97 protein-coding genes, 1 tRNA gene, 2 other RNA genes and 1 pseudogene (1 of these 101 only partly in view) are annotated in these 115,343 nt (G+C 51.0%); 64 read left to right on the forward strand and 37 right to left on the reverse strand.

Annotation, left to right across the window (positions count from 1 at the left end; genetic code table 11):
• The first annotated feature begins 33 nt into the window (after positions 1–33).
• The 4 genes from ACSTTO_RS04885 (at position 34) to ACSTTO_RS04900 (ending at position 2,231) form a co-directional block, all read left to right on the forward strand.
• Entirely contained in the window at positions 34–327 is a 294-nt protein-coding gene (locus ACSTTO_RS04885; RefSeq protein WP_439272019.1) for an accessory factor UbiK family protein, read from the forward strand.
• A gap of 462 nt (positions 328–789) precedes the next feature.
• Positions 790–1,290, forward strand: coding sequence for a type III secretion system chaperone family protein (locus ACSTTO_RS04890; RefSeq protein WP_439272020.1), 501 nt, complete (start codon positions 790–792; stop codon positions 1,288–1,290).
• Positions 1,291–1,351: 61 nt separating this feature from the next.
• On the forward strand, positions 1,352–1,699 hold the full coding sequence (locus ACSTTO_RS04895) for a tRNA-binding protein (protein WP_439272021.1): 348 nt from the start codon (positions 1,352–1,354) through the stop codon (positions 1,697–1,699).
• Positions 1,700–1,817: 118 nt separating this feature from the next.
• Positions 1,818–2,231, forward strand: coding sequence for a DUF4354 family protein (locus ACSTTO_RS04900; RefSeq protein WP_439272022.1), 414 nt, complete (start codon positions 1,818–1,820; stop codon positions 2,229–2,231).
• Between the two features lie 46 nt (positions 2,232–2,277).
• Here ACSTTO_RS04900 and ACSTTO_RS04905 read toward each other — a convergent pair whose 3' ends face one another.
• From ACSTTO_RS04905 to ACSTTO_RS04915, 3 genes are all read right to left on the reverse strand, one after another.
• Positions 2,278–3,573, reverse strand: coding sequence for an ATP-binding protein (locus tag ACSTTO_RS04905; RefSeq protein ID WP_439272185.1), 1,296 nt, complete (start codon positions 3,571–3,573; stop codon positions 2,278–2,280).
• Positions 3,574–3,684: 111 nt separating this feature from the next.
• Positions 3,685–4,404 (reverse strand): response regulator, encoded by a 720-nt coding sequence (locus tag ACSTTO_RS04910; protein ID WP_439272023.1) that lies wholly within the window; start codon positions 4,402–4,404, stop codon positions 3,685–3,687.
• A 210-nt stretch (positions 4,405–4,614) separates the two neighbouring features.
• Positions 4,615–5,118 (reverse strand): MarR family winged helix-turn-helix transcriptional regulator, encoded by a 504-nt coding sequence (locus tag ACSTTO_RS04915; protein WP_439272024.1) that lies wholly within the window; start codon positions 5,116–5,118, stop codon positions 4,615–4,617.
• Positions 5,119–5,558: 440 nt separating this feature from the next.
• On the opposite strand from ACSTTO_RS04915, the gene ACSTTO_RS04920 reads away from it, so the two are divergent.
• On the forward strand, positions 5,559–5,834 hold the full coding sequence (locus tag ACSTTO_RS04920; protein ID WP_439272025.1) for a hypothetical protein: 276 nt from the start codon (positions 5,559–5,561) through the stop codon (positions 5,832–5,834).
• Between the two features lie 351 nt (positions 5,835–6,185).
• Positions 6,186–6,827 carry an MBL fold metallo-hydrolase gene (locus ACSTTO_RS04925; RefSeq protein ID WP_439272026.1) on the forward strand — a complete coding sequence of 214 codons (642 nt, stop codon included), beginning with the start codon at positions 6,186–6,188 and terminating at the stop codon, positions 6,825–6,827.
• Positions 6,828–6,943: 116 nt separating this feature from the next.
• Here ACSTTO_RS04925 and ACSTTO_RS04930 read toward each other — a convergent pair whose 3' ends face one another.
• From ACSTTO_RS04930 to ACSTTO_RS04965, 8 genes are all read right to left on the reverse strand, one after another.
• Positions 6,944–7,426 (reverse strand): BA14K family protein, encoded by a 483-nt coding sequence (locus ACSTTO_RS04930; RefSeq protein ID WP_439272027.1) that lies wholly within the window; start codon positions 7,424–7,426, stop codon positions 6,944–6,946.
• A 271-nt stretch (positions 7,427–7,697) separates the two neighbouring features.
• Positions 7,698–7,934 (reverse strand): hypothetical protein, encoded by a 237-nt coding sequence (locus ACSTTO_RS04935; protein ID WP_439272028.1) that lies wholly within the window; start codon positions 7,932–7,934, stop codon positions 7,698–7,700.
• Between the two features lie 174 nt (positions 7,935–8,108).
• Entirely contained in the window at positions 8,109–8,324 is a 216-nt protein-coding gene (locus ACSTTO_RS04940; RefSeq protein ID WP_022710150.1) for a cold-shock protein, read from the reverse strand.
• Positions 8,325–8,995: 671 nt separating this feature from the next.
• Positions 8,996–9,913: a transglycosylase SLT domain-containing protein gene (locus ACSTTO_RS04945; protein WP_439272029.1), complete on the reverse strand. Its 918-nt coding sequence runs from the start codon at positions 9,911–9,913 to the stop codon at positions 8,996–8,998.
• Positions 9,914–9,917: 4 nt separating this feature from the next.
• On the reverse strand, positions 9,918–12,605 hold the full coding sequence (gene uvrB, locus ACSTTO_RS04950) for an excinuclease ABC subunit UvrB (protein ID WP_439272030.1): 2,688 nt from the start codon (positions 12,603–12,605) through the stop codon (positions 9,918–9,920).
• A 226-nt stretch (positions 12,606–12,831) separates the two neighbouring features.
• Positions 12,832–13,395 (reverse strand): SH3 domain-containing protein, encoded by a 564-nt coding sequence (locus ACSTTO_RS04955; RefSeq protein ID WP_439272031.1) that lies wholly within the window; start codon positions 13,393–13,395, stop codon positions 12,832–12,834.
• Positions 13,396–13,802: 407 nt separating this feature from the next.
• The gene (locus ACSTTO_RS04960; protein WP_439272032.1) at positions 13,803–14,978 is read right to left on the reverse strand and encodes an alpha/beta hydrolase; all 1,176 of its coding nucleotides are present in this window, start codon (positions 14,976–14,978) and stop codon (positions 13,803–13,805) included.
• A gap of 215 nt (positions 14,979–15,193) precedes the next feature.
• Positions 15,194–16,111, reverse strand: coding sequence for a DMT family transporter (locus ACSTTO_RS04965; protein ID WP_439272033.1), 918 nt, complete (start codon positions 16,109–16,111; stop codon positions 15,194–15,196).
• Positions 16,112–16,778: 667 nt separating this feature from the next.
• Here ACSTTO_RS04965 and greA point away from each other — a divergent pair.
• Positions 16,779–17,252 (forward strand): transcription elongation factor GreA, encoded by a 474-nt coding sequence (gene greA / locus ACSTTO_RS04970; protein ID WP_439272034.1) that lies wholly within the window; start codon positions 16,779–16,781, stop codon positions 17,250–17,252.
• A 3-nt stretch (positions 17,253–17,255) separates the two neighbouring features.
• Entirely contained in the window at positions 17,256–18,335 is a 1,080-nt protein-coding gene (locus ACSTTO_RS04975; protein WP_439272035.1) for a glycosyltransferase family 4 protein, read from the forward strand.
• 78 nt (positions 18,336–18,413) lie between these two features.
• On the opposite strand, the gene ACSTTO_RS04980 is transcribed toward ACSTTO_RS04975, so the two are convergent.
• Positions 18,414–18,884, reverse strand: coding sequence for an Lrp/AsnC family transcriptional regulator (locus ACSTTO_RS04980; protein WP_439272036.1), 471 nt, complete (start codon positions 18,882–18,884; stop codon positions 18,414–18,416).
• A gap of 253 nt (positions 18,885–19,137) precedes the next feature.
• Entirely contained in the window at positions 19,138–20,538 is a 1,401-nt protein-coding gene (locus ACSTTO_RS04985) for a TrkH family potassium uptake protein (RefSeq protein ID WP_439272186.1), read from the reverse strand.
• A gap of 560 nt (positions 20,539–21,098) precedes the next feature.
• On the opposite strand from ACSTTO_RS04985, the gene trxB reads away from it, so the two are divergent.
• The 3 genes from trxB to ACSTTO_RS05000 all read left to right on the forward strand — a co-directional run bounded on the left by trxB (position 21,099) and on the right by ACSTTO_RS05000 (position 25,423).
• A complete protein-coding gene (trxB, locus tag ACSTTO_RS04990) occupies positions 21,099–22,058 on the forward strand; it encodes a thioredoxin-disulfide reductase (RefSeq protein WP_439272037.1) in 960 nt (319 codons plus the stop codon).
• Between the two features lie 297 nt (positions 22,059–22,355).
• Entirely contained in the window at positions 22,356–23,261 is a 906-nt protein-coding gene (locus tag ACSTTO_RS04995) for a LysR family transcriptional regulator (RefSeq protein ID WP_439272038.1), read from the forward strand.
• A gap of 716 nt (positions 23,262–23,977) precedes the next feature.
• Entirely contained in the window at positions 23,978–25,423 is a 1,446-nt protein-coding gene (locus tag ACSTTO_RS05000) for an NCS1 family nucleobase:cation symporter-1 (RefSeq protein ID WP_439272039.1), read from the forward strand.
• Between the two features lie 95 nt (positions 25,424–25,518).
• Here ACSTTO_RS05000 and ACSTTO_RS05005 read toward each other — a convergent pair whose 3' ends face one another.
• Positions 25,519–26,721: a pyridoxal phosphate-dependent aminotransferase gene (locus ACSTTO_RS05005; protein ID WP_439272040.1), complete on the reverse strand. Its 1,203-nt coding sequence runs from the start codon at positions 26,719–26,721 to the stop codon at positions 25,519–25,521.
• A gap of 128 nt (positions 26,722–26,849) precedes the next feature.
• Here ACSTTO_RS05005 and ACSTTO_RS05010 point away from each other — a divergent pair, with 128 nt between their 5' ends.
• Positions 26,850–26,993 (forward strand): hypothetical protein, encoded by a 144-nt coding sequence (locus ACSTTO_RS05010; protein WP_439272041.1) that lies wholly within the window; start codon positions 26,850–26,852, stop codon positions 26,991–26,993.
• A gap of 223 nt (positions 26,994–27,216) precedes the next feature.
• Here ACSTTO_RS05010 and ACSTTO_RS05015 read toward each other — a convergent pair whose 3' ends face one another.
• Entirely contained in the window at positions 27,217–27,426 is a 210-nt protein-coding gene (locus ACSTTO_RS05015; protein ID WP_439272042.1) for a cold-shock protein, read from the reverse strand.
• A gap of 40 nt (positions 27,427–27,466) precedes the next feature.
• On the opposite strand from ACSTTO_RS05015, the gene ACSTTO_RS05020 reads away from it, so the two are divergent.
• Positions 27,467–27,763 carry a hypothetical protein gene (locus ACSTTO_RS05020; RefSeq protein ID WP_439272043.1) on the forward strand — a complete coding sequence of 99 codons (297 nt, stop codon included), beginning with the start codon at positions 27,467–27,469 and terminating at the stop codon, positions 27,761–27,763.
• Here the strand turns inward: ACSTTO_RS05020 and carB are convergent.
• Complete coding sequence (carB, locus tag ACSTTO_RS05025) at positions 27,750–31,241, reverse strand: carbamoyl-phosphate synthase large subunit (protein ID WP_439272044.1); 3,492 nt, start codon at positions 31,239–31,241, stop codon at positions 27,750–27,752. The genes ACSTTO_RS05020 and carB overlap by 14 nt on opposite strands.
• Positions 31,242–31,584: 343 nt before the next feature.
• On the opposite strand from carB, the gene ypfJ reads away from it, so the two are divergent.
• Positions 31,585–32,499, forward strand: a complete 915-nt coding sequence (ypfJ, locus tag ACSTTO_RS05030; RefSeq protein WP_439272045.1) for a KPN_02809 family neutral zinc metallopeptidase — start codon at positions 31,585–31,587, stop codon at positions 32,497–32,499.
• Between the two features lie 264 nt (positions 32,500–32,763).
• Here ypfJ and carA read toward each other — a convergent pair whose 3' ends face one another.
• Positions 32,764–33,984 carry a glutamine-hydrolyzing carbamoyl-phosphate synthase small subunit gene (gene carA, locus ACSTTO_RS05035; RefSeq protein ID WP_439272046.1) on the reverse strand — a complete coding sequence of 407 codons (1,221 nt, stop codon included), beginning with the start codon at positions 33,982–33,984 and terminating at the stop codon, positions 32,764–32,766.
• Between the two features lie 598 nt (positions 33,985–34,582).
• On the opposite strand from carA, the gene ACSTTO_RS05040 reads away from it, so the two are divergent.
• Positions 34,583–35,038, forward strand: a complete 456-nt coding sequence (locus ACSTTO_RS05040; protein ID WP_439272047.1) for a GatB/YqeY domain-containing protein — start codon at positions 34,583–34,585, stop codon at positions 35,036–35,038.
• A gap of 80 nt (positions 35,039–35,118) precedes the next feature.
• On the opposite strand, the gene ACSTTO_RS05045 is transcribed toward ACSTTO_RS05040, so the two are convergent.
• Complete coding sequence (locus tag ACSTTO_RS05045; RefSeq protein ID WP_439272048.1) at positions 35,119–36,795, reverse strand: Na/Pi cotransporter family protein; 1,677 nt, start codon at positions 36,793–36,795, stop codon at positions 35,119–35,121.
• 664 nt (positions 36,796–37,459) lie between these two features.
• Here ACSTTO_RS05045 and dnaG point away from each other — a divergent pair.
• The 6 genes from dnaG (at position 37,460) to ACSTTO_RS05075 (ending at position 43,662) form a co-directional block, all read left to right on the forward strand.
• Entirely contained in the window at positions 37,460–39,418 is a 1,959-nt protein-coding gene (gene dnaG, locus ACSTTO_RS05050) for a DNA primase (RefSeq protein WP_439272049.1), read from the forward strand.
• A gap of 470 nt (positions 39,419–39,888) precedes the next feature.
• Complete coding sequence (gene rpoD / locus ACSTTO_RS05055) at positions 39,889–41,910, forward strand: RNA polymerase sigma factor RpoD (protein WP_439272050.1); 2,022 nt, start codon at positions 39,889–39,891, stop codon at positions 41,908–41,910.
• Between the two features lie 50 nt (positions 41,911–41,960).
• A complete protein-coding gene (locus tag ACSTTO_RS05060) occupies positions 41,961–42,254 on the forward strand; it encodes an HlyU family transcriptional regulator (protein WP_439272051.1) in 294 nt (97 codons plus the stop codon).
• A 109-nt stretch (positions 42,255–42,363) separates the two neighbouring features.
• Entirely contained in the window at positions 42,364–42,813 is a 450-nt protein-coding gene (locus ACSTTO_RS05065; protein WP_439272052.1) for a YcgN family cysteine cluster protein, read from the forward strand.
• A 113-nt stretch (positions 42,814–42,926) separates the two neighbouring features.
• A complete protein-coding gene (locus ACSTTO_RS05070; RefSeq protein ID WP_439272053.1) occupies positions 42,927–43,292 on the forward strand; it encodes an antifreeze protein in 366 nt (121 codons plus the stop codon).
• Between the two features lie 293 nt (positions 43,293–43,585).
• A tRNA-Ile gene (locus ACSTTO_RS05075) sits at positions 43,586–43,662 on the forward strand.
• A gap of 44 nt (positions 43,663–43,706) precedes the next feature.
• On the opposite strand, the gene ACSTTO_RS05080 is transcribed toward ACSTTO_RS05075, so the two are convergent.
• The 4 genes from ACSTTO_RS05080 to ACSTTO_RS05095 all read right to left on the reverse strand — a co-directional run bounded on the left by ACSTTO_RS05080 (position 43,707) and on the right by ACSTTO_RS05095 (position 48,102).
• The gene (locus ACSTTO_RS05080) at positions 43,707–44,888 is read right to left on the reverse strand and encodes a BaiN/RdsA family NAD(P)/FAD-dependent oxidoreductase (protein ID WP_439272054.1); all 1,182 of its coding nucleotides are present in this window, start codon (positions 44,886–44,888) and stop codon (positions 43,707–43,709) included.
• Positions 44,889–44,996: 108 nt separating this feature from the next.
• Positions 44,997–45,611: a bifunctional nicotinamidase/pyrazinamidase gene (gene pncA, locus ACSTTO_RS05085; protein ID WP_439272055.1), complete on the reverse strand. Its 615-nt coding sequence runs from the start codon at positions 45,609–45,611 to the stop codon at positions 44,997–44,999.
• A gap of 74 nt (positions 45,612–45,685) precedes the next feature.
• Positions 45,686–46,798 (reverse strand): FAD-binding oxidoreductase, encoded by a 1,113-nt coding sequence (locus ACSTTO_RS05090; protein WP_439272056.1) that lies wholly within the window; start codon positions 46,796–46,798, stop codon positions 45,686–45,688.
• Between the two features lie 59 nt (positions 46,799–46,857).
• Positions 46,858–48,102, reverse strand: coding sequence for an aromatic ring-hydroxylating oxygenase subunit alpha (locus ACSTTO_RS05095; RefSeq protein ID WP_439272057.1), 1,245 nt, complete (start codon positions 48,100–48,102; stop codon positions 46,858–46,860).
• A 365-nt stretch (positions 48,103–48,467) separates the two neighbouring features.
• Here ACSTTO_RS05095 and ACSTTO_RS05100 point away from each other — a divergent pair, with 365 nt between their 5' ends.
• Positions 48,468–49,157: a D-lyxose/D-mannose family sugar isomerase gene (locus tag ACSTTO_RS05100; RefSeq protein WP_439272058.1), complete on the forward strand. Its 690-nt coding sequence runs from the start codon at positions 48,468–48,470 to the stop codon at positions 49,155–49,157.
• A 41-nt stretch (positions 49,158–49,198) separates the two neighbouring features.
• Here the strand turns inward: ACSTTO_RS05100 and ACSTTO_RS05105 are convergent, their stop codons facing one another.
• On the reverse strand, positions 49,199–50,128 hold the full coding sequence (locus ACSTTO_RS05105) for an alpha/beta fold hydrolase (protein ID WP_439272059.1): 930 nt from the start codon (positions 50,126–50,128) through the stop codon (positions 49,199–49,201).
• A 203-nt stretch (positions 50,129–50,331) separates the two neighbouring features.
• Here ACSTTO_RS05105 and ettA point away from each other — a divergent pair, with 203 nt between their 5' ends.
• Both ettA and tam read left to right on the forward strand, forming a co-directional pair.
• The gene (ettA, locus tag ACSTTO_RS05110; RefSeq protein ID WP_439272060.1) at positions 50,332–51,981 is read left to right on the forward strand and encodes an energy-dependent translational throttle protein EttA; all 1,650 of its coding nucleotides are present in this window, start codon (positions 50,332–50,334) and stop codon (positions 51,979–51,981) included.
• Positions 51,982–52,278: 297 nt separating this feature from the next.
• Positions 52,279–53,046: a trans-aconitate 2-methyltransferase gene (gene tam / locus ACSTTO_RS05115; RefSeq protein ID WP_439272061.1), complete on the forward strand. Its 768-nt coding sequence runs from the start codon at positions 52,279–52,281 to the stop codon at positions 53,044–53,046.
• Positions 53,047–53,067: 21 nt separating this feature from the next.
• Here the strand turns inward: tam and ACSTTO_RS05120 are convergent, their stop codons facing one another.
• A complete protein-coding gene (locus ACSTTO_RS05120) occupies positions 53,068–53,382 on the reverse strand; it encodes a DUF2293 domain-containing protein (protein ID WP_439272062.1) in 315 nt (104 codons plus the stop codon).
• 205 nt (positions 53,383–53,587) lie between these two features.
• Here ACSTTO_RS05120 and ACSTTO_RS05125 point away from each other — a divergent pair, with 205 nt between their 5' ends.
• Together ACSTTO_RS05125 and metF are read left to right on the forward strand one after the other, a co-directional pair.
• Positions 53,588–54,574: an ArsR/SmtB family transcription factor gene (locus ACSTTO_RS05125; protein WP_439272063.1), complete on the forward strand. Its 987-nt coding sequence runs from the start codon at positions 53,588–53,590 to the stop codon at positions 54,572–54,574.
• Positions 54,575–54,708: 134 nt separating this feature from the next.
• A complete protein-coding gene (gene metF, locus ACSTTO_RS05130) occupies positions 54,709–55,605 on the forward strand; it encodes a methylenetetrahydrofolate reductase [NAD(P)H] (protein WP_439272064.1) in 897 nt (298 codons plus the stop codon).
• Positions 55,606–56,506: 901 nt separating this feature from the next.
• Here the strand turns inward: metF and ACSTTO_RS05135 are convergent.
• Entirely contained in the window at positions 56,507–57,781 is a 1,275-nt protein-coding gene (locus ACSTTO_RS05135; protein WP_439272065.1) for a lytic murein transglycosylase, read from the reverse strand.
• Between the two features lie 249 nt (positions 57,782–58,030).
• Positions 58,031–58,846 carry a glycoside hydrolase family 25 protein gene (locus ACSTTO_RS05140; protein WP_439272066.1) on the reverse strand — a complete coding sequence of 272 codons (816 nt, stop codon included), beginning with the start codon at positions 58,844–58,846 and terminating at the stop codon, positions 58,031–58,033.
• Between the two features lie 297 nt (positions 58,847–59,143).
• Between ACSTTO_RS05140 and ACSTTO_RS05145 the strand changes: the two genes are divergently transcribed.
• The 27 genes and pseudogenes from ACSTTO_RS05145 (at position 59,144) to ACSTTO_RS05275 (ending at position 91,184) form a co-directional block, all read left to right on the forward strand.
• Complete coding sequence (locus ACSTTO_RS05145; protein ID WP_439272067.1) at positions 59,144–59,560, forward strand: hypothetical protein; 417 nt, start codon at positions 59,144–59,146, stop codon at positions 59,558–59,560.
• A 177-nt stretch (positions 59,561–59,737) separates the two neighbouring features.
• Complete coding sequence (locus ACSTTO_RS05150) at positions 59,738–60,472, forward strand: TerB family tellurite resistance protein (RefSeq protein WP_439272068.1); 735 nt, start codon at positions 59,738–59,740, stop codon at positions 60,470–60,472.
• Positions 60,459–61,295, forward strand: coding sequence for an N-acetylmuramoyl-L-alanine amidase (locus tag ACSTTO_RS05155; RefSeq protein ID WP_439272069.1), 837 nt, complete (start codon positions 60,459–60,461; stop codon positions 61,293–61,295). The genes ACSTTO_RS05150 and ACSTTO_RS05155 overlap by 14 nt, the downstream gene beginning before the upstream one ends.
• 564 nt (positions 61,296–61,859) lie before the next feature.
• Positions 61,860–62,225: pseudogene (locus ACSTTO_RS05160) on the forward strand (lytic transglycosylase domain-containing protein); the annotation flags it as partial.
• 248 nt (positions 62,226–62,473) lie between these two features.
• An RNA gene (gene rnpB, locus ACSTTO_RS05165) (RNase P RNA component class A) lies at positions 62,474–62,877 on the forward strand.
• 463 nt (positions 62,878–63,340) lie between these two features.
• Positions 63,341–64,393, forward strand: a complete 1,053-nt coding sequence (gene rsmH, locus ACSTTO_RS05170) for a 16S rRNA (cytosine(1402)-N(4))-methyltransferase RsmH (RefSeq protein ID WP_439272070.1) — start codon at positions 63,341–63,343, stop codon at positions 64,391–64,393.
• A 2-nt stretch (positions 64,394–64,395) separates the two neighbouring features.
• Positions 64,396–64,833, forward strand: a complete 438-nt coding sequence (ftsL, locus tag ACSTTO_RS05175; protein ID WP_439272071.1) for a cell division protein FtsL — start codon at positions 64,396–64,398, stop codon at positions 64,831–64,833.
• A complete protein-coding gene (locus tag ACSTTO_RS05180) occupies positions 64,830–66,644 on the forward strand; it encodes a peptidoglycan D,D-transpeptidase FtsI family protein (protein WP_439272072.1) in 1,815 nt (604 codons plus the stop codon). Before ftsL ends, ACSTTO_RS05180 begins: the two co-directional genes overlap by 4 nt.
• A gap of 177 nt (positions 66,645–66,821) precedes the next feature.
• Positions 66,822–68,276: a UDP-N-acetylmuramoyl-L-alanyl-D-glutamate--2,6-diaminopimelate ligase gene (locus tag ACSTTO_RS05185; RefSeq protein ID WP_439272073.1), complete on the forward strand. Its 1,455-nt coding sequence runs from the start codon at positions 66,822–66,824 to the stop codon at positions 68,274–68,276.
• Positions 68,273–69,712: a UDP-N-acetylmuramoylalanyl-D-glutamyl-2,6-diaminopimelate--D-alanyl-D-alanine ligase gene (locus ACSTTO_RS05190; RefSeq protein ID WP_439272074.1), complete on the forward strand. Its 1,440-nt coding sequence runs from the start codon at positions 68,273–68,275 to the stop codon at positions 69,710–69,712. Before ACSTTO_RS05185 ends, ACSTTO_RS05190 begins: the two co-directional genes overlap by 4 nt.
• A 144-nt stretch (positions 69,713–69,856) precedes the next feature.
• Positions 69,857–70,939 (forward strand): phospho-N-acetylmuramoyl-pentapeptide-transferase, encoded by a 1,083-nt coding sequence (gene mraY, locus ACSTTO_RS05195; protein ID WP_439272075.1) that lies wholly within the window; start codon positions 69,857–69,859, stop codon positions 70,937–70,939.
• Between the two features lie 188 nt (positions 70,940–71,127).
• Positions 71,128–72,537 carry a UDP-N-acetylmuramoyl-L-alanine--D-glutamate ligase gene (gene murD, locus ACSTTO_RS05200; RefSeq protein ID WP_439272076.1) on the forward strand — a complete coding sequence of 470 codons (1,410 nt, stop codon included), beginning with the start codon at positions 71,128–71,130 and terminating at the stop codon, positions 72,535–72,537.
• Complete coding sequence (gene ftsW / locus ACSTTO_RS05205; protein WP_439272077.1) at positions 72,537–73,688, forward strand: putative lipid II flippase FtsW; 1,152 nt, start codon at positions 72,537–72,539, stop codon at positions 73,686–73,688. Before murD ends, ftsW begins: the two co-directional genes overlap by 1 nt.
• A 22-nt stretch (positions 73,689–73,710) precedes the next feature.
• Positions 73,711–74,841, forward strand: a complete 1,131-nt coding sequence (gene murG / locus ACSTTO_RS05210; RefSeq protein WP_439272078.1) for an undecaprenyldiphospho-muramoylpentapeptide beta-N-acetylglucosaminyltransferase — start codon at positions 73,711–73,713, stop codon at positions 74,839–74,841.
• Complete coding sequence (gene murC / locus ACSTTO_RS05215; RefSeq protein WP_439272079.1) at positions 74,838–76,244, forward strand: UDP-N-acetylmuramate--L-alanine ligase; 1,407 nt, start codon at positions 74,838–74,840, stop codon at positions 76,242–76,244. Before murG ends, murC begins: the two co-directional genes overlap by 4 nt.
• Before the next feature lie 459 nt (positions 76,245–76,703).
• Complete coding sequence (gene murB / locus ACSTTO_RS05220) at positions 76,704–77,669, forward strand: UDP-N-acetylmuramate dehydrogenase (protein ID WP_439272080.1); 966 nt, start codon at positions 76,704–76,706, stop codon at positions 77,667–77,669.
• A gap of 536 nt (positions 77,670–78,205) precedes the next feature.
• Complete coding sequence (locus ACSTTO_RS05225) at positions 78,206–79,132, forward strand: D-alanine--D-alanine ligase (protein WP_439272081.1); 927 nt, start codon at positions 78,206–78,208, stop codon at positions 79,130–79,132.
• Positions 79,120–80,049 (forward strand): cell division protein FtsQ/DivIB, encoded by a 930-nt coding sequence (locus ACSTTO_RS05230; RefSeq protein ID WP_439272082.1) that lies wholly within the window; start codon positions 79,120–79,122, stop codon positions 80,047–80,049. Before ACSTTO_RS05225 ends, ACSTTO_RS05230 begins: the two co-directional genes overlap by 13 nt.
• Positions 80,046–81,368 carry a cell division protein FtsA gene (ftsA, locus tag ACSTTO_RS05235; RefSeq protein ID WP_439272083.1) on the forward strand — a complete coding sequence of 441 codons (1,323 nt, stop codon included), beginning with the start codon at positions 80,046–80,048 and terminating at the stop codon, positions 81,366–81,368. The genes ACSTTO_RS05230 and ftsA overlap by 4 nt, the downstream gene beginning before the upstream one ends.
• A gap of 316 nt (positions 81,369–81,684) precedes the next feature.
• Positions 81,685–83,445, forward strand: coding sequence for a cell division protein FtsZ (gene ftsZ, locus ACSTTO_RS05240; RefSeq protein ID WP_439272084.1), 1,761 nt, complete (start codon positions 81,685–81,687; stop codon positions 83,443–83,445).
• Positions 83,446–83,780: 335 nt separating this feature from the next.
• Complete coding sequence (gene lpxC / locus ACSTTO_RS05245; protein WP_439272085.1) at positions 83,781–84,671, forward strand: UDP-3-O-acyl-N-acetylglucosamine deacetylase; 891 nt, start codon at positions 83,781–83,783, stop codon at positions 84,669–84,671.
• Positions 84,672–85,041: 370 nt separating this feature from the next.
• Positions 85,042–85,887, forward strand: coding sequence for an outer membrane protein assembly factor BamD (locus tag ACSTTO_RS05250; RefSeq protein WP_439272187.1), 846 nt, complete (start codon positions 85,042–85,044; stop codon positions 85,885–85,887).
• Between the two features lie 19 nt (positions 85,888–85,906).
• Positions 85,907–87,586 carry a DNA repair protein RecN gene (recN, locus tag ACSTTO_RS05255; RefSeq protein WP_439272188.1) on the forward strand — a complete coding sequence of 560 codons (1,680 nt, stop codon included), beginning with the start codon at positions 85,907–85,909 and terminating at the stop codon, positions 87,584–87,586.
• A 61-nt stretch (positions 87,587–87,647) separates the two neighbouring features.
• Entirely contained in the window at positions 87,648–89,801 is a 2,154-nt protein-coding gene (gene ligA, locus ACSTTO_RS05260) for an NAD-dependent DNA ligase LigA (RefSeq protein WP_439272086.1), read from the forward strand.
• A 35-nt stretch (positions 89,802–89,836) separates the two neighbouring features.
• Positions 89,837–90,028, forward strand: coding sequence for a hypothetical protein (locus tag ACSTTO_RS05265; protein WP_439272087.1), 192 nt, complete (start codon positions 89,837–89,839; stop codon positions 90,026–90,028).
• 131 nt (positions 90,029–90,159) lie between these two features.
• Positions 90,160–90,888: an AzlC family ABC transporter permease gene (locus tag ACSTTO_RS05270; RefSeq protein ID WP_439272189.1), complete on the forward strand. Its 729-nt coding sequence runs from the start codon at positions 90,160–90,162 to the stop codon at positions 90,886–90,888.
• The gene (locus ACSTTO_RS05275; RefSeq protein ID WP_439272088.1) at positions 90,885–91,184 is read left to right on the forward strand and encodes an AzlD family protein; all 300 of its coding nucleotides are present in this window, start codon (positions 90,885–90,887) and stop codon (positions 91,182–91,184) included. Before ACSTTO_RS05270 ends, ACSTTO_RS05275 begins: the two co-directional genes overlap by 4 nt.
• Positions 91,185–91,250: 66 nt before the next feature.
• On the opposite strand, the gene ACSTTO_RS05280 is transcribed toward ACSTTO_RS05275, so the two are convergent.
• The 4 genes from ACSTTO_RS05280 to ACSTTO_RS05295 form a co-directional block, all read right to left on the reverse strand.
• The gene (locus ACSTTO_RS05280) at positions 91,251–93,074 is read right to left on the reverse strand and encodes an aminopeptidase P family protein (RefSeq protein WP_439272089.1); all 1,824 of its coding nucleotides are present in this window, start codon (positions 93,072–93,074) and stop codon (positions 91,251–91,253) included.
• Between the two features lie 75 nt (positions 93,075–93,149).
• Positions 93,150–94,028: a 50S ribosomal protein L11 methyltransferase gene (locus ACSTTO_RS05285; RefSeq protein ID WP_439272090.1), complete on the reverse strand. Its 879-nt coding sequence runs from the start codon at positions 94,026–94,028 to the stop codon at positions 93,150–93,152.
• 171 nt (positions 94,029–94,199) lie between these two features.
• Positions 94,200–94,787: an SCO family protein gene (locus tag ACSTTO_RS05290; RefSeq protein ID WP_439272091.1), complete on the reverse strand. Its 588-nt coding sequence runs from the start codon at positions 94,785–94,787 to the stop codon at positions 94,200–94,202.
• A 12-nt stretch (positions 94,788–94,799) separates the two neighbouring features.
• Positions 94,800–94,985 (reverse strand): hypothetical protein, encoded by a 186-nt coding sequence (locus ACSTTO_RS05295; RefSeq protein WP_439272092.1) that lies wholly within the window; start codon positions 94,983–94,985, stop codon positions 94,800–94,802.
• Positions 94,986–95,127: 142 nt separating this feature from the next.
• Here ACSTTO_RS05295 and ACSTTO_RS05300 point away from each other — a divergent pair, with 142 nt between their 5' ends.
• The 3 genes from ACSTTO_RS05300 (at position 95,128) to ACSTTO_RS05310 (ending at position 97,861) form a co-directional block, all read left to right on the forward strand.
• Positions 95,128–95,793, forward strand: a complete 666-nt coding sequence (locus ACSTTO_RS05300; RefSeq protein WP_439272093.1) for a DapH/DapD/GlmU-related protein — start codon at positions 95,128–95,130, stop codon at positions 95,791–95,793.
• Positions 95,794–95,877: 84 nt separating this feature from the next.
• Positions 95,878–96,339, forward strand: a complete 462-nt coding sequence (locus ACSTTO_RS05305; protein WP_439272190.1) for a CreA family protein — start codon at positions 95,878–95,880, stop codon at positions 96,337–96,339.
• Between the two features lie 154 nt (positions 96,340–96,493).
• On the forward strand, positions 96,494–97,861 hold the full coding sequence (locus ACSTTO_RS05310; protein ID WP_439272094.1) for an Nramp family divalent metal transporter: 1,368 nt from the start codon (positions 96,494–96,496) through the stop codon (positions 97,859–97,861).
• A 44-nt stretch (positions 97,862–97,905) separates the two neighbouring features.
• Here the strand turns inward: ACSTTO_RS05310 and ACSTTO_RS05315 are convergent, their stop codons facing one another.
• The 3 genes from ACSTTO_RS05315 to ACSTTO_RS05325 form a co-directional block, all read right to left on the reverse strand.
• Positions 97,906–99,282, reverse strand: coding sequence for a dicarboxylate/amino acid:cation symporter (locus ACSTTO_RS05315; RefSeq protein ID WP_439272095.1), 1,377 nt, complete (start codon positions 99,280–99,282; stop codon positions 97,906–97,908).
• 185 nt (positions 99,283–99,467) lie between these two features.
• Positions 99,468–102,077, reverse strand: a complete 2,610-nt coding sequence (locus ACSTTO_RS05320) for a UvrD-helicase domain-containing protein (RefSeq protein WP_439272096.1) — start codon at positions 102,075–102,077, stop codon at positions 99,468–99,470.
• A 120-nt stretch (positions 102,078–102,197) separates the two neighbouring features.
• Entirely contained in the window at positions 102,198–103,238 is a 1,041-nt protein-coding gene (locus tag ACSTTO_RS05325) for a serine/threonine protein kinase (protein ID WP_439272097.1), read from the reverse strand.
• A gap of 508 nt (positions 103,239–103,746) precedes the next feature.
• On the opposite strand from ACSTTO_RS05325, the gene ACSTTO_RS05330 reads away from it, so the two are divergent.
• Positions 103,747–107,628 carry an AsmA family protein gene (locus ACSTTO_RS05330; RefSeq protein WP_439272098.1) on the forward strand — a complete coding sequence of 1,294 codons (3,882 nt, stop codon included), beginning with the start codon at positions 103,747–103,749 and terminating at the stop codon, positions 107,626–107,628.
• Here the strand turns inward: ACSTTO_RS05330 and ACSTTO_RS05335 are convergent.
• The 4 genes from ACSTTO_RS05335 to ssrA form a co-directional block, all read right to left on the reverse strand.
• Entirely contained in the window at positions 107,619–107,894 is a 276-nt protein-coding gene (locus ACSTTO_RS05335) for a ribbon-helix-helix domain-containing protein (protein ID WP_439272099.1), read from the reverse strand. The genes ACSTTO_RS05330 and ACSTTO_RS05335 overlap by 10 nt on opposite strands.
• Positions 107,891–108,115: a DUF4169 family protein gene (locus tag ACSTTO_RS05340; protein WP_439272191.1), complete on the reverse strand. Its 225-nt coding sequence runs from the start codon at positions 108,113–108,115 to the stop codon at positions 107,891–107,893. Before ACSTTO_RS05340 ends, ACSTTO_RS05335 begins: the two co-directional genes overlap by 4 nt.
• Positions 108,116–108,182: 67 nt before the next feature.
• Complete coding sequence (locus ACSTTO_RS05345) at positions 108,183–108,776, reverse strand: SspB family protein (RefSeq protein WP_439272100.1); 594 nt, start codon at positions 108,774–108,776, stop codon at positions 108,183–108,185.
• A 354-nt stretch (positions 108,777–109,130) separates the two neighbouring features.
• Positions 109,131–109,505, reverse strand: a transfer-messenger RNA (tmRNA) gene (gene ssrA / locus ACSTTO_RS05350).
• A 427-nt stretch (positions 109,506–109,932) separates the two neighbouring features.
• On the opposite strand from ssrA, the gene ACSTTO_RS05355 reads away from it, so the two are divergent.
• From ACSTTO_RS05355 to ACSTTO_RS05385, 7 genes are all read left to right on the forward strand, one after another.
• Positions 109,933–110,244: a DUF2853 family protein gene (locus ACSTTO_RS05355; protein ID WP_439272101.1), complete on the forward strand. Its 312-nt coding sequence runs from the start codon at positions 109,933–109,935 to the stop codon at positions 110,242–110,244.
• Positions 110,245–110,480: 236 nt separating this feature from the next.
• Positions 110,481–111,275 carry a thymidylate synthase gene (locus ACSTTO_RS05360; protein ID WP_439272102.1) on the forward strand — a complete coding sequence of 265 codons (795 nt, stop codon included), beginning with the start codon at positions 110,481–110,483 and terminating at the stop codon, positions 111,273–111,275.
• A 4-nt stretch (positions 111,276–111,279) separates the two neighbouring features.
• Positions 111,280–111,783, forward strand: coding sequence for a dihydrofolate reductase (locus ACSTTO_RS05365; RefSeq protein ID WP_439272103.1), 504 nt, complete (start codon positions 111,280–111,282; stop codon positions 111,781–111,783).
• A gap of 285 nt (positions 111,784–112,068) precedes the next feature.
• The gene (gene hflK / locus ACSTTO_RS05370) at positions 112,069–113,211 is read left to right on the forward strand and encodes an FtsH protease activity modulator HflK (protein ID WP_439272104.1); all 1,143 of its coding nucleotides are present in this window, start codon (positions 112,069–112,071) and stop codon (positions 113,209–113,211) included.
• Positions 113,211–114,131 carry a protease modulator HflC gene (gene hflC / locus ACSTTO_RS05375; protein WP_439272105.1) on the forward strand — a complete coding sequence of 307 codons (921 nt, stop codon included), beginning with the start codon at positions 113,211–113,213 and terminating at the stop codon, positions 114,129–114,131. The genes hflK and hflC overlap by 1 nt, the downstream gene beginning before the upstream one ends.
• Entirely contained in the window at positions 114,131–114,316 is a 186-nt protein-coding gene (locus tag ACSTTO_RS05380; RefSeq protein WP_439272106.1) for a DUF2065 domain-containing protein, read from the forward strand. Before hflC ends, ACSTTO_RS05380 begins: the two co-directional genes overlap by 1 nt.
• Before the next feature lie 396 nt (positions 114,317–114,712).
• A protein-coding gene (locus ACSTTO_RS05385) for a DegQ family serine endoprotease (protein WP_439272192.1) crosses the window boundary here: on the forward strand, positions 114,713–115,343 show its beginning. Its footprint extends 851 nt past the window's final position; only the first 631 of its 1,482 coding nucleotides appear in the window; it begins with the start codon at positions 114,713–114,715; the stop codon falls past the right edge of the window.

The raw sequence follows: 115,343 nt of genomic DNA on the forward strand, positions 1-115,343 counted from the left end.
GCCGCCGGTGGCGGGTTAGCAAGAGGTGATGCTATGAGCAACGCAACCAGTAAAGTTCTTGATGAACTCGCAAAGCTCGTCACAGATGCAGCAGGCGCTGCCCAGGGCGTGCGCCGTGAGGTTGAGACCGCCATGCGCTCGCAGGGGGAGAAATTGCTGAACAGTCTGGATGTTGTGCAGCGTGAAGATTTTGAGGCGATGCGCGAAATGGCGGTAAAAGCCCGCGCTGAAAACAGTGCTCTGAGCGTGAAAATTGCCGAGCTGGAAGAGCGGATTGCCAAAATTGAAGCTGACAGGGCGCAAAAATCGGCGAAAAAAGAGGCCTGAGGGCAGAAAATCACAGAAGATTTTTAACTTTTTATTCACAGGGGCGAATTCTTAAAAGCCCTTATTCCAGAATCGGTTACAGCGGCGCCCTATGGGGCGCCGTTTGTTCTTTCCACATGGTTTCGCAGGCTTTTTGCAAAAAGGGCTGGCACTCTGGAAAAGCATCAATAGACTGAAAACACTACATGATTCGTAATTGATTCATGCAGCGTAGCGAGAGCGGGGAGCGGCCTGCGCATCTGTCGGCCGCATTGATCCGGTTATTGCGATAAGTGTAACAGTCATGTGTTTGCGCGTGTGTTGGAGGCGGTGTTGTACGTGTCAGCAATATTTGCCTCGGCCTATTAACCAGTGTGTCTTTTGTGCGGCAAAAGCTGCGCGGGGCATGCTCCGGCTGCATGTTGAAATGGTCGGAATACGGATCGTGTCAATGACAGGCATGTCCAAAAACAGGGAACGAACATGAACCTTCTTGAGCTTGATATCGCTCGCGATGCACATCCTGTGGATGTCATTGAACAGGTTGCGCATACCAATGACTGGGCATTTGACCGCACAGGCGATGATGAAATTGCAGTTTCTGTTGTGGGGAACTGGACGGATTATCATTTGTCCTTTTCCTGGGTGGAGGAATTTGAAGCGCTGCATCTGGCCTGCGCCTTTGATGTGAAGGTGAGCGAGCCGCGCGTGAATGAGGTGATGCGCCTGCTTTCGCTGATTAATGAGCAGTTATTGATGGGGCATTTTGATTTATGGCGGCAGGAAGGGGCGGTTATGTACCGCCAGTCGCTGCTGCTTGCCGGCGGAGCCAAGCCAACCAGCCGTCAGGTGGAAGTGCTGCTTGCCAGTGCGCTTGAGGCTTGTGAAACCTATTATCAGGCCTTCCAGTTTGTTGTCTGGTCGGGGGTTCCGGCGCGTGAGGCCTTGCAAAGCGTGCTGTTTGAAACTGTCGGGCGGGCCTGATGCAACTGCTCAGAGGGGCCGGATTAAGCCTGTAATATAATAGGCTCATAAGGGAGGGATTATGCCTGAAGTGCAGCCGATCAGTTTTGCTGATTTTGAAAAAGTTGATATCCGCACGGGAACAATCATTGAGGCAGAGGTTTTTGCGCAGGCGCGCAAACCGGCCTATAAGCTGAAAATTGATTTTGGTGAGGATATAGGTATAAAAAAATCATCCGCACAGATTACCGTGCATTATACGCCGGCAACGCTCATCGGGCGGCAGGTACTGGCTGTTGTTAATTTTCCGCCACGGCAAATCGGCCCCTTTATGTCGGAGGTTTTGACATTAGGCTTTGCTGATGAAAATGGTGATATTGTGTTGGCGGCAACAGAAAAGACAGTGCCAAATGGCAAAAAGCTGATCTGATATTTGATATAACAATAATATTTTATTGCATAATATTTATATTTTAAGTTTATTTTAAGATCGCAAACATGACATGATTTTTTCATAAACTCCGGAATTATTTATTTCGGAGTTTTTTGTGTTCAAATCTTCTTTAATTTCATCTTTATTATTTCTTTCTTCCAACGGCCATATTGCTTATTCAGGGGAGACTGCGCAGGCAGAACTAAAAAACAACAAGAGCGGTCTTGTTGTTGTTGCCTCCTCACAGCGTAATCTTTTTGCCACAGCTTTGGATGACAAGCTGTTTTATACAAAAACTTTTGATGTTGTGGTGGTAAATACAGATGCCAGGCCGCTTGATCTGCGGGCGGGGTGCTTTAAGGCTGTGATGCCGGATAAGACTTTGCATCCGCTTGATATGATTGAATATAAATTGACACATGCAAAGGTGAGAGCCGGTGATAGTGGAAGGGGCTTTAGCAGCTTTTCAACGCCTGATGAGAAGATTTACCAGGTTTCCGCCGTTAAATTTGTGCCGGCCTGCACATAGCCGGATCTTGCAGGGCAGCTTGTTTTTTTAATGAACTGTCCTGAATTCAGGCCGGAATATTAATAACAGCCCTTAAGCCGCCTTGCGGGCTTGTATCCAGTGTAATATCCCCGCCATGATTGCGGGCAATATCGCGGGCAATGGCCAGGCCAAGGCCGGTGCCGCTTTCATCCTGATTGCGCGCCTCATCCAGCCGCACAAAAGGCTTGAAAACATCTTCCCGCTTTTCCTTTGCTATGCCTGCACCATCATCATCAATGGTGATTGTGAGCCAGCCATCCTTGTGATCGGCTTTAATATAGACAGATTTAGCATAGCGGAATGCATTGCCGACAAGATTGCTGACCAGACGTTCAAAAGCGTTGGGGCGCACATGAATCCGGCTGTCACCATGTATCTCCATTGCAAAACCGCGCTGCCGCAATTGTGCCTCTTCCTGAAGCTTGCTGAACAAAACCTGCAGATCAAGCACACCTTGTTCTTCTGTGCCGGCACCGCGCGCAAATGCCAGATAACCTTCCAGCATATTCTGCATATCGGTAATATCCTGATTAAGTGCGGTTGTGTCGATTTTGTTTCCTGCAATGGCAAGTTGTAATTTGAAGCGTGTGAGAATTGTGCGCAGATCATGGCTCACACCGCTCAGCATGGCTGTGCGCTGCTCAATCTGGCGCTCAATGCGCTCACGCATCTGGATAAAGGCAATACCAGCCTTACGCACTTCCTCAGCGCCATGGGGATGAAAACCGGCCGGCATGGGCTGCCCCTTGCCAAAACTCTCGGCAGCTTCAGATAATTGCTGGATCGGTTTGATCTGATTGCGCAAAAAAGCAATTGCAATCACCAGCAATACCAGTGCCGCGCCGATCATCCATGTGAGGAAAATCAGCGTATTAGAGGCATAAGCCTGACTGCGCTTGGCGAAAACGCGCAAAACCTTATCTTCCAGTTGAATTCTAATCTCTACCAGATCTGAATCGCCTACCGTATCTATCCAGAAAGGGCGGTTGATTTGACGGGTTATCTCTTCATTGAGAAAATAATCCAGGATAGAGAAAAAGGGCTTAGGTCCGGGCGGCGGCAAGGGCGCTGGCGGCAGGATAGAAACATTGAGATCCAGACGTTGCTGAGCTATGCGGATGAGATTGGCATAATCCGGCTCCTGCGGATAAGTTTCCAATATATCAATGATTGCCGCAATATCACGCACAACCGCGGTGGAAAGGCGCTCGGTTACCATTTGCCAGTGACGTTCCATAAACACAAAGGCAATAACCGATTGCAGCAGCACCATCGGAGCGATGATAATGATCAGGGAGCGCGCATAAAGCCGCTTGGGCATGCGCAAAGCCAGCCAGTCGGAAATTTTTGTCCACAGCAAAGGCCAAATCTCCTGCCGTTGGGGTGTATGCCGTGCCCTGTCTCAATTTCTGTACGAAATTATGATGACCAGTTACTCAATGCTGAGTTTGTAACCAATGCCGCGCACCGTTTGCAGCCAGATCGGATTGGCGGGATCAATCTCGATTTTACGGCGTAAGCGGTTGATTTGCACATCAATTGTGCGTTCACCCACTTCGCCGTCCTGACCCGTGAGCTCATGACGGGGCACAGTTTCACCGGCCCGTTCTGCAAAGATGGTCATAATATCCTGTTCGCGGTCGGTGAGTTTAATCACTTCTCCGCCCTGTTTCAGCTCTTTGCGCGGAATAGAAAAAGTGTAAGGGCCAAAAACAATCTGCTCAATAATATGTTGTGTCGGTTGGCCGCCGCGGCGCAAAATATTATTGATGCGCAGGGTCAGCTCCCGCGGATCAAAGGGCTTGGAAAGATAATCATCCGCACCGGCTTCCAGCCCGTTGATGCGGCTGTCGGTTTCAGACAAGGCTGTCAGCATCAGTATAGGCACATTTTTCTGCTCACGCAGCGAGCGTGTGAGTTCAACCCCGCTTTCTCCCGGCATCATCACATCCAGAATAAGAAGGTCAAAATCAATGCCTTCCAGTTTGCGGCGTGCTTCCTGTGCATTGGCCGCAATGGTTACACGATAACCGCTCGCGGTGAGATATTGCGACAGCAGGCTGCGGATACGGGTATCATCATCAACCACCAGCAGGTGCGGTGCATCATCAGACAAGATTGTCTCTTCGCTGGCCATTGTTTTACCTTTCATTATTGCTCCTGTTTTAAACCCTGTATTAAACAGGAGCGCCTGTTAAATTCGACAAGAGTTGCCGTCTGTTTCAAAACAGAAATGCTCTGTTCTTTCTGTTTTTCGCAATATGGTGCGTAATATTATTTCACATTTCTGCCTGCAAATGCTTTTGTCAGAAATTCATCTGATTTATGTTCTCAGAAATATATAGTTTGCTACAGCTGCTCTTTACCCTTTTAATGAAAGATTATCGATCTGATCGCGCTGATCATTATTGACCATAGCCTTGAGAAAACCCTGAATAATCTTCTTTTCTGACATATTGCTCTCAGCCAATGCCGCAGCAATGCGGTCAGATTGCGGCTGAGTGAGGGAAAGAATAAGCTCTCTGCCGGCCGGCGTGGGATAAAGTTCACGCTGGCGGCGATCCGTTTCGCCGGTTAGTTGAATAATATGTCCGGTATCAACCAGTTGCTTAAGAACACGGGCAAGGCTTTGCTTGGTAATTTTGAGCACATCCAACAATTCAGCAACATTCATGCCGGGTTTGCGGTTTACAAAATACAAGACACGGTGATGCGCCCGGCCAAACCCCATGGTTGCCAGCTGCTTGTCAGGATCCGCCGTAAAATCGCGGTAAGAGAAGAACAAAAGTTCAATGATACTCAGATCGTTGACCTCATCTTCTGACAAGGCTGAACGAACAGTGCTATCATTGTAATTGGAACGCACGCCTGATCTCCGGCACAATATGATTAAACTCTGAAACCATTATAGCGTTAAATCAAACAGGTTTTAAGGCTTAAAGCGTTGAATGTATGAAACAACGCGCAATCTGTGCGTTAAATGGCCGTAAACAGCATTGGCAGATATTTTGCAGCCTTTATCCTTTCTTGTCTGCAAGGCGGTATTTTAAGAATCAACTCGCGGCTGCATTAATGCTTTTCCAAGTGCTGTGTTAACAAGCGGGGCGGCTGCGTGAAAAAAACAGGGCGTTATTTTGTATTTGTGGTTTTTTATTCCGGAAATAAAACACTTTATGTGGCTGAAAGTATTATCTTGATGAATTTAACAGGGGTAAATTATAAGAATTGACAGCGGCTTGTTTCTGGTCATCATCACAGTGTCAGAGTGTATTACTTTGATGCCAAACAATTTATGGGGTGACAATTATGGAAGCTCTTGTTCCAATTCTTGTACAGCTGGTTGCCGGCGCAGTCGGGGGTAACCTTGCCGGTGCGGTCAAGAATCTCAGCCTTGGTACAACCGGCAATACTGTTGCCGGCGGTATAGGCGGCTTAATCCTGAGCCAGATTCTGCCAATGCTGACCGGCGGCAATGCCGATTTGAGCGGTATTGTGGGGCAGCTCATTGGCGGTGGTGCCGGTGGTGCGGTTCTGACAGCTATTATCGGTTTGATTAAAAACAACCTCGTTAACAAAAGCTGACAGGGTTAGAGAAAAAGTGCCGGATAGCTTGAAATCCGGCACTTGAGCTTTCAGGTATTTTATCAATGCTTGAAATGCTTTTATCTTTTGTTTTTTGCATTATTGGCGTGCAAATTCCTTGCGCGGCAGTGATTTGTGATGCCTGAAAATCATCGCAATATTATTTAAAGTTGTGACGGGTAGTTTTGCCAGCCGGACTAAGATTGTGACCGGACGGCAGATTTATGCTTATCGTATGGTTTTGATGGGCTATATTACGGGCAGTGCAGGCTGCCCGTTTTTATTTGTGCGGGATAGTGCCGGATAAATATACGGACAGGCAGATTTTTTGCGTTAATAGTCAGGTGATAGATGAGTGAGCTTCAGGCAATTATAATTCCGGTAACCCCGTTCAGGCAGAATTGCACCCTCTTGTTTGATAAAAATACAAAAGCCGGTGTTGTGGTGGATCCGGGCGGCGATGTTGAGGCTATCAAGGATGTCATTGCAAAGAATGGTTTGCAGATTGAAGCTATCTGGATCACCCATGGCCATGTGGATCATATTGGGGCTGCGGCGGATCTGCGTGATGCCTTGCAGATTCCTGTGATTGGCTCACAGGTTGAAGATGCTTTTCTCTATGATCATGTTGAATCTTCTGCCGCGCAATATGGGCTTGGTGCGGGATATCGTAACTTTCAGCCGGATCGCTGGCTGAAAGAGGGGGATGTTTTGCAGGTGGCCGGAGAAAATTTTGAGGTTCTGCATTGTCCGGGGCATTCACCGGGACATGTGGTTTTTATTAATAAAGCCATGCATTTTGCACTGGTTGGTGATGTCTTGTTTAATGGTTCTGTGGGGCGCACGGATTTGCCAGGCGGCAATCATGAGGCATTGATCCGCTCGATTAAAGAAAAATTGCTGCCGCTAGGGGATGAATTTACCTTTATTTGCGGGCATGGCGCAGGCGGGCGCTTTGGCGATGAGCGGCGCAGCAATCCGTTTCTGGTTTAAAAGCAGTATCTGCGTAAAATTTAAGTTTATTGAGTGTGCTGCCAAGCATTTTCATGCTAGGCAGCAAGGAAAAAGGGGGGGCACCGATTGGGGTGCCGCCTTTATTTATATGCAGATTAGTTGGCAACGCAGAAATGATCCTGCCCGTCATAACCGCGATATGTGCCTGACTGCGCATTAAATGAGCGATAGCGGCGCGAACACCAATTATACCATTCACGCGTCCAGGGCTGGAAGGAGCCGGCATAATTGCGACCATAAGTGCGGCGTGCCGGCGCTGCCGGATAATAAACCGGCGCTGGCGGCGCATTGTAGACCGGCTGGCGATAAACAGGCTGGCGCTGCGGCTGGCTCAATGCACCGGCAATAATGGCACCAGCTGCAAGCCCCAGAACACCGGCGGCAATAGCATTATTACGGTCGCGGCGGCGTTCACGGCGATAATCATCACGGTCGTAATGATGCCAGCCATTATCCCAGCCGCCATGGCGCCAATAGGGGTCGTAATCCCAGTCATCTGCCGATGCAGCCGAGAAATTACCCGCAATTGTGGCAAGTGAAAGACCTGCAATCAGAGCGGTTTTTGTCAAAATCTTCATTTTACGCCTCCTGAACCATTTCCTGTCCGGATTGAACGTGGAAATGCTCTGTTTTTATATTGGCACGTATCTTTTCCGAAACCGCTTCATATTTTCGGGACACGTTATGTGACGTTGCTCTTTAAAAGTTTGTTTGCTCGCGATTATTATTGCAGGCAGCTCGTTTTGTGCATGTTGAATGCCGCGTTTCAATAATTTGCGGTTTCATCTTTTTAAAGAGCAGTTGTCACCGGTTATGGTTGATCTGCAGCGGGAATTGACAGCAGAATACTTATTTAATGCTCATAAAATAATGCAGGGCATATGAATGCTTGCTGAATAGCCAATAAGGGCAATATTCAGCTTTTTGAGGACAAGCCATTTCACTTTTGATGACGATTTGCAGCAATTGCGCGACTATGAATTGTTTTGCTTTTTCAGGCAGTGAAGATGTGATTATGTGCTTAGGCAAAAATGAGGCAGGGTGTTTTTTGATGATCTTTTCGCCGGAAACAAAAAGGCGATGCATTTTTGCTTGCTGAAATATAAGACTTTATAATTAAAGAAACCCCGGAAAACCGGGGTTTCTTTATGGTTTTGTAGTCATAAAAACCGTTTTGATGATGGCGCTGTTATATTCACTCATGCAAAATCATTTCATATTTTGCCGTAAATGCGCCAAGCGTATTATCACTGTATAATTTTATTCAGTGATGCTGATATCAACGGCTTTAGGGCCTTTTCCGCGACGATCAGGTTCAGTTTCAAAAGAAACTTTTTGATTGTCGGCGAGATTTGTGAGGCCTGATGCCTGAACAGCAGAGATATGTACAAAAATATCTGGTCCGCCATTGTCCGGTTTAATAAAGCCAAAGCCTTTTTCACCATTAAAGAATTTGACTACGCCGGTTTGTGCCATGGGATACGTTCCTTTTCCTTGGCGCCGTATTGGCTTTTCAGCCGCAACGGAATTTTTCGAACCGCTATGCGCACCACACGCCCAGCGGTAGGGGTATGCAGGCAGATATCGAAATCAGGAAAGGAGCCGATCATTGTCAGGTTATCCTGACCCGGAACTTATAGCGGTTCCGGCGCGCCGTTCTTCCAGTCTTCCATTGTTCGCCAAATGCCCGAACAATGCGAGACTGATCTATAGAAAGGTATTTGGCAAGCAAATTTTTGCTATTAGCGCTTTTTTTTCTTTGTTATGACGCCTTGCAATAAAATTTCAATTGTCTATAGTTTGATGATACTTGAATTAAAATGAAATAATATAATTTAAGTTTTATTTAGTTTTAAAATGAAGAGAAATTTAGCCATTATCGTAAATGTAGTATCGTATTAAGTTTGCATTTGTTTCTATAAAGTTTGAATATAGAAAGACAGGCTGTAAAAAATAAGCTTTAACATTATATGTAACTTCATTTCGTCTGCCGGAAACGCCCATTCGCAGGGCGGGAATGATCTGCACCGGGCTTAATATTTAACATTTTTATGATACTGCGGCTTATCGCGTAATGTGTGTTGTCGCAGGCTTTGTCACTTTGTGCCGCCTTTTTATTAGAATTGTCATGGGGGAGAAGGCGTGGATCAGCGGTTTTTACGAATGATGCAGGAGCCACCGTTTGCGCGCAGTTTGCTGCAAAGGGCATCAGCGGCCTGACGGCTGTTTGCGCCAATGCGTGCCGCATAGATGCCCTTGCGGCCAAGAGGCGTGCGAATACGTGAAATGGTAACTTCATGGCCGGCAAGCAATCGGGGATTTTGTTTGCGCAGGCGGTTCCACTGGGCGCGGACTGCACTGTGCCGGAAATTGCCGGCCACCTGCACCGCCCATGGATAAGGGCTGAGCTGTGCCATGGAGCGCGCGCGGGACTGAATAACGGGCAGGCGTTGGCAGGCTTGTTCAAAGGCCAGTTTTGTATCAAGCGGTGTATCGTCAAGCTCCTGACCGGTGCTGAAATGATCAACGCTTTTTCCGGTAACGGAAAGCACGTAATTTTCCGTTTCAAGGGGGAGAAAACCACCGTTTTTCAACCAGTTGGCAAGGCGTGCAGGGCCTGCATTATAGGCGGCGGCAGCCAAACCCCAATTGCCGAAACTTTCATGCAGGTCTTTCAGAAAAGCCGCAGAAGCAGGCAGCGCCTCATCAATATTAAATGCATTATTCAGGCCGCGTTCTCTTGCCGTATAGGGCATAAATTGCGCAATACCCTGTGCGCCCACAGGGCTGACGGCCAGATGATCAAAGCGGCTTTCTTTCCAGATAAGACGGGCAAAGAAATTGGGCGGAATACCGTGCTTTTCCGCCGAGCTGGCAATCAGCCGGCAAATATGGCTGATATCCGGCTTGTCTTGTGTTTTTTGCTTGCTCTGATTATCCGGCCTGTCTGCCCTGTATGATCGGGATATTGTTTTTTCTGTTGAGCTGTCTTCTGCCATTGCTGCCGGTGCAGCTGCCTGAAAGCAAAATAACAGGGCGGCAAACAAACGGGCGGTATAGTGCATGGCGCTATTTACCGGGGCGGCCTGTTTTGGACCGGCGGCGGCCCTTGCGTTTTACCTCCGCCGGATCTTCATAAGAGCCTGCACCGGTGCGGTGCCTTTTGAGAGGAGCCGCCCGATTGCCATCTTCCGCGTTCAAAGGCCTGGCCATATCTGTTCCCGGGCCCATATTGTCGAGATCTGGTTTTTTGAACAGGGATGATGCCTGATTATGACCGCGTGTTGTTCGCTCCAGTGTCAATTCCGCTTCACGCGCCAGCGGGTCATCGGCAATTACCAGTTCCTTTTCACGCAGACGTTTGATTTCATCGCGCAATCGCGCTGCATTTTCAAAGTCGAGATCAGCCGCGGCATCCCGCATCTGTTTTTCAAGATATTCCAGATGCGCGCCAAGATTATTGCCGACCATGCCGCCCTGTTCGGTAAAGCCGCTGATATCGGCGCGGACATGATCGCGCTCATAAACGGATTCAAGAATATCCGAAATATTTTTACGTACCGAGGCGGGTGTAATACCATGTTCAGCATTATAGGCCATTTGTTTTTCGCGGCGGCGGCTGGTTTCGCTCATAGCGCGGCTCATGGAGCCGGTTATGGTATCGGCATAGAGAATGACACGGCCGTCAACATTGCGTGCTGCGCGGCCAATGGTCTGCACCAGTGATGTTTCAGAACGCAGGAAGCCTTCTTTATCGGCATCAAGAATAGCGACAAATGCACATTCCGGAATATCCAGCCCCTCACGCAGCAAGTTGATGCCGATCAGCACATCAAATGCCCCAAGGCGCAGGTCGCGGATAATTTCAATGCGCTCCAGCGTATCAATATCTGAGTGCATATAGCGCACCCGCACACCCTGTTCGTGCAGATATTCGGTAAGATCTTCGGCCATGCGCTTGGTAAGAACCGTAACCAGCGAGCGGTAGCCGTTTTTTGCGGTTGCCCGAATTTCCCCCAGCACATCATCCACCTGTGTGCGGGCGGGGCGCACTTCCACCGGCGGATCAATCAGACCGGTCGGGCGGATGAGCTGTTCTGCAAATACGCCGCCGGCCTGTTCAATTTCCCATTTGCCGGGGGTGGCGGAAACGGCAATGGTTTGCGGGCGCATGGCATCCCACTCTTCAAAACGCAGCGGGCGGTTGTCCATGCAGGAAGGCAGGCGGAAACCATATTCAGCCAGGGTTGCCTTGCGCCGGAAGTCACCACGATACATGCCGCCGATCTGCGGAATGGTGACATGGCTCTCATCAATAAAAACCAGAGCATTATCGGGAATATATTCAAATAAGGTTGGCGGCGGCTCACCGGGCTGGCGGCCGGTGAGATAGCGCGAGTAATTTTCAATACCGGCACAGGAGCCGGTTGCTTCCATCATCTCCAGATCAAAGGTTGTGCGCTGCTCAAGGCGTTGCGCCTCCAATAAGCGGCCGGCCTTGTTGAGTTCGACCAGGCGGTGTTTCAGCTCTTCCTTGATGGATTTGATGGCCTGATTAAGTGTCGGGCGCGGTGTTACATAATGCGAATTGGCATAGATTTTAACGGATTTGAGATCACCGGTTTTCTGGCCGGTCAGCGGGTCAAATTCGGTAATGGTTTCAATCTCATCGCCAAAGAGTGATATGCGCCATGCGCGGTCTTCAAGGTGGGCGGGAAAAAGCTCAATCGTATCACCCCGCACGCGGAAAGATCCGCGCACAAAATTGACATCCTGCCGCTTATATTGCTGCGCTACCAGATCGGCGAGCAGCTGGCGCTGGTCTAAGCGATCGCCAATCTTCATCTCAAAAGTCATCGCCGTATAGGTTTCCACCGAACCGATACCGTAAATGCAGGAAACGGAAGCAACAATAATTACATCATCACGCTCAAGCAATGAACGGGTGGCGGAATGGCGCATCCGGTCGATCTCTTCATTCATTGAGGATTCTTTTTCAATGAATGTATCCGAGCGGGGCACATAGGCTTCCGGCTGGTAATAATCATAATAAGAGACGAAATATTCAACCGCATTATTGGGAAAAAAGCTTTTAAATTCGCCATAAAGCTGTGCCGCAAGGGTTTTGTTGGGAGCGAGAATAAGGGCAGGGCGCTGCGTGCGCTCAATAATATTGGCTACGGTAAAAGTTTTACCTGAGCCGGTTACGCCCAGCAGAACCTGTGTTTTCTCATTATTGTTAATTCCTTCTACCAGCTCGGCGATTGCTGTTGGCTGGTCACCGGATGGTTTGTAATCCGTCTCCATTTTAATAGGAATACCACCCTCGGATTTGACAGGGCGGTCAGGGCGGTGGGGTGTCCATAATTTGCCGTTTTTAAACAGAGGATTGCCTGATTCAATAAGAGCAGCAAGAGCCTCCACGGTTGCCGTTGCGCCGCTTGCGGGCATAGCGGTGGCTTGTTCCAGTGATATGTCCATACCGGAAACCGGATTGAGACCGGTTGCTACACGCTCTTTGAGTGTGGCGGTTTTTCTTTTTGTGGAAGTGGATTTTTTTGTTGTTGATTTTTTGGGCTTTTCGGCTTCATGGGTTGCTTTATCGGCCAACCCGTTAATCATTTTTGACCAGTCAGAAACAGAGGAAGAGAGCGGGATGCCGGTAAAGTCTGCCTGTGGCTGTTCTGAAAAGCCGCCGGCGCTGCTTTCAGGCACGGTCTCATTCTTATGATGTGCGGGGCTGTCTTTCTTCGGCATTGCAAAACTCTCTGAACAGGCAGGCGGAGGGGATGCTATGGCATATTTATAGTGAATATATTTATATAAGTATAGAACGAAAAGAGTACAGCGGAATGTTTTGCAGGGGGGATACGCAGATTTGTTTCAGAGTTCCGGCCTTGCAAAGCTGTTATGATTATAAGGCAGAATGAAATCAGCGCCGCAGGGTGAGCTGCGGCGCTGAATGCCGGAGAAACAGACAGGATTATTGGCCGTGCGGCCCCTCACCACGGCGCGGAGCCGGAACATAACCAACCCAGCCGGAGCGATGCGGACGCTTACCGTTCCAGCCGGGTCTGTAAGGGCGGTGGCCATGCCAGCCCGGGCGATAATGCGGGCGGTAATAAGGGCGATGCGGGCGGTAATATGGCCGGTGCGGGCGATAATAAGGGCGATCCCAACGGTCATTATTATTGCTGATTGCAGAACCGATGATGACGCCGGCAATCAGGGGAATGCCAATTGCCGCGGCTGTGGTGCCAAAATTATTGTTGCTGTAATTGCCGGATGATCCTTCCCGTACGGCCAGATAGCGTGATGATGCCCAGCCATAACGGCCTGCATAATCCACCTGACACCAGCCGTAGCCGGAGGTGCAGCCGCGCACATCAACGCGCGCACCATTGGGAATGGAGCCAATGACCCGGTATTTTGTACCGGGGCCGGTGCGGATGTTAAGATTGGTTGTTACAATGGCATTGGCTGCCTGTGCTGCAGTTGCAGAAAACAAGGCAACCGCAATAATGGCAGATTTGAATATCGTTTTCATGCTGACACTCCCTGTTATATTTTGGGTTGGCTTGTATATGATTGCGCTGACAGCTGATAAAAAGCAGTTATAACTTGTTATTGCTGTGGCATACCGGCTTGTTATTGCCGGGATACAAGCCATGTTCCGGCCATGTTCTGACGACACTTTAAAACCAGAAATGTGAATGCAGGCTGAATAGGTATAAATTATTATATATTTCGTTTTTATTTGAAGAATAACATAAAATTCTGCTGTGAGATAGGGTGTTGCCGGCAAAACTATAAATGGCGGCATATATATATTTGCGTATAACAGCTATTCAGAGCACCGCAGAAAATGTCATTTTAAACGGTAACATTCTCTGCGGTGCTGCCAGCGGGTTGAACTGAAATTGTGGCAAGCCGCTGGCAAATATTGTTATGATTTTATTGCTGCAAACCCGTGGCTGCGGCAGTGAGGATGCGCCCCGGCAAATAGATGACCATGGAGGCTGCGCCGGTGATAACGGAAGTACCGTCTGCCAGTATGGCTTCGCCGGATGTCTGGCCTTCCCCTTTAAGGGTGCTGAAAGACAGGCTTCCGTCACTCACAAGCGCCATCAAAGTGGGGGATGAAGCAAAGACACTATGCGCCCCGCCATCCACGCTACTCGCATCCAGAACGGAAATTCCGTATTTTTGCAGAACAGGAATACTGGAGCCATCGCCTACACGGGCATGGCCGCCGGTAATACGGCCGGAAATTGTAAGCGCGCTGTCATTGCGTGACACCATGACAGCCATTGGCGGCATTGGTACAATATCGCGGATCTGTTTCTCAAAAACATCAAGGTCAATATCGGGCGCCGCCAGCAGAACATTATTGATGCGCTTGAGGGTTGTTGCTTCTTCATTCAAAGCCAGCGTGCGCAGCGCCTCCATTGTAACAAAACTACCCATGGAATGGCCAACCAGTAAAATGCGTCTGGCTTTGGTTTTGGCGGCAAGTTTTAAAAGTTCCGCCAGACCGTCACGGGCAAAATTGGCGCTGTCCCGATCATAGACATAGAGGCCGACAGATGCCGCAGAAGGCCATGCATAATGCACGGTTACGGAGTTGAGCCCGTAATCATGGGTAAATTGCGCGGCACGGAATGTGCTGTCGGCAAAATTATTGTTATAGCCATGTACAAAAATCAGCAATTCCTGATCTTTGGGGGCGCGTTGTTCCAATGCTTTGTTAAGCTGCTGAACAAAAATCTGTCCATTATCATAAGGCTGAAAACGCACAGCCGCAAAATGTTTGGCGGGGTTGGGTTTAAAGCCGGTTTTTTCCACCACGCCTTTGACATGGTCGCGCGGAATGCCAATGTCAACGCGCGAGAAGTTCAGTTTTTCTGAGCGTTTTTCATTATATGGCAAGGAAAAGCTGCTATCGCGCCGGCGGCTTGTGGCAACATAAACCGGCACAACGGCTGCCGGTTGTGCCGGTTTGATAATTGCGGCATCCGAAGCGGCAACAGAAGCCGGGCTGGAATTGGGGCCGTGCCAGAGCACTGCGCGCCCGCCAGCGCATCCGCTGATGATGACTGAAATAACTGCCAATAAGAAAAGCCGCGCCATTTGTAATATTATTCCTGATCAGTCCTGAAAATAAAATGCCGGAGTGGCACCGGTTTAATGGGGGTGCCGGTTTATCTCTTGAATATAAAGCTGTCTTTTAAAAGCAGTAATCCGGCAGTCTGGCAATCTGATAAAGTCAAAAGCCATATTATCACCATTATTTAAAAGGACAGCGTGGCTTTTAGACAATAATCAGACTGGTATTTTGAAGAATTTTATTCCGGATTTTCCACAAGGGCTGTTTGTCCTTTGCCGGTTTTATCAAAGCGCAGGCGTGGTATAATTTCCACCATCAGCATGGAAAGGAAAATCAGTGCGCAACCGGCAAGCCCGATTGCCGGCAGGCGTTCATGCAGAATAACAGCACCGAACAGGGCGGCAAATAATGCCTCGGAGGAGAGGAAAATGGCCGCTTGCGGGGCCGTGGTATAGCGGGTGCCAATGGCCTGAAGCGTAAAGGCAACGCCGGAAGAAAACAGCCCCGTAAACAGGATTTCCGGTGCGGCGGCCTTTAAGGCAGCCCATTTGACAGTTTCAAAAACAGCGGCGAGCGCCAGACCGGCTGCCGCCACAACGCCAAATTGAATGCAGGCCATAGTTACAGGCCTGCCGATGCGCAAGGCATAGCGGGCGATAAAGAGCCCCTGTAATGCCCAGAAAAACGCACCGGCGATCATCAGCCAATCGCCGGTTTTAAAACTTTCCAGTGAGCCGCCGGAAAGCATCCAGATACCTGCAAGACTGAGAATGGCGCTGAGCCAGACCACGGGATGCGGCCATTGAGAAAACAACAAAACACCAAGAAGCGGCACCAGCACAACATAAAGACCGGTGAGAAAGCCGGCATTGGTAACTGAAGTGGTGAGCAGGCCGGTTTGCTGAAGATACATACCGCAACCAAGAAGGCAGCCAAGGAAAATGAAAGCCTGATAATCTGCAAATGTCAGCGCTGCGGCAGCGCGTCTTGATTCTATCACGGCAAAGGGTGCTACGGCCGCTGTTGCAACCACAAAGCGCAGACCGATAAAGGTAAGCGGCTCCAGATTATCCATTGCTGTTGATTGTGCAACAAATCCCAGCCCCCAGATCAACCCGGCAAAGAGCAGTAACAGATTGGCGCGTGTCTGAGTCATAAAAACCTGCAATGCGGTGATAAAACCGCGTGATTATCTGTGTGGCAGGCAAAATATTTTCTGCCTTGTGAAGTGGAATCAACCATCCTGTATTGATGTGGTGATACGGGCGGAGGCGCTGTGATAAGCGGTGCTACTATGCTGTATTATTGCGGGAAATCAAGCAGACGATAATGGTGCGGGCTGCATTGCAGAGCGGGTTTGGGTTTTGCATTTATTGTACGGAATTTTACGAATAGAGGCGGTTATAATACTTTGGCACAGAGTTTTTAGCGGGCATTTCTGCGCTATATTTTTGATTTGAAATATAAAAAAGCTTTAATGTTTTTAGTAAAAAAGAAAAATATTTATGTGTTTCCTTTTTAAAAAAACTTGCACATTATCTGGCAGAGCCTGTGTTTTTCACAAGTTTTTTTCTGATGCTTTTTGCTCTTTCTTTTTGTTTGCAAAACTGGCACGATAACCCAAATATGTAATCACATTTGAACGGTTCCGAAGCATCGCTTCGGTGACCGTTTTATTTTTGAGTCTCCGGACAGGCTGCGGTTGCAATGGAGAACCGTATCGTCCGGATTTCAGAGGTTGGCATCTTGTGGCTTGTAACAGGGCCGCGAAGTGTTTTTGTGCGATTAAATTGCGCGTTAACAGGCATGAGAAAGGACAGGGCATGGAAAAGTTCCCTATGACACAGGCTGGTTTTGATCAGCTTAAAGAGGAACTGCGCTGGCGTCAGCAGGAAGAGCGTCCGCGCATTATTGAGGCGATTTCGGAAGCGCGCGCACATGGCGATCTTTCTGAAAATGCTGAATATCATGCAGCCAAGGAAGCGCAGAGCCTGAATGAAGGCCGCATCAGTGAGCTGGAAGATTATATCGCCCGCGCTGAAGTGATTGATATTACCAAATTGAGCGGTTCAACGATCAAATTCGGTGCCACTGTTACGCTGATCGATGAAGACAGCGAAGAAGAGCGCATTTATCAGATTGTTGGTGATCAGGAAGCGGATGTTAAAAAAGGCCGCATCTCGATTTCTTCGCCGATTGCCCGTGCTTTGATTGGCAAAAGTGCCGGCGATACTGTAGAATTCAATGCGCCGGGCGGTGCCCGCTCCTATGAAATTCTTGGTATGAAATATATTTGACCAGTGCGTGTTTCCCTTTCCGATACCGATATTCTTGCTCCCAATTTTAAAAAACGCCTTTCAGGCGTCACCTCGACGATTGTCCAGTTGGTGCCTGTGCAACGCAAAAGGGGAATCAGGATAGCAGCTGTCGGACGGGGCTTGCCCGATGATGTGCCGCATATCCGTCTGCGTGATCTTTGCGGGCTGTGGCGCAAGCCGGCATCGGGCAGGGCATTCCGCATCTGGCATGCCCGCCGCAATGTGGAAATGCTGGCCGGAATTGTGATGCGTGATGTGCTGCGGATGAAGCTGAAGGTAATCTTCACTTCAGCCTCGCAGCGGCACCATAAAAAATTCACCAAATGGCTGATCCGGCATATGGACGGGGTTCTGGCCACCAGTGCGCGTACGGCCAGCTATCTGGAAGTGCCCAATATTGTATCCATGCATGGCATTGATCTGGAACAGTTTCATCCGCCACGCGATGCGGCAGACCATTTTGCGGCAACCGGTTTGCCCGGCAAATATGCCATTGGCTGCTTTGGCCGTGTTCGCCATCAAAAGGGCACTGATCTTTTTGTCGATGCGATGATTGAGCTGTTGCCGCGCTATCCGGACTGGACTGCGGTGGTGGCCGGGCGGGCAACGGCGGAGCATCAGGAATTTGAAAAGAAATTGCAGGAAAAGGTGCGCAAGGCCGGGCTTGCCGGGCGTATTATTTTTCTTGGTGAAGTGCCGTTTGTCAGTGCTGATCCTGCAGGGGACAGTATCAGCAGCTGGTATCGCCGTTTGACGGTTTATGTGGCGCCGTCACGAACCGAGGGTTTCGGGCTGACGCCGCTGGAAGCTATGGCCTCGCAAACTGCGGTGGTGACCAGTGATGCCGGCGCTTATCCTGAAATCGTGATTGAGGGCGAGACCGGCTATGTCGTGCCGTCAGGTGCTGCTATGGCGCCGGCGATTGAAAATTATCTGCGTGATCCGGCGCTTGCAGCAAAACACGCGGAAAAAGGCCTTGCCCGTGTGCGGGAGTTTTTTCCGCTGGAGCGGGAGGCCGGCACAATCGGTGCTTTTTACGAACAGATTTTTACACAAAAATAAAGCCGGCTGAACCGGCTTTATGACTGATTTTCGTCTTATCCGCACGCAAAACCGCTCCGCACTTTTGCTGGAAATACTTTAAATCGCAATCAGCACTTCATCCTTAACCGGTTTGATGGTCAGGGCTGTGCGCACCGAATCAACATTTGGTGTTGCTGTCAGTTCCTCAATCACAAAGGTCTGGAATGTGTTGAGATTTGGCGCTACGCAATGCAACAGAAAATCAGATTCGCCTGAAACCATCCATGCGCGGCGCACCAATGGCCATGATTTGGTTTTTTCCGCAAAGGCTTTCAATTCGCTGTCAGACTGATGCTTGAGGCCGACAGAGCAAAATGCCACCAGATCCTGCCCGACAGCTTCACCTTTGATTATTGCCTGATAACCTTGAATAATGCCGCTTTCTTCAAGCTTGCGCACGCGGCGCAGGCATGGCGGTGCCGAAATGCCAACGCGCTCAGCCAGATCAACATTGGTCATCCGCCCGTCACTTTGCAGTTCCCGCAGAATTTTCCAGTCAATATCATCAAGATCAACCTTAATCGGCATGGGGGCTCCGTAACAGGGTGTCGGTCAAAATCTGTAAACTGCCATCAGGCAGCGGTAATTTAGTTGTCTGCATAAAGCAATTATATAACAAGAATGCAAGGCTCTGTCTTATTGCGCTGCATTGTCAGGAATTGCTTGCATGCTCCTGCTTTATAGCATGATTGGAATAATGAGAATGGCTAATTGAAATTATCAGCCATTCTGAGGCATTTTCTCATCTTTTTGATACATCAGTTTTTTGTGAATAACCCGTTCAGCGTACCCAAAAGGCACGAGTGAAAAGAATAACAACGGTGATCAGCTCCAGGCGGCCGGCCAGCATCAAATAGCTCAAAACCCATAAGGCATTGTCATTGATGGTGGAGAAATTACCGGCAGGGCCGATTGTTTCTCCAAGGCCCGGCCCCACATTGGACAAGGCCGTGAGGGCGCCGGTAAAGGCCGAGACAAAATCAAGCCCGAATATGGCGAGTGCCATTGTGCCAAGAACCAGCGATGAGAAATAAAGAAACAGGTAGAGCAGGGCGCTTTGCGCGATATCGCCTGTGATTTCTGAAGTGCCATAGCGGGCTTTAACAATGGCATGCGGCATGACAAGACGGGTGAGGTTTGCCTGTGTGATGCGCCAGAGAATAATAATGCGGTTGATTTTCATACCGCCGGAGGTGGAGCCGGCGCAACCACCGATAAAGGATGCAAGAAAAAATATGCCAATCGCGGCAGGGCCCCATAAAGTGTAATCTTCTGTTGCAAAGCCGGTAGTGGTTATGACTGAAATGAAGTGAAAACCGGCTGTTATCAGGGCAGTGCCGAAAGGCATATCTGAATTGGCACGCAGCATAACTGCCAGACCAAAGGTAAACAGCAAAACCAGCGAGAGAAAAAGCTTGACCTGCGGATCAAGCAGGTTTGGCATTTGCTGCGGAATAACTGCCTTGATATAGAGAATGAACGGCATTGAGCCGAGTATCATAAAGGCCATGGCAATGAGAAGAATGGCATTATTGCCGTTGAAATAACCGAAAGATGCATCATGGGTTGAATAGCCGGCAGTGGAAATGGTGGTGAGCCCGTGATTGATGGCATCGAACATGCCCATGCCGGCTGCAAAAAACGAGATGATACATAAAGTTGTTAATCCGCAATAGGCGATAATAATGCCTGTTGCCAATTGATTGACGCGCGGCAGGATTTTCTCTGATTTATCGGAGGATTCCATATGAAAAAGCTGCACGCCGCCGATGCGCAGGGAAGGCAGCAGCAAAAGCGCCAGACCAATAAACCCGATCCCGCCGATCCAGCACAGTAATGAACGCCAGATCAAAATGCCGCGCGGCATCTGATCAAGCCCCGTCAGGGCGGTGGAGCCGGTGGCGGTAATGCCGGATGTGGCTTCAAATAAGGCTTTGGCAAAACTGATCGGCAAATGCGAAAAATAAAACGGTATGGAGCCCAGTAAAGCGGCGGTAACCCAGAGAGAAACAGTCAGAAGAAAACCAAGCCGTGGTGAAAAACGCACATGGCTGTGCCGTGTTGCCACAAATACCAGCGAGGAAGCCACCGCGGTAAAGACCGAAGAGCGGATAAAAACCAGCCAGTCCGGCGTGCCGTCACGCAGGTCGAAAATTGCAGGAAAGAGCATGGCAACCGCCATGATCATACCCAGACGTGCGCAGATATTACTGACAAAGCGGAATATGTTGCTGCCCTTTCGCTGACCAAATGACAATTTGCAAAATTGCATATGTGAATATTCAGGATCTGCGTGCTGATCTGCCATTTCTGCGTAATCGGCACAACATATTTGCCTTATAGGAAAACTATAAGTTCATGGCAAAAAATTTATGATTTCTTTAGCCTGCCGGTTTGAACAAAAATCTGTGTGTGGCTTCCCGGAAACAGCGGCTGCCTTTTACAGCGCGGCTATGCACTTGCCTGTGATTAAGGGCGCAAAGACTTGTGATGCAGCTTGTAATCACAGCGTGCTGAACCTAGTTTCAAGACGTCAGTGAAGCAGGGCTGAAAACACACTGGCTTGAGGATGATCAGGCTCAGGCCTTTGCAGGCCAAAATGTGAAACATTTTGGTGAGAATGTTCTAAGTGCCTGTAATTACATAATTTGGTCGCATTTGCAGGTGACGGACAACTATGTTGCAGCCTATGTATGACTGACACAGACTTGTTTTATATTCAGATCGGAAAGAAGGTTTTTGATGACGCAGCGCCATGTTCCCGTTCTTATTATCGGCTCAGGACCTGCTGGTTATACTGCGGCAATCTATGCCGCGCGTGCAATGCTGAAGCCTGTGATCATCACCGGTTTGGAACAGGGCGGCCAGCTGATGATTACAACAGATGTTGAAAATTATCCGGGCTATGCGGAAGCTGTGCAAGGGCCCTGGATGATGGAACAAATGGCAAAACAGGCTGAAAATGTTGGCGCGGAGATTGTTTATGATATGGTGTCGGAAGTTGATCTTTCGCAACGTCCGTTCATGGCAAAAACCGATAGCGGTGCAATATATAGTTGCGACGCGCTGATTATTGCCACCGGCGCACAGGCCAAATGGCTGGGGCTGGAAAGTGAACAGCATTTTATGGGCGGCGGCGTTTCTGCCTGCGCTACCTGCGATGGTTTTTTCTATCGCGGTAAGGATGTTGTTGTTGTCGGCGGCGGCAATTCTGCTGTTGAAGAGGCGCTGTACTTGTCACATATTGCAAAATCCGTGACTGTGGTGCACCGCCGTGACAGTTTCCGCTCGGAAAAAATCCTGCAGGAGCGTCTGCTCAAGCGCGATAATGTGAAGGTGATCTGGAACCATACGGTTGAGGAAATTACCGGCAATCCGGCCAGGCCGCCGATGGGGCCTGTGGTAACCGGCATCCGCTTGAAAGACACCGTGACCGGCAAAGTGAGTGAAATGAGCACCGATGGTGTGTTTATCGCTATCGGGCATGCGCCGGCAGTGTCCTTGTTCAAGGATCAGCTGAAGATGAAAGACAATGGCTATTTGTGGAGTGCGCCGGATTCGACAGCTACAAGTATTCCGGGTGTGTTTGCAGCCGGTGACGTGACGGATGATGTTTATCGTCAGGCGGTAACAGCCGCCGGCATGGGATGTATGGCGGCACTGGAAGCAGAGCGTTTTCTGGCAGCGCAGCAGGATGCATAATTCTGAACCGGTACTTATTCTGAATTTGATGCATGTTTATTAAGGTGTGCTGAAATTTAGTTATTTGTGCTGTGGCGGTTGATGCCTGTTTCTGGTTTACTGCCGGCAGTCAGAGCGGTTTCAGATAATGAGGGAACCGGAAATTACTGGAACCATGCAGCTTGGGCCGTGTGGTTTTATACAAGGATAAACGGCTCTGATGTTGATAAATGGGAAGCGCATGGCGATAAGCCATGCGTGCCGGAGGATTAAGCAATGTTTGTGCTGAATACAGGCATTGTATGAAAAGGGGATAGTGTGGTGGCACCACTCGACTGGGATAAGCTACGCATTTTTCATGCCGCTGCTGAAGCGGGTTCGTTCACGCATGCGGCGCAGACATTGCATTTATCACAATCTGCAATTTCGCGGCAGGTCAGTGCGCTTGAACAGGATGTCGGCGTGGCGCTGTTCTATCGCCATGCACGTGGCCTTATTCTGACAGAACAGGGCGAAATTCTTTATCGCACGGCGCATGATGTGCTGATGAAGCTGGAAAATGTGCGTTCCAAGCTGAATGAAAACCGTGAAAAGCCTTCAGGCCGGCTGCGGGTTACAACAACAGTGGGGCTTGGCTCCGGCTGGTTGATTGAGCGGATGGAGGAATTTGCAGACCTTTATCCGGATGTGCAGGTGCAGCTGATTCTTGATGATGAGGAGCTGGATCTGACAATGCGCCATGCGGATTGCGCCTTGCGCCTGCGCCAGCCGCAGCAGCCTGATCTTATCCAGCGGCGGTTGTTTACCGTGCATATGCATGTCTATGCCTCGGAGGGCTATATTGCCAAATATGGCAAGCTCAATGCGATTGAAGAACTGGATAATCACCGCATTGTAACATTTGGCGAATCTGCACCCTCTTATCTTATGGGGCTCAACTGGCTGGAAACAGCAGGGCGCAGTGATGGCAGTGAACGGATTCCAACGCTGCAGGTCAATAATCTTCTCTCTATCCGCCGCGCTGTGCTTGGTGGTGTGGGCATTGGTGTGCTGCCGGATTATATGGCGGATAAAACAACCGGTCTGGTGCGTTTGTTGCCGGCTCTGGGGGAAATTCCTTCTTTTGATACCTTCTTCTGTTATCCGGAAGCTTTGAAAAATGCTGCAAAGCTACATGTCTTCCGTGATTTTATTTTTTCCAAAGCCAGAAACTGGTCGTTCTGATCCGCTTATTGGTAAAAAAGCCGGTTTTAACCGGCTTTTATTTTGTTTTTTTGCAATTTGTACCGTGCTCTTTGATTTCAAGATGCTGAGCTATCTGAAAATGCATGGCTGCCTTGCAATAAAGAGCATTGTCCCTTGCAGGGTAAAAGGGCATATACAGGCCATCTCACTGATGCGTCTCCTCCTCCCATTGCGCATCACTGAGTGTTCCCCTCTGAAGGCTTGTCCATTTTGACGCCTTCAAAATTCCAGCCGGGTTTTTTTACCCGGCTTTTTTTTGCCTGGATTTCTGGGCGCATTTTATCTCCCCGTCACCACTTTATTGTAAATGGCTGTTTAAGTATCGGATAATGAAGGATTATCCGGGATTTTGGCCGGCAGAAAATTTTCTGGACTTTGGTAATTATTCCCGCTCTTATGCGGTTTGCACGATGCGGGAAGGGGGGGCGGAATCATCCGGAAAGCAGCTGTTTTGCCTGTGAAAATCTCAGGCAAAACTATAACCGGTATAGCCGGCAGCTTCAGCGGGGCGGGTGATGAGGTTTCTGCAAAGTGCGCGGAAAATAAACAAATAATAATAATATGCATAAAACTATAATAAGGGGAGATGGCCGGCAGTTTGTACTGCATTCAAGTGCGGATGTTGTGTTTGAGTACCGGAGAATGCCCGACAATATAGCCGGTTAAGTCGTCCCCGTCAGATGGGAGACTGCGAAATGCGCATCAGTGATGCTTCGCCGAATTTGTATAATGAAGATCTTGCCCCTGCAAGCCAGCGTAATTGGGGCGCATTCAGTATTTTTAATGTGTGGACATCAGATGTTCACAGCCTGTGGGGCTATTATCTTGCCGCCAGTCTGTTTTTGCTTTGCGGCGGCTTTATCAATTTTGTTATTGCCATCGGCGCAGGTTCGCTGATTATCTTTTTCCTGATGAATTTGGTTGGCTATGCTGGGGTAAAAACCGGTGTGCCTTATCCGGTTCTCGCGCGTGCTTCTTTTGGTATCTGGGGTGCAAATCTGCCGGCGCTGGTGCGCGCAGTTGTTGCCTGTTTCTGGTATGGCGCGCAAACGGCTGCGGCTTCCAGTGCTGTTGTGGCATTGTTGATTCGCAATGACAGCCTGCTGGAATTTCATCAGACCTCAACATTTATGGGGCACAGCACACTTTCAGCCTTTTGTTTTCTTGTGGTCTGGGCGCTGCAATTGCTGATTATCCAAAACGGTATGGAGACCGTAAGGCGGTTTCAGGACTGGGCGGGGCCTGCTGTCTGGATTGCCATGCTGGTGCTGGCCGTGGGACTGGTGATCAAGGCAGGTGGTTTTTCTTTTGATCACGGGATTCCGCAGGATGTGCTGCTTAATGCCACCAAAGATGCGGGGGTTCCCGGGGAGCCTGGTACATTCTGGGCGCTGATGGCGGTGGCTGCAACATGGGTGACTTATTTTGCCGCACTTTATCTGAATTTTTGCGATTTTTCCCGTTATACACCCGATAAAAAAACCTTACTGAAAGGCAATCTTTGGGGGCTGCCGGTCAATCTTATGCTGTTTTCTCTGGTGGCTGGCATCACCACAATTGCGGCTTTTGATGTATATGGTGAGGTATTGCTGCATCCCGAGCAGATATCCGCTAAATTTGACAGCTGGTTTTTGGCGCTTCTGGCGGCGCTGACCTTTGCCGTGGCAACATTGGGCATCAATGTTGTGGCTAATTTTGTTTCACCGGCCTTTGATTTTGCCAATGTTTTGCCGCGCTATATTGACTTTAAAAAAGGCGGTTATATTGCGGCATTCATTGCGCTTGTGCTTTATCCCTTTGCACCTTGGGAGGGCAATGCCGCAAATTTTGTCAATGCTATCGGGGCAACGATGGGCCCGCTTTTCGGCATTATTCTGGTTGATTACTATCTTATTGCCAAAGGTGAGGTGAATGTTGCCGCACTTTATCAGGAGGAAGGTGCATATCGTTTCAGCAATGGCTGGAATGTGAATGCCCTGATTGCAACGGCAACCGGTGCCTTATTCTCAAGTATTTTGCCGATGCTGACTGATCTTCTGCCGGATTGGTGGTCGATTTATGGCTGGTTTTTTGGCGTTCTGATCGGGGGTGGCACTTATTATATTGCGATGAAATTACGCCCTTATCATCCGGCTGTTTAAATAAATACGCCCGGACATTATAGTGTTCGGGCGTATTATCAGTTTTTTCAGAGCATTTCAGTCTTTGACGAATAGGATGAAATGCTTGTGAGTGTTTAGCGCAGGGAAGCGCAGAAACGCTGGATGCGGATGCAGGCCTCTTCCAGCAGGGCTTCAGAGGTTGCGTAGGAAATGCGGAAATTCGGCCCAAGGCCAAAGGCAGAACCGTGAACCACAGCCACGCCTTCTGTTTCCAGCAGTTCAGAGACAAAATCCTCATCGGTCTCAATAACCTTGCCTGAAGGTGTGGTTTTGCCAATCAGGCCTGCACAGGACGGATAGACATAGAATGCGCCTTCCGGAGTTGGGCAGGAAATGCCGGTGGCCTGATTGAGCATGGACACAACCAGATCGCGGCGCGCCTGAAAGATCGCCTTGTTCTTTTCAATAAAATCCTGCGGGCCGTTTAGTGCTTCAACCGCTGCCCACTGGGCAATGGAGGAGGCGCCGGATGTCTGCTGTCCCTGAATCATATCCATAGCCTTGATCAGTTCCAGCGGGCCTGCGGCATAGCCAATGCGCCAGCCGGTCATGGCATAGGCCTTGGAAACACCGTTCATGGTCAGCGTGCGGTCATAGAGTTTTGGCTCAACCTGTGCCGGTGTCATGAATTTAAAACCGCCATAAACCAGATGCTCATACATATCATCGGTCAGCACCCAAACCTGCGGATGACGCAGCAACACATCGGTCAGTGCCTTGATTTCACTTTCCGTATAGGCTGCACCTGTCGGGTTGGATGGCATATTGAGAATCAGCCATTTGGTTTTTGGCGTGATGGCTGCTTCAAGATCTGCCGCCTGCAGCTTGAACTGGTTATCCATTGTGGTTTCAACAGTAACCGGTGTTGCGCCGCAAAGGGATACGATTTCAGGATAGCTTACCCAATAAGGGGCAGGGATGATGACTTCATCGCCCGGGTTGAGGGTTGCCATCAGCGCATTGAACAGAATTTGCTTGCCGCCGGTGCCGACAATGGTTTGTTCCGGAGTGTAATCAAGACCGTTTTCGCGCTTGAACTTGGCGACAATGGCTTTGCGCAGCTCCGGAATGCCGGATACAGGGGTGTATTTGGTCTCGCCACGGTTGATAGCATCAATCGCAGCCTGTTTAATATTATCAGGGGTATCAAAATCCGGCTCACCCGCACCAAGGCTGATAACATCCTTGCCTTTTGCTTTCAGCTCACGTGCTTTCTGGCTGACGGCGATTGTGGCAGATGGTTTTACGCGGGACAGTGCGTCGGCGAGGAATGCCATGATCATTACTCCTGAATGGAACTGGCGATCCGGATGAAACCGGAAGATAACGAAAAAACCTAAAACAGCATGCAATCTCCTCAACTGCATGTGCATAAGCGTTACTGCCGTCATTAAAACAGCCATATATGGCGGCGTTTTCAACACTTTGCGGGCAGGATCTGCTCGCATTATCAACCGGTTATATTGCAGATATTGCTGCTCATGCCGGGGAGGCGGTGCTGATAAAAAGCCAGGCTGTTCTGGCAGGCGGCTACGACTTTATGTCGTAAATATAGCAAAAGTGCAAGAAGGGCTTTTACCTTGCAACAGTGTTTAAAAAAAATATGTTGCCGTGTTGCATAAAAGAAAAGGCGGAAAAAATCCGCCTTTTATTCGATCCCAGATTGTCAGTCCCAGATTATGTGTCAATGTGAGCGGAACAGCCTGTATCTTCAGCCATGCGTGCGCATCAAACCCTGACGGGTAAAACGCAACTCCTAACCTTTGCGCAGATTAAAGTGCGACGAGGTTGTCGGCAGATGAACGGCCAGAGCGGCGGTCCTGCACGATTTCATAAGAGATTTTCTGGCCTTCATCGAGCTGGGCAAGGCCAGCGCGCTGTACAGCCGAAATATGAACGAACACATCTGTGCCGCCCTGATCAGGCTGGATAAAGCCGAAACCCTTGGTCGTGTTGAACCACTTAACTGTTCCCGTAGCCATGGGAAATTCCTTCAAGTTCATAGTAAATTCAGATCCGTCTTTGCAGGACGTATCCGGTGGATCGAAGTTATTGACGGAAGATCATGAGAAGCACAGCATGGCTGTGCGGGTCGCAAAATCACTCGACCTAAAATTCGACATTCACAGCATATGCGACATTTTTGACCAGCACAAGGCAGGCAGAGCGGAATTCTTTATCAAACAGGATATTTATGCGATCAAAAAAGGCGACCCGTATGAACTGCCTCCCAAAGATCGGATTGATGTCCGGCTATTGGGGGGCAGTTTAAATTGGCCGCCTTTTGGTTGTCTTGTCTATAAGATCAGGCTTTTTTGAAGTAATCCTGCAACGGGCGCACTTCCAGCGATCCGGCTTTCAGCGCGGCAATTGCCTCAGACACAGCTTCAGCGCCGGCCATAGTGGTATAATATGGCAGCTTGTGCATCAGAGCTGCGCGGCGGATCGACTTGCTGTCAGAAACAGCGCTGACACTGTCCGTGGTATTGAAGACAATATGCACCTGACGGTTGCGGATGGCATCTTCAATATGCGGGCGACCTTCAAGAACCTTATTGATCTTGGTGGCTTCAATGCCCTGTTCTGCCAGATAACGCTGGGTGCCGCCGGTGGCCAATACCTTAAAGCCCAGGTCAGCCAGACGCTTGACCGGAGAAACAATGCGCGGCTTATCCTCATCACGCACTGAGACGAATACCGTGCCCTCACGCGGCAGATCCACGCCGGCGCCAAGCTGGGATTTGGCAAAAGCGAGGGCATAATCATAATCAAGCCCCATAACCTCACCCGTAGAGCGCATTTCAGGCCCGAGCAGAGTATCAACTCCGGGGAAGCGGGCAAACGGGAACACGGCTTCCTTAACGGCAATATGACGTTGTGCTTTTACATCCGGCTTGCCGCCATAGGCGCTGAGCGCCTGTTCAAGGCTTTCGCCGGCCATGATACGGGCTGCCACTTTGGCAATTGGCGTGCCGTTGGTTTTGGCCACAAATGGCACGGTGCGTGAAGCGCGCGGGTTCACTTCCAGCACATAGATCACATCGTCCTTGATGGCATATTGCACATTCATTAACCCGCCGACATTGAGCGCCTTGGCCATGGCAATGGTCTGGCGTTCCAGTTCAGCGACAATTTCCTCGCTCAGGGTGTGAACCGGCAGCGAACAGGCACTGTCACCGGAATGGATGCCCGCTTCTTCAATATGCTCCATAATACCGGCAACATAGGCATCCTTGCCATCGCAGAGGCAATCCACATCCACTTCAATCGCATCGGTCAGGTAAGTATCAAACAGCAGCGGGTTTTTGCCAAGCAGCGTGTTGATCTGGCCGGTTTTATCATTGGGATATTTGGCCTTAATATCTTCTGTTACCAGTTCAGGCACGGTTTCCAGAAGATATTTTTGCAACATGCGCTCATCATGGATGATCTGCATAGCGCGGCCGCCCAGCACATAAGACGGGCGCACAACCAGCGGAAAACCAAGATCGCCGGCCACGAGACGGGCTTGTTCAACGGAGAAAGCAATGCCGTTTTTCGGCTGATTGAGGCCAAGCTTGATCAGCAGTTTCTGGAAACGGTCGCGATCTTCCGCAAGATCAATTGCATCCGGTGAGGTACCGAGAATCGGAATATTGGCCTTTTCCAGCGCATTGGCGAGTTTGAGCGGGGTCTGGCCGCCAAATTGCACAATCACGCCATGCAATATGCCCTTTTCCTGTTCCTTGCGCAGGATTTCAATCACATCCTCATCGGTCAGCGGTTCAAAATACAGGCGGTCTGATGTGTCATAATCCGTTGAAACCGTTTCAGGGTTGCAATTGATCATGATGGCTTCATAGCCGGCATCGCTGAGGGCAAAAGCGGCATGACAGCAGCAATAGTCAAATTCAATACCCTGGCCGATACGGTTTGGGCCGCCGCCGAGGATCACAACTTTTTTGCGCTCTGAAACATTGGCCTCACAGGCATTATTGCCGGCAAAAGGCTCTTCATAGGAAGAATACATATAGGCCGTTGGCGAAGAAAATTCCGCAGCACAGGTATCAATGCGCTTGAAAACCGGATGCACCTGCAAGGCTGCGCGGTGTTTGGCAATATCCGAGGCATTTTTACCGGTAAGGCTTGCCAGGCGCGTATCAGAAAAGCCCATGGCTTTGAGTATGCGCATATTTTCCGCATCCTGCGGCAAGCCATGTTCGCGCACGCGCTCTTCCATAGCCACAATCGCGGCTACTTGCTCAAGGAACCAGGGGTCGATTTTGCAAGCCTGATGGATTTGCTCAAGCGGCATACCAAGGCGCATGGCCTGTGCCACCATGCGCAGCCGGTCTGGTGTGGGGGTGCCGATTGCCGCGCGGATTGCGCCTTTTTCATCGCCGTCTTCCAGATTGGGAATGGCGATTTCATCAAGGCCGGTCAGGCCGGTTTCAAGGCCGCGCAAGGCTTTTTGCAGGGATTCCTGAAAAGTGCGGCCAATGGCCATAACTTCACCAACCGATTTCATCGCGGTGGTCAGGACATTGTTGGAGCCGGGGAATTTTTCAAAGGCAAAGCGCGGAATTTTGGTAACCACATAGTCAATGCTTGGCTCAAAGGAGGCAGGCGTTGCGCCGCCGGTAATGTCATTTTCCAGCTCATCCAGCGTGTAGCCCACGGCCAGTTTGGCTGCGACTTTGGCAATAGGAAAACCGGTTGCCTTGGAGGCAAGCGCGGAAGACCGCGATACGCGCGGGTTCATTTCTATCACAATCAGGCGGCCATTGGCCGGATTAACGGCAAATTGCACATTGGAGCCGCCGGTTTCCACGCCAATTTCACGCAGAACCGCAATCGAGGCATCACGCATGATCTGATATTCTTTGTCGGTCAGCGTCAGTGCCGGAGCAACGGTGATACTGTCACCGGTATGCACGCCCATCGGGTCGATATTTTCAATCGAACAGATGATAATGCAGTTATCCGCCTTGTCGCGCACAACTTCCATTTCATACTCTTTCCAGCCGAGCACCGATTCTTCAATCAACACTTCAGTGGTTGGCGATGCATCAAGCCCGCCTTCGACAATTTCAAAGAATTCCGAGCGGTTATAGGCAATGCCGCCGCCTGTGCCGCCAAGTGTGAAGCTCGGGCGGATAATGGCCGGCAGGCCAACATAATCAAGCGCCTGTGCCGCAAGCCCCATTGCGTGGGTCATATAGCGTTGCTTGCGGTCTGTTTCGCCAAGCTGCCATTCGGTTTCCAGCTTGTCGAGCGCCTTATCCAGTTCATCACCGGAGAGACTGGCCTTGAGCTCCTCGCGCTTGATATTGTGCGCCTTGCGATCCTGATCCTTCACATCCGTGGCATTGGCCAGCATGGAGCGCGGGGTTTCAAGGCCGATTTTTGCCATGGCTTCGCGGAATAATGCGCGGTCTTCAGCCTTATCAATGGCTTTGGCATCGGCACCGATCATTTCCACATTATAGCGATCAAGTACGCCCATGCGCTTGAGGGAAAGCGCGGTGTTGAGCGCAGTCTGCCCGCCCATGGTTGGCAGCAATGCGTCTGGGCGTTCCTTGGCGATGATTTTTGCCACAACTTCCGGTGTGATCGGCTCGATATAAGTGGCATCGGCCAGATCAGGGTCGGTCATAATCGTGGCCGGATTGGAATTGACCAGAATAATCCGGTAGCCTTCTTCCTTGAGCGCCTTACAGGCCTGTGTGCCTGAATAGTCAAATTCACATGCCTGGCCAATAACAATCGGACCTGCTCCGATAATCAAAATCGATTTTATGTCATTACGTTTTGGCATGGTTCTATCCTGTGTTTAGCACTTATTGGGCTCTGCGGCAAAAGCCCGAACGGTAAGACCGTCGGGTTCAGAGGCGTGATGATGCGTCTGGGCTAAGCGTGTCTTATAGGTAATCGCCGGACGGAAAGTAACCCCTTAAATGCGATATTTTCCATAAAAACTGCGTTTATAACAATTCTTATTTAAAATTGACGGGCAGGGGGATGTGTTTTGGGCTAGGCTTGGTGATGTATGTTTTATCTTTGTGTGACAGGTTATTGTAAGATTTTGTTTGCAGTATAGCAGGAAATGCAGTTTCGCTTTATTATAGAAACAGTAACCGGATAGAATAAGGAGAGCGCAGATGCGCTGGCAAGGTCGCGAAGAGAGTGACAATGTTGAGGATCGCCGCGGTGCGGGCGGCGGGGGCTTTAACCGCGGAGGCTTTGGCGGCGGTATGGGAGGGCCGGGCTTGCGTATGGTGCGCGGCGGCGGTGTTTCCGGTATTGTTATTTTAGGCGTGATGGCTCTGGTTTTGTGGATGGCCGGTATTAATCCGTTGCCGCTGCTTTTTGGCGACGGATCCGTGCAGACCATGCCTGGCAGTTATTCATCCGGCGGCTCATCCGCATCGCGAACAGATGATGAGGCGGCAAGGTTCAGCCGTGTGGTTTTGAAAGAAACGGAAGATGTATGGAGCGGTATTTTCCAATCTGCAGGACAAGTCTATAAAAAGCCGATACTGGTTTTGTTTGATGGCTCCACTTCCTCTGCATGCGGTTTTGCGCAATCTGCTACGGGTCCGTTTTATTGTCCCGGTGATCAGAAGGTTTATATTGATCTGAGTTTTTACCGTGAACTGGATAAACGTTTTGGCGCATCCGGTGATTTTGCCCATGCCTATGTGCTGGCGCATGAGGTTGGCCATCATGTGCAGAACTTGCTCGGCATTTTGCCGCGCTTTAATAAAATGCGCCAGGGCATGAGCGAGGCCGAGGCCAATGCCATGTCTGTTCGGGTAGAATTGCAGGCTGATTGCTTTGCCGGTGTCTGGGGTAAATATACCGAGCAGAAAGGTCTGCTGGAGCAGGGAGATCTGGAAGAGGCGCTCAATGCTGCTCATCAGATTGGCGATGATACATTGCAAAAACGAGCGCAAGGCTATGTTGTGCCTGAAAGCTTCAACCACGGCACATCCGCCCAGCGTGCTGCATGGTTCAAACGTGGTTTTGATACGGGCAGGGTGGATGCTTGCGACACTTTCAATAACCCTGTTTGATAGAGTTGCGTATTGATGGTCTGCAAATGGCAGTTTTTTGATCTCCGCTTCGCGCAGCTTAAATATGGCTGCGCTTCGGTTCTCAAAAAATCACCATTTTCGTCCCGTCATCATCGCGAATATGCCTTACGGGATAATTAAGAAATTGACGCATAAAAACAGGCCGGTGAAGCACACCGGCCTGTTTGTTTTGTGTTATATTATGAAAGCCTGAGGCGTTTTGCGTTTCTTTATAATTCAGGCCGCTTCGCGCTCTTTTTTAATTCAGGCCGCTTCGCGTTCCGGTAAAGGCTCCTGTCCTTTGCGGGCGCGGATGAAGTTGATAAAGCGGCGGAACAGATAAAATGAATCTTCCGGCCCCGGAGAAGCCTCCGGATGGTGCTGCACAGAGAAAACCGGTTTGCCGACAATGCGCAGGCCGCAATTTGTGCCGTCAAACAGCGAGATATGAGTTTCCTCCACGCCGTCCGGCAAAGTATCTGCATCCACTGCAAAACCGTGATTCATGGAAACAATCTCAACCTTACCGGTTGTGTGATCCTTAACCGGATGATTGCCGCCATGATGCCCCTGATGCATTTTTACGGTTTTGGCCCCTGTTGCCAGTGCCAGCATTTGATGGCCAAGGCAAATACCAAAGAGCGGAATATCCGTTTCAATGAGCTTTTGAATGGTCGGCACTGCATATTCACCGGTTGCAGCCGGATCACCAGGGCCGTTGGAAAGGAAGACACCATCCGGATTATGCGCCAGAATATCTTCGGCTGTGGCCGTTGCCGGCACAATGGTAACCTTGCCGCCAAGATCTGCAAACAGGCGCAGAATATTGCGCTTGATGCCATAATCCACCGCCACAACATGGAATTGTTCTTCCGTCTGCCGGCCATAGCCTTCATTCCAGACCCATGATTTTTCAGTCCATACAGAAGACTGGCCGGATGTCACATTCTTTGCCAGATCAAGATCAACCAGACCAGGCCATGCGGCTGCACGTTTTTTGAGGGCAGGAATATCAAAATTGCCGCTTGGATCATGAGCGATCACGGCATTGGCGGCGCCTTTTTCACGGATCATGGCGGTGAGGGCACGTGTATCCACATTGCTAAGGCCGATAATGCCATGCTGCTTCAGCCACTTGTCGAAATCCTGTGTTGCGCGGTAGTTGGAAGGGGCTGTAATATCAGCCTTGAGGATAGTGCCGACGGCACCGGAACGGCTGGCCGGATTGAGGCGCTCATTATCTTCCTCATTGGTGCCGGTATTGCCGATATGCGGGAAAGTGAAGGTAACGATCTGCCCCGCATAGGACGGATCAGTCAGAACTTCCTGATAACCGGTGAGAGATGTGTTGAAGCAGACTTCGGCCTCAATCGCGCCGACTGCGCCAACACCTTTGCCCTCAATAACCGTGCCGTCAGCCAGAACCAGAAGGGCGGTAGGTTTGGAAGTCGTCCAGGGTGCGGTTTTGGGTGTGGTTTCTGTCATTGCGGCACTCCTGATCAAAATTGCGCTATGTGCTGATAAAGCAAAATCCGTTCAAACGGGGAAATCTGAACGGCTTATTAAAGGCGTGCAGAGTGAAAACACCTTGTCTTTTTAGTGACAGGCGTGCGAAAACGCGCCGGATACAATAAGCCCCGTCGCGAGAACGAAAAAATCTTCTGCTAAGATTGGTAATGTAAAGAAATCCGCTGAATTGGTCAATTACCGGTGATCATGTTTTCTGGTAAAAAACGAAAAGAGCGCCGATAAGGCCTGAAGTCATGATGCGGGCCGCGCGGATAGCTGTTATTTTAAAAAAGTTATTATGGCAGATATTGGAAAAATAGTGATGACATTTTGCCAGCGTGATAAATTGCGTTATAAGGCGTTTGATTTGTTTGTTCCGGCCAGCTTTTTAAAAAAACATTCCGGATTGCGCACATTTGCAAACCTGCTTTTGTGGGGTCAGAAATGTTTAAATTGCTGCATGGCAGCGGATGCCGAACAGGGTATCCGTTTCTGCTGTGCTTTTACCGGGTTTTATAAATTTAACAAACCGGATAACGAAAATAAGATTGCTATCCTGTTCAAGGAGATAAAAATGCTGCGTCAGGAAATTTCGCAAGCTCTGACAACGGCCATGAAAGCCCATGATAAAATGCGCTCTTCGACGTTGCGCCTGATTATGGCTGCGCTGAAGGATCGTGATATTGCCAATCGCGGTGCGGGTAAAGATCCGGTATCGGATGAGGAAGTGCTGGCTATTCTTGCCAAAATGATCAAACAGCGTGAGGAATCTGCCCGAATCTATGAAGAGGGCAATCGCATTGAACTGGCAGAAAATGAACGCGCTGAAATTGCAATTATCCGCGAGTTTCTGCCGCAGCAGCTGAGTGATGAAGAGATACGCGCCAATAGTGCTGCCGCTATCGCCGAGATCGGCGCTGAAGGCTTGCGCGATATGGGTAAGGTCATGGCGGTTTTGAAAGAACGCTATACAGGGCAGATGGATTTTGCCAAGGCCAGCGCCGTCCTGAAAGAACTGCTCGGCGCCTGATTATTTTTACTGTGTTTGATTATTGGCATTGTGTTTGAAAATAAAACCGCACTGATATTTCAGTGCGGTTTTTTGTGGCTTCAGCTTTCTGCCGCTGCCTTGAGACGGGTGCCGCCCAGCATGCCTTTTTCTTCCAGAACCGGATAGGCCATTGATGCGAGCAAAGAGTTGATCTGTTTGAGATCGCGTATGGTATCGAGATGGATGGAGCTGGTCTCCACACTGCGCACCGCGCCTTCACGCAGGCGCTGGAAATGCATTTCGCTGGTGCGTTTTTCCATATCACGCAAATGGTCTTTCTCGCGCACAAGCTGGCGTGCCGTATAGCTGTCACGCGACACCAATACGTTAAAGGCCAGATGCGCATTGGAAACGACCATAGCGTGAAACTCGGTCAGTTCGTCCCAGCCCTCTTCAGTGAATTCCAGCTTGCGATCCATCTTCTTCTGCACATGCGCCAGCATATTGCGCACGATAATATCGCCAACCTGCTCCAGTTTGACACAAGCGCCAAGCAATTCCTGAGTGCGCAATGCCTCATCTTCCGAAAGGTCCTGCGTTGCAAGCCGTGCCAGATAAAGTTTGATGGCTGCATGGCGGCTGTCAAGACGATCATCCAGCTTTGCAAGTTCATTAATGCCAACCTGATCAGGCTTTTCGTATAAATCCATAATCCGGCGCAGCATCACATCGACCGTTTCGCAGGTGCGCACCACCTCGCGCGTGGCATTGCCAAGCGCCAGCGGCGGAGAGTTGATCACGCTCATATCCAGTGCGCTGATTTCCTGCGTGAAGATGGTTTCAGCCGGCGCTTCCGGTTTGGTGCGCAGATTAACCAATGCCTGTGTGGCGCGCAGGATAAGGCCTGACAGCGGAATGCCGGCCACAAGAATAATGGTGTTGAACAAAATATGCGCATTAACAACCTGGCTGACAGGATCAGAGCCCAGAAATGTAACCGGCGGTTTGAATGTCAGGAACAGGATCAGCATCACAAGCGAGCCTGCGCCGCGCATCAGCAGATTGCCAAGCGGCACCACGCGGGTTTCCGGCGGGGCATTGCGGGTGAGCAGCGGCGCAATAATGGAGGAGCCGAGATTGACGCCAAGCACCATCACCAGCGCAAGATCCGGATGGATAAGACCGCGCGCGGCAAAGGATGTGAGCAGAATGATGGCTGCAATGGATGAATGGAACAGCCATGTCATCAGGGCGGCAAGCAAATAGGTGGTGACCGGATCGCTAGACAGATAATTGACGATGACCGGCAGCAACTGGCTGTCGCGCAACGGGGTTGTGGCCTCCCCAGTCAGCTCGAGTGAGAGGATAAGCAGCCCGATGCCAACCAGAATCTTGCCATTCTGCTTCCAGAACAGGCGCTCGGATGACATGGAGATAAATGTGCCGGCCACCAGTGCCAGCGGTACCAGCAGGGTAAGATCATAGCTCAGGATTTTTACAACCAGCGCCGAGCCGAGCTCTCCGCCGCGCACCGCCATTAATCCGGCAACGCCGCTGACAAAGCCTGCCCCCACAAAGGAGCCGACAAGCAGGGTAACGGCTGTGGAACTTTGCAGGGAAACCGCCAGCAAAATACCGAAACTGACCGCCAGAAGCGGCTTTTGCATATATTTGCGCAGTCGTCGGCGTAAGCGGTCGCCATAGGCGCTTTCAACGCCTGTCCGCACCATACGCGTGGCCCATAAAAGCAGGGCAACTGCTCCTGCAAGATGCAGAAGAACGACTGAACCATTCAACTACGTATTCCTTATTTCTATTCTCCGGTGACTGGTCTGCCGGTGACTGGTTTTCCATTATGCCGGAATGCCAAAATTATGCCAGAATGCCTGAGACCGGGTTTTGACCAGCCGAAAGTTACTGATATTGGTTTGCGGCCGCATATCGCCTTATTTTTTATGCTGAAACTTGTTAGCCAAAATATGCGCCGGCGCATCAATCTAGGCGTATTGTCGCGGATTTGAAAGGGGCATTATCAAGATAAAATGCGATATTTAAAGTTTTTATGACATATTTATGACACTTATCCGGCTAAGCAAAAAAGCTGTAAATGCAGCGGTAAATGGCATGTTTGATATTCTGTTATAACCAGCATAGCCCTGTATTATGACACATGCATTACAATGATAATGCATTACATGGGATCTGTCTGCGGTATGGCGCTTGTGTGTAACGGGGATAGCGCATCTGAATGTGAGGATTTCTGCAGGATCTGTGCTATGAATGCGGCTGCAGGGCTGTATCTCTCTCTCATTTTTGCCTTGCACTTGCCCTGCACTTGCCCTGCACTTGCAAGTGCGGCGTGCAAGGCGCATTTATATGCTTGGCTAAATTACGGGAATATCCGGCTGATTGGCAGGGCAGTTTGCCGGCCGGTGCAGTGGAGAAAGAATTTTAGAATATATGCGTTTTCCTCCGTCTTTTCTTGATGAGATCCGCGACCGTGTGCCGATTTCTTCTGTTATTGGCACGCGTGTGAGTTTTGACCGCAAGAAAACCAATGCGGCCAAGGGGGATTTCTGGGCGTGCTGTCCGTTTCATGGTGAAAAGACACCGAGTTTTCATTGTGAGGATCGTAAAGGCCGCTATCACTGTTTTGGCTGTGGTGTGAGCGGTGATCATTTTCGGTTTTTAACAGAGCTTGAGGGGGTAAGTTTTCCCGAGGCTGTGGCGCGCATTGCCGATATGGCGGGTGTGCCAATGCCGGTTATGGATGCCGAGCAGCAACGCCGCGAAGAAAAACGAGGTACGCTTTATGATGTGATGGAAATGGCGGCAGCCTTTTTTGAGGAGCAGTTGCAGGCATCAGGCGGGGCAAAGGCGCGATCCTATTTACGGGATCGCGGATTGAATGCACAGACGCAGGCTATTTTTCGCATCGGCTATGCGCCGGAAGGGCGCAATATTCTTAAACAATATCTGGCCTCCAAAGGGGCAACGCGTGAGCAGATTGAGGCTTGCGGCCTGGTGGTGCATGGCGAGGGTATTGCGGTGTCATACGATCGTTTCCGTGATCGTATCATGTTTCCTATTACCGATAATCGTGATCGTGTGATTGCCTTTGGCGGACGGGCAATGTCGCCTGATGCGCCGGCCAAATATCTCAACTCGCCTGAAACCGAGTTGTTTCATAAAGGCCGTGTATTATACAATATGGCGCGCGCGCGCCGCGCTGCACAGGCGCAGAATGGCGAGGAGGCAAAGCCTGTTATTGCCGTTGAAGGCTATATGGATGTGATTGCATTGGCGCAGGCCGGTTTTAACGAGGTGGTTGCCCCGCTTGGCACTGCCCTGACAGAAGAGCAGATGGCGCTGCTCTGGCGCATCAGCCCCGAGCCGGTTTTGTGTTTTGACGGTGATCAGGCAGGGCTTCGTGCCGCTTATCGCGCGGTTGATACGGGGCTGCCTAATCTGCAACCTGGCAAATCATTGGCTTTTGCGCTGCTGCCGGAGGGCAAGGATCCGGATGATTTGGTGAAAGAACAGGGGGCTGCTGCATTCAGGGCCGTGTTGCAGGAGGCCAAACCGCTGGCGGAAATGCTGTGGCTGCGTGAGACAGCGGGCGGTAATTTTGAAACACCGGAGCGGCGGGCAGAGCTGGATGCACGGTTGCGCAGCCATGTGGCGCGGATCAGGGATGAGAGCGTCAAACATTATTACGGCCAGCATATGCGCGAAAAATCACAGAGTTTTTTCGGGCCGAAATGGGGGCGGCGTAATGCAGAAAAACGGGGGGGCTTTGGCACAAAAGCCGGTGCACGCACATCATTTGGCAGAAATAGCGGCTTTGGGCAGGCTCCGTCATCTCAGGCTTCGGACGGTGTGACGCGCTCTGCAATTGTGCAGGGCGGGGGAGCTGCGCCAAGTTTGCGTGAGGCAACTATTGTTTTGACGCTGATTAATCATCCGCGGCTGATTGATGAGAATTTTGACAGGGTTGCCACTTTGGAGCTGAGCCATACGGGGCTTGCAGCATTGCTTGGCGCTGTGCTGGATGTGATAGCAAGCCAATTGGCGGAAGATGGAAAAACCGTGCGCAAATGGCTCAATGATAATGGTTTTGCGCAATTGCTGGATGATCTGGAGCAAGCGGTGCGCCGTGCGCGGCTGTGGCCTGCAACCTTGTTGGCAGCTGAAGATGATGCACGTGAGGCGCTCAAACAGGCAATGCACTTGCAACTGCGCGCCCGTACACTACATAAGGAGCTGAGAGCTGTGGAAGAAGCTCTCTCTGAGGATGCATCTGACGAAGTTTTTGCCCGTTTTCTTGATATTCAGAATGAAATACGCAAGGCCGATGCAACCGAAGCTTTGATTGAAGGGTTTGGCTTGTCCTCAGGGCGGCCGGCCGGAGGTTTCTGAAATTGATCCAGGGCTGATTTGATCGCCGGAAAAGGGGTAATTTACAGCGATAACAGGCTGAAATCACAATCTTTGGTGATTTTCAGGCGTCACACTGTCGCGAATCCGCATAAATGATTCGCTTTTTTTGAACGAATCATATGAGTCGCATTCTTTAAACGGATCAGGAAAAGGCCGGCAGGCATTGCCATTATGCTATAGGGGCATATCCGGCATTGGCATAACAGGGATTTCTCCTGATACAGAATTTGTACGGCGCACTTACCGCTCTGTAAAGACGGAATTTGCAAACCGGTATTTTACTGCCCGTCACTTTTGGGCGGCGCGGCAGTTAACACGGTTAATCCGCTTTTAACGTGAAAGCGTTATTGGCGATACTATCGATAGTCACTGGGCATAACGCGAATCGTTTGTTTTGTTGTTCATTCTGCCCGATGAACAAAACGAACCGATCGTCTGGAGATAAATATATGGCAACGAAGGCAAAGGAAAACGAAGAAGCTGAAGTCGAGCGCGAAGGCGCGACCGATGGGCCGCTTCTCGACCTTTCGGACGACGCTGTCAAGAAAATGATCAAGCTCGCAAAGAAGCGTGGCTATGTCACGATGGACGAGCTGAATGCTGTGCTGCCTTCCGAGGAAGTGACATCCGAGCAGATCGAAGACACAATGTCGATGCTCTCCGATATGGGTATTAATGTTGTTGAAGACGATGAGCAGGACGCAGACGCTGAAGAGCGCGATGATGACGGCGAAGAAAGCGGCGGCGATCTGGTAGAAGCCGGCGGCACGGCACTGGCAACAACCAGCACGAAAAAAGAGCCGACAGACCGTACCGATGATCCGGTGCGTATGTATCTGCGTGAAATGGGCTCGGTTGAGCTGCTTTCGCGTGAAGGGGAAATTGCAATTGCCAAGCGCATTGAGGCTGGCCGGGAAACAATGATTGCAGGGCTTTGCGAAAGCCCGCTGACGTTTCAGGCGCTGATTATCTGGCGCGAGGCTCTCAATGACCAGCAGATTTTGCTGCGTGAAATCATTGATCTTGAAACCACCTATGCGGGGCCTGAGGCCAAACAGGCGCCGGTTATTGAACGTGCGGAAGAGCCTTCTTCCCGTAGCGAGGAGCCGGCAGGCCGCCGCTCACGCGATGATGATGATATCACCAATGTCGGCGGGGAAATTCAGGAAGAATATGAGGACGATGAGGATGATGAGGCCAATCTGTCGCTTGCGGCGATGGAGGCGGAACTTCGTCCTCAGGTCATGGAAACGCTTGATCTGATTGCTGATACATATAAAAAGCTGCGTAAATTGCAGGATCAGCAGGTGGAAGGCCGTCTGGCGGCCGCCGGCGAATTATCCACCTCTCAGGAGCGGCGCTATAAGGAGCTGAAAGATCAGCTGATCAAGGCTGTGAAGTCGCTGTCGCTGAACCAGAACCGTATTGAATCACTGGTTGAGCAGCTTTACGATATTAATAAACGGCTTGTGCAGAATGAGGGCAAGCTTTTGCGTCTGGCGGAATCTTTTGGCGTGCGCCGTGAAGAGTTCCTCAAAGAATATCAGGGCAATGAGCTTGATCCGAACTGGACAGAGCGCATTGCCACCTTGTCTGCCCGCGGCTGGAAGGAATTTGTCGCCAAAGAAAAACGCGGCATTGAAAATCTGCGTTCGGAAATTCAAAATCTGGCAACGGAAACCGCTATTTCTATTGGTGAATTCCGCCGTATTGTCAATCAGGTGCAGAAGGGTGAGCGCGAGGCAACCATTGCCAAAAAGGAAATGGTTGAGGCCAATCTGCGTCTTGTGATTTCAATTGCCAAAAAATATACCAATCGCGGTTTGCAGTTTCTTGATCTTATTCAGGAAGGCAATATCGGCCTGATGAAGGCGGTGGATAAGTTTGAATATCGCCGCGGGTATAAGTTCTCTACTTATGCGACATGGTGGATCAGGCAGGCGATTACCCGTTCCATTGCGGATCAGGCGCGCACTATTCGTATTCCGGTGCATATGATTGAAACGATCAACAAGATCGTTCGCACATCGCGCCAGATGCTGCATGAAATCGGCCGGGAGCCAACACCGGAAGAACTGGCGGAAAAACTGGCCATGCCGCTGGAAAAAGTGCGCAAGGTGCTGAAAATCGCTAAAGAGCCGATCTCTCTTGAAACGCCGGTGGGTGATGAGGAAGACTCACATCTTGGTGATTTTATTGAGGATAAGAATGCGCTCTTGCCGATTGATGCGGCTATTCAGGCAAATCTGCGTGATACAACAACCCGCGTTCTGGCATCGCTCACCCCGCGTGAAGAGCGTGTGCTGCGCATGCGTTTTGGTATAGGTATGAATACAGACCACACGCTGGAAGAGGTTGGCCAGCAGTTCTCGGTAACCCGTGAGCGTATCCGCCAGATCGAGGCAAAGGCATTGCGCAAGCTTAAACATCCGAGCCGCTCGCGCAAGCTGCGTTCCTTCCTTGATAGCTAACACCGAAAATGCCGTTGCCGTGCGGCGGCGGCATTTTGTCAGGGGGTAAAATGTCTTTTTTAAAGCGTCTTTTCGGTTTTGGCGGCTCTGAAACCTCCGGCAATAAGCCTCAGGCTGAGCCAGTGCGCAGTGAGCATAAAGGCTTTATTATTCTGGCCACGCCTTATAGCGAGGGCGGGCAGTTTCAGACCTGCGGGGTGATCGTTAAGGAAATTGATGGCGAATTGAAAGAGCATAAATTTATCCGCGCAGATCGTTTTGCAACAATGGATGATGCGGTGAATATTACGCTTGTCAAAGCGCGGCAAATTATTGATGAGCAGGGGGATGCCCTGTTTCGCTGAGCTGAAGCGCAGTTGAAATGCTGTAAAGGCCCGGTTTCCGGGCCTTTTATTTTGAAATTGATTTATCCGGCCGCAGTAAATTTGTTAGAATGATGCGCAGAGGTGAGATGTGATGAATAAACCATTCTGGCAGACAAAAAGTCTGCGTGAGCTGAACCGACAGGAATGGGAAAGCCTTTGCGATGGTTGCGGGCAATGCTGCCTGCATAAATTGCAGGATGATGATACAGATGAAATTTATGGTACCAGTGTGGCCTGCACCTTGCTGGATGGCACAAGCTGTCAATGTTCTGATTATATGAACCGCAGAAAAACCGTGCCGGATTGTGTGTTTTTAACCCCTGAAATTGTTGAAACCGTGCGCTGGTTGCCCAAAACCTGTGCCTACAGACTGGTTGCAGAGGGCAGGGACCTGGAATGGTGGCATCCGCTGGTTTCCGGCTCTGCGGAGACTGTGCATGAAGCGGGGATTTCTATGCGCGGCAAAATTACAGCACATGATCATGAGCTGCCTGATGAAGAGGCATATCTTAAACATATGACCGGCCTTATTACCTGAGTGCGGCTGCAAACTTATGAATTTTATATGAACAAGATATTGCCGTCCGGTTCATAAGGGAGAGGCTACTCTTTGATTATCGCTTTATGCTTAAAATATTCAAGGAGGTTTTCATGTCAGGTTTTTCGTTCAAGGCTTTGGTTATTTCCGGCTTTATCGGGCTAGCAGGCGTGTTTTCTGCCGGTGCATCAGCACAAGCCTCACCGGCTGTGTCTTTTTCTGTCAGCGGTTATTCGGCAGGAAATGGTACGCCTGTCGTGCAGGTTAATCATCGTTACGGCCATTATAACCGCCCGCATTATCGCCCGTATCGCTATAGCTGCACGCCGCATCAGGCACTTGCCAAGGCCTCCCGTATGGGGCTTCGCAGAAGCTATATGCGCAGCAACCGTTCCACAATACGCGTTACGGGATATAGATATGGGCGCCCTGTAACGCTGATATTTGGCAAGGCGCGCGGCTGCCCGATTTTGCGCTAAGGCAGACTTTTCCTGTTTAACAAGACAGCGATATTTTATTGCTATGGGGGAAGAGCCCTTATCTGTGCAAACAAAGCCCCGGAACAGAAGCTTACGGGGTTTTGATTCTTATCCCCCAAAGGGCTGTGGGCGGAGAAATCAGTGCATTTTATAAAAATGCATTATTTTACAGAGAGATATGCGGTAAATTGTGATTATTTATCTACAGGCTTAAATATGAAGTGATAATCTATAGTGCCTGATGCTGGTTGGTCTTGCGATCATGTTTCGATTCAGGTAGATCGGAGTTGCGTGGGCCTGTAGCTCAATTGGTCAGAGCCGGCGGCTCATAACCGCTTGGTTGGGGGTTCGAGTCCCTCCGGGCCCACCACTTTTCTGTTTTATAGTATTCCGATCGGTGCTTGCAGAAACAATTTACGCAGCCAGGCCTGCACTGTGACCTGATGCCCATGCCCATTGGAAATTATAGCCGCCCAGCCAACCGGTTACATCCACACATTCCCCGATAAAATAGAGCCCCGGCACGATTTTTGATTCCATCGTTCTGGAATTCAACTCATTGGTATTAATGCCGCCAAGTGTGGCTTCTGCTGTGCGATAGCCTTCCGAGCCTGCGGGTTTGAAGCGCCATTCCTGAATGGAGGCCGCCAGATTATTCAATATCTTGTCAGAAAGGTCAGCGAGCGGTTTGTTTAATTGTGCTCTCTCAGCAAAAAACTGGGCGAGACGGCGCGGCAGTTTTTCTGCCAGCACTGTTTGTACGGATTGTTTGCCATTGGTTTGCCGCGCCTGTTTAAGCAGCTCTGCAAAATTCTCGTCCGGCTCAATCGTGAGCGTTAATTCATCGCCTTCACGCCAATAGGATGAAATCTGCAAAATTGCAGGCCCGCTCATACCGCGATGGGTGAAAAGCAATGCCTCACGAAAGGCTGTTTTGCCATGGCGCAATTGCGCATTGACTGCAATGCCGGATAACGGGCTAAGCTGTTGCAGAAGGTTGGGCTCAAGGGTTAGCGGCACCAATGCAGGGCGTGTTTCAATCAATGTGTGGCCAAATTGTGCGGCAAGCTGATAGGCGAAGCCGGTGGCACCCATTTTAGGAATGGATTTGCCGCCAGTAGCAATGATCAAAGATTGCGATTCAATTTTGCCATTGCTGGTTTCAACAAGAAAACCAGAGCCGCTTTTGCTGATTGCAGCAATCGTTGTGGCAAGATCGAGGCGCACACCGGCCTGTTGCATTTCAGTGTGCAGCATTGTGATAATATCTTTGGCGCTGTTATCGCAAAATAATTGCCCCAGTGCTTTTTCATGCCAGCCTATATTGTGGCTGTCCACCAGTGCGAGAAAATCCTGAGGGGTGAAGCGTGCCAGAGCTGATTTGCAAAAATGCGGATTGGCAGACAGATAATTTTTGGCAGATGCATAAATATTGGTGAAATTGCAGCGCCCGCCGCCGGAAATGCGGATTTTATCTCCGGCGGATTTTGCGTGATCAATCACAAGCACAGAACGCCCGCGTTGGCCTGCACGGATGGCGCACATCATGCCCGCGGCACCGGCACCGATAATAACAACATCTTTTTTTTCAATCACGGTGCGGTTTTCTTTTCAATCTTTATGCGATGCTGCTTTATCAATGCCGGCGATACAGAGTATTTCAGCCTTTAACAGAGATGTTGCAAGGCTCTATAGAAAAATTAATCAGCGAAATACAACACCGGCATTGTGCATTTTATCCATCATGGTCTGCAATGAGCCGTTAATATCTATAGCGCGGCTCAGATCCGGCAGCACAGTCACGTTAAAACCCTGCGCCACGGCATCCAGTGCGGAATAGGCCACGCAGAAATCTGTGGCAAGCCCTGCCAGTGTAATATCTGTTATACCGCGCTCGCGCAGATAGCCGCCAAGGCCGGTTGGTGTTTTATGGTCATTTTCAAAGAAAGCCGAATAGCTGTCGATGGATTTGCGAAAGCCTTTGCGGATCACCAGTTCAGCCTTTGTCCATTGCAATTGCTGATGAAAATCAGCGCCATGGCTGCCCTGCACACAATGATCAGGCCACAGGGTCTGCGCTCCGTAAGGCACATCAATCATCTCATAAGGGCTGCGGCCAATATGGGATGAGGCAAAGCTGGAATGGCCTGCCGGATGCCAATCCTGTGTGAGAATGACATGCTCATAATGTTCAATCTCCTGATTGATGCCGGCAATGATCTTATCTCCGTCTGCAACGGCCAAAGCGCCGCCAGGGCAAAAGTCATTCTGAATATCAATAACGATAAAGGCAGAGGTCTCGTGATTATGATGCGCCATCCCGCTCTCCTGCTCAGTTATAGCTCTCCTGCAAGGATGTGACGAAAGCGGGATGAAAGGTCAAGGCCTTGTTATCAGGCCTCAATCTCCACACGGCCTACAGGATGCGAACAGCAAGCCAGAATATAGCCTTCCTCAATCTCGTCATCACGAATGCCGCCATTATGGTTCATCACGGTTTCCCCGCTCAGGCATTTGACCTTGCAGGTGCCGCAGACGCCAAATTCGCAGGCGCTGGGGATTTTTAAACCGCCATTGCGTGCGGCCAGAAGAACCGTATCTGTAGGGCTGCATTGCACCTCCATGCCTGAAAGCGTGAAGATAACGCTTGGTGCTTCCGTATCCGTATCATTTGCCGCAGTCTCCAGCGCGGCAGGCACAGGTATGGCCGGCGCTTCTGATGCAGGCTGAAAACTCTCCTGATGATAATTGTCCATATTGAAGCCATTGGCTTCAAGCATTTCACGCACCGCACGCATAAAAGGCTCAGGCCCGCAGCAAAAAACTGTGCGATCTTTATAATCGGGCGCGGAAATATCAATAATACTGTGGCTGATTCGCCCGTGAACACCACTCCATACATTGCGGGCAATGGAACGCTCTACAATCAGTTGCAAGCGCAAATTATCCATACGGCTGGCAAGCAGTTCCAATTCCTTGCGGAAGATAATCTCATCCGGCGAGCGGGCGCAATTAAGAAAAACAACATCACTATAAGGTTGCGTATCATAGAGAAAACGCGTCATCGACATCATGGGAGTGATGCCGGAACCTGCCGAGATAAATAAATATTTATCGCCGGGATGTGTGATCAGTGAAAAATCACCCGCAGGCCCGAAGGCTTTGAGCTGCATGCCGGGGCGCATATGATCCAGCATCCAGCGTGTGCCTATGCTGCCCGGCTGCGCCTTGATGGTAATGGAAACGGAATATGGCCGTGACGGGGTAGAGGAAAGCGTATACGTGCGCATTACCGGTTCGGGCGCAACCGGAATTTCAATGGTGATGAACTGCCCCGGCATATAGCGGAACCAGTTATTTTGCTCCGGTGTGCGGAATGAGAAGGTCATGACATCAGGCGCTTCTTCAATGGCCGCATCACATTCCAGCACTTGAAGCCTGTCATTCCAGGGCAGCATTTCATCGAGATATTTCATGGGCGCTGCTCTTTGCTCGGGTGGGCACATATGCTGAACCTTGATGTTATAAATGCTGCCGCTCCGGAAAAACCGGAGCGGCTGATATGTTAAGCTGCACGGCTGATTTTGGCGATATCACCTTTGAGGCGCGGCGTGATAAAATTGCTGTACCATTCAAGGAACTGCATCACCCCGCCTTCATGTTCAACGGAATAAGGCCCCGGCTGATAGGCCGGTGAGCGGATGCCGCGGGCATTTTCCTCCACAATGCGGCGATCCTGATCATTGGTCTCGGTCCAGACATGGGTGAGCTCATCCAGATTATAATCAACGCCCTCAACCGCATCTTTGTTGACCATCCATTTGGTGGTCACCATGGTTTCCTCTGCGCTGAGAGGCAGCACGCGGAACGAAATCGCATGGTCGATCATCACATGGTTCCAGGTGGATGGATAGTTGAACAGCAGCATGGCGCCGATTTTGGAAGCGGTAATGGTCTCGCTCAGGCTTTTGGCCACGGCAGGCTTGCCAGACATTGTATAGCTGTCGGCATCACGCAGCAACGGAATACGGGCTATGCGATACTGGCCGCTCTGCGACATGGTGAATTTGGCAGGCAGGCCGGTATCCTCGCAGCGTTTCCATAACTGGTTGGTTTCAGCATCATCCATCATGCCCTGCACGCCGGTGGCGCTTGGCGCTTCCGGATAGGTGCGGCACAATTCCGGATGGTTGGCGGCACAGTGGTAGCATTCGCGGTTATTTTCCCAAACCAGCTTCCAGTTGCCTTTTTCAATAATTGTGCTCTCAAAGGCAATTTTGGCATCTTTGATTTGATGCGGTGCCAGATAGGGCTCAACCGTTGCGCGAAACGCGCTGAAATCAGGCGCCTCATCGGCCACACAAATATAGATATAGCCTGCAATGCTTTGGCAATGCACGGTTTTGAGGCCGAAATCGGCAGGGTTGAAATCCGGCCCGACCTGACGGGCAAACAGCAATTTGCCATCCAGATCATAGGTCCATTGATGATAAGGGCAGACAAGGCGCGCGGCGGTGCCTTTTTCTGCTGTGCAGATACGTGAGCCGCGATGGCGGCAGGTATTGTGAAATGCACGGATGCCGCCCTGGCTGTCACGTACGACAATAACAGGATAGTCGCCGATCTGCACGGTAAGATAGCTGCCTGCCTTGGGCAGCTCACAATCATGGCCGACAAAAATCCATTCACGGTACCAGATATGTTCCAGATCCAGCTTGTAATAATCCGGATCAGTATAGAACTTCTGTCCGAGACTGAAATTCGGGTCGCGCCCCAGCAAATCACTCAGCATTTGATTGCGGACGTCCATAATATGCCTCGCATAGCGTTGTTCATCGGGGGTGCCGGACTTAAAGACCGTGGTCGCGGAGCATGGCTCATATGCGACATGCTCAAGTCAGATCCCGTATGGGTATTAAGATTGACGACAAGAGTTAAGTCTCAGAATGTTTCAGTAAAAAACATCCTGATTGCATCTATTCAAGCATTGAAATATGTCGCACGCGCATATGAAAACGACATGCGCTTCGCATAAAGACGACACGCACAAGCTCCGTGTGTTGTCTGTGCGGATAGTTGTGGTTTTTATGCCGTTTGGGGCTGGTAAGATGGCACGCACCGTGCTTCTCTTTGCGCAGCAATGAAAACTGCACAATTGCGGAGGAAGACAGATTTATGAAACGCTCGGAAATTAATGAAATTATCCGCGAAAGTGACCGGTTTATCCGCTCTTTCGGCTTTGTTTTGCCCCCCTTTGCCTATTGGACACCGGAAGAGATGCAAAGACGTATCAAGGATGACAGCGCGGCTATTCGCAATGCACGCCTTGGCTGGGATATTACTGATTACGGGCAGGGGCGTTTTACTGAACTGGGGCTGTTTCTGTTTACTGTGCGCAACGGGCAGGCAGAAGACCTGCAAAAAGGCTCAGGCATGCTTTATGCCGAAAAAATTATGATCTCGCGGCAAAACCAGCTCTCCCCAATGCATCGCCATGTGGTGAAGGCGGAGGATATTATCAATCGCGGCGGTGCAAAACTGGTGCTGGAAATGTTCAATTCCAATGCTGACGGCACGATTGATGATAAAAGCGATGTGGTGGTGGCTTGTGACGGGCGCATCAGGCATTTGCCTGCCGGCGGCCTTTTGAAACTTGAGCCGGGGGAAAGTGTTACATTGATGCCGGGCAATTGGCATGCTTTCTGGGGTGAGGGCGGCGATGTGCTGATCGGTGAGGTTTCAACGGTTAATGATGATTTGACGGATAATATTTTCCGCGAGCCGATCGGCCGTTTTTCTGATGTGGAAGACGATGTGCCCCCGGTGCATTTGCTGGTATCAGATTATGACAAGTGGCTTGGCTGAATGCCCGATTAAAAAACACGCGATTGATTGCAGAATATTTTTCAAGTGTTTTTAAAAGCCCATGCGGTAAAATCCTGCATGAAACGCTCACGATTGGTTTCATGCAGGCTTTCATGGCGCATTTCAGGATAAATCTGCGTGGTAATATTGCTGAAACCGGCAGCTTTCAGCCTTTTTTCCAAAGCAAGCAATGATTTGCCGCCCTTTGTTGAGGGGTCTTTGCCGCCCCCCTGCAAATAAAGCGGCAGATGCAGCGCAACAGCCTGTTGCGGCGCAGGATCATTGCAACGCCGCATGAAGCGAAAAACATCCGTCCACATGCTCACAGAAGGATCATACCCGCAGAGCGGGTCATCATTATAAAGCGCAACTTCTGCCGCATCATGCGACAGCCAGTCAAACGGGCTCTTATCTCCAGCCTGTTTTGCCCAGTTATGAAAGGTGATTCTGGGCAGCAGGGTGCTTGGCACATCAGAGCCAAGCAACATACGCTCCGCTTTAAGCAGGGCAAAAGCGAGTGTCTGGTTCAGCCTGTTGGTGAAATTGGAATTACATATGGCTGCAGCATCCGGTTTGCAGAACTTTCCGCATAAGGAGGCCAGCGTAATCAGCCCGCCCATGGAATGACCAAACAGGATGAGCGGCAGATCGGGATGATTTTTGCGGATTGTTTTTTCAATAAAAGCCATATCCTGCAGCACTTTTTCATCACCGTTTTTTGCGGCAAATTGCCCAAGCGGGGCATCATCTGCGCGGGTTAAGCCGTGGCCGCGGTGATCATGGGCATAAACATGAAAACCGCGGGCAGAAAGATATTGTGCAAATGTCTGATAGCGGGCACCATGTTCTGCAAGGCCGTGGCTGATCTGAATAACGCCCCGTGCAGGGCTGCCTTCTGCGGCTGGTTGATAACGCAGGGCAAGTTTTGCGCCTGTAGAGCTTGCAATAGATTCAACTGTAGCAAACGGCATTGCGGCTCCTTTGGCGATCAGCATGATTATTTTTGTAATGATAGGCAATTATAATGATTTTAAACAGAGGGATGATGCAGAACATGCAGGCTCTGCCATTGCCGATACGTGATATTTAGCCTACAAGCGCAGCCAAACACAGTCTTTTATCAGAAGGTTTCCGGCCTGCGTTCAGGCCCAGAATTTCGGAGAACAGCCACACAATGGCACGCCAATTCATTTATCATATGTCGGGGCTGAACAAGTCTTACGGCAATAAGAAAATCCTTGAGAATATTCATCTGTCTTTTTATCCCGATGCAAAGATCGGTATTTTGGGGCCGAATGGCGCGGGTAAATCGACTATTCTGAAAATCATGGCCGGCCTTGATAAGGAATTTACCGGCGAGGCATGGCTGGCAGAAGGGGCAACCTGTGGTTATCTGGCACAGGAGCCGGAGCTTGATCCGGCCAAAACCGTTTTTGAAAACGTGATGGAAGGTGTGGCCGACAAGCAGGCGATTATTGATCGCTATAATGAATTGATGATGAATTATTCTGATGAAACCGCCGATGAGGGCGCGCGTCTTCAGGATATTATTGACAGCCAGAATCTGTGGGATCTGGAAAGCCAGGTGGAAATGGCAATGGAAGCCTTGCGCTGCCCGCCCGGCGATGCCGATGTGACTGTGCTTTCCGGTGGTGAGCGCCGCCGTGTGGCATTGTGCAAATTGCTGCTTTCCAAGCCTGATCTTTTATTGCTTGACGAGCCGACCAACCACCTGGACGCTGAAACCACAGCCTGGCTGGAAAGGCATTTACGTGAATATCAGGGCGCTGTGCTCTTGATCACCCACGATCGTTATTTCCTTGATAATGTGACCGGATGGATTCTCGAACTCGACCGTGGCCGCGGCATTCCTTATGAGGGTAATTATTCCGCCTATCTGGAAGCCAAGGCCAAGCGCATGCAGCAGGAAGGACGTGAAGAAGCCTCGCGCCAAAAAGCACTGGAACGCGAACGCGAATGGATTTCCGCCAGCCCGAAAGCCCGTCAGGCCAAATCCAAGGCACGTATCAAAGCTTATGATGAACTGGTTGCAGCGGCGGAAAACCAGCGTCCGGGTGATGCGCAAATTCTTATTCCCGCTGGTGAACGCCTCGGTCAGGTGGTGATTGAGGCTGAAGGTCTGTCCAAATCCTTTGGTGATCGTTTGCTGATTGATGATCTTTCTTTCAAACTGCCTCCGGGGGGTATTGTGGGTGTGATCGGTCCGAACGGTGCCGGTAAATCGACCCTGTTTAAAATGATCACCGGTCAGGAAAAGCCGGATAACGGCACAATACGCATCGGTGAGACGGTGCAGCTTAGCTATGTTGATCAAAGCCGCGATCATCTTGACCCGAACAAGACTGTCTGGGAGGAAATCTCCGGCGGCAATGATATTATCAAGCTCGGCAAATATGAGATGAATTCGCGCGCTTATTGCGGTGCGTTCAATTTCAAGGGCGGCGATCAGCAGGCGAAAGTTGGTAACCTTTCCGGTGGTCAGCGTAACCGCGTGCATCTGGCCAAAATGCTGCAATCGGGCGGCAATGTGCTGCTGCTTGACGAACCGACCAACGATCTGGACACAGAAACACTGGCGGCGCTGGAAGATGCGCTGGAAAAATATGCCGGTTGTGCGGTTATTATCTCCCACGATCGTATGTTCCTCGACCGTCTGGCCACCCATATCCTCGCCTTTGAGGGCGATAGCCATGTGGAATGGTTTGAAGGTAACTTTGCTGATTATGAAGCGGATAAGATTCGCCGTCTGGGGCCTGAAAGCGTTAACCCTAAGAGGGTGACCTACAAGCCATTGACGCGCTAAAATTTCTGCTCCAAAAGCCTCATGCAGGGCTGCAAATGGCGCTTTTCTTGCCTTCCGGTTCACGTACAATAAGTACGCTGCGCTCCGGTTCTCGAAAATTACCATTTTCGCCACTGCCTGCACCTTTTGACTACAGAAATTGCCTGCGAACTGAAGTTATAGAAACGCTCTCCGAAAGGAGGGCGTTTTTGTTGATGCGTTGGCAAAATGCTTGGTAAAATACTTGGCAAAATACTGGGCAAAATGCATTGGTACTATAGATTGTCTTGTTTATAGGTAAGGCAGAGGAGTATCACGATGAAAGACTGGTCGGCTCGGCAATATCTTAAATTTGAAGATGAGCGCACAAGGCCTGTTACTGATCTTATCGCCCGCATTCCGCTGGCAGAGCCTGCGGTGATTGTTGATATTGGCTGCGGGCCTGGAAACTCGACAGAGGCGCTGAAAAAGCGTTGGCCGCAGGCACAATTATCTGGTTTTGATACCTCGCCGGATATGATTGAAAAAGCGCGCAAACGCCTGCCGGATGTGGCTTTTTCGTTGCAAGATGCAACACAATATATGCCGGATAAGGAAGTGGATTTACTGTTTTCCAATGCGGTATTTCAATGGGTGCCGGATCATATTCAACATTTGCAGCGCCTGTTGCAGGGGCTGAAAAAGGGGGCGGCGCTTGCAGTGCAGATGCCGGACAACTGGAATGAGCCCTCGCACCGCATGATGCGGGAAACGGCTGAAAACAGCCGCTGGATTGAGCGCCTGCATAATGCTGCCCGCCCGCCAATGCCTGCGGTTCATGTTTATTATAATGCATTAGCGCCTTATTCTTCTCATATTGATATATGGCACACGATTTATAATCACCCCTTAAGCGGCCATGCCGCCATAACAGAATGGGTAAAGAGCACAGGGTTGCGGCCTTTTTTAAACCCGCTCAATGAGCAGGAGCAAAAAGATTATCTGGAGGAATATACAGCGCGGCTGGCAGAGCATTATCCGCTGACGGTTGACGGTAAGGTGTTGCTGCATTTTCCGCGGTTGTTTTTTGTGGCGGTGCGTGGCTGAAACCTTGGCAATGCCGGTGCCCTAAAAACCCTGATCATAATCAGACAATAAAGCGCCGGCACCCCATTCGTTCAGTTTTTCAGTCACTTGTTCATTAATCCAGTACAGGGCACTGTCTTTATCCAGCCCTTCATCCCGCAGCTTGTCATAATCTGTATAAGTGTGGCGGATATAGGCGAGCAATGCCAGGCGCACGGCATTTTCAGCGGTGAGGGCGCGCATATGAGGTGCTGCTGCTGCTTCGCGCACAGGCTCAGCATCATAAAAAGCGATGCGCGGGGCAAAAATGCGCAAAGCCAGTTCAATCTCTTTGCGGCGTCTGGCGGATGCGGCCATAGTGTGCTCCTGCTGTGTCTCTATAAAAAAACTATAGGCACCAGACCTATAATCTGTTTATGCCGCCTTTATGAAGACAGGCACCTATCAGGCAAAGTCAGCGCATGTTCTTACCCAAATTACGACCTGCCTTGTCGATTTCAGTTGCATTTGCTACATCAGTGACATAAACATATCTTTATGTGTTTTGTTTTTGGAGTGTGGTATGACTGCTAAGCCTCTGGCTCTGGAAGAAATGGTGGAAGTGTTGAAGGCTGCAGCGGAACCAAGCCGCTTGCGCATCCTTACCCTTCTTGCCGGTGGTGACCTTACAGTCTCTGATCTTACTTCGATTCTCAACCAGTCCCAGCCACGTGTCTCACGCCATTTGAAACTTTTGAGTGAAGCAGGGCTGATAAGCCGTTATCAGGAAGGATCATGGGCTTATTTTCGCTTGTCTGAGGCGCCGGTTCATCAGGGGCTTTCCCGTGCGCTGATCGGCTGGCAGGATAATCAGGATCCGTTTTTGCTGCGTGATCAGGAGCGGCTGGCGCAGGTTAAGGCCGAGCGCCATGAGCGTGCAACCGCCTATTTCAGCGCCAATGCAGAAAGCTGGGATCAGATACGCTCCCTGCATATTGATGAGGCGATGGTTGAAGAGGCGCTGCGCAGGGTTATCGGCGAGCAGAATTTTCACTCCATGCTTGATATCGGCACCGGAACGGGGCGGCTTCTGGAAATGTTCAGCGGTCTTTATGTGCGCGGTGTCGGTATTGATATCAACCGCGATATGCTTACCGTAGCGCGCACCAATCTTGATCAGGCGGGCATTGCCCATGCGCAGGTGCGGCAGGGCGATATTTATGCGCTGCCGGTTGATCGCGATGGTTATGATCTGGTGACAATTCATCAGGTGTTGCATTTTCTTGAGGATCCGCAGGCGGCTATACGTGAGGCAGCGCGCGCCCTGCGCCCGCAAGGGCGCTTGCTGGTGGTGGATTTTGCCCCGCATGATCTTGAATTTTTGCGGGAGGAACACGCACATTTGCGGCTTGGCTTCAGCGATGAGCAGATGACCGGCTGGATGAAAGCTGCCGGTCTGGAGCCGCAGCAATCGCTTGCGCTTGAGCCTAAAGGCGGCAAGGCCGAAGGGCTGGTGATTAAATTATGGCTGGCGCAAGATCCGCGAATGCTTATCGCCGATGCTGCCTGAGGGCGGCACCGGCACTAATGAATATTTTTAATGATCCGGTTTACAGGTTGTTTTGATAGAGGCCAAGCCGGTTTTGTTTCAGATTTTATCATTGTGACAGCAAAGCCATAATGATTGCATGACGGAGATTTCCGATGTCCGGTTTTGGCCAGCAACGACGTTTAGAGAGCGCACATCCGATCCGTGTATCCTTTGAGTTTTTTCCGCCGAAAACAGAAGAAATGGAAGCGCGGCTCTGGGAAACAGTAACACGGCTGGCGCCGCTTAATCCGGCCTTTGTATCGGTAACCTACGGGGCGGGCGGCTCAACGCGTGAGCGTACCAATAAAACCATTGCCCGCATTATCAAGGAGACCTCAATAACACCGGCAGCACATCTGACCTGTGTGGATGCAACCAGAGAGGAGGTCAATTCTATTGTCCGCTCCTTCGCTTCTCTCGGGGTAACGCGTTTTGTGGCGCTGCGCGGTGATCCGGCAGGCGGTATAGGCGAGGTCTATACGCCAACCCCTGGCGGTTATCAAAATGGCGCTGATTTGGTGGCCGGTTTGAAGTCTATCGCCAATTTTGACATCAGCGTATCAGCCTATCCGGAAAAACATCCGGAAAGTCCGGACTTTGCGACCGATATTGAGATGCTCAAACGCAAGGTTGATAATGGGGCGACCCGCGCAATTACCCAGTTCTTTTTTGATAATGATCTTTATGAGCGGTATGTGGAGCGTGTGCGCCGCGCGGGGATTTATATTCCGATTATTCCGGGTGTGCTGCCTATTCATAATTTTACGCAAGTTGCCAATTTCTCAAAACGTGCAGGTGCGCGTATTCCTGTCTGGCTTGCCGATCGTTTTGAGGGGCTGGATAAGGATCCGCAGACCCATATGCTGGTTGCAGCGGCGATTGCGGCTGAACAGGTGAATGATCTGATTGAACGCGGGGTGAATGATTTTCATTTTTACACCATGAACCGTTCAGATCTGGCTTTTGCCATTTGCCATTTGCTGGGGGTGCGGGCACAGGTTGCCGCCTAGAATAATTGCGCATTATTTTGATTACAGAAAAGCCCGGCGGTACAGATTATCCGCCGGGCTTTTCTTTAATCTGGTTTGTTTTGTAATTTTGTTTTGCGTTTTGCGCTTTACAGGGCTGCCCTTAAAAAGAGTAACCGCAGGACAGAGCCGGATTATATTGATCCGGCGGGCAGCAGAAATACGCTAACTCTTACAATTTGTTTTCTGAAAACACTTTCCCTTCAGATGTGTTTTCAGATCAATACGCAATTTGCCGGTATAGGTTTAAACAGGACATTGCGATTAAAATAAAAGCCCGAAACAGGCGGAATATACTTTTTTACAAAATAAAAAGATGACAGCTGGTTTTAAATCAGCCTATGCGGGATCAGGGAAATACACCGACAATCATTGCTGCGACAAACACAAAAGCTGCGCAAAACACCAGGGCATTGATTGAACGCGTTAAACCCATATGGATGCCTCCTGAGCAGGTTGTAAGTTCAGTTTTAAATGCCGCTGTTGCGGCAGATAAAGTCCGGAAACAGGCACCTGATACAAAGCGGAAATCTCATTTCGCTGATCATCTATGTGCGCAATTTCACTTAACGCCAACCGGAAATATGATGTTTTGCCTTGTAAAACCCTTGATACCTTGCGGCATTGCCAAAGAGAAACCAGAGAGCAAATTGACAGTTTTTTAACGCTGTCTGCACATTTCCTGTTTGTGTCATTTTATCGACATAAATGGTCAAAGAAAAGTCTAAATTCGTGGGAGCATCTATTTCAGATGCCGGAAAAAGCGTGGCATAGAGCGGTTGGAAATTTAAAATTATAATAAATTCAATATATTGAATAAAGTATGGGGAGCGTGATGCCGCCCTAAAATTTTTTTACAGGCGGCATCAAAATCCTACTATTTTTATAGTTTTTCCAGCAATTCACGCGTTGGCCAGGAATCTGCCGGCAGCCCCAAACGTTGTTGCTCCGTGCGCACGGCATCTCTGGTCATGGTGCCGAAAACGCCATCGATTCGCCCCATCTCATAGCCGCGTCCGGCAAGTTTATTTTGCAGCTCTTTCAGTTCTTCCGTCGTAAGACCCGGCTCAGGATTACCGGGGAGAAAAGGTGCCCCGTCAGCAAGCAGGCTGGCAAAATAGGCGGCGGTGGTGGCATAGACAATAGACTTGTTCCACTCCACAAAAACATCAAAATTGCGATAGGAGAGGAAAGCCGGCCCCTTGCGCCCCATCGGAATGAGCAAAGAGGCATTGCCATTATCCGCGCCAAGAGCCTTGCCATCAGCTGACTTCACCCCCCAGCCGCTCCATTGTGAATGAGGCAGGCGATAGGTGCGGATGGCATTTTCCCAAGGCATATCCTGTGTCAGTTGCACCGATTCAAGCCATGGTTCGCCGCGCTGCCAGCCAAGTTCAGAAAGCATGCGTGCGGCGGTCATCACGGCATCGGCCACGCTGTTTTTCAGATCGACCTTGCCATCGCCGTCACCATCAATGCCGCGCTCCAGATAGTCCTTGGGTAAAAGCTGCATCTGGCCAATTTCGCCGGCCCATGCGCCGGTGGTTCCGGCATCTACCACGCCCTGATCCATCAGCTTGAGCATGGCCATCAGTTGCGGGCGAAACAGTTCCGGACGGCGGCAGTCATGGGACAGGGTGACCAGTGAATTTAACGTATCAAAATCACCCTGAATAGCGCCAAAATCCGTTTCAAGCCCCCAGAATGCGGCGATAACCGGCCCTGGAACACCATAGGTTTCTTCAGCCTTTTTAAAAATACCGGCATATTTGACAAGATTTTCACGCCCTTTTTTCAGGCGCTGTTCAGAGATGAGGCGCTTGGAAAATTCAACGAAAGTCAGATTGAATACGGTCTGAGTGCGGTCGCGTTTCAGGGTGCGCTCATCAATCTGCGCTTTTTTCAGGGCTGCAATTGTTTTTTCTGAAATTCCTGCACTCTTTGCTTCTTCTGTAACACCCTCTAGCCAAAAAGCAAGATCACCGCCGCAGGCAGGTTTTTCTGCTGTAACAGGCGCTTCCTGCAGGGAGGCCTGCGTTTGCGGCTGCTCCTGTGCGTGAAGAGAAAAACTGACAGCGGAAAGCAGGCCTGCCAAGCCTAAAGCAGGCAGCTGACTGAAGTAGAAGGGTTTTTTGCGATAAAGCGCGCGGCGTGGCATTTTTCAGGTTCTCTTTGAAGAGGCCAGCAGCCTGATTGCAGCTGAGTGGCCAAAAATAAATCAGCTATGCTTGTCATGAGCATCTGGATGCGAGCATATTGATGGAACAGGCATCAATATGAATAAAGCATGGCGCGGCAGATTACCGGCCATGCCAAATCAATTCATGCCAAAACAATGGCCGGAACATGTAGAAACATTTTGTGAAAAAGAAGATGGAAAAACCGGAATCCGTCTTGCTGTGCGCTTTTATTTAACCTTGTTGCTTTCCAGCCACTTTTTCCATTGGGCATGATTGCCTGCAAAAACATTAATATCGGCATCGCCCGTGATACCGGGAATTGTTCCGGTGCCGGTATATTGCCAGAAAATCCACGGATGCGGGCCGTATTTCTCATCAGGATGGCCGGCGGTTGAGCGCAGCCAGAAAGGATAATCGCTAAAACTGCGCAGATTATTATCGTCAAAGAAATCAACAGTTGTATAAATGACCGGCTTTTTGCCGTAATGACGCTCAATCATTGTCAGGAAAGTGCGCATTTCGCGGCGCACAACAGAGGGATCAGGCCGTAATTTACAAGTTGGGGAAAGCGGGTTCCATTCCATATCCAGAACGGGCGGCAAAGCACCGGGATCTTTGGGCACATTGCGGATATACCAGCGCGCCTGATCGGCGGCCGAGCGGCAAAAATAATAGAAATGATAGGCGCTGCGCGGAATACCGGCAGCCCGTGCAGCCGCCCAATGATCCGCAAAGCGGTCATCCACGCGGTCGCCGCCCTCTGTTGCCTTGATAAAGACAAAGGAAATGCCGCTGCCGCGCACCTTATGCCAGTCAACCTTTTCCTGATATTTGGAAACATCTGTCCCGTGAATTGGATAATGCCATGGCGTTTTGCCGGTATAATCATGCGGTTTACGGTCAAAAAAGCGTGGCGCCCTGGCGTTGCCTGATGGCAGGGCAATGCTGGTGCTGCCCGGCGCCTTTACATCTGAAAAATCATAATCCACAGATGTGCAGGCGCTCAGCAAAAGGCCGAGAACAGCAAGTGCTACTGGCTTCATCAATTGTTGTCTCACAAATCGCAACGGGAAAATATGAATCTTTTATTACCGTAAAAGGTTAAAAATTTATCTTAAAACATGGAAATCAGTTTGGCTGTGCGCCATTCATGCGTATTTGGAAAAAAACGGATATACTTGCTGTTTAATAACAATATGAAATGTTTTTTGATCATTTGTTTCATAACTTGTACGTTTTTGTAACGGATACTGACATTTATTGCGGATGGATTCTATCCGGATAAAAACGGTAAGACATTTTATACGGCTATCCGTTGTGTGTTTGCGTGTGGAGGTCTTATGTATCGACTGTCAGTGTTTTTTATTGCGGTTGCTGTGCTTGTCGGGCTGGTATTATCTGGCGGATTTCAGAGTTTCAGCGGCAAGCAACAAGCCGGTTCCGATAGTGTGGCGGCCATGATTGCGCAATCCGAAAGAGAGCTGCAATTGAAGGCAGATCAGGAACTGGAAGAAATTGATGCCCGTGCCGGACAGGGCGGAAATGTGACTGCGGCTCTGGCCTTGCCGGAATTGAAAAAGCCGCTGACACAAGAGGATATTGAGCTTGCTGCCAAGCGTGCGGGCGAGGATGCTAAAAAGACCGCATTACGTGTGGGGCAGAGCGAGCAGCAGGCCTTGCAGGCGCAAACAGCCGCTGAGGCGGTTGTGCGCCGCCGGTTGGAGCGGCAAATGATGAGCGAGATGCAGGGCACATAAGATAAGCTGCACTATAAAAAGCCTGATCAGATGATGGCATTTTTCCTGTTGCTGCTGTGGCGAGGCGTGGCGGCAGGGCGCCTTTTTAATATTTGCCTTTTTAATATTTGCCGGATTTTCCACCTTTAACAGGCGGCGGATGGTTTTCATCAGAGTTGTTTTGAATTACAAAAGCTTATGTCGATTTGGTCCAGTATTGCCGATTTTGTTACGCAGACAGCTTATAGCGCATTTTCCGCAGTGATTGAGGCCGTTCGTACATATTTTGAAGGCGATGCCGAAACGCGGCGGCGCGTGGCTTTTTCCATTGCGATGATTGCTCTTTCCGCCAAGATGGCCAAGGCCGATGGTGTTGTTTCCGAGCAGGAAGTGCGTGCGTTTCAGGATATTTTTGAGGTGCCTCCCAAAGAGGCGCAGCATGTTGCCCGTCTTTATAATCTCGCCAAGCAGGATGTGGCCGGCTATGAAAGCTATGCCAGGCAGATTGAAAAATTATGCCGGATGGCGCAGCAGGATAATGATGAACAACCATGCGGGGTGCTGGCTGATGTGCTGGATGGCTTGTTTTATATTGCCGGCGCAGATGGTTATATACATGATAAAGAGATGCAATTTTTACGCCGTGTTGCGGAAATTTTTAATATTGAGGAAGATGCATTTGTGCTGATTGCCGGCCGCCATGTTCATATGGGGGCTGCCGATCCTTATGCAGTGCTGGGGCTTGCGCGTGGTGTGGATTATAAACAGGCCAAGCAGCATTATCGCAAATTGGTGCGCGAGAACCATCCGGATCTGATTATTGCGCGGGGTATGCCGCATGAATTTCAGAAAATAGCAAATCATCGTCTGGCTGCGATTAATGCAGCATGGGCAGTACTGGAAAAACAACTGGGTCAGCATGAACACGCATAATCATCATACGCAGCCAAAAAATGCGGGGCAAGACGGGCAGCCTGTTGCGCGGCCCTTGTTAAGCCGGCCGGATTATCCGTCTGCGATAATTGATGCCTCGCCAAATTTTGGTCCGCGCAAGGATGGTAAAAAACCGGAATTTGTGATTTTGCACTATACCGGCCTGCGCACTGCTGAAGAGGCGCTGGATATTCTCAAATCTCCCGAGCATGAGGTTTCTGCTCATTATCTGGTGCATGAGGACGGGCGTGTGGTGCAGATGGTGGCAGAGAGTGAACGTGCATGGCATGCGGGAAAAAGCTGCTGGAAGGGAGAGCGTGATATTAATTCCGCCTCTCTCGGGATTGAAATTGTCAATGCGGGCGATCTTGAAAATTTTCCTCCCTATCCGGATGCGCAGATTGCCGCGGTGATTGATCTTTGCCGCTCATTGTGCGAGCGCCATAAAATTGCGCCTGCCCATGTTCTGGCGCATTCAGATATTGCTCCGGAGCGCAAAATTGATCCGGGTGAAAATTTTCCGTGGCGCATTTTGTTTGAGGCCGGTATCGGCCATTGGGCAGAGCCTGCTCCCATTCGCGGCGGCCGGTTTTTTACAATGGGCGATCACGGCCAGCCTGTTGAGGCATTGCAATCCATGCTGGCAATGTATGGTTATGATATCGACATTAACGGCATGTTCGATGAACGCACGAAAATCGTAATCAGCGCATTTCAGCGCCATTTTCGCCCAAATCAGATTGACGGGGTGGCTGATATTTCCACAATCGAGACTTTACACAGGCTGATTGCCACAAATTTGCGTGAAGAAGTAACATCCTGATTTTTATAAAAACCTTGCCGTCAATTCTGAAGATTATTCCTTTATTGTTACAGTTTTTTGCAAACTGTGATTTGTTTTGACAATCTTCGGCTGCATTCGGGCGTCAGATACAACCCCGATTTCCTTGAGCAGATCTGGTGATGGAGGCGGACTGTTATCCAGAAGGAAGGGCGTCGCAGGCAGGTTTCCTCATGGCTGAGGGCGGCTGCAACGCATGAATGCAACAGTTCCAACGGTTAGGTTATGATTAGAAAATTTGGATTTTTATGCGCTCTTAGCGGGGCGATGGTTTCGTTCGGTCTTACTTCTGCCATGAGTGCGCCGGTTGTTGAAAAAACGAATTTGCTCGCTCTTATCAAGGCCGGAAAACAGAATGATAAAACTGAAAAGCAGCAGCAGGAAAGCAAGCGCACAGCCTATAAAAAACAGGTAAAAGCAGATAAGGTGCGCGTGATTGAGCGCCGTTCCGCGCGGAGTTATATTGATCTGAAAAAACAGTATAGCGGTAAAAGCGTAACCAGATCTGATGTCAAACAAAGCCGTGCCAGTGGTTCGGGCAAGCCTTATTCGGCAATTATTGCCCGTTATGCCTCAAGCTATGGTGTGCCTTTGGCTCTTGCTCATGCGGTTGTGCGCCATGAGAGCAATTACCAGCCCAATGTTCGCGGCCGTGCCGGTGAGATCGGCCTGATGCAGATCAAGCTTGGTACAGCGCGTGGCCTTGGCTATACCGGCTCTGCCAAGGGTTTGTATAACCCTGAAACCAATTTGCAATATGGCATGAAATATCTGGCGATGGCGCAAAAACTTGGCGGCGGTACCACTTGCGGTACTATTCTTAAATATAATGCCGGCCATGGCGCCAAACGTATGAACCCGACATCGGCAAAATATTGCAGCAATGTCAAAAATTTCATGCAGTCGTTTTAAACTGTTTTTTTTCGTGAGAGCTTAACAGTTTTTATCGTATTAATTATGGTTTTTGCAGGAGATTTTCTCTTGTTATAAAACTGTTCAGGCCTGTTTATATTCAGGCTTTGGCGGTGTTTGAGATACGCCATAACCTAAATCTAAATAGCTCCGCTGAGCTGGGATTTTATATCAAAGGCTGACTTTCAGAATTTGAAAGTCAGCTTTTTTATTGCGTTTTTTGCAAGATAGCGCCATAGACAGAGTTGTCAGCCGGCCGGGCAGCCGCGCTTGCCAAGGCCGAAAGGTGGCAGGTGAGGAAAGTCCGGGCTCCGCGGAAACACGATGCCGGGTAACACCCGGCGAGGGCGACCTCAGGGAAAGTGCAACAGAGAGCAGACCGCCTGCAATGCCTGTGGCTTGCGGGTAAGGGTGAAAGGGTGGGGTAAGAGCCCACCGCGCTGCCGGTAACGGGAGCGGCATGGTAAACCCCATCGGGAGCAAGACCGAATAGGGACGGTGCACCGGGCTTGCCCGGTAATCAGTTTCCGGATCAGCCGTCCGGGTGGGTTGCAAGAGGCGGATGGCAATATCCGTCCCAGATGAATGGCTGCCACGTCGGGCTGTTCGCAGTCCGGCCATACAGAACCCGGCTTACAGGCTGGCTGACAAACCTGTATGCTAAAAAATTATATGATCAGGATATTGCCTGAAATGGCGCAATCTTATTGCGCATAAACGCATTATACCCTGTTTTTTACACTGCAGTGTGGTGGCAATAAATCATATTTGCAGCGGTATAATAACTCTTCCTTAATATTAATATTGGATAAATTATTCACGGCGTTCTGTATGTGCAGACAGACCGGCAGAACTGAAAAAAGCTCAAGTCTGTAAGAGTGTTGGTAATGCATATGGTTGTGCTGAAGCGGTTTTTGAGCCTCCGTTGACGCCCGCCTTATGCCGGTGGTATTTTTTATGCGGTTTGTTGCGTCCATAGGGTGTTCATTTTTCAGGCATTTTGCGCTTCATGCGGGGAATGCGGCGGGCAATCTTGCCGGATATTGCAGCCACGCTTTTGCCTGCACCCAGCGATCTGCGGTTTTGATGCGTGATCGGGAGAAAAAGGCACAGTGATGACAGAACCTCATAATAAGACAGTGCCCGCAACACAGGCTGATTCCGCATTATCGGGGGCAGATGATTATTCACGGCATATTCCGGTGATGCTGGATGAGGTGATCAGCGCCTTGCAGCCGCAGGCCGGCAAGCTTTATGTGGACGGCACTTTCGGCGCGGGCGGCTATACGCGCCGCATTCTCCAGAGCGGCGCCAATGTGCTGGCAATTGACCGTGATCCCAATGCCATTGCAGCCGGGCAGGCAATGGTTGAGGTTTTTCAGGGGCAGTTGCGTCTGGTGCATGCGCGGTTTTCGCAGCTTGAAGATGTGCTTGGCGATATGCGCCCTCAGGGTGTGGTGCTGGATATCGGCGTTTCCTCCATGCAGATAGATGAGGCGGAGCGTGGTTTTTCTTTTCAGAAAGATGGTCCGCTGGATATGCGTATGTCCGGTCAGGGGTTGAGTGCCGCTGATGTGGTTAACCAGTATAAGACCGGTGATCTGGCGCGGATTTTTAATTTTTTGGGTGAGGAGCGCCATGCAGGGCGCATTGCCCGCATGATTGTGAAGCGGCGTGAGAATGCGCCTTTCACCCGCACGCGTGACCTTGCAAATGCAATTGAAATGCTGGTTGGCCGCCACCCGAAAGACCGGATTCATCCGGCAACACGGGTGTTTCAGGCATTGCGCATTTATGTGAATGATGAGCTTGGCGAGCTGGCACGCGCATTGATTGCCGCTGAGCGGGCGCTGGTGCCGGGCGGGCGGCTGGTTATTGTTACTTTTCATTCGCTTGAAGACCGGATTGTGAAGCGTTTTTTTGCCGATCGTGCCGGCGGCGGCGGCGGTTCACGCCATTTGCCGGAAGCACATATGCGTCAGGGCAGTTTTACGCCTGCGGTCAAGGGAGCGATCAGTGCCGGTGAGGAAGAGGCGCTGGTCAATCCCCGTGCACGTTCTGCCAAATTGCGCGCCGGTATCCGCACGCAATATCCGCCGCTGAAAGCTGATTACAGTATTTTCGGTTTGCCTGCCTTGCCTGAATTTGACGATGTGAAGTGGAAATAGCCATGCTGCGCACTATTGATATCATCCTGATCGCGGCGATGCTGGTAGCAGCCACCGTGACCTATAAAATCAAGCATGATGCGGAAAAGCAGGTTGTTGAAATCAAAAAGATTCAGCGCCAGATTGCCTCTGAGAAGGATACGATCAATCTTCTGAAGGCTGACTGGAGCCTGATGACCCAGCCGAACCGCCTGCAGAGACTGGTTGATATTTATCAGGCACAGCTTAAACTGGCTCCTGTTGATGTGCGTCAGATCGGGCTTTTTGATGATATTCCGCTGAAACAGGCCGATGATATTGAAAAACTGATCGGCAACAGTTCTGATCTGATTGCCTCGGTTGATAATTTAAGCACCGGCAGTATTGCCTCCAACATGTCAGGCGCTGCGCCACAGGTGGCATTGCCTGCGAAAATTGTTATTCCGGGAGTGCGGCCATGAGCAGAAAAAACGGCTGGTTGCGCCGCAAGAACAAGGTTTCTATCTCCGGCGATGGCAGCCCCCTGGGGCAGGCACCGGAATTTGGCAATGCCGCCCCTGATGCAGAATCCACAATTGCCACATCGCCGCTGAATAATAATGTAGCCTTTGCCGGTAACCGGAAAAAACACGGCAACCGTGCCCGCAATCGTTTGCTGATGGCTATGACCTGTTTTATGGGTATTTATGCGGTGATTGGCGGACGCCTGATTTATTATGGCCTGCAGGGCGGTGATGATGAGGGCTATCGCGCAGCCGCTGCCAGCACGCTTGCCTCACGGCCGGATATTGTTGACCGCAATGGCGAGGTTTTGGCAACAGATATTAAAACAGCATCGCTTTATGCTGAGCCGCGCAAAATTGCCGATCCGGATGAAACGCTGGAATTGCTGGCAACTGTTCTGCCCAATCTGGATTGGGAAAGCACCTATCGCAAGCTGAAAAGCGGCGCCGGTTTTGTCTGGATTCAACGTGGCCTGACCCCGCGCCAGCAAAGCCAGATTATGGCGCTTGGTGTTCCTGGTATTGGGTTTCGCACTGAAAAATCAAGGTTTTATCCCGGCGGGCCTACAGCCTCTCATATTCTTGGTCTGGTCAATATCGACAATCAGGGCATTGCCGGTATGGAAAAATATATTGACAGTCAGGGCTTGAGTGATTTGCGGCAGGCGGGGCTTGCGCAGCCGGAAAATCTGGAACCATTCCGTCTTTCCATTGATTTGCGCGTACAGCATATTATGCGTGATGAGCTGGTGCAGGCAATTGCCAAATATCGGGCGATTGCAGCCGGTGCGGTGGTGCTCAATGCCAAGACCGGTGAAGTGGTGGCTATGGCCTCGGTACCGGATTTTGACCCGAATAACCCGTATAATGCGCTGGAAAAAGACCGGCTTAACCGCATGTCTGCGGGCACTTATGAGATGGGTTCAACCATTAAAAGCTTTACCACGGCAATGGCGCTGGATTCCGGAAAATTTAATCTGGACAGTAAATTTGATGCCACGCGCCCGATCACGATTGGCCGTCAGACCATTCGTGACTTTCATGGTAAGGCCCGCTGGCTGACATTGGCTGAAGTGTTTATTTACTCATCCAATATTGGTTCGGGCAAGGAGGCGGATGCGGTTGGCATTGAGGGGCACCGGGCATTTTTGAAGCGCCTTGGCCTGCTGAACCGCATGCATACGGAATTGCCGGAAGTGGCGCGCCCTGTTGAGCCGCGCGTGTGGAAGAAAGTGCATTCAATTACAATTTCTTTCGGCCACGGCATGATGACCACCCCGTTGCAGACAGCGGTTGCCGCGGCGGCATTGATGAATGGCGGCAAGCTTATTCCGCCGACATTTCTGCCGCGCACAGAAGCGCAGGCTAATGCGATAGCCACACAGGTTCTCAAGCCGAAAACCAGTGATGATATGCGCTATCTTTACCGGCTGAATGCAGAGATCGGCTCCGGGCGCCGTGCAGAGGTGAAGGGCTACCGTGTTGGCGGTAAAACCGGTACGGCAGAAAAGGTTATTAATGGCCGCTATTCCAAGGATGTGCGCTTTAATGCTTTTCTTGCTGCTTTTCCGATGGATGACCCGACCTATATTGTTTTGACAATTATTGATGAGCCAAAACCTGAGGAAGGCAAATTTTCTGCCACAGCCGGACTCAATGCTGCCCCAATGGTTGCCAATATCATCCGCCGGTCGGCATCTTTCCTTGGTGTGCAGCCGGATTTTGCCAAGGATGCGCCGCCGATTTTGGCTGCCTATGAGAATGACTAAAATGAGAAACCGGAAAATATATCCGGTTTTTCAGATTATTCGGCGCTGGTATAACCGGCAGAGTATTTTTTATGCATCCGGTCGGGTATATGGCAGTGTAAATATCAGGCCGGAATTGCGGTAACAGCTGGAAATGTCATCTGTGCCGCCAATGGTGTGTTCGGATCGGGGAACGGAATGAAACTGAAAGAGATTGCCGCATTTGTTAATGAAATGGCTGATTCTGTCGGGAAGATTGAAATTTCCGGCATTGGTTCCGATTCCCGCATTGTGCAGCCGGGCTATTTGTTTGCTGCGCTTAAAGGGGTAAAAAATGACGGCTCGGCCTATATAGCCGATGCCATAAAACGCGGTGCGGTTGCTATTCTTGCCGATGAGCAGATGGATGCGGCAGAGATTGGCGTGCCGGTGTTGCGCTGTGCTGATCCGCGTCATGCGCTGGCAATGATTGCTGCTGTCTTTTATGGCCGGCAGCCACAGATTATGGCGGCGGTGACCGGCACCAGTGGCAAAACATCAGTTGCATCCTTTACCCGGCAAATCTGGGCTTATGCGGGTTTTGCTGCGGCCAGTATCGGCACAACCGGCATTGTCTCGCCAACGCGTGATGAATATGGCTCGCTGACCACGCCTGATCCGGTGGAATTGCAAAAAGTGCTGGCGGAGCTGTATGATGAGGGTGTGACCCATGCCTGTATGGAGGCATCATCTCACGGGCTTGACCAGTGCCGCCTTGATGGTGTGAAACTCACAGCCGGTGCATTTACCAATCTTGGCCGCGATCATATGGATTATCATCCGACGGTGGAGCATTATCTGGCTGCCAAAATGCGCCTGTTTGACCGTTTATTACCAAAGGCTGCGCCGGCAATTATTTTTGCAGATGATATTTATTCCGCCCAGGCAGAGGAGGCGGCAAGGCAGGCTGGCTGCGATGTAAAAACAGTTGGCCGCAAGGGGGCGTTTATCACGCTTAAACGTGTGGAACATGAACGCCATCGCCAATATATTGAATTGTGCCATGAAGATAAGATTTATGAAGTGACCCTGCCTTTGGCCGGTGATTTTCAGGTGGCCAATGCGCTTGTGGCGGCGGGGCTTGCAATCGTATCCGGCGTTACGGCAGATGCGGCCTTTCGTGCGCTGGAGCGGCTGAAAGGGGCGCCGGGGCGTCTTGACCTTGTCGGCGCTACGGAAGATGGCGTGCCTGTTTATGTGGATTATGCGCATAAGCCGGATGCGCTGGAAAATGTGCTTACTTCCGTGCGTCCGTTTACCACGGGGCGGGTTATTCTGGTTTTTGGCTGCGGCGGTGATCGTGATAAGGGTAAGCGCCCGATCATGGGGGAGATTGCCACACGTCTGGCAGATGTGGTGATTGTGACTGACGATAATCCGCGCTCTGAAATACCGGCGGTTATCCGCGCAGAAATTCTTGCTGCAGCTCCTTCCGCGCTGGAAATCGGTGACCGTCATGAGGCTATACGCCATGCGGTGCTGATTGCCGAGGCCGGTGATACTGTGATTGTCGCAGGGAAGGGGCATGAGGAAGGACAGATTATTAATGGTATGACGCTGCCTTTCTCGGATCATGCTGAAATTATCCGTTCGCTTGAGGCGCGTTTTAAATGAATGAAATTTTATGGAAATCGGCTGACATGGTAAAAGCAATGGAGGGGCGGCCTGTTGGCAACCTTCCTGAAGGTGTTACCGGAATTTCGATCGATTCCCGCACTTTGCGCAAGGGCGAGGCTTTTTTTGCGATTAAGGGCGATGTTTTTGACGGCCATGACTTTGCCACCGCCGCAATGGCTGCCGGTGCCGGATTGCTGGTTGTGACAGAGGCGCGCCTGCCGGCTCTTGGCAAATTGCAGGTGCCGATGATTGTGGTGGATGATGTGCTGGCAGCCCTGACGCGGCTGGGGCTTGCTGCGCGCAAACGCTCTGCGGCGCAAATTATTGCCGTGACCGGTTCTGTGGGAAAAACCACAACCAAGGAAGCCCTGCGCCACGTTTTATCAGCCTGTGGCAAGGTTCATGCTTCGGCGGCATCTTTTAATAATCACTGGGGGGTGCCGCTAACATTGGCGCGCATGCCGGAAGATGCCGATTACGGTGTTTTTGAGATTGGCATGAACCACCATAATGAAATCCGCCCGCTGGTGAAAATGGTGCAGCCGCATGTGGCGGTGATCACGCAGATTGCGGCGGCACATCTGGGGCATTTTGCCAATCTGGAAGAGATTGCCACTGCCAAAGCCGAGATTTTTGAAGGCGTGCTGCCCGGCGGCTATGCATTGCTCAATCGTGATGACAAACGTTTCAGGCAACTGGAGGCACTGGCTGAGGCTGCCGGTATTGAGCATATTGCCACTTTTGGTGAAAATGCCCGCTCAACCTACCGGCTGCGTGATCTTGTTATGAAGCCGGATTGCTCCTGCATCACTCTATCGCTGAATGGCCGGGAGGCAGTGGTTAAAATCGGTGCGCCGGGGCGGCATATGGTGCAAAATATGCTGGCGGTGATAGGGGCTGCCCATCTTGCCGGCGCTGATATGACCAAGGTTGTGCTGGCGCTTGGCACATTGCAGGCTGAGGCTGGACGCGGCGCGCAATATCGCCTGCGCCATGGTGAGGGTATATTCACGCTGATTGATGAGAGCTATAATGCCAATCCGGCTTCCATGCGGGCGGCGCTTGCATTGCTGGAGGCAACACCGCCGCAGGGCGAGCGCGCACAGGCCGGGCGGCGCATTGCTGTGCTTGGTGATATGCTGGAGCTTGGCAAGCAATCTTCCAAGCTGCACGGAGATCTGGCGCGGCCGATTGTGGATGCGCATGTGAATATGCTGTTTATCGGCGGAGCGCATATGAACGCCTTGAAATCGGCGATGCCTGCGGAAATTCAGGTTGAATATCGGGATAATGTTGATGATCTGCTGCCGCTGGTTGTTAAAGCCGTGCGCCCGGGAGATGTGGTGATGATTAAGTCATCAAAATCAATCGGCTTTGTAAAAATTGTTGATGCCTTGCTGAAAAAATATCCGCTTTGTGAGGCGGCGGAATAATTTATACCGGCTTCATTCCCTGTTAATGAGGCCATTCTGGTAACAGAATTACAGAACTGCAAAAGAATAACAGGTGCTGGATCCGGCATTTTAACCTATGCCGGTTGTTATAGTGCCGCGACCGACCTGAAGGGCATTCACCTGATGCTGATGTTATTAGCCAATGCTGCGGATCATTTGTCATTTTTCAATGTGTTTCGCTATATTACCTTTCGCACCGGTGGTGCTTTGATCACATCAGCTTTGCTGGTTTTTTTGCTGGGGCCGCGCATTATCAACAGTTTGCGTGTGCGTCAGGGCCGCGGCCAGCCGATCCGCGCTGACGGGCCGCAGACGCATTTTAAAAAAGCCGGTACGCCGACAATGGGCGGTTTGATGATTTTGTTCGGGGTTCTGGCCTCGGTAATGCTCTGGGGTAACCTCAAGAGTGTCTATGTCTGGGTTGTGCTGCTGGTAACGGTCAGTTTTGGCGCAATCGGCTTTTATGATGATTATCTCAAGGTCACCAAACAATCGGATAAAGGTTTTTCAGGAAAAGCGCGTCTGGGGCTGGAATTTGTTATTGCCGCCATGGCTGCATGGGTGATTATGCGAACCGGTCAGGAGCCGTTTTCATCTTCGCTGACTTTTCCCTTCCTTAAAGGCTTGTTGCTGGATCTTGGCTGGTTTTTCATACCATTTGCTGCCTTTGTCATGGTTGGCTCCGGCAATGCTGTTAACTTTACTGACGGGCTGGATGGTTTGGCCATTGTGCCGGTAATGGTTGCGGCCGCTTCCTTTGGTTTTATTGCCTATTTGTCGGGTAATGCGATTTTTGCCGATTATCTGCAGATTCACTTTGTGCCGGGTACCGGTGAATTGTCGGTTATTCTTGGTGCGGTGATTGGCGCGGGCTTAGGATTTTTGTGGTTTAATGCTCCGCCGGCTGCGATTTTCATGGGGGATACCGGGTCGCTGGCGCTGGGTGGTATGCTGGGCACGGTTGCCGTTGCCACCAAACATGAAATCGTGCTGGCAATTATCGGCGGTGTATTTGTGATGGAAGCCCTCTCGGTAATTATTCAGGTGGGTTTTTTTAAAATGACCGGCAAGCGTGTATTTCTTATGGCGCCAATTCACCATCATTTTGAGAAAAAAGGCTGGACGGAAAGTCAGGTGGTGATCAGATTCTGGATTGTTGCCATTCTTCTGGCGATGATTGGTCTTTCCACCTTGAAATTGCGTTAAGCAATTTGCGTTAAACAGGCTATCCGAATGGTTTATTAACCATTCGGATAAATTATAGAGCAAAGTATTAAATGCCTGTGCTGCCGGCGTAGAACCGTCTGTGGTGCGGGAGATAAACCGGTAGCCGGATTATCTGCGCCCTGAACGGTGACAGAAATTCGGCGATATTTGTCGAGTGGCGGTTGATTATGATCCCCGTACAAACCCTGAAAAACAAGCATGTTGCGTTGTTTGGCCTTGGAGGTTCCGGCCTGGCAACAGCCAAGGCAATATGTGCCGGCGGTGCACATGTTGTTGGCTGGGATGATAATCCGGAAAGCGTTGCCCGTGCAGCGGCGCAAGGCATAAATGTGCAGGATTTGCGCGAAGCGGACTGGTCGCTTTTCAGTGTTTTTGTATTATCGCCCGGGGTGCCGCTCACGCATCCGAAACCACATTGGAGTGTTAAGCTGGCTCATCAGGCGCAGGTGCCGGTTATCGGCGATGTGGAATTATTCTGCCGCGAGCGCGATGCCGCTATTGCCGGCGGGGCGGATTGCCCGTTTGTGGCCATTACCGGCACCAATGGCAAATCCACCACCACAGCGCTGATTGCGCATATCATCAAGGCCTGTGGCCGTGATATGCAGCTTGGCGGCAATATCGGCACGGCTGTGCTTTCGCTGGAGCCGCCGGTTGACGGGCGCAATTATGTGGTGGAATGTTCATCCTACCAGATTGATCTTGCGCCAAGCCTTAATCCTTGCGCCGGCATTTTGCTTAACCTGACGCCTGATCATCTCGACCGCCATGGCGCGATGGAGCATTATGCCGCTATCAAAGAACGGCTTGTTGCCGGCAGTGCCACGGCCATTGTGGCTGTTGATGATGCTTATTGTGCTATTATTGCCGACCGGCTGGAAAAACAGGGCAGGAGACTGATCCGCTTTTCTAAAAATCAGGTGCTTGAAAACGGTTTTTATGCACAGGGAACCGATCTTTACCGTGCGGAACATGGCAGGGCTGAACTGCTGTTATCACTGGATGGTATTGGCTCATTGCGCGGCGCGCATAATGCCCAGAACGCGCTTGCGGCATTGATTGCCTGCCTGACAATCGGTTTGAGCCTGGAGGAAATACGTGCCGGTCTGCGCAGTTTTCCGGGGCTTGCGCATCGTATGGAGCAGATTGGCTATCAGGGTAAAACCCTGTTTATCAATGATTCAAAAGCAACCAATGCCGAGGCCACCGCACCTGCCTTGTCATCTTTTGCCAAGCTTTACTGGATTGCAGGCGGCTTGCCAAAGAGCGGCGGGATTGAAAGCCTGCGCGGATTTTTTCCGCGTATTGCCAAAGCCTATCTGATCGGCGAGGCGGCAGCACAATTTGCCGCAACACTTGGCGCTGATGTGCCGTTTGAAATCAGCCAGACGCTGGATGCTGCGATTGAGCATGCTGCACAGGATGCGGCTGGTGATGCGGATGCGGAGCCGGTGGTGCTGTTATCTCCGGCCTGTGCCAGTTTTGACCAGTTTCCGAATTTTGAGAAGCGCGGGCAGGCATTCCGCGATAAGGTTATGATGTTGGAGGGCTTTCGCCCTGTGGGGAGAGCAGACTGATGGTGAGCCGCGCGGACAGGGGAGCTGTTGCCAATTGGTGGTGGACAATTGACCGTTATTTTCTGGCAGCCTGTCTGGCGCTGATGGGGCTTGGTATTTTATTGTCCTATGCGGCAAGCCCCGCCGTGGCCGAGCGTATCGGGCTTGACAGTTTCCATTTTGTTGAGCGTCAGATTTTCTTTATGATACCGGCGCTGATTGCCATGATCGGAGTTTCATTTTTAAGCCCGCGAATGGTGCGCCGTGCCGCACTGATTTTACTGGGCGCTTCGCTGCTGCTTATGGTTGCGGCGCTGTTTGTTGGTATTGAGGTCAAGGGCGCACGGCGCTGGGTATCGCTGGCGGGTCTTTCTGTTCAGCCGTCAGAATTTATGAAGCCGGCTTTTGTGGTTATTTGCGCATGGCTGTTCTCTGAACAGGAGCGCAATGGCGATATGCCGGGCAATCTGCTGGCTATGCTGTTGTTTGGCATGGTTGCCGCGCTTTTGATGGCGCAGCCCGATTTCGGGCAAACCACTTTGACGGCGGTGAGCTGGGGGGCGATGTTTTTTCTCGCCGGTATGCCGTGGCTGTGGATTATTGTTCTTGGCGGCCTTGCTGTTGTCGGCGGGGTGGGCGCTTATAGTTTTTTCCCGCATGTGGCCGGCCGTATTGACCGCTTTATGACAGGTGAGGGCGATACATTTCAGGTGGATGCCGGGCGTGAAGCTATTATCAGCGGCGGCTGGTTCGGGCAGGGGCCTGGTGAGGGCACAGTCAAACGTATTATTCCTGACAGCCATACGGATTTTATTTTTTCTGTCGCGGCGGAGGAATACGGCATTATTCTTTGTATTGTGATTATGCTGCTGTTTGCCTTTATCGTTATTCGCGGCCTGAGCGTGGCCATGAAAGAGCGTGATGCTTTTACAAGGCTTGCAATTGCCGGCATTGTTATTCTGTTCGGCTTTCAGTCAATCATCAATATGGCGGTTAACCTGCATTTGATGCCTGCAAAAGGCATGACATTACCGTTTATTTCCTATGGCGGTTCATCATTGGTGGCTATTGCGATTACTATGGGTTTTTTGCTGGCTCTGACCCGCGATTCACCAGAGCGCCGCATGTCAGCTACACTTAAAAACGGCGCCGAGCGCATTCCCGCCTTGTAAATTCTTTGAAGAAGATCGGATAATGACGACAAAAGATGTGATCGTTTTGGCGGCTGGCGGTACGGGCGGGCATTTGTTTCCTGCTGAGGCGCTGGCGCATGAGCTGATAAAAGACGGCTATGAAGTGCATCTGGTGACCGATAAACGGGCACAGCGTTTTGTCTCCGGCTTTGCAGACACACATGTGCATGTGGTGCGCTCGGCAACCATTGCCGGTAAAAATCCGCTGGCATTGGCAAAAACATTTTACAGCCTGTGGCAGGGTAATCTTGATTGCCGCAAATTATTCCGCCGTTTAAAGCCCAAACTGGTTGCAGGCTTTGGCGGCTATCCGACCTTGCCGCCGCTTTATGCTGCATCGCGGATGGGTATTCCGACACTTATTCATGAACAAAATGCCGTAATGGGGCGCGCCAATAAAGGCCTGTCTTCGCGTGTGACGGCAATTGCCGGTGGGTTTTTGCCGGTTGAGGGCGGCGCTTATGCGGATAAAACCGTGCAAACGGGAAATCCGGTGCGCCCCAGCGTTTTGGCGCAAACCAATATTGCCTACAAGCCTTCTGCCGCGCCTGATCTGTTTCGCCTGTTGGTTTTTGGCGGCAGTCAGGGTGCGCAATATTTTTCAACTGTTGTGCCAGCGGCCATTGCGCTTTTGGAGCAGGAAGAGCGGGAGCGCCTGTTTGTTACCCAGCAGGCACGGGCGGAGGATGAGGCGCAATGCCGCAAGATTTATGAAAAACTGGGAGTCAAAGCGCAGGTTGCGCCGTTTTTTACCAATTTGCCGGAAATGATGGCACAGGCGCATTTTGTTTTGTCGCGCTCCGGCGCCTCCACAGTTTCTGAAATTGCGGCTATCGGCCGCCCGAGCCTGCTGGTGCCGTTTCCTTTTGCGCTGGATCATGATCAGGCAGCCAATGCGCAAGCGCTGGCAGGGGCTGGCGGCGGCGAGGTGATTCGTCAAGCTGATCTGACACCGGAAAAACTGGCACAAATTCTTATTGCCGCACTCAATGAGCCGCAAAGACTGACAGATATGGCCGCGCGTGCAAAAAGTGCGGGCAAGCCGGATGCAGCACGGTTGCTTGCTGATCTTTCCAAGGCTATTGCAGCGGGATTGTCTGTTGCTGATTTCAAGAGAGGAAAACGCGCATGAAAATGCCCCTGAATATTGGTCTGGTTCATTTTATCGGCATAGGCGGCATTGGCATGAGCGGCATTGCGGAGGTGCTGCATAATCTGGGCTATAAGGTGCAGGGCTCAGATCAGGCAGACAGCGCCAATGTGCAGCGCCTGCGGAATAAGGGCATTGAGGTTTTTGTAGGCCATAAGGCTGAGAATATCGGCAAGGCCGATGTGGTTGTGGTTTCCACGGCAATACGCCAGAATAATCCGGAACTGGTCGAGGCGCGGGAGAGGCTGCTGCCGATTGTGCGCCGTGCGGAAATGCTGGCAGAACTGATGCGCTTCCGTCAGGCCATTGCCATTGGCGGCACACATGGCAAAACCACGACCACATCTATGGTTGCCACGTTGCTGGAGGCAGGGCGCCTTGATCCGACAGTGATTAATGGCGGCATTATCAACGCCTATGGCACCAATGCCCGCATGGGGGAAGGTGAGTGGATGGTGGTTGAGGCAGATGAGAGTGATGGCACTTTTCTCAAACTGCCTGCCGATATTGCGGTGATCACCAATATTGATCCGGAACATCTCGATCATTACGGTTCATTTGATAATGTGCGTGCCGCCTTCCGCCAGTTTGTGGAAAATGTGCCTTTCTATGGTTTTGGCGTGATGTGCCTTGATCATCCGGAAGTGCAGGCTTTGGTCAGCCGTATTGAGGATCGCCGTGTGATTACCTATGGTGAGAACCCGCAGGCCGATGTGCGTTTTTCCAATCACCATATGGATGGCGCGGTTTCGGTGTTTGACGTGGTTATCCGTGACCGTAAGGGCGAAACTGTTGAGATTAAAGATTTGCGCCTGCCGATGCCGGGGCGCCATAATGTTTCCAATGCTACGGCTGCCATTGCTGTTGCCCATGAGCTTGGCCTGAGTGCCGAGGATATTCGCAAGGGGTTATCAGGCTTTGGTGGTGTGAAGCGCCGTTTTACCCATACAGGCTCATGGAACGGTGTTGAAATATTTGATGATTACGGCCACCATCCGGTGGAAATCAAAGCCGTGTTGAAAGCCGCCCGTGAGGCCGCGCCAAAACGTGTGATTGCCATTGCCCAGCCTCATCGTTTTACACGTTTGGCAAGCCTGTTTGATGAGTTCTCCACCTGTTTCAATGATGCGGATACGGTGTTGATCACGCCGGTTTATACCGCAGGTGAGGATCCTATAGAAGGGGTGACCGCTGAAGCTCTGGTGAGCCGTATTAAAACGGCCGGCCACCGCGATGCCCGCTATCTGGAGACGCCTGAACAATTGCCGGAAACTATTAAAGAATTAGCGCAGGAAGGCGATTTTGTTGTATTTCTTGGCGCAGGCAATATCACTCAATGGGCTTATGCACTGCCCAGGCAGCTTGGCGGTGGCGATGCTGCCTGATTAGCAGTGCGGGTGGCTTATGCAAAGCACGTGCACAATGCAGTACTACATGCACCCGTATTAGCAGAGCGGTTGGCTTATGAACCGACATGTCAGGTTGGCGGTTGAGATGCTGCCTGATTAGCAGTGCTGGTGGCTTATGCACAGCCCGTGCAGCTTGGCGGTGGTGATGCTGCCTGATTAGCAGTGCGGGTGGCTTATGCACCGCCCGTGCAGCTTGGCGGTGGTGATGCTGCCTGATTAGCAGTGCGGGTGGCTTATGCACTGCCCGTGCAGCTTGGCGGTGGCGATGTCTGGCAGCCTGCAGGGTGTGTTGATGTTGTTTGATATATAAAAACACGGGCAATGATTGGGGAATGCCTTGATCCTGCCGTGTTTTTCCTGACCTATCCGGATTGTTGTGATGCTTATAATCCGGAAAATTTGAAGTCCGGATCGCTTTAAGAAAGAGTGTTGAATATGGCTGTAAAGCTCGATGGTGAGGCGCTGTTGGCGCGGCTTGAAAAACCTTTGGCGGCTGTGCGCGGACGCCTGACGCCCAATTCCGGCATGGATAAGATTACATGGTTTCGTGCCGGCGGCCCTGCAGAGGTTTTGTTTCAGCCGGCTGATGAAGAGGATCTGGCGGAATTTCTGAAAAATGTTCCGGAAGAAATTCCGGTAATGGTTGTTGGCATCGGTTCCAATCTTCTGGTGCGTGAGGGGGGGATACCGGGCTTTGTTATCCGCTTGTCTGCCAAGGGGTTTGGTGAGGTTGAGCGCGTATCGGATACATGTCTGCGTGCCGGTGCGGCCACACCGGATAAACGTGTGGCTGCTGCCGCGCTTGAGGCCGGTATTGCCGGTTTTCATTTTTATCATGGTATACCTGGCGGAATTGGCGGTGCATTGCGCATGAATGCCGGTGCAAACGGGGTGGAAACCTGTGAGCGTGTTGTGGAGGTGCGTGCGCTCGACCGTAAGGGTAATCTGCATATTCTGAGCAATGCGGATATGGGTTATGCCTATCGCCATTGTTCTGCGCCAAAAGATCTGATTTTTACCAGTGCCTTGTTTGAAGGTGTGCGTGGTGAACAGGCCGCTATCCGCGCAGCTATGGATGAGGTGCAGAACCATCGTGAAACTGTGCAGCCAATCCGAGAAAAAACCGGCGGTTCCACCTTTAAAAATCCGGCCGGCACATCATCCTGGAAGGAAATTGATAAGGCGGGTTGCCGTGGCCTGACAATCGGCGGTGCGCATATGTCAACAATGCATTGCAATTTTATGATCAATAGCGGCAATGCCACCGGCTATGATCTGGAATTACTGGGCGAGACTGTGCGCAATAAGGTGCGGGCAAATTCCGGTATCGAACTGCATTGGGAAATTCGCCGTCTTGGCCGGTTTATTGAAGGGCGCGAAATCAGCGAATTCCTCGATTGAGGTATTTTTGCCTGTTTTCCTGTAATTTTTATAATCTTGCTAAAATTTAAAAAAATGACTTTTATCACCGCCGCATTCCTGTTTCGCAGGGCGGCGGTGATTTGGTTTCGGCTTTTTGGAAAAGGTGGTTTCTGGGGTGATTTGCCCTTGTCAAGAGTCTAACCCTCGTATTTCTCTAAAATAAATTTTTAAGACAATAAATTGCTAAAAATTCTTAATAAATCAATGTGTTGTCTAAATAATGATTCGGTTTTTTGATTCGCAGCTTTTTGTAAGGGCTTGCCAGAGAATCAACTCTCTGATTCTTATAGGGAACAAGCGTTAGTGATTTGGGTCGGCAAGTTTCATTGCCTTGGGTTTCTGCGGAAAATGTTTCCGCCGGAGTGCCGGACGATTGTCTTGAAATGGCGGTTTCCGGATCGGGGTGCAGGAGCCAAAGGGGGAGAGCAGAATGTTTCGTATATCGTTTTGATATGCGTGAGCCGGCCGAAAGTTATTTTGAGTGTTTTTGTTGTTACAGAGGGGATGAGCTTCCGATGACAGGTAAACATGTTGCTGTCTTGATGGGTGGTTTTTCATCGGAGCGTCCGGTGAGTCTTTCCTCTGGTGCTGCCTGTGCAAAAGCACTTGAGGAGCAGGGCTATCGTGTGACGCGGGTGGATGTTGATCGCGATGTGGCTTCCGTTCTTGCTGAATTGAAGCCTGATGTTGCTTTTAACGCTCTGCATGGGCCTTTTGGTGAGGATGGCGCCGTTCAGGGCATTCTTGAATATTTACAAATTCCTTATACACATTCCGGTGTCATGGCTTCTGCTCTGGCGATGGATAAGGGGCGTGCAAAGCTTGTTGCCGCCGCTGCCGGAGTATCTGTTGCGCCATCGCGCGTGATGAATCGTTTTGACATTGGTGCTGAACATCCGATGCAGCCGCCCTATGTGGTGAAGCCCGTGCGCGAGGGTTCCAGTTTTGGTGTGGTGATTGTGCGTGAGGGGCAGGATGCGCCGCCGCAAATTCTTGGCTCGGATGAGTGGAAATATGGCGATGAGGTTTTGGTTGAACGCTATGTTGCCGGCCGTGAACTGACCTGCGCTGTTATGGGTGATCGTGCGCTTGGGGTGTGTGAGATTATTCCGCTGACGCATTCCTTTTATGATTATGATGCAAAATATGCTGATGGTGGTTCGCGGCATGAATGTCCTGCGAAAATTTCACCAAATATTTACCAAAAAATTCAAATAATGGCACTTCAGGCACATCAGGCAATCGGATGTCGCGGCGTGAGTCGTTCTGATTTCCGTTTTGATGAGAACGGCGCCGGCGATGGTGAGCTGATCTGGCTTGAAGTGAATACGCAGCCCGGCATGACGCCAACCTCCTTGGTGCCGGATATTGCCAGGGCTGAAGGATATTCATTCGGTGAGTTGTTGAGCTGGATGGTGGAGGATGCCTCGTGCATGCGTTAAAGGCGAGATATGACAGGGGTGATCGTGATGTGATGATGTCTCGTGCATCATCGCACGGTGCTTTTGTTTTGCCGCGTTTTCTGCGTAAGCCGTTTCGTGTTGCCTCGCGCCTGTTTGGCGGCGGGGTGCGGGTGCCGCGCTATGCCGGCACCTTTGGTCTGGTCGGATTTTTTGCCGCGACCGGCCTTTATGGCATGGTTGTTGGCAATCATACCCATGAGGTTGTCAAGGCGACTGCTTCAACGCTGGGCTTTGCTATCGAAAATGTGTCTGTTTCCGGCAATTATGAAACCTCCGAAATTGATATTCTTGAAAAACTTGGTCTGGATGGTGAGACCTCGCTGATTGGATTTAATGCTGATGATGCCCGCAAGGCGATTGAGGCCTTGCCATGGGTGGCCGGTGTTGAGATCCGTAAGGTTTATCCCGGGTCGGTTGTGGTGTCGCTGCGGGAGCGCAAGGCTTTTGCTGTCTGGCAATCCGGCCGTGATTTGTTGCTGGTGGATGAGAAGGGCGAGCCGATTGTGCCGCTTAATGGCGCACGCTATGCAACGCTGCCGCTGGTGGTGGGAGAGGGCGCGCAAAAGCGCGGCAAGGCTTTTATTGAAACGGTTGCCGCCTATCCTGATCTTGCGGCAAAAGTGCGTGCTTATGCGCGGGTATCTGACCGCCGCTGGGATCTGCTTTTTGATAATGGTGTGCGGGTTATGCTGCCGGAGCATGATGTGAAGCGGGCTCTGGCAGAAGTGGAGACATTGCAGCGCACCAAGAATATTCTCGGACGCGATATTCTCAGCCTTGATATGCGGCTGGATGATCGTGTGACGGTTCAGCTTACGCCAAGCGGTATGGAAAACCGTGAAAAAATGCTGAAAGACCGTGAAAAGGCTGCCAAGGCAGCGGGCAGGCGCGTATGAGTATCTGGGGATCCAAAAACAGTTCCGGTTCAGCATCAGGCAGCCGCCGCACGCGGCTTCTGACAGTGCTTGATGTCGGCTCATCCAAGGTTTCCTGTGTGATTGCACGGTTGCGGCCGCGTGATGAGAGTGCGTTTTTGCCCGGGCGTACACATCGCATGGAAGTGCTGGGTATCGGCTATCAAAAATCGCGCGGTGTAAAATCCGGTGTGGTGATTGATCTGGATGCTGCGGAACAGTCAATCCGTCTGGCTGTTGATGCGGCTGAGCGCATGGCCGGCCTGACGGTTGAATCCTTGATTGTGAATATTTCTTCAGGCCGCCTGAAAAGCGAAACATTCAATGCCAGCATTGATCTTGGCGGGCATGATGTTGAAAAAGCCGATATCCGCCGCGTGCTGGCAGCCGGCGCCAAACAGGCTTTGCAGGCAGAGCGCCATCTGGTGCACTCCCTGCCTATTGGCTATACGCTGGATAGTGAGCGCGGCATTCGTGATCCTTTGGGCATGCTTGGCGACAGTCTTGGCGTTGATATGCATGTGTTGACTGCTGATAGTGCGCCGCTGCGCAATCTGGAACTGTGCATTAACCGCTGTCACCTTTCCGTTGAGGCGATTGTTGCCACACCTTATGCAAGCGGCCTTGCGGCTTTGGTGGATGATGAAGCGGAAATGGGCGCAGCCTGCATTGATATGGGCGGCGGTACGACCACAATTTCTGTATTCTCGGAAGGAAAATTTATTCATGCAGATGCCATTGCTATTGGCGGCATGCATGTAACAATGGATGTGGCGCGCGGGTTCTCCACCCGTATGGAAGATGCTGAACGGCTCAAGGTCATGTATGGTTCGGCGCTGCCAAGTGCTGCCGATGACCGTGATCTTATCAGCGTGCCGCCGATCGGCGATGATGATCGCGATGTGCCAAACCAGTATCCGCGTTCAGTTCTCACCCGTATCATTCGTGCCCGTGTTGAAGAAACATTGGAGCTGGTTCGTGACCGGCTCAATGCATCGGGTCTTGGCCATATTGTTGGCAAGCGTGTTGTGCTGACAGGCGGTGCAAGCCAGTTGACGGGCATGCCGGAAGTGGCACGCCGTATTTTGGCGCGCAATGTACGTATCGGGCGTCCGCTGGGAATTGCCGGCCTGCCGGAATCGGCAAAAGGCGCGGCATTCTCGGCAACGGTTGGCCTGCTGATTTATCCGCAGGTGGCGGGTATTGAGGAGCGGTCGGTCCGGGCGGCCGCAGGAGGGCGGTTGATCGGCGCGGGCGGGCGTATATCCCGTGTTGGCCAATGGCTGAAAACAAGTTTCTGATCAGGGGGAATTCTTCCTGATTTTGTGTGAAGACAGGGTTTGCGTCAAAGCTTTTGAAGGTTTTGCGTAAGGTGTTTTTTAAAAAGGGGAACCGCCGTTTTCCTGAGCGTATTTTTGAGGGAAAACAGTTTTGAAACAAAGGTTTGAGATTTTTTTATTTCAAGCCGATAAGCCTCTGGGATTTTTGCCAAATCATGGTAAATGACCGGATAATTTCAAGATAATGCGGCCTGGTTCTCCGGGGTAAGTGTAAAAAAATAAATCAGAATACTGCACCGCGGCGGCAAAGCGGTGAAAGGCAAAAGGAACGAAACTGATGACAATTAATCTGCAAAAGCCGGATATCACCGAGCTGAAGCCGCGCATCACCGTTTTCGGTGTCGGCGGCGGTGGCGGTAATGCTGTCAACAATATGATCAATGCGGGTTTGCGCGGCGTGAATTTTGTCGTGGCCAATACGGATGCACAGGCGCTGACAATGTCCAAGTCGGAACGCATTATCCAGCTCGGCGCAGCCGTGACGGAAGGGTTGGGTGCAGGTTCCCAGCCGGAAGTCGGCCGTGCCGCTGCAGAAGAATGCATTGATGAAATCAACGATCATCTTAACGGCACGCATATGTGCTTTGTTACCGCCGGTATGGGTGGCGGTACCGGCACCGGCGCTGCACCGGTGGTTGCCCGCGCCGCGCGCGAAAAAGGTATTCTGACTGTTGGTGTTGTTACCAAGCCTTTCCACTTTGAAGGGCAGCGCCGCATGAAAACGGCGGATATGGGCATTGAAGAACTGCAGAAGAATGTTGATACGCTTATCGTCATTCCAAACCAGAATCTTTTCCGTATCGCTAATGACAAAACCACTTTTGCCGATGCCTTTGCAATGGCTGATCAGGTTTTGTATTCCGGTGTGGCCTGCATCACGGATCTGATGGTCAAAGAAGGTCTGATTAATCTCGACTTTGCTGATGTGCGCTCTGTCATGCGTGAAATGGGCAAGGCGATGATGGGGACCGGTGAGGCTTCCGGCGATGGCCGTGCAATTGCCGCCGCTGAAGCTGCCATTGCCAATCCGCTGCTGGATGAAACATCCATGCGCGGCGCGCGCGGCCTGTTGATCTCGATCACAGGCGGCCGTGATATGACCTTGTTTGAAGTTGACGAAGCTGCTACCCGTATCCGTGAGGAAGTTGATCAGGATGCAATGATCATTCTCGGTGCGACCTTTGATGAAGGTCTTGAGGGCGTGATCCGCGTTTCTGTCGTTGCTACCGGAATTGACAAGCAGATCGGAGATGCGGCGCCTGCGCCGCTGGAATTTCGCCAGCCGGCAAAACCAGTAGCCAAACCGGCAGTACAGCCAGCCGCTCAGGCTCCGGTTCAGCAGCCGGTTGCACAGGCCAAACCTGTTGAACAGCCGGTTGCCGCCCAGCCATCCCTGCATCTGGGCGAGGGGGAGCAGCACAGCTATACAGCGCCGGCTGCAACCAATGATGCCGGTTTTCAGCCGCAGAGCCGGATCTTTCAGGCTCCTGCACCGGAAATGATGGAAATGCGCCAGCAGGCGCAAGCGCCGCGCCCGCAAATGCAGGCTCCGCTCCAGCCGCAACTGCAGCAGGCTGCCCATAATCTTGCACCGCAGCCGCAGTTCCAGCCGCAGCAGCATGCTGATCCTGTTCTGGCTCCGCAGCCGCCACGTCAGGCGCCGCGCATGCCCAGCGTTTCAGATTTTCCGCCGGTTATTCAGGCAGAAATGAATGCACGCCGTGCGCCAATGGCACAGTCTGCCCCGGCGCATGAAGAACGCGGCCCGCTTGGCCTTCTGCGCCGGCTGACAGCCAGCCTGTCACGCCGTGAAGAAGAACAGCCTACAGCCCGTCTGGAACCGGCACAAAAGCGTGAAATGCCGGCAGCACCAATGCAGGCATGTGCTCCGGAGCCGCGCCGTCCATTGTCTCAGGATGCATCAATCTATGCACCGCGCAGCGGTCAGCTTGATGGTCAGGGACGTGCGCAGCCGCGTATGGCTTCCGATGACGACCAGCTGGAAATTCCGGCCTTCCTGCGCCGTCAGGCCAATTGATGAAAAGTGAATATGGTCTCCCGAAGTGTCTGATCGTTTCGGGAGACAGGAACTGAAGACGATAACAGGCTTTTTCGCATGTTTGAAATGAGGAAAAGCTCTGCCCTTTTGCTTTTATTTGCACCGTGTTCTTTTTAAAAAGGGCGCGGTGCTTTTTTATGGATTGCAAGGTTGAGATGACAGGCGGCAAATTTTATATAGTGTCTGATTTTATATTTTGTCCGGCCGGATTTTTTGCATCGGCCTGATTAGTGTCAAAAGAATGCAATATCAGACGGATATTGGACAGATTGATAAATTGAAGCCGGTTGTGCCGGAAAATTATTGGAAATCAGATGACAAAAATGCAGCAGACACTGGCTGAACCTGTTTTTCTTTCTGGTTTTGGCGTTCATGGCGGCAAGCCGGTTGAATTGCAAATCAGTCCGGCAGCGGTTGATAACGGGATTGTCTTTATCCGTGATGACGGAGAGGGGCGGCGGCAGGTAATACCGGCGCTGTCCTCGCAGCTTGGTTCAACCATGTTGAATACATCTGTCGGCCCTGCAGATTTTGGCATCAGCACAATCGAGCATCTTATGGCGGCAGTCACGGCTGCCGGTATTGATAATCTTATTGTTGAAATTAACGGACCGGAAGTGCCGATTTTGGGCGGCGGTTCGGCTGAATTTATGGCGGCATTTGCAGAAGCCGGTTTGTCAGAGCAGAACAAGGCGCGCAATATATTGACGGTTTTGCAGCCGGTGCGGGTGGAAGACGGGCAGAGCTGGGCAGAGCTGCGCCCCTATAATGGCACGCGTTATGAGGTGGAGATTGATTTTCCTATAGCCGCCATTGGCCGCCAGTCTTTCAGCTTTGATCTCGATAGGGCTGTTTTTACCGCTGAAATTGCGCGGGCGCGGACATTCGGTTTTATGCGGGATGTGGAAAAATTGCGCTCTATGGGGCTTGCGCTTGGCTCATCGCTGGAAAATTCTATTGCTATTGGCGATGACGGGCAGGTTCTTAATCCGGAGGGGCTTTATTATCCGGATGAATTTGTGCGCCATAAATTGCTGGATAGCGTTGGGGATCTGGCTTTGGCCGGTTATCGTTTCAGGGGGCTGTTCCGCTCTTATCGCGGCGGACACAAGCTTAATGCGGCACTGGTAAAGGCGCTTCTGGAGCGGGAAGAACATTTTCGTCTTGAGGTACAGGAGCAGAGCCCGCAAAATCCTCCAAATTAAAAGAAAATATAGCAAAAGACACGGTCTTGCACCGGATGATTCTTTCGCCCAGCCTGTCATCAGCCATAATTGAGCCGCGAAGACATGCAGTTTAAACATTGAACAAAGCGTGTGAGGCTGGTTTGTGCGGGTATTTTATGCTTAAAAGCCATAAAGGTGAAAAAAGACGTTGCCGGCAGGCATTGCAGTCTCGCTGCAGTACGAATAAACTTGTATAAACATTGCCGATTGTTCTCAGCTATGGTTTATGAACCCTCTGACACAGGAATGATTTGCCCGTGATTTATGTTGCCGAAATACCGGAGACAGCATGACGATTTCTAAATTCCCAGATAATTCAGCCAAATTTTTTGATGCTGAGGGTTCTCAAATTTGCAAAATGACCAGGCGGGTTCTGGCTGCTGGTTCTGTTGTGTTGACTATGGCCGTTGCCGGCTGTGCTTCGGGCGATAAAGATGTTGATTTGACAAAATATGTCGAAAGCATTGATCCGGCAGACAAGCTGTATAATGAGGGGCTGGCCAATCTGGATGCGGGGCGCCTTGATGAAGCTGCGAAAAAATTTGCCGCAATTGACCGCCAGCATCCTTATACTGAATATGCGCGTAAAGCACTGGTGATGGCCGCTTTTACCAATTACCGTAAGGGTAATTATGAGGAGGCCATTTCCATGGCCAAGCGTTATAATACGCTTTATCCTACTTCTGATGAATCGGCCTATGCCTATTATATTATTGGTTTGAGCTATTTCCGCCAGATTCCGGATGTTACCCGTGATCAGGCGGCAAGCCGCCGTGCTATCGCCGCGATGCAGGAGGTGGTCGACCGCTTTCCTAAATCGGAATATGTGGAAGATGCCAAGACCAAAATCCGTTTTGCCCGTGACCAGCTGGCCGGTAAGGATATGCAGGTTGGCCGTTACTATCTGGAACGCAAGGAATATCTGGGCGCGATCAAGCGTTTCCGCAATGTGGTTGAGCAATATTCCAATACAAGGCAGGTGGAAGAGGCATTGGCACGGTTGGTGGAAGCCTACTATGCTCTGGGGCTGACCTCGGAAGCGCAGACCGCGGCGGCAGTGCTTGGCAAAAACTTCCCCGACAGCCCGTGGTATAAGGATTCTTACAAGCTCTTGCAGGGCGGTGGCCTTGAACCGCGTGAAAACAAGGGCTCCTGGCTCTCCAAAGCATCCGCGCTCATTACGGGCGGCGCTTGATTTTTCAATAAAGGCAGCCATGCTGGCGCAACTGTCGATCCGTGATATTGTTCTGATTGAGAAACTTGATATCGAGTTTCGTGAGGGTTTATCTGTGCTGACCGGTGAAACCGGTGCCGGTAAATCTATACTTCTGGACAGCCTGTCTCTGGCGCTTGGCGCCAGAGGCGATGCATCGCTTGTGCGTCATGGTGCAGATCAGGGGCAGGTGACAGCGGTTTTTGATGTAGGCATCAATCATCCTGCACGGCTTTTTCTCAGAGAGAATGAGATTGATGATGACGGCGATATTATTCTGCGCCGCGTGCAGAATAGTGATGGCCGTTCACGGGTATTTATCAATGATCAGGCGGCAAGTGTTGGCCTGTTGCGTGAGCTTGGCCGCCACTTGGTGGAAATTCATGGGCAGCATGATGACCGCGCGCTGATTGATACAGATCTGCACCGTATATTGCTGGATGCTTTTGGCGGGCTGGACGGCAAGGCCGGCCGGTTGCGTGTGCTGTATAAGCAATGGCGTGACAGTGAAAACGCTTTGGTGAAACACCGCGCCAAAGTGGAGGCTGCGGCACGTGAGGCAGATTATCTGCGCGCCTCGGCGGAGGAGCTTGATAAGCTTGATCCGCAAATTGGCGAAGAAGATGAACTGGCTGAAAAGCGCGCATTGATGATGAAATCTGAAAAAATTGCCGCCGATATCAGTGAGGCAAATGACCTGCTCTCAGGTCATGAATCGCCGGTGCCGATGCTGGCGGCACTGGTGCGCCGTCTGGAGCGCAAAATGCCGGAAGCGCCGCATTTGCTGGAACCGGTGATCAATGCAATTGATGAGGCGCTGGATCGTCTTGGCGATGCGCAAGGCGGGATTGATGCGGCCATGCGCGAGATTGATTTTGATCCGCGGGTACTGGAAAGCGTTGAGGAACGTCTTTTTGCCTTGCGTGCGGCATCGCGCAAATATTCTGTGCCGGTGGCGGATCTTGCTGCATTGCGTGACAAGATGGATGCGGATTTGCTTGATCTTGATGCCGGTGCGGAAAAGCTGGAATTGCTGGAAAAGCAGGCCGCTTCAATGCGTGCAGCCTATGATGCGGCGGCGGCAGACTTATCCAAAGAGCGCCGGCAGGCCGCCCAGGCCTTGACTGAGGCTGTGAGTGAGGAATTGCCGGCGCTGAAGCTGGAGCGCGCGGAATTTATTGTCAATCTCGAAACAGATGCGGAAAACCGTAATGCTGATGGTATTGATAATGTGGAATATTGGGTGCGCACCAATCCGGGCACCCGCGCAGGGCCGATGATGAAGGTGGCTTCAGGGGGGGAGCTGTCACGCTTTTTGCTGGCGCTTAAGGTTGCCCTTGCCGATCGCGGTTCAGCGCCGACACTGGTGTTTGACGAGATTGATACCGGTGTGGGCGGGGCTGTGGCCGATGCAATCGGCCAGCGTCTGGCGCGGCTTTCTGCCAATGTGCAGGTGTTGTCAGTTACCCATGCGCCGCAGGTTGCCGCACGGGCAAGCACGCATTTTCTGATTGCCAAGGCACCGGGGGAGAGTGAGCAGATGCGCACTTCTGTGCGCGTAATGGGGGCAGATGAGCGGCAGGAGGAAATTGCCCGCATGCTTGCCGGTGCCAGTGTAACCGATGAAGCCCGCGCTGCTGCCGAGCGTTTGCTGCGGGAAAACGCCATGCAACCGGTATAATTGAATATTTGATTTTTAACGCTGGTGTTATATTCAATCCGCAAACGGAGACGGGTTGACAATGAGCGAAATCAGCGTTGAAAATTTGACTGAAGAACAGGCGGCAGCCGAACTTGCGCAATTGGCAAAAGCCATTGCCAAACATGATTTCCTCTATAATACGCAGGATGCGCCGGTTATTTCTGATGCGGAATATGATGCATTGCGCCGCCGCAATCTGGCGATTGAACAACGTTTTCCCCATCTTGTCCGTGCAGATTCGCCATCGTTGAAAGTTGGCGCTGCGGTTTCTGAAAAATTTTCCAAAATTACCCATAATGTGCCGATGTTATCGCTGGATAATGCTTTCAGCGATGAGGATGTGGGGGAGTTTGTCGGCAGGATTTATCGTTTTCTTAAAATTATGCCCGGCACACCCCTTGGCATAACCGCAGAACCGAAAATTGACGGATTGTCGCTCTCGCTGCGTTATGAGCAGGGGCATTTGGTGAGTGCCGCCACGCGTGGTGACGGTTCGGTGGGGGAAAATGTCACCAATAATGCCCGCACAATCGCTGATATTCCGCAGGTTTTGAAGGGTGATGTGCCCGATGTGCTGGAGGTGCGCGGCGAGGTCTATATGAGTCATACTGATTTTGCGGCACTTAATGAAAAACAGGAAAAAGACGGCAAGCCCGTTTTTGCCAATCCGCGCAATGCGGCTGCGGGATCGCTGCGCCAGCTTGACAGCAAAATCACCGCCAGCCGCAAGCTGCGTTTTTTTGCCTATGCGTGGGGTGAGGTGAGCAAACTGCCGGCCGCAACACAAATGGGCATGGTGGAAAAGTTTCAATCCTACGGGTTTATTACCAATCCGCTGATGCGCCGTTTTGAGAGCGTGCCGCAACTGATTGCCCATTATCACGCTATTGAGGAGCAGCGCGCCACACTTGGCTATGATATTGATGGTGTTGTTTATAAGGTTGACGATTTGGGGCTGCAGCAGCGGCTTGGCTTTATCTCGCGCAGCCCGCGCTGGGCGATTGCGCATAAATTTGCCTCTGAGCGGGCTTTTACCATTCTCAAAGGGATTGATATTCAGGTTGGCCGTACCGGCGCTTTAACGCCTGTGGCACGGCTTGAGCCGGTTACGGTTGGCGGTGTGGTGGTGACCAATGCCACATTGCATAATGAGGATTATATTCGCGGGTTTGACCAGAAGGGCAATGTGTTGCGCGAGGGGCGCGATATCCGGGTTGGCGATACGGTGATTGTACAGCGTGCCGGCGATGTGATACCGCAGATTGTGGATATTGTGCCGGATAAACGCCCTGTGCAGAGCGTGGCTTATGAATTTCCGCGCCTTTGCCCTGTTTGCTCCAGCCATACGGCACGCGAGGAAGGCGAAGCCGTGCGCCGTTGCACCGGCGGGCTGATCTGCGAGGCGCAGGCAGTTGAGCGTATTCGTCATTTTGTATCACGCAACGCTTTTGATATTGAGGGGCTTGGCGAAAAACAGGTTGAGTTTTTCTTCAACGCTAAGGATGAAGCTTTAAAAATCCGCACACCGGCAGATATTTTTACGCTTGAAAGGCGGCAGGCAGCATCGCCGCTTAAAAAACTGGAGAATATTGAAGGTTTTGGCGCAACTTCCGTGCGCAAACTTTATGCGGCGATTAATGAAAGGCGGCAGATAGCTCTTGGCCGTTTTTTGTTTGCGCTTGGTATTCGCCATGTTGGTGAGGTTAATGCCAAAAAACTGGCACGTGCTTTTGGCTCTTATCAAAAATTGGCAGAGGTGGCACAGGCAGCTTGCGTACCGCAAGACAAGAGCGATAAGGGCAATGAAGCATGGTGTGAACTGACCAATGTGAAAGGCATTGGCACAATTGTTGCAGAAGCCATTGTGGATTTTTATCAGGAGCCGCATAACACAGATGTGCTCAAAGCTTTGCTTGCAGAGGTGACGCCGCTGGATGAGGTTTACGAAATTGTGAGCGGCTCACCCGTGGCGGGCAAGACAATTGTGTTTACCGGTTCGCTTGTGCGCATGTCGCGTGATGAGGCTAAGGCCATGGCCGAGCGTTATGGTGCAAAAGCGGCTGGATCTGTTTCAAAAAAGACCGATCTGGTGGTTGCAGGCCCCGGCGCCGGCTCAAAACTTGCCAAAGCCGCAGAACTGGGCATTAAAGTGATTGATGAAGATGCCTGGTTTGAATTGGTGGGGGCAGAATAGGGAGCCCGACAGCTGTTTGCGCGGGTGCTCAGGCGGTGCAGGAGCTGCCGCAGCGGGAGAAGAGCGGTGCAGAGGTGTTTGTGCCGCACTTGATTGGTTTTATGCATCAGCCTATTCCTAACCAGAGCGTGCTGCATTTCACTATAATCTTTACGCTTAATCCGGCAGCTGGCTGTTTGCCCGTCTGCGGTGATGCGTTGCGGAAAATTGGCATAATGATTTTGTGAGATCATTATCGAAAACCAGCATGGCAAGGGCTGTGCTGATAAAAATACTGGTCATGAAAATGGATGGATGCAATCCGGAAAATCTGGTGCAGGGGCAGACCTGTGCACCTGCCACCAATGTGGCATTGTTTATGGACGGCGTAAAACGCGCAATTCCAGTTACTTTGGCCAGCGCACCCTTTGGTCTGCTCTTTGGTGTTGTGGCTGTTGATAATGGCTTTAATGTCTGGGAATCGGTGCTGATGAGCGCCATGCTTTTTGCCGGTGCCAGCCAATTGGTGGGAATGGAGCTGTTTGGCCATCATGTGGCGCCATGGATGATTTTACTGTCAATTTTTGCGGTGAATTTCCGCCATGTGCTTTATTCCGCAGGCACCGGAAGGCTGATCAGGCATTTTACGCCATTGCAGCAGATTATTGCCTTTTTCTTTCTTACCGATGTGCAATATGCCGAGAGTGAGAAACGGGCTGAGCAGAAACTGCCGGTCAGCTTTATCTGGTATATGGGGCTGGCGGCACCGCTTTATATTATGTGGGTGATTGAAGCCTATCTTGGCGCAACTTTTGGCAGTCTTATCGGTGATCCCAAGGCTGTCGGCCTTGATATGTTGTTGCCGATCTATTTTCTTGGTCTGGTCATGGGATTTCGCAGCCGCGCCAATTGGCTGCCGGTTGTGGCTGCCAGCTCTGTGACATCTGTTGCGGCTTATTTCTGGATCGGGTCGCCATGGCATGTCAGCATTGGCGCAATTGGCGGCATTGTTGTGGCTGTACTTATTGCCAGGCCGCAATCAGGGCGTGAAAATGTGATTACACTGGATGATGAACCGGCTGCGGTTGCAAGGGAGGCGGCGCAATGAGCCTGACTGTATGGATTATTTTTGGCGCAGCCGTTTTAACCTATATTACCCGTATTGGCGGGCATCTTATTCTTTCACAATTTGCGCGCGTTCATTATCGGGTTGAAGCGGGGCTCAATGCCGTGCCTGCGGCTGTGCTGACCACGCTTGTTGCGCCTGCGGCTTTTAATGCCGGCTGGAAAGAGTTTGTTACTATGGCTGTATGCACAGTGGCGGCATTTCGCATTGGCATTATCCCGCTGTGTATTTTTGGCGGGGTGCTGATTGTGTTGCTGCGCCAATATATGCCTTATTAAAGCGTAAGATATAAGAATATATAAAACCGGCCTAATCGCCGGTTTTATATTTTGCACTGATGTGTTTTACAGGGTTTCTGTTGCGGCGATCAGCCAGTTTTTTTCTTCTTCTGTGCAATGGGGCAGCAGCTTGGCGCGGGTCTGCGCGTGATAATCATTCAGCCATGCCCGTTCATCTGTATTGAGCAGGCTTACATCAATCAAACGGCGGTCAATAGGACAGAAGGTGAGTGTTTCAAAACTATGCATGGCAATATCGCCGCCTTCGATCATTTCCGCTTCTTTGACAATGATCAGATTTTCAATACGGATGCCAAATTTGCCCGGACGGTAATAGCCAGGCTCATTGGACAGTATCATGCCGGCTTTGAGTTCCTGTGCGCCGCGTTTAGAGATGCTCTGCGGCCCTTCATGAACAGCGAGATAGGAGCCAACACCGTGGCCGGTGCCATGGGCATAATCAAAACCATGCTGCCACAATGCATTGCGGGCAAAGGCGTCAATATCCTGACCGCGGGTGCCGGCCGGAAAACGCAGGCGGGATAAGGCAATCATGCCCTTGAGCACAAGGGTGAAGGCTTTTTTCTCAAAATCCGGCACTTTGCCAATAGCAACCGTGCGGGTGATATCTGTGGTGCCGTCACGATATTGTGCACCAGAATCAATCAGATAAAGTTCACCTTCATTGAGTGTGCGGTTGGTTTGGGTATTCACGCGATAATGGATGACGGCGCCATCTGGCCCTGCACCGGAGATACTGTCAAAAGACAGGTCTTCCAATGGTTTCTGGAACATTTCCCCCACAGTGCGGCGGCTTTCCTCAAGTTGTTTGGCGGCGCTTATTTCATCCACACTGCCTGCGGGTTGCTTATCCAGCCATGTGAAAAATTTGACCATAGCCACGCCATCACGCTCATGGGCTGCGCGTGAGCCGTCAAGCTCGGCCTTGTTTTTGACAGCGCGGGGCAGGCGGGCAGGATCCGCGCCTTCCTTTACCGTGCCGCCGGCCGTGGTGATAAGATTGCGCAGCTTTTCTGCCGCCAAAGCCGGATCCAGCATAAAGACAGTGCCTTGTGCGGCTAAGCCCGTGAGCGTGCTTTCCATAAGATTGGGGGCAACAATTCTGGTGAGCTGGGTGAGGTAGGCCTCTGTCTCAATAGGTAATTTACGCTTGTCGATAAAAAGAATATGCTCGCCATTGGCGGCAATAAGCGCAAAACTTAAAGGCAAAGGGGTGTTGCTGACATCGCGGCCGCGAATATTGAATGCCCAGGCAACGGAAGACGGATCAGTAAGAATAGTGGCATCGGCACCGGCTTTGGCTACGGCTTCACTGAGAAGGCTGAGTTTGGCACGCGGCTCCTGCCCTGCATATTGCAGCGGCTGGATGGTTACCGGCTCCAGTGGTGCGGCCGGCTGATCTGTCCATATGAGATCAACAAGATTATCTTCTGTTTCCACCAGCTTTCCGCCCTGTGCTTCAAGCGCGGCTTTTAAAGCGCGGGTCTCAGCAATCGTGTGCAGCCAGGGATCTATGCCAATTGTCAGGCCTTTGCCATTTTGCTCCAGCCAGCTTGCAGGGGGATTGTCAACGAGGCTCTCAATCGTAAAAACTGCCGGATCAGTCTGGCTGCGCACCTGCAAAGTATAGCGGCCATCAACAAATATATAAGCTTTGTCCTGCAAAATCAGTGCAGCGCCGGCAGAACCGGTAAAACCGGTGAGCCAGCCAAGGCGCTGGGCGCGGGCAGGCACATATTCTCCCTGATGTTCATCAGGCCGCGGCACCAGAAAACCGTCAAGGCCGAGGCGGCTCATCTCTTCACGCAGTTTGGCAACGCGTGGCGCGCCGTTTGCAGGATTGCTGCTGACTTCAAAATTCTGAAACATACGATTTTAGATCCTGAAAATTTGCGGATAGACCGGACTATAAAGTATTTTCTCCGGTGGCAAAAACTGTTTTGGTCAGAGTTTCGGCTTCAGATGCAGTGCAACCCAGCTTTCCTTACAGGTTGTTTTGTGATGCTCCAGACCAACAGCCTGATAGGCCTGTAAAACACTGTCGCGCTGGGTTTCCAGAATGCCGGAAAGGATCAGCGAGCCATGATCTGCCACATGGGCGCGCATTTCTGCTGCCAGCTCAATCAGCGGATTGGCAAGAATATTGGCAATGATAAGATCAAATGGTGCGCGCGCCTGCATTTGCGGATGGTCAAAACCGGTTGCCGTGAGGGTTGAAACCCATTTATCCGCCCCGTTCTTCACCACATTTTCCTGCGCCACATCAACGGCAACAGGGTCGATATCTGTGGCAAGAACAGAAATATCGCGCATTCTGGTAACGGCAATTGCCAGCACAGCACTGCCGGTGCCAAGATCAAGCACATTTTGCGGCTCTTCACGCTCCACAATTTCCTCAATCATCTCAAGGCAAGCGGCCGTGGTGCCGTGATGGCCGGTGCCAAAAGCAAGACCGGCATCAATCTCAATGCCAATATCACCATTCTGCAATTTATCGCGGTCGTGAGAGCCGTGCACAAAGAAATGTCCGGCACGAACCGGCTTCAAGCCTTCAAGCGAATGCAAAACCCAGTCAATATCCGGTAATTCCTCAATGGAAATATCTTGCGGCTGTAAGCCCAGACAGGCGGCCATACGGGGCAGGGCATTGTCCGCGCCGGCTTTATCCTGTGTATAAAGCGAAACTTCATAAATCTGTTTGTCTTCATCAATTTCTGTATTGGCAAGCGGCAGGCCGTCTTCTTCAAAAACCGGCTCCAGAAGATCAAAAATCCTTTCAGCCTGATCTTTGTCGCGGGTAAGATATAAGCGATACTGTGCCATGAAGGTTCTCTGTATTGGAGTTGAATAAATAAAGAGAGCAGTTTTCCTTGCTCAGAAAAACTGCTCTATCATTATGTGTTAGCGCAATTTCAGGCGGAGAATCCGGTTTCCGCAGTTTCTGAAACGGCATTAGCATATGGCGCAACAAGATGCGAATATTATACGCCGCAATCAGCCGGCAGCCAGCCGTTTCAGCTTGGAAATTGCGGTTTCCGCCGGTTCGCCATAGGCGATGGTAGAACGCAGGCGGCCGTTTTTATCCAGTAAAAGAATGGATGCCGTGTGATCCATGGTGTAATTTTCGCCGTCTTCCTCAATCTTTTTGGCATAGATATTGTAGGATTTCAGCATGGCTGCAATATCTTTAGGATCGCCGGTGATGCCGGTGATGCGATCGGATACATTGGTGATATATTTCCTGATATATTCCGGTGTATCACGCTCGGGATCAACACTGACCATAAAGCCGCGTATATCCTTGCCTTCAGGGCCGAGCTGCTTCAGCCAGCCATCCAGTTCAAAAAGTGTGGTGGGGCAGACAACCGGACAATGCGTATAGCCAAAAAACACCGCTGAAGGGTGGCCGCGCAGGGATTGCTCGGTAATTGGCTGGCCATCCATGGCAACGAGCTTAAAAGCGCCGCCATAGGCGCTCTCCTCTCCTTGAGCCAGTTGTTTGTCCCGATAAGCCTGAAAACCGACTATGCCGATTGTGAAGGCAGCCACAAACAAAACCAGAGCAGGGAGATATTTACGCATGAAATCAAATCCTCAGAAGCACCATGATATGCCATCCATGAGCATTGTCATGAATATGGTGTCGCTGTAATTCAGCCAGCCGGCAAACAGGGCACCGGCAACCAAAGCGGCAGCTAATACCGCACAGGCAATCCAGAATATGTGTCTGCCTTCCTGTCTGGCTGCAAGATTATCGGCTTGTCGGTCTGTTATCATCATATTGACGTTATACCCGCTTTTATTGCAATTGGCAAAGGGCGCAGGCAAATTTTACATCGAATAATGAATTTTCAGAAATTTCTGAAATTTGATGCAATGTGGCCGGATAAACTTTTTTAAAACCGTGCGGGAATGGAACAGGATGAGTGAAGAAATTATGCAGTTTTCGCGCGATGTGCAGCCGAAGATTCATCCGAGCGCGCAGTTGAAATCTGTCAGGCTTGGCCAATATACAGAGATTGGCGAGCGTGTTATCCTGCGTGATGTGCGTATCGGCAATTTTACCTATCTGGAGCGTAACGGGGAGGGGATTTACACGGAGATCGGCCATTTCTGTTCTATTGCCTCCCATGTGCGGATTAATGCGCTGGAACATCCGATGCAGCGCCTGACCATGCATAAAATGACCTACAGGCCGAATGAATATTTCCGCCATATTGGTGTGGATATGGATTATCGCGCTTATCGCTCTTCCAGAAGGGTAACAATCGGCAATGATGTTTGGATTGGCCATGGCGCGGTGATTATGCCGGGGGTGAATATTGGCACTGGCGCTGTGATTGGCGCTAATGCGGTGGTTACAAAAGATGTGCCTGCCTATATGATTGTTGCGGGTGTGCCGGCAAAAATACTGCGCCCGCGGTTCGATGAAAAAACCATTGAACGCCTGCTGGAAAGCGCATGGTGGGAATGGCCGGTTGAGCTGATCTATAAAGCACTGCCTGATATTCAGACCATGGAGATCAATGCATTTCTGGATAAATGGCTGCCATTGGCGGCAGGTTTTGCTGCGCAGGCAAGGCCGTGATGTGATTATTATATTCATTGCCCCGATAACAGGAGAGCATTTATGAAACAGTTCTTTTCCGCTTCCGCATGTGCAGCCTTGACAATGCTGGCTGTTTTGGCCGGCAATCCTGCCGCACAGGCTGAAGAGATTGGCAAGGTGGGGGTGGACTGGTTTGGCAATGATATTGTGATTGATGCGGTGCAGGATCCGAAAGTGCAGGGGGTGACCTGTCATCTTGCTTCATTCTCACGCGGGATGATTGACCGTTTGCAGAAAGGCAACTGGTTTGAGAACCCTTCCAATGCCTCCATTTCCTGTGAGCAGACCGGCCCTATCACTATTGGTGATATTAAACTTGGCAAAGCCGGGGAGCGGGTATTTTCTGAGCGAACCAGCCTGATCTGGAAAAAACTGGTGGTAACGCGCATTTACGATCAGGCCAATAACACATTGATTTACCTTGCCCATGCCTCACAGGTGCAGGATGGCTCTGCCAAAACATCGCTTTCAACCGTGCCGCTTTATCGCGGTGATGTTATGTGGGAAAAAGGCAAACCGCAATAAAACCACGCCCCCAAATAAATTGCCTTTTAAAATGCCGGCTATTTGACCGGCATTTTTTATAATCGTTCGCCTATGTTTTTTCTTGACTGGGCATGAAAAACAGCGCCTAGTTGCAAATGCTTTTTATTAACAATTAATCGATGATGATATTTTGATGAAAAATAATGAATTTCCTTTGGCAGAATCTGCTCTGCCCGCAGCAAAGGCCTCCGGCTGGCGTTTGCAACAAGGCGCCAAATCGCTGGAGGAGGTAAATGGCACAATCGCAGTGCCGCAACAGGGTAAAAACTGGCGGAAATTTCTGGCTTTTATCGGGCCTGGCTATCTTGTTGCGGTTGGCTATATGGATCCGGGCAATTGGGCGACGTCCATCGCCGGCGGCTCGCGTTTTGGCTATACGCTGCTGGTTGTGGCGCTGATTTCCAATATTATGGCAATTTTGCTGCAATCGCTTTGCACCCGTTTGGCGGTGGCAACCGGACGCGATCTGGCACAGGCCTGCCGTGATGCCTATTCACCAGCAATGGCGTGGTTTTTATGGATTGGTGCGGAAATTGCCATTTGCGCAACCGATCTGGCTGAGGTGATCGGTACGGCGATTGCCCTTAATCTCTTATTCGGCATGCCGCTGGAGCTTGGGGTGTTGCTCACCGCGCTGGATGTGTTTGTGGTGCTTTATATGCAAAGCAAGGGCTTTCGCTGGATTGAGGCCTATGTGCTGGTGCTGCTTGGCATTATTGCTTTATGTTTTATTGTGCAGATTGCACTGGCCGATCCTGATTGGGGCGCGGTGATCCGTGGTTTTGCCCCAACAACGCAAATTATTACCAATCCGGAAATGCTTTATTTATCGCTTGGCATTATCGGTGCAACCGTGATGCCGCATAATCTTTACCTGCATTCGGGCATTGTGCAGACACGCAAATATGGCGGCACATCGCAGGAAAAGCGCGAGGCTATTTCCTATTCCACATGGGATTCCTCCATTGCCCTGATGCTGGCACTGGCGGTTAATGCCTCCATTCTCATTCTGGCGGCGGCAACTTTTCATAAGGCAGGGCGCATTGATGTGGTGGAGATTGAGCAGGCAGAAGCACTGATTGCGCCTTTGCTTGGCAGCACACTCGCCCCATTGCTTTTTGGTGTGGCGCTCTTATGTGCAGGGCTCAATTCCACAGTGACGGCCACATTGGCCGGACAGATTGTGATGGAAGGCTTTATCAATTTTCGTCTGCGGCCATGGGTGCGGCGGATGATTACCCGCGGGCTTGCCATTGTGCCGACAATTATTGTCACACTGATTTATGGTAATAAAGGTACAGCCAATCTTTTAATCCTCAGTCAGGTGGTGCTGAGCCTGCAACTGCCCTTTGCCATTGTGCCGTTGATTATGTTTACCGCAGATCGCAAGAAAATGGGCGCCTTGCGCTCACCTTTATGGCTGACAGCCTGTGCATGGGTGGTGGCTGTTGCCGTGATTATTCTTAACCTGAAGCTGATTTATGATGTGGCTATGGGGTGAAAGTAAAAAAGCCGGTGCGTTTCACCGGCTTTTTTACTTTTGTTTCAGGCGGTTGCACCTTGCGGGCTAAGATGTGACGGGTCGATATCATCAATATTTTTATGGTTGTTATAGACCGCCTCATCAAGGATGCCCTCACGCTTTGCAACAATTGTCGGCACCAGTGATTGTCCGGCAACATTGACAGCAGTGCGCCCCATATCAAGGATCGGGTCAATGGAGAGCAGCAGGCCGACACCTTCCAGCGGCAGACCGAGGGTGGACAGGGTAAGGGTGAGCATGACCACGGCTCCGGTAAGGCCGGCAGTGGCGGCAGAGCCCAGTACTGATACAAAAACGATCAGCACATATTCCTGCAGGCCAAGCGGCAGGCCAAAATATTGCGCAATAAAAATGGCCGAGATTGCCGGATAGATTGCAGCGCAACCGTCCATTTTGGTGGTGGCGCCAAGCGGTACGGCAAAAGCTGCATATTCACGCGGCACGCCCAGATTGCGCTCGGTTACGGCTTCTGTTACCGGCAGGGTGCCGACAGAGGAGCGCGAAACAAAACCTAACTGGATGGCTGGCCAGCTACCGGCAAAGAAGCGCGATGGTTTTAAACCATGGAAGAGCAGAATTGCCGGATAAACCACAAACAACACCAGCGTCAGACCAAGATAAATGGCGGCGGCATACCAGCTGAGCTGAATTAATGTTTCCCAGCCATATTGTGCCACAGCACGCCCCAGCAAGCCAATTGTGCCAAGCGGGGTGAGGCGGATAACCCACCACAGGATTTTGCGCACCACCACCAGCAGGGATTGGTTAAAGGCAAGAAACGGCTTGGCTGCATCACCGGCCTTTAGTGCTGCAACGCCAAAAGTGATAGCGATAACAAGAATTTGCAGAACATTGAAATTGAGGGATGTGGAGGCTGTGCCATTATTGAGTTTGGTGCCGGCCTCAAGGCCCAGCATATTAGCAGGAACCAAACCTTTGAGAAAATCAAGCCATGAGCCGGAGGAGGCTGGTGCTTTGGCCGCCTCGGCCAGAATATCGGAGCCGATACCTGGCTGAATGATCAGCCCCAGTGCTATACCAATCAGCACAGCGATAAAGGATGTGATTGCAAACCAGAGCAAGGTTTGCCAGACCAGCTTGGCGGCATTGTTGATTGCTGCCAGATTGGCAATTGAGGCAACAATTGCAGTAAAAACCAGTGGTGGCACAAGCGCACGCAGCATCTGTACAAAAATTGTACCAATTGTTTGCAGCGTAACCGACAGCCAGTTGGCATTGCCATTGATATCAGGCCCCATATTGCGGGCAACCAAACCGAGAAGCAGGCCTATCACCATGGCCGTCAATACCTGAAAACCAAAGTTCAGATAGAGTGGTTTGGCCTGAGCGGAAGATTTTTTTATATGAGCGTCAGACATGAAATTTTCTTTCAAACAAGTGAAGCGAAGGTGCTGTGCGCCTTCGCCCGTTGAATTGAAACCTAGCGGAGAATTGCAGGGCGGTTAAGCAATGGTTTTTTCCGCAGGGGAGTGTATTTGTTGTCTTATGCTTATATGTGACGGTTAATTGGAATAATTTACCCTGAAAATGATATGTCGGATTGTTATACCGGCTTTACAAAACTGTCGATGACACGTTTTTGGCCGGCATGGTCAAAATTGATTGTCAGTTTGTTGCCATCAACCGAGGCAATATTGCCATTACCGAATTTTAAATGAAACACGCGGTCGCCGATTTTATAGGCGGAAGGGGCAGATGTAACAGATTTTGCCACAAGTTCACCGTCGATTACCCTGCCTTTGACTGAGCCGCGGCCGGCGCCAAAACCGGAATCCGCCTCGCCATAGCCGATGCGCTCCACATTGGCACCCGAACGTGAACCCCAATTATTACGCGTGGCTTCGGAGCGGTTTTGTTGTGCACGCTGCCAGCCCGGTGTGGCGTAGGAATTGGCAAAAGGATCGCCGCGCCCCACGGCATCAAAACGGGATTGCCCGTAGCCGCCGCCATAAGAACTGTCGGATTCTGCAATATCCACATGTTCTTCCGGCAATTCCTCCAGAAAACGCGACGGAATTGTGGTTTGCCACATGCCGTGGATGCGGCGGTTGGAAACAAACCAGATATGCAGGTTTTTCTTGGCGCGCGTCAGGCCGACATAGGCCAGCCGGCGTTCTTCTTCCAGCCCCTGACGGCCGCCCTCGTCCAATGCGCGCTGGTGCGGAAACAGCCCTTCTTCCCAGCCGGGCAAAAAGACGGTCTCAAATTCCAGCCCCTTGGCTGAGTGCAGCGTCATGATATTAACCGCATCCATGCCTTCATTCTGCTCGGTATCCATCACCAGAGCCACATGCTCCAGAAAACCGCGCAAGGATTCATAATCCTCCATGGAGCGGATCAGTTCTTTAAGATTTTCCAGTCGCCCTGGAGCTTCGGCAGAGCGGTCATTCTGCCACATGGCTGTGTAGCCGGATTCATCAAGAATGGCCTCGGCCAGTTCCGTATGGGATTTGTTATCGAGCAGGCTTCGCCAGCGGCGGAAGTTTTCCACTACTTCACGCAAGGCAGAGCGGGCTTTGGGCTTCAGTTCCTCCGTGGCAATCAAATCTTCTGCTGCAAGCAGCATCGGCATATTCTTTGCCCGCGCATAATCATGCACCAGCCTGAGGCTGGCCTCACCAAGGCCGCGTTTGGGTGTGTTGACAATACGCTCAAAAGCCAGATCATCGGCCGGTTGTGCAACCACGCGGAAATAAGCCATGGCATCGCGGATTTCCTGACGCTCATAGAAACGCGGGCCGCCAATAACGCGGTAATTCAGGCCAAGCGTGACAAAACGGTCTTCAAATTCGCGCATCTGGAATGAGGCGCGCACCAGAATAGCCATATTATTGAGCAAATGGCCGCGGCGCTGCGCCTGTTCAATTTCTTCACCAACTGCTCGGGCTTCTTCCTCTGAATCCCATGCCGCATGAACATGCACTTTCTGGTCATCGGGATCTGCCGCCTGTGCCTGCAGGGTTTTGCCGAGGCGGCCTTCATTATGGGCAATCAGATAGGATGCAGCGCCAAGAATATGCGGTGTGGAGCGGTAATTGCGCTCAAGGCGGATAATGGTTGCATTGGCAAAATCTTTGTCAAAGCGCAGAATATTATCCACTTCCGCCCCGCGCCAGCCATAGATTGACTGGTCATCATCACCCACACAACAAATATTAATCTGATGCGCGGGTTTATTGGTGCCGGAATTATTTGTACTTGCGCCGAATTCGCTATGCTCACCGGCTCCGTAAGGGCCTCGCATAGGCTCGGGCGACCAGTCGGTCGCGTTGGGCGTGTTATTTTGAGGTGATGTAGATTGAGGGCGCTGCGCCAGCAGCCGCAGCCACATATATTGCGCGGTGTTGGTATCCTGATACTCATCGACCAGAATATAGCGGAATTTGGCATGATATTCGCGTAAAATATCCGGATATTTACGGAAAATCCGGATTGGATGCAGCAGAAGATCGCCAAAGTCACAGGCATTGAGCGTTTTCAGCCGTTCCTGGTAGGCCTGATAAAGCTCGCGCCCCTTGCCATTGGCAAAAGAACGCGCGTCCCCCTCAGAAATATCTGATGGGCCGTAGCCTTTATTTTTCCAATTGTCGATCATCATCGCGAAAGCGCGCGGCGTCCAGCGTTTGTCATCCAGCCCTTCAGCCTGAATAAGCTGTTTGAGCAGGCGGATCACATCATCCGTATCAAGAATTGTAAAGTCGGAGCGCAGCCCCGCCAATTCTGCATGACGGCGCAGAATTTTAACGCCGATGGAGTGGAATGTGCCAAGCCATGGCATGCCCTCAACCGCACCGCCAACCAGATGGCCGATGCGTTCTCTCATCTCGCGGGCAGCCTTGTTGGTAAAGGTTACCGCGAGGATCTGGCTTGGAAAAGCCAAGCCTTGCTGCAGAATATGCGCAATGCGCGTGGTAAGAACGCGGGTTTTGCCGGTGCCTGCACCGGCAAGCACCAGAACCGGCCCCTCTGTGGTGATGACGGCCTGCCGCTGCTCGGGGTTCAGCCCTTGCAGATAGGCCGGCTCGCCTTGCTGCCGGTTACGTGCCTGCATGGCGCGCGCGGCGATACCCGCCGGTGCGCCGGATTGCGGCTGCGGTGTTGCCGGAGCGTCCGGCTCCCCGAAGAAGGGAATATCGTCTGGAAAATCTGACATGATTCTGAATGTAATGATTCTTAAGCGAAACGCCATAGATGAGAACAAATAAAGTACCTGTATTTTGTACAGGTACTTTATTTGAGCAGCTTTCACAGCCTTACAGGAAAGAAAGCGTGGCTATTCCAATTGTGTAATGCGCCGGTCAGTCAGATTAAGCCGGTGTGCGGCAAGTGCCTCCACCAGCAGGCGCATATCCGGCTCACGCTGTAAAAGATCATCCAGCTCTGTCATCTGGTTCATGGCGACAAGGCGCAGAATATCTTCACGGATTGTGCCATCCTTGCGGCGCGGCAGATGGGCAACCGGCTGGATCAGCTCCACCTTATGGCCTTTAAGGCGTGCCCGCAGTGATTTTTCATCAGCCTGCAGCGTTTCAACAAAGGCATAGATTCCCACCCCTTTGGCGGGCAGGGAATAAAGGCTTAAGGAAACATCTTTAACCCGCGGATCAGATTTGAGGGCTGCAATGATTGCCGGCCCTTCATTATCCAGCCGGTCGCCGGTGCCTTCACCATCCGACCAGTTGAAAATATTGCGGGTAATGAAATTATAAATTTTTTTGCCTGTGGCCAGCCAGATGCGTGATGGCAGTGAGCGGCGCGCCAGAATGCGCTTTTCCGTCGGCGTCATCAAATCCGGTGCAAAATTGCGCTTTTGCTTGATGAGATGGCGAAAATCCTCATAGGCCATCAGCCGGTAATAAGCGCCGCGGCGGCGATGCACAGAGGCCAGCTGAAAATCAATCACAGCGGCTTCCCCTTCTGGGGTCATAAGCCAGTTTTGGGGCTTTTGAAGATCATTATGAGTTACACCCATGCGGCGCATATCACGCAAAATGCGGTGCGCCGAACGATACCACTGCCTGTGTGCCGGCCGTGCCAGATGCAAGGGGGTGCCATCAGTCCAGGTGCGGAACAGGCCGTGTTTATCGGTTGCCAGCAATTGCGGCGTGCCCTTGATGCCTCGTACCTTTTGCAGGCCGCGGATTTCACGCCGCGCCAGCCACCATGCCAGCGGGCTCGACCACCACGGCGCAGCGCTGACCACACGGCGGATAATGCGGGTTTCCGGATCGCCGGCGAAATAACCGGCGCGGGTTTCCGAGAAAATATCGCGTTTGAAAACGGCAGTTTCATAAAAATCCGGAATGGTTTCCATATTTTGGGAATTTGTCCCGGAGGTTGAATAATTCATGATAATGTCACAGAGATACAGTCAATTTATGGGCGGGGCGTGTGCAGGTCGTGTGTGGTTGCCTCAGAGCCGGAGCCTGGCCTTTATGGAACAATATTGGTTGTTATGTGACAGCTGTAAAGCTTCAGGGCAGGCGGATCAAGAGTGGTACAGTATTTTGGGCAGGCATTGGGGTAACAAACATATTGCCCGCAGGAAACACCTTGTTGAAATTGACTGTGAACAGCTATGGTGCAGCTGGAAATGTGATTCATCACCTGTGTGATATGGCCTGTGTCATATTGTATGGCAGTATAACAGGAATGAAGCCTGACAGACGGTTTTAAAAACTGCAAATATCTTAATTAATAAGGGGAGTTAAAGCGGTTTTGAAACGCGCTGCACAATGCAAAAAAGAGAAATGGCGCTTTATTGGCAACTCGGGCAATGTAATTGTGAAATAAGGCTATGCGGATAGCTGGAGTTTGAGAATTTGGGACGGTTGTTCGTTATTATTGGTGGCTTTTTGGTGCTGGTGCTGACCTTGGCGCTGGTTGTGCCGCCTTTTATTGACTGGACAGGCTATCGGGATCGTTTTGAGCAGGAAGCCACACGCATATTGGGCCGCCCTGTTCATGTGAACGGTACGGCAAATGCCCGTCTCTTGCCGTTTCCCTCGGTTACTTTTTCGGATGTGGTGGTGGATGCGCCGGATGGCAGCAAGGCGCTGACCATGGAAAAATTTTCCATGGATGCGGAACTGATGCCGTTTTTGCGCGGGCAAATCCTGATTTTTGATATGCGGATGGAGAAACCGCATCTTTATGCCGGGCTGGATCAACAAGGGCGGTTAAACTGGACATTACCGGAAAAGAGCGAGTTTGCGGCTGCCAAAGTGCGGCTGGAAAAGCTTACCCTGCAAGACGGGCAGCTAACCTTGCGTGATGAAGCGCGCGGACGGCAACAGTTGTTTGATCATATTAACGCAACTTTGTCGGCAGAAAATCTGGCAGGCCCATGGCGTATAAACGGCCATATGCAGGCTGACGGGCAGCCCTTTGCCGTGGAAATTGCCACATCAGAAAAAAAGCCGGATGAGCCGCTGAAGCTGCGTTTGCGCTTGCTGCCGGATAATCTGGCAATATCTTTTGAAGCGGAAGGCGATTTAACGGAGGAAAACGGCAGACCGCTTTATCAGGGGCAATTTGCTTTTTTTACGCTTGATGGTGACGGGCAGAAAAAACAACAGGCAATCACCCTTGATAGGTTGCGTTTGACCGGTAAATTTGTTGCCCGAAGCAGTGGTTTTGATGCGGAAGAGTTTCGCATGGAGCAGGGTGAGGCCGATGCGCCATATGTTATCAATGGCAGGGCAAAGCTTGATCTGGGCGATAATCCGCATTTTATGATCAGTGCGGATGGTCAGCAGGTTTATCTTGACGGGATGAAGCCGGATATTACACCGCAGAAAAAAGCGGAAAGTGAAAAGCCGGTTTTGTCATTGCGGGAGAAAATCGTCTTTTTGCAAAACCTGCTTGAGCGTATTCCGGTGCCGGATATGCCGGGTAATATTGATCTGCGCCTTCCGGCTATTATTGCCAGCGGCACCACAATCCGTTCTGTTATTATCCGGGCGGAGCCCGATCATGGTGCGTGGAATATCAGCCAGTTGCAGGCTGATTTGCCGGGACGCACACAGATTGAGGCTAAAGGCAAATTGCAGCTTGGCGATAATTTCGGGTTTAACGGGGATTTTCTGCTCGCCTCCCGTCAACCGGCCGGATTTGCCTCCTGGTTAACGGGGGCGGCGGGTTCTGTCACGTCTTCTATAGCGACGGCGGCATCCTCTCAGGCGCAGGCGGCCGGATTTTCCGGAAAAATTGTGCTGAATAATAATCTGCAGCAAATCAATGATCTGGAAATTGTACTGGGTGAAACGGTTTTGACCGGCATGTTTGAGCGCAGCAGTGCGCAGGATCGTGCAGCATCATCCGTGTTGAAAATAACCGGAAAAGCGATTGATACCGGCGTGTTGCAGGCATTGGGCGGCCTGTTTTTGCAGGAGGGGGATTTATCTGCACTGAGGGGGGAAAACCTGACCGTAAATCTTAAAGCCGGCCCTGTTATGTTTTCAGGTTTTAAAGCCGGTCAGGTGGATACGGTTTTCCGGCTTAATGAGGGCAAGCTGGATTTTGACCGTTTGATGATCAATGATGCGGAAGGCGCCAATATTTCAGCCACGGGTTCTTTGCAATTGATTGACAAATCAGTGAATGCCACACTTGATGCAACGGTTCTGGCTGATGATTTTGTGCCGTTTCTCCGGGGGCTGAACAAAGCTTTTCCCAAAGAGCCGCTGATTGAAGGTTTGCAGCAAAGAGCTTTGGCCTATCCGCAACTCTTTGCCGGTACCAAACTGGATATGATCCTTAATGCGGTCAATCTTTTTGGCAATGGCACAAAAGAAAAATCCGGAACTCAGCCGGCAGATAATGCCAATGTGCAGCAGGCAGCGGGTGAGGGGGCGCGTGCAGGGCGTGTTAGCAGTGAGAAAAAGAAAAGTGCTGCCGCAAAATCTGATACTGAATTATCTTTTAGTCTTAACGGGCAGACTGAAACGCTGATTGTTGCTGTTGCCGGTTCTTCAAAAGGCACATTGACCGGCACGGATCCGATGCAGTTATCACTGACTGCCAATGCCAGAGCGGCTTCTGGTGAGGCTGCACTTGCCCTGATCGGTATGCCGGTTTTGCCGCTTGGCCTGATGGGTGAAACAGAGGTTAACCTGCAGGTGCAGGGTGCGCCGGTGGCCGGTATGAAGACCGCCCTTGAGCTGAGCGGTGAGGATGGCCATGCGCGCCTTGATGCTGTGGTTACCTTGCGCGGGGATGAGATAGCCGCAAGTGGCAAGGCCAGCTTGCAAAGCGGGGATCTGGAGCCGTTTCTGGCAACAACCGGTTATGCATTGCCGTTCGGGCGGGGTTTTGGCAATGGGTTGCCGGTTGATCTTGCAAGCGATTTTCAGTTTGGCAAAAACATTGTCCGGCTGCCCAATCTGCAGGGGCAGCTTGACGGGGAAAAGGTCAGTGCCAAGCTGGATGGCTCTTTGGGCGAGCAGACGGTTGCACAATTGCGTGGTGATATTACGCTGGAGCGTCTGGATATGAGGGCGCTTTTTGCTGCGATGGCAGGTTTGCCGGTGGCTGATATTCAGAGCATGCCGGTTGCGCCCGCTCACAGTTTTGGCTGGTCAAAACAGATTTTTGGCAAAAAGAATAATCTGCCGCTTGCGATGAATATTCGTGTGCGTGCTGCAAAGGCAGAGATTGCTGATAAGGTTTCGGTTCACGATTTTTCTGTACGCCTTGTGAAAAATGACCAGCAATTGCAAATGAATGAGCTTGGCGGGCAATGGGCTGGCGGCAAATTATCCGGCAAGGCGGAAGTTAATAATGCTGATGGCACAATGCTTGCAAATGGCGATTTGCGCCTGAGCAATGTTGAGATGGCGCAGTTTTATCATCCTGCCGGTATAACGCCGCCATTAAGCGGTGAGGGTGATATTAAACTTGGTTTTACCGGCAGCGGAAAATCCGTGGCTGATCTTGTCCGCTCGCTGGCAGGTGAGGGAGAGATCAGTGTAAATGCTCCGGTTTTTGCCGGGCTGAATGTGGCGGAAACAGAGGAAATACTGACAAAATCGGACGCATTGCCGGATGCCTTGCCTGATAGCGGGAAAGAGCAGAAAAAGACAGAAGCGGCGCGCCTTGCCCTGGCACAGATGCTGACACAAGGTGGCTTGTTGCAGGCTGAGAAGATGCAGGCTCATATGGCGCTCACAGGCGGAATCATACGCTTTACAGGGTTGCAGGCAAAACATGCAAAAGCCGTTTTGCAGGGAGATTTTCAACTGAACCTGAATGATCTTGACTGGGGCGGCAATGGTGCGCTGGAACTGCAGCTGCCGCCTTCAGAGCGCAATGATGTGCCCGCACAATTGCAAATTGCCCTATCAGGCAATTGGGCTGCACCGCTTGTGAAATTTGATTATCAACCGATGGTGCAGTTTCTGACACGGCGTGCTTTGTTGCGCGAACAGCAACGGGCGGAGGCCGCGCAGGCGCTGATTATTGAACGCCAGCGGCTGCAGCGTGAGGCTGAATATTACGCTGCCAGAATGGCAGAGCGCAAGCAATTGCGCCTTGAAGCCGAGGAAGCGTTGCGAAAACGTGCTGAAGAGGCTGCAGGGAGCAGCGGGCCTGAGCCTGAAAGTGACAGGCAGGATAAAAAAGTGACTTCACCGGATTTTAAGCCAAGCCTTGATGAATTTTTGCAAAATTTGCCGGATATGCCGCCGGCACCGGCTCATCCGTGAGATTGTTGGTTTAATACCCAATCCAGCACATAAAGGCGCAGGCTGGAGGAGAGATTGCTGCTGCGGTCGCGTTCATCATCAATGCGGGTGATGAGCGAAGCCAGCGATTGGTTATTCTTTGCGGCAATTTGTACAAGAATGTCATAAAATGCATCTTCCAGCGAAAAGCTGGTGGCATGGCCATGCAGGGTTACAGAATGTTTGCGCAGGCGGGCTTTGCTGCGTGCTGAAGAAAACGGCAGGTTGTATGAAGGTTTTTGTGTCATGAAGGATGGTCATCATCATGGTGGGGCGTGCCGGATGACGGGGGTTCCAACCGGTTTTGCTGCAGGAAGCGGGCGCTTTTTTCCTGCTGATTTCTGGCAAAATTCTTCTCGGCTTTTGTGCGCCCGAATAAAATACGGTTTTGCTCAGCCTGTTGTTGTTTTTCAGCGCGATTCTTGCGCTTTTTGAATTGTTTGAGATTGATGATATCGCCCAAAATCATGCCCTTCAAAAAAATATGCCTGAAACGGGGATGGTATCACTCCGGCCTGAACCGGAGTGTCAGATGTTTATTTTTTACGGAAAGCATCAAGAGAGACCACATCTGCAGATGGCTTGCCCGTTTCTGCAGCAGGTTTTTCTTTCGCGTCGTCTTTTGCGGCGGTTTTGCTGCGCTCGGTCTTTTTAACCGGCTTTTTCTCAGGTTTGACTGAGGCTTTTTCCTCTGCATCATCCTGTGGTTTCAGCTCGGAGATGATCTCGAAATTTTCAAAATTCTCGCTGTCATTATCGCCGGTCGGCATGACAACGGAAACATCAAATTCCAGCTCGAAATTGACCGAAGGATCATAAAAGCCGCGAATGGCCGAGAAGGGAATAACCAGCTTTTCAGCAATCTCGCCAAAGGAGAGGCCGACTTCAAAAAACTGATCGGTCACCACCAGATCCCAATATTGGTGTTGCAGAACAATCGTCATCTGCTCAGGATATTTCTCCTTGAGTCGTGAGGAAATGCGCACACCCGGAGCCTGCGTGAGAAATGTAATAAAGAAGTGGTGATTACCGGGCAGGCCGGCCTTGGTTACTTCCATAAGAACTTTGCGGATTACGCCGCGCAGCGCATCCTGAGCAAGAATATCGTATCGGATAAGATCCTGAACCATAAAATCCTTGATCCCGGTTTCGAGGAATATTGTTTATGAATGTTGTCTCAATCAGCTTTGCCGTATGCCCTGCCGATAATCAAGGCAGGATATGCGAGAGGACAGCATATGATCATCAAGCGGTATAACAGCTTTTGACAATTGCGTGAAAAAATACTGCTGCACAGCTCTATCCATTATTATACTGCTGTTGTGAAAGGGGAAAGGCAGAAGATGGATTAATTTTGCTGATGAAAATATTTTTTGTGAACGCAAATCACTGCAGCAAGGCTGATCAGAGGTAAGGGGCATTTCAGAGTGAGATGCCTGCACCCGTTACAGGAATGCAGTTGCGCTGATAAATTGAACAAGAGAAGTGAAGGCTTCTGTTGCCAGGTGCCTTCGAACCCCGCACAGACCTGCGACGGCCTGCGGCTTTAAGTGAAGCTATCGCACCGCATTAAGCAGCGAGACGTGCTTCCGCATAGTTGTCGTTTGCAACTACTAGGTTAGCCCGATAACGGTGGTACAATGCCGGGTGAAAGATCAACCTTTACGCCCTTGTCGATCCTGTTTCGCCCCCGCCACAAGACAGCTTTTTGCATTTAAGCTGTCTTCTAAACTGTCTTCTGGTGGAGGCGCCGGGTACCGCCCCCGGGTCCAATGGGTTTATTGCGCAGTCCGTTTATCACCATAGCCGGTCAAGCCGGCAGCCTTTATATAAGTGGCTTCAACCATTTTGAAAAGAGGGGCAGGCTATTTTCATGGCGGATAATGGCCGCAATTATTTGCCGCGGCAAATCCGGACATTTGACAGAGAGCTGCCGCACCAAGGATTCAGGATATTTGAGAGATATAAAACAAGTGCTCTTGTTGATTAAAAAATCAGCGTGCCTGTTCATCTATAAAAAAAGTCTGAAATAACAATTTGATGTGTTTTTTAAAAGAATACTGTTATGCGCCATTGACAGCTTGTGCTTGCTGGTCAATCTTTCAGCATAATGCAAGCTGCATAAAGAAAACATGGCAGGGCAGGCATAAGCGCAGATAGCTTATACTATAACGGCTTATACTGTTGCTCATGAGCAGACATTGTTCCGGAAGTTTAGCAAATGACGGAATTTTGTTTCAGATTGAACAGCCGTGAATTGCGGTTAGATTGTAGGAGACAGGTTTCATGACTGATTATCTTGGTGACGTACGCCGTTATGATGCAGCTGCCGATGAGGCTGTGGTTAATAAAATTGTCAAACATCTTGGTATTGCACTGCGCAGCCGTGATGCTTCACTGGTGGCCACTTCGGATCCCAGCGAACTGGCGACTGTGCGCACAAGCTGGATTGGCAAAAAGCTTGGTATTGAAGATGCCGAAAAAGCTGATGCGGTAATTGCCAGTGTTGCTGAAACCATGAAGGGGGATCACAATAAACAGCGCGTCACTTTCTATTATCTCTGCGCCAAGGCACTCGGTAAGCTGGAAAGCCTCTGACCGGTCTGGTTTGTTCGGGCATATTGTTATGTCAATGCCAGATGGCATAGTCTGCTGGTATCGTAATTGATCCTGCGGGGTTGTGCCGGCTTTAGCGCAATTTTCACGGCAAACACTGTCTGACCGTAAAAAGCTCCGGCGCCTGAGCCGGAGCTTTTTTTGTTAATTGTATTGTTTGTATGTTTTTTTATAAGGCTGTCTGATGCTATTAAGATATAACCGGAGTTGTAAGCCCAATGCGTATATATCTTGATCTTCTTCAGCATGTTCTGGAACATGGAACAGACCGTGGTGACCGCACCGGCACCGGAACACGGTCGGTTTTCGGCTATCAGATGCGCTTTGATCTGGGCAAGGGCTTTCCGGTTCTCACAACCAAAAAACTGCATCTGCGCTCTATCATCTATGAATTGTTGTGGTTTTTGCGCGGCGACACCAATATCCGCTATTTAAACGACAATGGTGTTTCAATCTGGAATGAATGGGCGGATGAAAACGGGGATTTGGGCCCTGTCTATGGCGCGCAATGGCGGTCATGGCCGGCACCGGATGGCACCCATATTGATCAGATTGCCAATCTGATCCGCGATTTGCAAACCAATCCGAATTCAAGACGATTGATTGTTTCTGCATGGAATCCGGCTCTTGTTGATGAGATGGCGCTGCCGCCATGCCATTGCCTGTTTCAGTTTTATGTGGCCGATGGCAGGCTTTCTTGCCAGCTTTATCAGCGTTCAGCTGATATTTTCCTTGGTGTGCCGTTTAATATTGCCTCCTATGCATTGCTCACCATGATGATTGCGCAGGTTGCAGGCCTCAAACCCGGTGATTTTGTGCACACATTGGGGGATGCCCATCTTTATCACAATCATTTTGAGCAGGCTGAATTGCAGCTGACCCGCACGCCAAAGGCGCTGCCGGTTATGGAGATTAATCCGCAGGTGCGGGATATTTTTGCTTTCCGCTTTGAGGATTTTAAACTGGTTGGCTATGAGGCTGCCCCGTCAATTAAAGCGCCGATAGCGGTATAGGCTCATGATTATTTCCTTTGTTGTGGCGGTTGCAAAAAATGGTGTGATAGGGCGTGATAACGGCATGCCCTGGCGCTTATCCACGGATTTGCAGCGTTTTAAAAAGCTCACTCTTGGCAAACCTGTGGTGATGGGGCGCAAAACCTGGGAATCTCTTGGCCGTCCGCTGCCAAACCGCACAAATATTGTGATCACGCGTGATGCTGATTACCAGGCGCAGGGCGCTGTGATTGTGCCTTCTGTTGATGCGGCGCTGATTGCCGGAAAAGAGGCAGCCCTTGCCGCAGGTGCGGGGGAAATCTGTATTATTGGCGGGGCGCAGATTTATCGGCAGGCGATGAATAAAGCCACACATCTGCATGTTACCCATATTGAGGCGGAGATTGATGGCGATGCGTTTTTTGCGCCTGTTGATCCGGCCATATGGCGCATTGTGCAGGAAGAATTTGTGCCGGCAGGAGATAAGGATAATTATCCCACCCGTTATGTGGTTTATGAGCGCCGCTGATTGATATTGCGGCTTTGAAAGGCCTGATTACTTTCATATCTGTATCGGATTGCGCAAAGAATCTGCGGCGGTATCTGGCTGGTTTGCTGGCTTTGCACGGGCTGGCGCCTTGCCCTGAGCATAAAATTTTTACCATGCAGCTCAACTAATTTGACAGAAAATTGCAAAAGCGTGATGAATCTGCGTGTCTTGCGTTGAAAGACGGCAATTGCGCACCTATAAACGGAACATATTGATTGATGAAAAGAGGTGTTCCGCCTCTGACATCTGGCACGAGAGGTGAGGATGCCCTGGAGTAATCAGAATGGCGGCGGCCCGTGGGGCGGCGGCGATAAAAACGGCAATTCCAATAATGGCGGCTCTAATCAGGGCGGGCCATGGGGGCAGGGGCCGAAAGGGCCGCACGGCGGCCCCGGCGGAACCCCGCCTGATCTGGAGGATATTCTGCGCAAAGGGCAGGATCAGCTGAAAAAAGTTATGCCAGGCGGCAGCGGAGGTGGCGGCGGTGCTCCTCTTTATATTATCGGCGCTTTGGCGCTTGTCGGTTTTTGGTTGTTTCAATGTATTTATACCGTGCAGCCTGATGAGCTGGCTGTGGAAATGCGCTTTGGCGTGCCCAAGGATGTTGTTTCTGAGCCGGGTCTGCATTTTCATCTCTGGCCGATTGAAACCTATGAAAAAGCTTCAACAGGTGAGCGCCAGATCAATATTGGCGGGCAGGGCACACGCGGCGCCACGCAAGGGCTGATGCTGACCGGCGACCAGAATATTGTGAATGTTCAGTTCTCGGTGCTTTACCGTGTGTCGGATCCGCGCGCTTATCTGTTTAATGTGCAGGATCCTGATAATATGGTGCGTCAGGTCTCTGAAAGCGCAATCCGTGAGATTGTCGGCCGCCGTCCGGCGCAGGATGTGTTCCGCGATAACCGCGCGGCAATTGCCCAGTCTGTGCGTGATATTGTGCAGGATACGCTCAATGGTTATGGCGCCGGCATTCAGATCAATGCCGTTTCTATTGAGGATGCGGCACCGCCGCGTGAAGTGGCCGATGCTTTTGATGAAGTGCAACGCGCCGAGCAGGATGAGGACCGGTTTGTTGAAGAGGCAAACCAATATTCCAACCAGAAGCTCGGGCAGGCGCGCGGGCAGGCGGCGCAGATCCGTGAAGATGCAGCCGGTTATAAAACCCGCATGGTTCAGGAAGCGGAAGGTGAAACCCAGCGCTTCAATTCTGTGCTGAATATTTATAAGCAATCACCGGATATTACCCGCGATCGTCTTTTCATTGAAACCATGGAACGGGTGCTGAAAGACAGCAACAAGATTATTATTGAAGGTGATAACAAGGTTATGCCTTATCTGCCGCTGACAGAGCTGATGCGCCAGCAGGGCAAGACAACCGGCAGTAAAGAAGGAGGCGCACAATAATGAACCAGAATCGTTTGCCTTTTATTGCGGGTGCGCTGGCGGTTGTTGCCTTTCTGATTTATTCATCGGTCTTTGTGGTGAATGAGCGCCAGCAGGCTATTGTTCTGCGCTTTGGTCAGATTGTTGATGTGAAAACGGAACCCGGCATTTACTTCAAGCTGCCTTTTGCCTTTGCCGAGGCAGATACTGTGCAGATGATTGATGACCGTTTGCTGCGTTTTGATCTGGATGATATTCGCGTGCAGGTCTCCGGCGGTAAATTCTATGATGTGGATGCTTTCCTTGTTTATCGCATTACTGATGCGCGCAAGTTCCGCCAGACAGTTTCTGCCAATACAATGCTGGCAGAACAGCGTTTGCGCACGCGTCTCGATTCGGCCTTGCGTACGGTCTACGGTCTGCGCGGCTTTGAGGCTGCCTTATCGGAAGAACGCGGCAGCATGATGCGTGAAGTGCGGGATCAGTTGCGTCCGGATGCGGTATCTCTCGGGCTTACAATTGAAGATGTGCGTATCCGCCGTACTGATCTTACAGCCGAAGTCTCGCAGCAGACTTTTGACCGCATGAAGGCCGAGCGCCTTGCGGAAGCTGAACGTCTGCGTGCCCGCGGGCGTGAGGCCGCACAGCGTATCAAGGCTGTGGCAGACCGTCAGGTTGTGGAAATTGTCTCTGAAGCCAATCGCGATTCTGAAGTGCTGCGCGGTGAGGGGGAAGCTGAACGCGGACGGATTTTTGCCGATGCTGCAAAACAGGATCCGGACTTCTTCAATTTCTACCGTTCCATGAATGCCTATCGTCAGGCCTTGCAGGCTGAGGGCACAACCATGGTTCTGTCACCGGATTCACAGTTCTTCCGCTTCTTCAAGGATGCTGCCGGAAAATTGCCTGCAGCTGCCGACCGTCCGGCGGATAAGCAGTAATGCAGGATTTTATTACAGCTCTGGGATTGCTTCTTGTTATAGAGGGCGTTCTTTATGGCGGCTTTCCGCAATTTGCCAGACGTATGGCAAAAGATGTGTCAGAAGTGCAGGACACATATTTGCGAAGTGCAGGTATTGCGGCGCTGGCGCTTGGTGTTGGTGTGATCTGGATGATACGGGGCTGATGGCAAACCGATAAATTTAAAAAAGCGCGCGGTGATCTCCGCGCGCTTTTTTCGTGCAAAGCACCTGCTTTTCTGTAACAGTTCATGCTTGGTGAAGATTGAGAGTTTCAAAGTTTTTGAAAAACAGGCTTTGTCCTAAACTGGCCGTATTTGGCTTTCAAACCGGCACAATAATGAGAGCATGTTTTGAGGAATGTGAAGCGGTTTTCAATCTATGCGTGAAATAAAAAGTTGTTTTCAATGGTTGGGCTTGAACCGGAAATACCATGAAATCCGGAAGGTGAGCGGAGTTTTCAGATGAGGTCTGTCAGACATAAAATCGTAGTTTCGCATTCTCTGCGCACCGGATTAAGCGCATTGCTGTTGGGCAGCGCAATATGCAGCGCATCGGCTGTGATGGCGCAGGAAAAGGCGCAACCTGTTATCAGCGGCAGGTTTGCAGCTTTGGGGCAGGCGCCTGCAGGCACAATGGCAGGGCCGGCATCTGTGGCTGATCTTGCACAAGGGTTGCTGGATGCGGTGGTCAATATCTCCACGTCACAATCTGTCAAGGATGAGAATGGCGAGGAGGAGGCCGCACCTGCGCCGCAACTGCCGGATGGCTCGCCTTTCAAGGAGTTTTTTGATGATTTTTTCTCGGATGAAAACCAGAAAGACGGCGGCAGTGCAGCCCGTAAAATGCAATCTCTCGGTTCAGGCTTTGTTATTGATGCAGAAAAAGGGTTGGTGATCACCAATAATCATGTGATTGCGGATGCCGATGAAATTGAAGTGAATTTTACTGATGGCAAAAAGCTCAAGGCAGAATTGCTGGGCACTGATGCCAAGACGGATATCGCCCTTTTGAAGGTTGATCCGGCTAAACATAAATTGACGGCGGTTGGCTTTGGCGATTCCAATAAGGCGCGGATTGGCGATTGGGTGATGGCTATCGGCAATCCTTTTGGCTTGGGCGGCACTGTAACGCTTGGTATTATCTCGGCGCGCAACCGCGATATCAGTGCAGGCCCTTATGACAATTTTATCC

It is taken from the genome of Pseudochrobactrum albidum (genome assembly GCF_051851455.1).
Classification (GTDB): domain Bacteria; phylum Pseudomonadota; class Alphaproteobacteria; order Rhizobiales; family Rhizobiaceae; genus Pseudochrobactrum.

What these genes read in the sequence shown, in the direction of transcription:
- ACSTTO_RS04885 (WP_439272019.1), top strand. Translation starts at nt 34, where the DNA reads ATGAGCAACGCAACCAGTAAAGTTCTTGATGAACTCGCAAAGCTCGTC.
- ACSTTO_RS04890 (WP_439272020.1), top strand. Translation starts at nt 790, where the DNA reads ATGAACCTTCTTGAGCTTGATATCGCTCGCGATGCACATCCTGTGGAT.
- ACSTTO_RS04895 (WP_439272021.1), top strand. Translation starts at nt 1,352, where the DNA reads ATGCCTGAAGTGCAGCCGATCAGTTTTGCTGATTTTGAAAAAGTTGAT.
- ACSTTO_RS04905 (WP_439272185.1), bottom strand. Translation starts at nt 3,573, where the DNA reads ATGCCCAAGCGGCTTTATGCGCGCTCCCTGATCATTATCATCGCTCCG.
- ACSTTO_RS04910 (WP_439272023.1), bottom strand. Translation starts at nt 4,404, where the DNA reads ATGAAAGGTAAAACAATGGCCAGCGAAGAGACAATCTTGTCTGATGAT.
- ACSTTO_RS04920 (WP_439272025.1), top strand. Translation starts at nt 5,559, where the DNA reads ATGGAAGCTCTTGTTCCAATTCTTGTACAGCTGGTTGCCGGCGCAGTC.
- ACSTTO_RS04925 (WP_439272026.1), top strand. Translation starts at nt 6,186, where the DNA reads ATGAGTGAGCTTCAGGCAATTATAATTCCGGTAACCCCGTTCAGGCAG.
- ACSTTO_RS04930 (WP_439272027.1), bottom strand. Translation starts at nt 7,426, where the DNA reads ATGAAGATTTTGACAAAAACCGCTCTGATTGCAGGTCTTTCACTTGCC.
- ACSTTO_RS04935 (WP_439272028.1), bottom strand. Translation starts at nt 7,934, where the DNA reads ATGCATCGCCTTTTTGTTTCCGGCGAAAAGATCATCAAAAAACACCCT.
- ACSTTO_RS04940 (WP_022710150.1), bottom strand. Translation starts at nt 8,324, where the DNA reads ATGGCACAAACCGGCGTAGTCAAATTCTTTAATGGTGAAAAAGGCTTT.
- ACSTTO_RS04945 (WP_439272029.1), bottom strand. Translation starts at nt 9,913, where the DNA reads ATGCACTATACCGCCCGTTTGTTTGCCGCCCTGTTATTTTGCTTTCAG.
- uvrB (WP_439272030.1), bottom strand. Translation starts at nt 12,605, where the DNA reads ATGCCGAAGAAAGACAGCCCCGCACATCATAAGAATGAGACCGTGCCT.
- ACSTTO_RS04955 (WP_439272031.1), bottom strand. Translation starts at nt 13,395, where the DNA reads ATGAAAACGATATTCAAATCTGCCATTATTGCGGTTGCCTTGTTTTCT.
- ACSTTO_RS04960 (WP_439272032.1), bottom strand. Translation starts at nt 14,978, where the DNA reads ATGGCGCGGCTTTTCTTATTGGCAGTTATTTCAGTCATCATCAGCGGA.
- ACSTTO_RS04965 (WP_439272033.1), bottom strand. Translation starts at nt 16,111, where the DNA reads ATGACTCAGACACGCGCCAATCTGTTACTGCTCTTTGCCGGGTTGATC.
- greA (WP_439272034.1), top strand. Translation starts at nt 16,779, where the DNA reads ATGGAAAAGTTCCCTATGACACAGGCTGGTTTTGATCAGCTTAAAGAG.
- ACSTTO_RS04980 (WP_439272036.1), bottom strand. Translation starts at nt 18,884, where the DNA reads ATGCCGATTAAGGTTGATCTTGATGATATTGACTGGAAAATTCTGCGG.
- ACSTTO_RS04985 (WP_439272186.1), bottom strand. Translation starts at nt 20,538, where the DNA reads ATGGCGGTTGCCATGCTCTTTCCTGCAATTTTCGACCTGCGTGACGGC.
- trxB (WP_439272037.1), top strand. Translation starts at nt 21,099, where the DNA reads ATGACGCAGCGCCATGTTCCCGTTCTTATTATCGGCTCAGGACCTGCT.
- ACSTTO_RS05000 (WP_439272039.1), top strand. Translation starts at nt 23,978, where the DNA reads ATGCGCATCAGTGATGCTTCGCCGAATTTGTATAATGAAGATCTTGCC.
- ACSTTO_RS05005 (WP_439272040.1), bottom strand. Translation starts at nt 26,721, where the DNA reads ATGGCATTCCTCGCCGACGCACTGTCCCGCGTAAAACCATCTGCCACA.
- ACSTTO_RS05010 (WP_439272041.1), top strand. Translation starts at nt 26,850, where the DNA reads ATGGCGGCGTTTTCAACACTTTGCGGGCAGGATCTGCTCGCATTATCA.
- ACSTTO_RS05015 (WP_439272042.1), bottom strand. Translation starts at nt 27,426, where the DNA reads ATGGCTACGGGAACAGTTAAGTGGTTCAACACGACCAAGGGTTTCGGC.
- carB (WP_439272044.1), bottom strand. Translation starts at nt 31,241, where the DNA reads ATGCCAAAACGTAATGACATAAAATCGATTTTGATTATCGGAGCAGGT.
- ypfJ (WP_439272045.1), top strand. Translation starts at nt 31,585, where the DNA reads ATGCGCTGGCAAGGTCGCGAAGAGAGTGACAATGTTGAGGATCGCCGC.
- carA (WP_439272046.1), bottom strand. Translation starts at nt 33,984, where the DNA reads ATGACAGAAACCACACCCAAAACCGCACCCTGGACGACTTCCAAACCT.
- ACSTTO_RS05040 (WP_439272047.1), top strand. Translation starts at nt 34,583, where the DNA reads ATGCTGCGTCAGGAAATTTCGCAAGCTCTGACAACGGCCATGAAAGCC.
- dnaG (WP_439272049.1), top strand. Translation starts at nt 37,460, where the DNA reads ATGCGTTTTCCTCCGTCTTTTCTTGATGAGATCCGCGACCGTGTGCCG.
- rpoD (WP_439272050.1), top strand. Translation starts at nt 39,889, where the DNA reads ATGGCAACGAAGGCAAAGGAAAACGAAGAAGCTGAAGTCGAGCGCGAA.
- ACSTTO_RS05060 (WP_439272051.1), top strand. Translation starts at nt 41,961, where the DNA reads ATGTCTTTTTTAAAGCGTCTTTTCGGTTTTGGCGGCTCTGAAACCTCC.
- ACSTTO_RS05070 (WP_439272053.1), top strand. Translation starts at nt 42,927, where the DNA reads ATGTCAGGTTTTTCGTTCAAGGCTTTGGTTATTTCCGGCTTTATCGGG.
- pncA (WP_439272055.1), bottom strand. Translation starts at nt 45,611, where the DNA reads ATGGCGCATCATAATCACGAGACCTCTGCCTTTATCGTTATTGATATT.
- ACSTTO_RS05090 (WP_439272056.1), bottom strand. Translation starts at nt 46,798, where the DNA reads ATGTGCCCACCCGAGCAAAGAGCAGCGCCCATGAAATATCTCGATGAA.
- ACSTTO_RS05095 (WP_439272057.1), bottom strand. Translation starts at nt 48,102, where the DNA reads ATGGACGTCCGCAATCAAATGCTGAGTGATTTGCTGGGGCGCGACCCG.
- ACSTTO_RS05100 (WP_439272058.1), top strand. Translation starts at nt 48,468, where the DNA reads ATGAAACGCTCGGAAATTAATGAAATTATCCGCGAAAGTGACCGGTTT.
- ACSTTO_RS05105 (WP_439272059.1), bottom strand. Translation starts at nt 50,128, where the DNA reads ATGCCGTTTGCTACAGTTGAATCTATTGCAAGCTCTACAGGCGCAAAA.
- ettA (WP_439272060.1), top strand. Translation starts at nt 50,332, where the DNA reads ATGGCACGCCAATTCATTTATCATATGTCGGGGCTGAACAAGTCTTAC.
- tam (WP_439272061.1), top strand. Translation starts at nt 52,279, where the DNA reads ATGAAAGACTGGTCGGCTCGGCAATATCTTAAATTTGAAGATGAGCGC.
- ACSTTO_RS05120 (WP_439272062.1), bottom strand. Translation starts at nt 53,382, where the DNA reads ATGGCCGCATCCGCCAGACGCCGCAAAGAGATTGAACTGGCTTTGCGC.
- ACSTTO_RS05125 (WP_439272063.1), top strand. Translation starts at nt 53,588, where the DNA reads ATGACTGCTAAGCCTCTGGCTCTGGAAGAAATGGTGGAAGTGTTGAAG.
- metF (WP_439272064.1), top strand. Translation starts at nt 54,709, where the DNA reads ATGTCCGGTTTTGGCCAGCAACGACGTTTAGAGAGCGCACATCCGATC.
- ACSTTO_RS05135 (WP_439272065.1), bottom strand. Translation starts at nt 57,781, where the DNA reads ATGCCACGCCGCGCGCTTTATCGCAAAAAACCCTTCTACTTCAGTCAG.
- ACSTTO_RS05140 (WP_439272066.1), bottom strand. Translation starts at nt 58,846, where the DNA reads ATGAAGCCAGTAGCACTTGCTGTTCTCGGCCTTTTGCTGAGCGCCTGC.
- ACSTTO_RS05145 (WP_439272067.1), top strand. Translation starts at nt 59,144, where the DNA reads ATGTATCGACTGTCAGTGTTTTTTATTGCGGTTGCTGTGCTTGTCGGG.
- ACSTTO_RS05150 (WP_439272068.1), top strand. Translation starts at nt 59,738, where the DNA reads ATGTCGATTTGGTCCAGTATTGCCGATTTTGTTACGCAGACAGCTTAT.
- ACSTTO_RS05155 (WP_439272069.1), top strand. Translation starts at nt 60,459, where the DNA reads ATGAACACGCATAATCATCATACGCAGCCAAAAAATGCGGGGCAAGAC.
- rsmH (WP_439272070.1), top strand. Translation starts at nt 63,341, where the DNA reads ATGACAGAACCTCATAATAAGACAGTGCCCGCAACACAGGCTGATTCC.
- ftsL (WP_439272071.1), top strand. Translation starts at nt 64,396, where the DNA reads ATGCTGCGCACTATTGATATCATCCTGATCGCGGCGATGCTGGTAGCA.
- ACSTTO_RS05180 (WP_439272072.1), top strand. Translation starts at nt 64,830, where the DNA reads ATGAGCAGAAAAAACGGCTGGTTGCGCCGCAAGAACAAGGTTTCTATC.
- ACSTTO_RS05185 (WP_439272073.1), top strand. Translation starts at nt 66,822, where the DNA reads ATGAAACTGAAAGAGATTGCCGCATTTGTTAATGAAATGGCTGATTCT.
- ACSTTO_RS05190 (WP_439272074.1), top strand. Translation starts at nt 68,273, where the DNA reads ATGAATGAAATTTTATGGAAATCGGCTGACATGGTAAAAGCAATGGAG.
- mraY (WP_439272075.1), top strand. Translation starts at nt 69,857, where the DNA reads ATGCTGATGTTATTAGCCAATGCTGCGGATCATTTGTCATTTTTCAAT.
- murD (WP_439272076.1), top strand. Translation starts at nt 71,128, where the DNA reads ATGATCCCCGTACAAACCCTGAAAAACAAGCATGTTGCGTTGTTTGGC.
- ftsW (WP_439272077.1), top strand. Translation starts at nt 72,537, where the DNA reads ATGGTGAGCCGCGCGGACAGGGGAGCTGTTGCCAATTGGTGGTGGACA.
- murG (WP_439272078.1), top strand. Translation starts at nt 73,711, where the DNA reads ATGACGACAAAAGATGTGATCGTTTTGGCGGCTGGCGGTACGGGCGGG.
- murC (WP_439272079.1), top strand. Translation starts at nt 74,838, where the DNA reads ATGAAAATGCCCCTGAATATTGGTCTGGTTCATTTTATCGGCATAGGC.
- murB (WP_439272080.1), top strand. Translation starts at nt 76,704, where the DNA reads ATGGCTGTAAAGCTCGATGGTGAGGCGCTGTTGGCGCGGCTTGAAAAA.
- ACSTTO_RS05225 (WP_439272081.1), top strand. Translation starts at nt 78,206, where the DNA reads ATGACAGGTAAACATGTTGCTGTCTTGATGGGTGGTTTTTCATCGGAG.
- ftsA (WP_439272083.1), top strand. Translation starts at nt 80,046, where the DNA reads ATGAGTATCTGGGGATCCAAAAACAGTTCCGGTTCAGCATCAGGCAGC.
- ftsZ (WP_439272084.1), top strand. Translation starts at nt 81,685, where the DNA reads ATGACAATTAATCTGCAAAAGCCGGATATCACCGAGCTGAAGCCGCGC.
- lpxC (WP_439272085.1), top strand. Translation starts at nt 83,781, where the DNA reads ATGACAAAAATGCAGCAGACACTGGCTGAACCTGTTTTTCTTTCTGGT.
- recN (WP_439272188.1), top strand. Translation starts at nt 85,907, where the DNA reads ATGCTGGCGCAACTGTCGATCCGTGATATTGTTCTGATTGAGAAACTT.
- ligA (WP_439272086.1), top strand. Translation starts at nt 87,648, where the DNA reads ATGAGCGAAATCAGCGTTGAAAATTTGACTGAAGAACAGGCGGCAGCC.
- ACSTTO_RS05270 (WP_439272189.1), top strand. Translation starts at nt 90,160, where the DNA reads ATGGACGGCGTAAAACGCGCAATTCCAGTTACTTTGGCCAGCGCACCC.
- ACSTTO_RS05275 (WP_439272088.1), top strand. Translation starts at nt 90,885, where the DNA reads ATGAGCCTGACTGTATGGATTATTTTTGGCGCAGCCGTTTTAACCTAT.
- ACSTTO_RS05280 (WP_439272089.1), bottom strand. Translation starts at nt 93,074, where the DNA reads ATGTTTCAGAATTTTGAAGTCAGCAGCAATCCTGCAAACGGCGCGCCA.
- ACSTTO_RS05285 (WP_439272090.1), bottom strand. Translation starts at nt 94,028, where the DNA reads ATGGCACAGTATCGCTTATATCTTACCCGCGACAAAGATCAGGCTGAA.
- ACSTTO_RS05290 (WP_439272091.1), bottom strand. Translation starts at nt 94,787, where the DNA reads ATGCGTAAATATCTCCCTGCTCTGGTTTTGTTTGTGGCTGCCTTCACA.
- ACSTTO_RS05295 (WP_439272092.1), bottom strand. Translation starts at nt 94,985, where the DNA reads ATGATGATAACAGACCGACAAGCCGATAATCTTGCAGCCAGACAGGAA.
- ACSTTO_RS05300 (WP_439272093.1), top strand. Translation starts at nt 95,128, where the DNA reads ATGAGTGAAGAAATTATGCAGTTTTCGCGCGATGTGCAGCCGAAGATT.
- ACSTTO_RS05305 (WP_439272190.1), top strand. Translation starts at nt 95,878, where the DNA reads ATGCTGGCTGTTTTGGCCGGCAATCCTGCCGCACAGGCTGAAGAGATT.
- ACSTTO_RS05310 (WP_439272094.1), top strand. Translation starts at nt 96,494, where the DNA reads ATGAAAAATAATGAATTTCCTTTGGCAGAATCTGCTCTGCCCGCAGCA.
- ACSTTO_RS05315 (WP_439272095.1), bottom strand. Translation starts at nt 99,282, where the DNA reads ATGTCTGACGCTCATATAAAAAAATCTTCCGCTCAGGCCAAACCACTC.
- ACSTTO_RS05320 (WP_439272096.1), bottom strand. Translation starts at nt 102,077, where the DNA reads ATGTCAGATTTTCCAGACGATATTCCCTTCTTCGGGGAGCCGGACGCT.
- ACSTTO_RS05325 (WP_439272097.1), bottom strand. Translation starts at nt 103,238, where the DNA reads ATGGAAACCATTCCGGATTTTTATGAAACTGCCGTTTTCAAACGCGAT.
- ACSTTO_RS05335 (WP_439272099.1), bottom strand. Translation starts at nt 107,894, where the DNA reads ATGACACAAAAACCTTCATACAACCTGCCGTTTTCTTCAGCACGCAGC.
- ACSTTO_RS05340 (WP_439272191.1), bottom strand. Translation starts at nt 108,115, where the DNA reads ATGATTTTGGGCGATATCATCAATCTCAAACAATTCAAAAAGCGCAAG.
- ACSTTO_RS05345 (WP_439272100.1), bottom strand. Translation starts at nt 108,776, where the DNA reads ATGGTTCAGGATCTTATCCGATACGATATTCTTGCTCAGGATGCGCTG.
- ACSTTO_RS05355 (WP_439272101.1), top strand. Translation starts at nt 109,933, where the DNA reads ATGACTGATTATCTTGGTGACGTACGCCGTTATGATGCAGCTGCCGAT.
- ACSTTO_RS05360 (WP_439272102.1), top strand. Translation starts at nt 110,481, where the DNA reads ATGCGTATATATCTTGATCTTCTTCAGCATGTTCTGGAACATGGAACA.
- ACSTTO_RS05365 (WP_439272103.1), top strand. Translation starts at nt 111,280, where the DNA reads ATGATTATTTCCTTTGTTGTGGCGGTTGCAAAAAATGGTGTGATAGGG.
- hflK (WP_439272104.1), top strand. Translation starts at nt 112,069, where the DNA reads ATGCCCTGGAGTAATCAGAATGGCGGCGGCCCGTGGGGCGGCGGCGAT.
- hflC (WP_439272105.1), top strand. Translation starts at nt 113,211, where the DNA reads ATGAACCAGAATCGTTTGCCTTTTATTGCGGGTGCGCTGGCGGTTGTT.
- ACSTTO_RS05380 (WP_439272106.1), top strand. Translation starts at nt 114,131, where the DNA reads ATGCAGGATTTTATTACAGCTCTGGGATTGCTTCTTGTTATAGAGGGC.